This window comes from uncultured Stenotrophomonas sp. (genome assembly GCF_963519125.1).
In the GTDB taxonomy this organism is placed as follows: Bacteria; Pseudomonadota; Gammaproteobacteria; order Xanthomonadales; family Xanthomonadaceae; genus Stenotrophomonas.
Map to the genome: position 1 here is coordinate 57,098 of NZ_CAUQLJ010000007.1, position 113,546 is coordinate 170,643.

Consider the following 113,546-nt stretch of genomic DNA (forward strand, 5'->3'; position numbering starts at 1 on the left):
GTGCGCAAGCCCCACCGCACCGATGTCATCGCGACGACCTTCCAGCCCGGCCTGCACCCTCCAGCGCTCGCCTTCCCACTGCTGGTCCGCACGAAACCCGGTGACGGTGCGATCATCGAACTGGCGGAACTGATCGCCGTTGTCCGGATCATCCAGAAAGTAGGTGAAGTTGGACCAGAGCGAGAGGTCGTAGTCGATCCAGTACGCACTGACCCGCGTCTCACCGCCCAGCCATCCGCCTTGCCAGCCCGCCGACAGGGAATGGCGGCGGGAATCGCCACCCAGGGTGGTATCGATGGAACCGCGCTCGGAGATCAGGCCCTCGGCAACCGCCCGGGCAGGAATCTGATCCGGCGAATTCCAGCGGTTGTCATAGGCCATCAGCAGCGCATGCGCCTGGCCGTTACCGAGCGGCGCGGACACCCGCAGCAGCGCATTCTTCTTGTCCACATCCTCGTCGATATCGTCCCACTGCCCGTCGTACCCCTGCAGCTCCAGCGCACCGGTCACGGTCACGTTGCCGAACGTACCGCTGTCGGCGGCCACCACCCGACGATAGCCGCCCTGGCCAGCTTCCAACTGCAGCAGTCCCCGCGGCATGCCGTCGGCCAGCACGTAGCGCGCCGATCCCGCCGAGGAAAAGTCGCCCACGTCGATGTAGTACGGGCCTTTGCGATAGCTGAGCGCGTCGACCAGTTCCGGCATGATGAAGCTGAGGTCCGAATAGCCCTGGCCGTGGCCATGGCTGCGCAGGTTGATCGGCATGTCCTCGAGGTACTGCGCGAAGTCGGTACCGTGGTCCAGGTTGAACCCGCGCAGGAAGTACTGGTTCGCCTTGCCCGAGCCGGAGTGCTGGGTTGCGGCGACGCCGGGAATGAACTCGGCCATGTCGCCGGGGCGCAGGCGCGGTCGTCGCTCAAGCTCCTGGCGGTCCAGGCTGCCTTCCGAGGCAGTGGTGGCAACGCCCAGCAGGTTCTGCTGGCGGCCCACCACGGTGATGCGGTCCAGCGTGACCGGGTCGATGGACGCCGCCGGAGGCTCGGCACCCAAGGCGCAGGGCGGGCCCAGCAGCAGTGCATGGAGCATACCCACGTTTCGAACGCGTCGCCCGGCCATCCGCACCTCCTGTTGCAGGAATGGTGCAGAGGCTAAGTCGCGTGGGTCGGTCCGGCGTGAACCCCACGGCCGGGACGACCGTGGGGCGGTGGCGATGTCGGATTGCGGACAGCGGATCCTGCCTTAAAGAATGCCCGGCAGGTCCAACCCCTTTTCCTTCGCACATTCGATGGCGATCTCGTAGCCCGCGTCTGCATGCCGCATCACGCCGGTGGCCGGGTCGTTCCACAGCACGCGCGCGATGCGCTTGGCAGCGGCCTCGGTGCCATCGCACACGATCACCATGCCCGAATGCTGCGAGAAGCCCATGCCGACGCCGCCGCCGTGGTGCAGCGACACCCAGGTCGCGCCGCTGGCGGTGTTGAGCAGGGCGTTGAGCAGCGGCCAGTCCGAGACCGCGTCGGAGCCGTCGGCCATCGCTTCGGTTTCGCGGTTGGGCGAGGCCACGCTGCCGCTGTCCAGGTGATCGCGGCCGATCACCACCGGTGCCTTCAGCTCACCGTTGGCGACCATGTCGTTGAACGCCAGGCCCAACCGGTCGCGGTCGCCCAGGCCGACCCAGCAGATGCGCGCGGGCAGGCCCTGGAACTTGATCTTCTCGGCGGCCATGTCCAGCCAGCGGTGCAGGTGCGGGTTGTCCGGAATCAGTTCCTTGACCTTGGCGTCGGTCTTGGCGATGTCTTCCGGATCGCCGCTCAGCGCGGCCCAGCGGAACGGGCCGATGCCGCGGCAGAACAGCGGGCGGATGTAGGCGGGAACGAAGCCGGGGAAGTCGAACGCATTGGCCACGCCTTCTTCCAGCGCCATCTGGCGCAGGTTGTTGCCGTAGTCCACGGTCGGCACGCCGAGCGCATGGAAGCCGAGCATGGCCAGCACGTGGTTCGCCATCGAGGCGCGCGCGGCCTTTTCCACTTCCTTCGGGGCGGAAACGCGCTTCTCGTCCCACTCCTCCACGGTCCAGTCCTGCGGAAGGTAGCCGTTGACCGGGTCGTGCGCGGAGGTCTGGTCGGTCAGCAGGTCCGGCTTGACCCCGCGCAGCAGCAGTTCGTCCAGCACGTCGGCCACGTTGCCGAGCAGGCCGACCGACAGCGGCTTCTTGGCCGTGCACGACTCCTCGATCAGGCGCAGCGCCTCGTCCAGGTTGTCGGTCCAGGTGTCCAGGTAGCCGGTACGCAGGCGCATTTCGATGCTGCTCTTCCGGCACTCCACGGCCAGGCACGAGGCGCCGGCCATCACCGCGGCCAGCGGCTGCGCGCCGCCCATGCCGCCCAGCCCTCCGGTGAACAGCCACTTGCCGGCCAGGCTGCCGTTGTAGTGCTGGCGGCCCATTTCCACGAAGGTTTCGTAGGTGCCCTGCACGATGCCCTGCGCGCCGATGTAGATCCAGCTGCCAGCGGTCATCTGGCCGTACATCGCCAGCCCCTTCTTATCCAGCTCGTTGAAGTGGTCCCAGTTGGCCCAGCGCGGCACCAGGTTGGAGTTGGCGATCAGCACGCGCGGTGCGTCGGCATGCGTGCGGAACACGCCGACCGGCTTGCCCGACTGCACCAGCAACGTCTGGTCGTCTTCCAGACGGGTCAGCGTCTCCACGATCGCGTCATAGCTTTCCCAGTCGCGCGCGGCGCGGCCGATGCCGCCGTACACCACCAGTTCCTGCGGGCGCTCGGCCACGTCCGGATGCAGATTGTTCATCAGCATGCGCAGCGGCGCTTCAGTCAGCCAGCTTTTGGCGGTGAGCGTGGTGCCGGTGGGGGCGATGATGGTGCGGGTGGAATCGTGACGGCTCATGCAGCACTCCGGGAGTTCGCGAATTCGAGGCAGGCGTTGAGCACCTGCTGCAGGGTCTGGCGCAGCGGTGCAGCGTGGTCGGGGTCGAGCGGGGTAGGCCAGCTGTGCACGTCCACGAGTTCCGGCTCGTGCATGTAGCCACGGCAGGCCAGCTCCATCTGCAGGCTGTGCACGCCACCGGGAATGTCGCTGTAGTGGCGGGTGATCCAGCCGCCCTTGAAGCGACCATTGCGCACATGCGACAAACCACTGAAGCCGCAGATGTTCTCGACCACGTCGCTCAGTGCGTTGTCGCAGGACGTGTCCGGCGCCCCGGACGGACCGGCCGTGCCCAGGTTGAACTGCGGCAGCTCACCGTCGAACAGGTGCGGAATACGCGAGCGGATCGAATGCGCGTCATACACCACCACGGTGCCGTGGCGCTCGCGCAGCCGCGCGATCTGCGCGGCCAGTGCGTCGTGGTACGGCATGAACCAGGTATCGCGGCGTTGCGCGATGGCCGCCGCGTCCGGCTCGCGCCCGGGGTGGTACAGCGGCTGGTTGTCGAACGTGGTCAGCGGGCACAGCCCGGTGGTGTTCTGGCCGGGGTACAGCGACACCCCGCTAGGGTCGCGGTTGAGGTCGATCACCGAACGCGAGATCGCCGAGCGCACCGTGGTCGCGCCGATGCGCTGCGCGAAGTCGTACAGCTCATGCACCCACCAGTCCGCGTCGCGGCGGGCCAGCCACGGCGACACGAAATTGTCGACCAACGCGTCGGGCAGCTCGGTCCCGGTGTGCGGGAAGCTGACGATCAGCGGTGCATCGCCTTCATGCACCTGCAGCCAGTCCGGGTGGGCGTTCATGCCAGCGGCTCCACCTGCGGCAGCACCTCGGCCAGCCCTTCGGCCAGTGCGCCGCTGCGTACCAGTTCCGTCGCGGCGACCATGTCCGGATGGAAATATCGGTCGTCCTGCAGCGTCGGCACCTGCGCGCGCAGGCGCTGGCGCACGCTTTCCAGCGCGTCGCTGGAGCGCAGCCCGGTGTGGAAGTCGCAGCCCTGCGCGGCGGCCAGCAGTTCGATCCCCACCACATTCGCTGCGTTCTCGGCCATCTGCAGCAGGCGGCGCGCGCCGTGTGCGGCCATCGATACGTGGTCTTCCTGGTTGGCAGAAGTGGGAATGGAATCCACGCTGGCCGGGTAGGCGCGCTGCTTGTTTTCCGAGACCAGCGCGGCCGCGGTCACCTGCGGAATCATGAAGCCGGAATTGAGGCCAGGCTTCGGAGTGAGGAACGCGGGCAGGCCCGACAGCGCCGGGTCCACCAGCATCGCGGTGCGGCGTTCGCTGATCGAGCCGATCTCGCACACCGCCATGGCCAGCATGTCGGCGGCGAAGGCCACCGGTTCGGCGTGGAAGTTGCCGCCGCTGAGCGCCTCATTGGTGTCGGTGAACACCAGCGGGTTGTCGGACACGCCGTTGGCTTCGATCGCCAGCGTGGTCGCGGCCTGGCGCATCACGTCGAACGCCGCGCCCATCACCTGCGGCTGGCAGCGCAGGCAGTACGGGTCCTGCACGCGCACGTCGTTGTCACGGTGTGATTCGCGGATGTCCGAGCCCTGCATCAGGGTGCGCAGCGTGGCCGCTGTGGCGATCTGCCCGCGCTGGCCGCGGATGGCGTGGATGCGGGGGTCGAACGGCGTGTCAGAACCCTTGGCCGCTTCCACCGACAACGCACCGGTGACCAGCGCGGCCTGGAATACGGTTTCGATTTCGAACAGGCCGGCCAGCGCATAGGCGGTGGAGAACTGGGTGCCGTTGAGCAGCGCCAGGCCTTCCTTCGCGCCCAGTTCGATCGGCTGCAGGCCGGCACGCGCCAGTGCGTCGGTTGCGGGCAGGCGTTGGTCACCAATGAACGCTTCGCCGACGCCCAGCATCACGCTGGCCAGATGCGAGAGCGGCGCGAGGTCGCCCGAGGCGCCGACCGAACCCTGCGCCGGTACCACCGGCAGCACGCCCCTGACCAGCATCGCTTCGAGCAGCAGCAGGGTTTCCTCGCGCACGCCGGAAGCGCCCTGCGCGAGGCTGACCAGCTTCAGCGCCATCATCAGCCGCACCACGTTGGCCGGCATCGGTTCGCCCACGCCAGCAGCATGCGAGAGCACGATATTGCGCTGCAGGGTGGCCAGGTCCTCGCGTTCGATGCGCACGCTGGCCAGCTTGCCGAAGCCGGTGTTGATGCCATACACCGGCGCACCCTTGGCGACGATGGCAGCGACGGCGGCGGCACTGGCGCGCACCACCGGCAGCGCGCCGGGGTCCAGTGCCAGCGGTGCACCGCGATAGACCTGCCGCCACTGGGCGAGAGTGACATGGCCGGGGCGAAGAACCAGGGTGTTGCTCATGTGTTGCTCCAGGAGGCAGGCAGGTCGGGCTGTCCGCGCACCACGCGCGCGTGCAGCGGGTTGAATCCAATGCGATAGACCAGGTCGGCGGGGGCGTCGATGTCCCAGATCGCCAGATCGCAGTCCATGCCGACGGCCAGGCGGCCGATACGCTCGCCATGGCCCAGTGCGCGCGCCGCTTCACGGGTGAAGCCGGCGATGCACTCATCCACGGTCAGGCGGAACAGGGTGGCGCCCATGTTCATCGCCAGCAGCGGACTGGTCAGCGGCGAGGTGCCCGGGTTGCTGTCGGTGGCCAGCGCCAGCGGCACGCCGGCCGCACGCAGCGCGGCGATCGGGGGCAGGGTGGTGTCGCGGGTGAAGTAGAACGCGCCCGGCAGCAGCACCGCTACGGTGCCGGCCGCCTGCATCGCGGCAATGCCGTCGGCGTCCAGGTGTTCGATATGGTCGGCCGACAGCGCGCCGTGCCGCGCCGCCAATGCCGCGCCATGCTGGTTGCTGAGCTGTTCGGCATGGATCTTCACTGCCAGCCCGTTGGCCTTGGCGGCCACGAAAACCTGTTCGGCCTGCGCGGCACTGAAGGCGATGTTCTCGCAGAACACATCCACGGCTTCGGCCAACCCTTGCGCCGCCACCGTTGGAATCATCACGTTGCAGACTTCGTCGATGTACGCCTGCGCCTCGCGCCCCGGCGGTACCGCATGCGCGCCGAGGAAGGTCGGCACGATCTCCACCGCGCGCTGCCGTGCCAGCTCGGCGGCCACGCGCAGCTGCTTGGTCTCATCCTCGAGGGTCAGGCCGTAACCGGATTTGATTTCAACGGTGGTGATGCCTTCGGCCAGCATCGCGTCCAGCCGTGGCAGGCTGGCGGCAAGCAGTTCGGCCTCGCTGGCAGCCCGGGTCGCGCGCACGGTGCTGACGATGCCGCCTCCGGCGCGGGCGATGTCGGCGTAGCTCACGCCCTGCAGGCGCTGTTCGAATTCGTTGGCGCGGTTGCCGGCGTAGACCAGGTGGGTGTGGCAGTCGACCAGCCCGGGGCTGATCCAGCGGCCGCCGCAGTCCACCCGCTGCGCGGGTTGCAGGTGCGCGCCCGAAGCGGCCGGGCCCACGTGCACGATGCGGCCATCGGTGGCCGCGATCACCCCGTCGTGGATCACGCCCAGGCCGGGGCCGTCGACAGTGATCAGGTGGGCGTGGGTCCAGAGGGTGTCACAGTGCATGGCAGCAACCACAGCGGCTTATATGTCTATACAATATAGGCGCCACTTCCGGGATGTCCAGTGATGCCAGCCACCCCCGCTCCAATCCTCGCGTTCCACGCCGACCACGCCCTGTTGCCGGAGGGCTGGGCCCGCAATGTGCGCATTGTCTGTGCCGGCGGCACCGTACGGACGGTGGCGTCCGGCGTGGACGCGCAGCCCGGCGACACCGCGCTCGCGATCGCGCTGCCCGGGTTGGGCAACCTGCACAGCCACGCCTTCCAGCGCGGCATGGCCGGGCTGACCGAAATCGGCGGGCGCAGCGGCGACAGCTTCTGGAGCTGGCGCGAGCTGATGTACCGCTTCCTGGCCCACCTGCAGCCGGAAGCGGTGCAGGCCATCGCAGAGCAGGCCTACGTGGAGATGCTTGAATCGGGCTTCACCCGCGTGGGCGAGTTCCACTACCTGCACCATGCGCCGGACGGCACCCCGTATGCGGACCGCGCCGAAATGGCCGCGCGCATCGCCGCTGCCGCGCAGGGCAGCGGCATAGGCCTGACCCTGCTGCCGGTGTTCTACGCGCATGCCGATTTCGGTGGCGCGCCGCCGAACCCGGCGCAGCGTCGCCTGCTGCACGATGTGGACGGCTTCGCCCAGCTGCTTGACGGTTGCCGCCAGGCCCTGCGTGGCCAGGAAGACGCGGTGCTGGGCATCGCCCCGCACAGCCTGCGCGCGGTCACCGGCGAGGAGCTGGCCGCGTTGCTGCCGCTCAACCGCGGCCCGGTGCACATCCATATCGCCGAGCAGACCCGCGAGGTCGACGCATGCGTGGCGTGGAGCGGGCTGCGCCCGGTGCGCTGGCTGTACGAGCACGCCGCCGTCGACGAACGCTGGTGCCTGGTGCATGCCACCCACGTGGATGACGACGAAGTGCAGCGCATGCTGGCCAGTCGCGCGGTGGTGGGGCTGTGCCCGATCACCGAAGCCAACCTGGGCGACGGCCTGTTCCCGATGCAGGTGTTCGCGCGGGGCGGTGGACGCTTCGGCGTGGGCTCGGATTCCAATGTGCTGATCGACGCGGCCGAAGAGCTGCGCCTGCTCGAATACGGGCAGCGCCTGCAGCTTCGCGGGCGCAACGTGCTTGCCCCGCAGGAAGGCGTGTCCACGGGGCGCTGGCTGTTCGAGCAGTCGCTGCACGGCGCCGCGCAGGCGCTGGGCGTGGGCTGCGGCCTGCAGCCGGGTGCACCGGCCGACGTGGTCGAACTGGACCCGCAGCACCCGGCCATGATCGCGCGCGACGGCGACGCCTTGCTTGACAGCTGGGTGTTCGCCGCCCGTAATGGCGCCGTTCGATCGGTCTGGCGCGGGGGGCGCGAGCTGGTCCGCCACGGTCGCCACCTGCAGCGCGACGCCGTGGCCGCGCGTTTTGCCCAGGCCCTGCGTGGCGTGTTGAACGCCGCGAACTGACATTCATTCCAGGACTTCCGCGTGACGGGCAAGAAAGCCGAAACCCTCAACCAGCGCATCCGTGCCGATCTGGAGAGCCGCATTCTCAGTGGGGAATGGGCGCCGGGGTTCCGCATTCCGTACGAGCACGAACTGATGGAGCTGTACGGCTGCTCGCGGATGACGGTCAACAAGGTGCTCACCGCACTGGCCGAGAGCGGCATGATCGAGCGCCGCCGTCGCGCCGGTTCGTTCGTGGCGCGGCAGCCGCCGCACCTGGAGCAGGTTGCACTGGAAATCCCCGACATCGCGATGGCGGTCGGCGCCCGTGGCCATGAGTACGGTTACCAGCTGCTGGAGCGGGCGTACCGTGCGCCGAACCCGGCGGCCAGCGAAGAAGTGGCGCTGTCGGGCGAGCAGAAGCTGCTGGCGATCCGCTGCCTGCACCGTGCCGATGGCAGGCCGCTGGCGCTGGAGCACCGGTTGATCAGCCCGGTCGGCGTGCCTGAAGTGCTGGCCGTGGATTTCTCCACCACCGCGCCGGGCAGCTGGCTGTTGCAGAACGTGTCGTGGACCCGTGCCCAGCACCGGATCAGCGCTTGGGGCGCGGACGCCGCCGCGGCGGCGTTGCTGGAGGTCAAGCCCGGTACCGCCTGCCTGGTCATCGACCGCCTCACGTGGCGCGGCGAACAGCCGATCACCTGCGTACGCCAGATGTTCCTGGGCGACGCATGGGACCTGGTAGCGAAGTTCGCGCCCGGCGCGCGGTGACGGTTACGAGGTGGCGCACTGGCGCCAGCGCACCGGCTCTTCCGTACCCAGGCGCGGGTTCAACTGGATGCGCACCGTGCGCAGCGCCGGATAACGCTTCACCTGGTGGCAGATCTGCGGCCAGATCTCATCGATCTCGGCCGAGCGGTTCACTGCCAGTGTCTGGCGGGTCTGCCAGAACGCATTGAGCACGCCGGTCTGCTGGCCCACCAGCGCTGAGAGTTCGCGCTGGTAGCGCGCCAGCGTCTCTGCGTCCGGATCGGCCACGGTACCCAGGATGCTGTTCGGGTCGTTGCTGCGCGGCGCCTGGGTGGGTGCCGGCGTCGGGGCCGGGGCTGGCGTATCTGCGACCGGCCGCGAGGCTGCTGCGCCTTCGGCCACGCCTGACGACGGTGGGGTCGCAGGAGCAACGGGTGTTACCGCAGGCGTGGCAGCCGGGGTAGGCGCGACGGACGCGCCATCGGAAGCCCCTGCGTCCTGGTCCAGGCGCGAGGTCAGATACCCCATCCCCACGATCAGCCCCAGCGTCAGCGAGCCCAGTGCGGCGATCGAAATTCGCCGCACCGCCTCGCGCCGCGCCTCGTTCTTGACCCGGCTTTCCACGTCGCCGGGCAGGTAGGGCTGCAGCATCGGCCACAGCAGGGTGCCGTCCAGCACCTCCACGCTCTGCTTGTCGGCGGTGGCGCGGCCGTCGCGCTCGATCCGGCCCTCGGTGATCAGGATGCCGCCGCGGGCACCGGCCAGGCGCGCCGCGGCGCCCAGCTCGTTCACCGCCGCCGTGCCGATCCGGTAGGCCCGGCCATGCTTGCAGGACACCAGGTAGCGCTGGTGCTTCGCGTCCTGCATCAAGAAGTCGCTGCTCGGCTCACGGCTGTCGTCGGGCTCGCCGGTGATGTCCTGCAGCCCGCGCTGCTCGTGCAGGGCGCGCCGGACGATCTCGGAGAAATCCCGCCAGTGCATGCCGGCCAAGGCGTTGAGCCCGAGCTTGGTCTCCTTCCGGCGGCGTTTCACCAGCCAGAAGTAGGCAGCGGCGAGGGACCAGACAACGACAGCCAGAAGGAGAGCCAGAATCCAGGAGAACATGGGGCCTAGAGATGAACACGGGGGTACAGGCGGACAGTCTATATGCGCCCGTAGCTGTCTGTGCGATGTCGTTTTCGCCAAAAAGAGGCGGCGGTCTCAGACCCCGATGACGGAAGTCTCACTTTCAGCCGAACCCAGGCAGGCACGAAAAACCCGCCAGTCCTATGCCGTGAGGGGAGGGAACAAACGGCGAGCAAGCACTGGCGGGTCGGTTTCGATTGTCAACAAAGCTGTGCTGCTTTGCAACAATCAGGCATCGGACGTGGGCGACTGGTGGCTGCCCGGCAGCGGGTCGGCATTGGGCGACGCATTTCGCGCTTCGGCCCGGTTGAGCCGGGTGGTCAACGCGTCGATGCGGGCATTGAGCGTGGCCACGTCCTCGGCGGTCGGAATGTTCAGGCGCTTGAGCACGCCCTGGACACGGTCGTCGAAGGCCTTCTCGACCTTGTCCCAGGTACCGGACGCCTTTTCGCGGGCCTCGCCGAGGTGTTCCTCGACGTTGTCGCGCCAGCGCGGGGCATCCCCGGCCTGCTCACGGTTGCGTGCGTCGATGGTCTCGCCTTCGCGGACCAGGTTCTCGAAAACGCGGCTGCCTTCCGCTTGGGCGCGTCCAAATGCGCCGAGCCCGGCCAGCCAGATCTGCTGCGCCGAATCGGTCAGCTTGCGCGAAAAGCGCTCGGCCTGGTCCTGCATCGAGGGCTTTTCGCCGGTGCGGTCATCGTAGTCGTCGTGTGCGTTCATGGGGCGATCCTGTGAGTGGCCACCCCCGGATCCTACCCAGCGCTTCGATTGCGCGGCGTGATGGCGCGGCCGGACCGCGCCTGCGGTTCAGCCCAGCTTTTCGCGCAGGGCGTTGCGGATCTGCTCTTCCACCATGCCTTTCATCATCGACACCGGGAAGCCCAGATCGGCAATGACGTGCACATTGCCCGGCAGCAGTTCGATCAGGCCCTCGACGCCGGACCCGTTGAACTTCAACGCATCACCGGCCCAGCTGGAGGTCACGCCGTACTTCTCGGTGAGCTTGGCCACCATGCCCTCCACGGCCGTGCGGACTGCCTCGGCGGGCAGGGCGTGGGCGTGGGTGATATCGATCTTGGACATGGCGGGCTCCTGGCAGGCGGTTGCGGCAAACGGGCGTGCATTGTGCACACTTCTATCCTCCCTGACATCCAACCTGCTAGGCTGCGCCGCGTGCAGAACCTGCTTGTTCACTTCACCCATCGCCAACACCCCGACCAGCCGTTGAAGCCGGGGGTGCAGCGCATCGTGCGCCACGCCTCGGGCGGGGTGCGCCTCGGCGGTGACGCCGCCGGCACGTTGCTGCTGGCCCAGTTCTGCCTGGACGACCGCGGCCTGTGGCTGCAGGTCGCCAGCGGCATGCGCGGCATCCACGTCAACGGCCGGCCCGTGCGGCGGATGGCGCTGCTGCGCCCCGGCGACGCGGTCTATGCCGACGGCGTGGAAATGGTGGTGCAGGGCGAATGCGAGGTCCTCAATCACGCGCCGTCGCGCAGCGATGAGGGCGGCGACGACCAGCGCCTGCTGCGCGGGGTCGGCGGCCAGCACCACGGCCGCAGCTTCACCCTGGACCGTCCGCGTGTAATCGGGCGCGGGCTCGAATCGGACATCGTCATCGACGATCCGGCGTTCGCCGAACAGCACGCGCGCATCGAACGGCACGGCGACCGCCTGCTGCTGCGCGACCTGGGCGCAGGCGAATCCACCCGGGTCAATGGCGTCAGCGTGCGCCATTGCTGGCTGCAAGCGGGCGACCAGCTGGTCTTCGACGCGCAACATCGCTTCGTGCTGGAAGTGCCACACGACGGGCGCAAGCGCGTGGTCAGCCATGAGGAAGACGAACTGCTCGACCTGCCCAGCGCGGTGGAAGCGCCGGTCAAGCCGGCACGGGTCAGCCGCTGGCCCTGGCTGCTGGGCAGCGCGTTGTTGCTGGCCGCCCTGCTCAGCCTGCTGCTGTGGTTCGGCGCGCGCTGAGCCGATAGATTCAAAAGCAACCAATTTCGCCTTGTGCTGCAAGGCCTAAAGGCTGGTGCGCTGCGGCATACTAGGGGTCTTGCCCCATAGGTGTGACATGACGCGCGCGTTCAATTTCAGTGCCGGCCCTGCAACCCTGCCGGAATCGGTCCTGCGCCAGGCGCAGGCGGAAATGTTGGAATGGAACGGCGCTGGCGCCTCCATTGTCGAAATGAGCCACCGCGGCCCGGAGTTCATGGCCGTGGCCGCCGAGGCCGAGGCCGACCTGCGCCGCCTCATCGGCATTCCCGACGACTATGCGGTGATGTTCCTGGCCGGCGGCGCCACCACCCAGCAGGCCCTGCTGGCCCTGAACTTCGCCAGCCCCGGCCAGACCGTGGACTACGTGCTCACCGGGCACTGGGGCAAGACCGCGATCAAGCAGGTCAGCCCCTACGTGCGGGTCAACGTGGCCGCCAGCAGCGAGGCCAACGGCTTCCACGACATTCCGCCGCGCAGCCAGTGGCAGTTGTCCGACGATGCCGCCTACGTGCACATCACCGCCAACGAAACCATCCACGGCGTCGAGTTCCGTGACACCCCGGACGTGGGCAGCGTGCCCCTGTTCGCCGACTTCAGCTCTTCCATTGCCAGCGAGCCGCTGGACGTCTCGCGCTATGGCCTGATCTACGCCGGCGCGCAGAAGAACCTCGGCCCGGTCGGGGTCTCGGTGGTGATCGTGCGCCGCGACCTGCTCGAACGCAGTGGCCAGCCGCGCGCGGACATCTTCGACTACCGTTCGCACGTCGCACGCGACTCCATGCTCAACACCCCGCCGACCTGGAACTGGTACCTGGCCGGCCTGGTCTTCAAGTGGATGCTGGCCGAAGGCGGCGTGGAAGAATTCGCCCGCCGCAACGCCGCCAAGTCCGCACTGGTCTACGGCGCCATCGACGCCTCCGGCGGTTTCTACCGCAACGAAGTGGTGCCGGCCGCGCGGTCGCGCATGAACATTCCGTTCTTCCTGCCCGACGAAACCCTCACCGCGCGTTTCGTCAGTGAATCCAAGGCGGCCGGCCTGCTGGCGCTGAAGGGCCACAAGGCGGTCGGCGGCATCCGTGCCTCGCTGTACAACGCGCTGCCTGTGGAAGGCGCGCACGCGCTGGTCGCCTTCATGCGCGACTTCCAACAGCGCAACGGCTGACGCTTTCGTTCGACGTACTCGTTTTAAACCTGGAACCCCCATGGCCACCAAACCCGCCAAGCCCAAGGCACCTGCCGCCAAGCCGAAGAGCAAGAAGGCCGACGCCGTTCCCGCCGTCGCCGCCCCGGTGCTCTCCGACGTGCGCGCCAAGATCGACCACATCGACCGCAGCATCCAGGCACTGATCGCCGAGCGCGCACAGTTCGCCCACCAGGTCGGCAAGGCCAAGGGCAAGCTCGCCGCCGCCGTCGACTACTACCGCCCCGAGCGCGAAGCGCAGGTGCTGCGCATGGTGGTCGACCGCAACGAAGGCCCGCTCAGCGACGAAGTGCTGGTGCATGTGTTCCGCGAAATCATGTCGGCCTGCCTGGCCCAGCAGGAGCCGCTGAAGATCGGCTACCTCGGCCCGGAAGGCACCTTCAGCCAGCAGGCCGTGCTCAAGCACTTCGGCCGCTCGGCGCTGGGCCTGCCGCTGGCCAGCATCGAAGAAGTGTTCCAGGAAGTGGAAGCGGGCAACGCCGATTTCGGTGTCGTGCCGGTGGAAAACTCCGGGCAGGGCACCATCCAGATCACCCTGGACATGTTCCTCACTTCCAACCTGAAGATCTGCGGCGAAGTCGAACTGCGCGTGCAGCAGTACCTGATGTCGCGCAGCGGCCGGCTTGAAGATGTGGAACGCGTGTACGGCCACCCGCAGTCGTTCATGCAGACCTCGTCCTGGATGCGCGCCAACCTGCCCAAGGCGGAGAAGGTGCCGGTCTCCAGCAACGCCGAAGGCGCGCGCCGTGCGCGCAATGCCGACGACGCGGCCGCCATTGGTGGCGAGAGTGCAGGGCACGTGTACGGTCTGAAGAAGGTGGTCACCAAGCCGATCCAGAACGACGCCGACAACACCACCCGCTTCCTGGTGATCGGCCGCCAGTTCTTCCCGACCTCCGGCCACGACCGTACCTCGGTGCTCGTCTTCATCCACGACAAGCCTGGCGCGTTGTTCGACGTGCTCAGCCCGTTCGCGCGCCACGGCATCAGCATGAACCGCATCGAATCGCGGCCCTCGCACAACGCCAAGTGGGAATACGGCTTCTTCATCGACCTGGCCGGCCACATCGACGACGAAGCGATGCAGGCCGCGCTGGCCGAACTCAAGGCGCACTCGGCACAGATCAAGGTGCTGGGTTCCTACCCGGTCGCCGTGCCCTGATCCCGCTGTTCTTCCGCTTTTACAGGATTCACCGATGACCGCTTCCGCTTCCTGGATCGCCCGCAAGGGGCAGCCCCTGCAGGGCACCCTGACCATTCCCGGCGACAAGTCCGTCTCGCACCGCGCGGTGATGTTCGCCGCCCTGGCCGACGGCGTTTCGCACATCGACGGCTTCCTTGAAGGCGAAGACACCCGCGCCACCGCCGCGATCTTCTCGCAGCTGGGCGTGCGCATTGAAACGCCGTCGCCCTCACAGCGCATCGTGCACGGCGTCGGCGTGGACGGCCTGCAGGCGCCCAGCGCGCCGCTGGACTGTGGCAACGCCGGTACCGGCATGCGCCTGCTCGCCGGCCTGCTGGCCGCGCAGCCGTTCGACGCGGTGCTGGTCGGCGACGAATCGCTGTCCGGTCGCCCGATGCGCCGCGTGACCGGCCCGCTCGCGCAGATGGGTGCGAAGATCGACACCGAATCCGACGGCACCCCGCCGCTGCGCGTGCACGGTGGCCAGCCGCTGCACGGCATCGACTTCGTGTCGCCGGTCGCCAGCGCCCAGGTCAAGTCGGCCGTGCTGCTCGCCGGGCTGTACGCCCACGGCGAAACCGCCGTGAGGGAACCGCATCCGACCCGCGACTACAGCGAACGCATGCTGCGCGCGTTCGGCGTGGAAATCGACTTCTCGCCCGGCAAGGCCCGCCTGCGTGGCGGCCAGCGGCTGCGCGCGACCGACATCGCGGTGCCGGCCGACTTCTCCTCGGCCGCGTTCTTCCTGGTCGCCGCCAGCATCATTCCGGGCTCGGAACTGCGCCTGCGCCAGGTCGGCCTCAACCCGCGCCGCACCGGCCTGCTGGCCGCGCTGCGCCTGATGGGCGCCGACATCCGCGAAGAGAACCACGCCGAGCAGGGCGGGGAGGCCGTGGCCGACCTGGTCGTGCGCTACGCACCGCTGCACGGCGCCGAGATTCCCGAAGCGCTGGTGCCGGACATGATCGACGAATTCCCCGCGTTGTTCGTAGCCGCTGCGGCGGCACAGGGCAACACGGTGGTGCGTGGCGCGGCCGAGCTGCGCGTCAAGGAATCCGACCGCCTCGCCGCCATGGCCACCGGCCTGCGCAGCCTGGGCGTGCAGGTGGACGAAGCCGACGACGGTGCCACCATCCACGGCGGTCACGAGCTGGGCAGCGGTACCATCGAGAGCCACGGCGACCATCGCATTGCCATGGCGTTTTCGATCGCCGGGCAGTTGAGCAGTGGCGAAGTGCGGATCAACGACATCGCCAACGTGGCGACGTCGTTCCCGAACTTTGATGGTATTGCGCGTGGGGCAGGGTTCAACCTCGCCTGACACAACAAGCCGGGCAGAGCCCGGCTCTACCGCCGGTCGCACGGCCGCCATACCCGTAGCGCCGGGCTCTGCCCGGCTGCTCTTCGCGCAAAAAAATGGGAGCCGACCAATCGGTCGGCTCCCCGGCTCCCCCGCCGTTTTCTGATCGATTACCGCTGAGCGGTCTTGAAATCCACCGGCACGCGCACCACGCTCGCCACCGCGCGACCATCCTGCATCGCCGGTTCGAACTTCCAATCGCGCACCGTGGTCAGCACCGCACGGTCCAGATCGCGGTCACGGCCGCCACTACGCTGCACGATGTTGGCATCGGTCACCTGGCCACGCGTATCCACGTTGAGGCTGGCAATCACACTGCCTTCCACACCGCTACGCAGCGCCGAACGCGGGTACTCCGGCTTCGCATTGCTGCTCAACGGACGCGCATCGCGATCACGCACGGCCGGCGCTGCACGGCGCTGGGTGGTGGCCGGTGCAGCCTGTCGCGTCGCAGGTGCCGGGGTGGTGGCTACGGGCGTCTCAGTAGCAGGCAGCATGCGCTCGCCCACGGGCGCCATCGCCGTTTCATCCGGGTTGGCATAACGCAGCCACACCAGCGCAGCGGCGAACATCGCGACAATCAGCGCAATCCACAACACCGGCGAAGTACGCCGACGCTCGGACGCATCAATGACGTCGCGCTGGTGCTGCGGCGAAGTGGGCATCTCATGGGTATGGGTAACACTCATGGTGAACTCCTGGTGTCGATGTGACGACGCCAGTGTTGCCCGGGTCCAGTTGAATATGTGTCACCGAAGCGTCAACGCGACGACTGCATTCCCGATGAGGTTCATCGAGGTGATGCGCGCATCTACGCCGGCGTAACGCGGTGAAGACAAGCTATAGCGAGTACCGGCTGGGGCCGGTGCCTATCCGCACAATTTCATTGCGCTTTGAAATCGAACGGCACTTCAATGCTCCCCTGTACCGGCTGGCCATTGGCCTGCGCCGGCAGGAACCGCCAGCGGCGCACCGCATCGGCGGCGGCGCGGTCCAGATCGCGCGACCCGCTGCGCTGGATCACGGTCACGTCCATCGGCACGCCGCTGGGGTCCACATCCACGCGCACCACCACGCTGCCTTCCACGCCATTGCGCAACGCCGCAGGCGGGTAGGTGGGCGGGGGCGACTGCTCGGCAATCGGCTGCGGGCGGTCACCGGCGGCCATCGCCACCGGCGCGGCCTCCGGAGCAGGAGCGGGCGCCGCGGCGGGCGGCGGGGGCGGGGCGGTCTCGACCAGCTGCGGTCGTTCCTCGTCCACCGGGACCGGCTTGGCATCGGGCATGTCGCTGGAACCGGCCGCGGCCGCCAGCGGCTCGGGCAGGGGCTCCACCTCCGCCACTTCCTGCGGGGTCTGGGCCGGCCCGGCCTTGTAGAAGTCGTTGTTGCGGCTGCTCAGCCACACCACCAGGAACAGCAGCACGCCCACGCCAAAGGCGATGGCGGAGATGAAAAGGCTGCGGCGGGGCAGCTGGAAGGTGATGTTCTTGCCAGACGAGGAACGGGAAGCGGACATGAGCCATACCAAGGTGAACCCCCCGATTCTGCCATGGCGGGAATGAACCGCGCGGCAGAAAAGCCGATTACAGGCGATAATCCCCCTCCAGACCCGTAAACAGCCCCCAAACGCCATGCTTGATCCAGCCCTGCTTCGCCAACAGCCCGCCGAACTTGCCGAACGCCTGCGCTCCACGCGCGGTTTCGAGCTGGACGTCTCCGGGCTGGAGTCGCTGGAAGCCGACCGCAAGCGCATCCAGATCCGCACCCAGGAACTGCAGAGCCTGCGCAACAGCCGCTCCAAGGCGATCGGCCAGGCCAAGGCCAAGGGCGAGGACGTCGCCGCGATCATGGCCGAAGTGGCCGGCTTCGCCGACGAACTGAAGGCCTCGGAAGTGGCCCTGGACGAGCTGCGCGACAAGATCGAAGCCATTTCTATGGGCATCCCCAACGTCCCGGCCGACGACGTCCCGTTCGGCAAGGACGAATCCGAGAACGTCGAGCAGAAGCGCTGGGGCACCCCGCGCAGCTTCGACTTCCCGGTGCTCGACCACGTCGAACTGGGCGCCCGCAACCACGGCCTGGACGGCGAAGCCGGCGCCAAGCTGTCCGGCTCGCGTTTCACCGTGCTGCGTGGCCCGGTGGCCCGCCTGCACCGCGCCCTGGCCCAGTTCATGCTTGACCTGCACACCAACGAACACGGCTACGACGAAACCAACGTGCCGGTGCTGGTCAATCCCGAATCGCTGCGCGGCACCGGCCAGCTGCCGAAGTTCGAGGACGACCTGTTCAAGACCGCGGTGGGCGAGTCCACCCGCTACCTGATCCCGACCTCGGAAGTGTCGCTGACCAATATCGTCCGCGACGAGATCATCGACGCCGAGCGCCTGCCGCTCAGCATGACCGCCCACTCGCTGTGCTTCCGTGCCGAAGCCGGCAGCGGCGGCCGCGACGTGCGCGGCATGATCCGCCAGCACCAGTTCGAAAAGGTCGAGCTGGTCACCGTGTGCGCCCCGGCCGACAGCGAAGCCGAACACCAGCGCATGACCCGGGCCGCCGAAGTGGTGCTGGAAAAGCTCGGCCTGCCGTACCGCAAGGTGCTGCTGTGCACCGGCGACATGGGCTTCTCCGCGATCAAGACCTACGACCTGGAAGTGTGGCTGCCCTCGCAGGACACCTACCGCGAAATCTCTTCCTGCTCCAACTGCGGCGACTTCCAGGCGCGTCGCATGCAGGCGCGCTGGCGCAACCCGGAAACCGGCAAGCCGGAACTGGTGCACACCCTCAATGGCTCGGGCGTGGCCGTAGGCCGCGCCATGATCGCGGTGATGGAGAACTACCAGAACGCCGACGGCAGCATCACCGTACCGGACGCGCTCAAGCCCTACATGGGCGGCCTCGAAAAGATCGCGTAAGCGAAAAAGAAACGGCCCCGCAATAGCGGGGCCGCAGGGTGGGCCGGATGGGGGAGGGGATCTCCGGCCCGGGCAGGGCGTCCGACGAGGACTCAACGCCTGCCCTGGAACACTCAGGCCTCGGCCAGCTCTTCGAACTCGGCCGCCGGCAGGCTGGCCAGCGCGGCCGCAATCGCTTCTTCGCGATGGGTCGGCGAATACGCAATGCCTTCAGCGCGCACGAACTCCACGTTGTCGATGCCCATGAAGGCGAACACCTGGCGCAGGAACGGCTCCTGGAAGTCGGCCGGCGAATCGGTATAGATGCCGCCACGCGAGCTGGCGATGATCACGCGCTTGCCACCGGCCAGGCCCACCGGGCCATTCTCGGTGTACTTGAAGGTGCGCCCGGCCACGGCCACGCGGTCGATCCACGCCTTCAGCGTCGAGGGAATGCTGAAGTTGTACATCGGCGCGCCGATCACGATCACGTCCGCCGCCAGGAACTGCTGCATCACCGCTTCGGCTTCGGTCGCCTCGGCCGCATCGGCCTGGGCCAGCGAACCACTACTCAAATGGGGAATGGGATTACGATCAAGATCGCGGTAGGTTACATCGAGGTTCTCAACGGTCTCATTGAACCGTGCGACCACGGCTGCGGAGAGCTGACGGGAAACCGAGTTGTCGCCCAGCACGCTGGCATCAATGTGAAGAAGCTTCATGGCAATCACCTGTATCCGGGGAAGGGCGGTCAAGGCGCCGCCGACGGAGAGCAGGTTAGGTTGTTGCGTCTCTGGGATAAAGGTGGTTGAATACCACGTATTGTTCTATATCTGGAACTTCGGTATGCACGACCTCAACGACCTTTACTACTTTGCCATGGTGGTGGATCACGGCGGCTTCGCTGCGGCCGAACGCGCCCTGGGCATCCCCAAATCCCGCCTGAGCCGCCGTATCAGCCAGCTCGAAACCGACCTGGGCGTGCGCCTGCTGCAGCGCTCCACGCGCCGCTTCGCGGTCACCGACGTCGGCACCAGCGTGCACCGCCACGCGCAGACCATGCTCGCCGAAGCGCAGGCCGCCCGCGAGGTCGTGGACCGGCTCAGCGCCGAACCGCGTGGCCTGGTCCGCGCCAGCGTGCCGGTCTCGTTGGCACAGATGCAGCTGCCCAAGCTGCTGCCCAAGTTCCTGGCCCAGTACCCCAAGGTGCGCCTGCAGCTGAACATCAGCAACCGCCGCGTCGACATCATCAATGAAGGCTATGACGTCGCCCTGCGCGTGCGCTCGCGGCTGGACGACGACGGCAGCCTGGTCATGCGCAGCTTCGGCCAGGTGCAGGAACTGCTGGTCGCCAGCCCGAAGTACCTGGACCGCGCCGGCCGCCCGAAAGACCCGGACGAGCTGGCCAACCACGTCACCCTGAGCATCAGCGAAGACGAAGCCCGCCAGCGCTGGGAACTGCACGGCCCGGAAGGCGCAGTGCGCCGCGTCGACCTGCAGCCGCGCGTGGCCGGGTTCGACTTCCCGCTGCTGCAGAGCATGGTCAAGGACGGCTTCGGCATCACCATGCTGCCGGAAACCGTCTGCGCCGACGCCGTGCGCAGCGGCGAGCTGGAAGTGGTGCTGCCGGAATGGTCGCTGCCGCAAGGCATCTGCCACGCCGTGTTCGCCTCCCGCCGCGGCCTGCTGCCGGCAGTGCGGGTGTTCATCGACTTCCTGGCAGAGCACCTGCCGCCGCAGTTGGAGGCCTCGCGCCTTGACTGTGGTGGGGCGTGCGAGCGGGCCAAGGAGAAGATCCGGGCGAGTGCGCTTGGGGCGCTGGCGGTGGATGCGGGCTGATCCCGAAGGCTCGCTGCGCCAGTGCTGGGCAGAGCCGGTGTGAAAATGCGAGAATGGCGCCCCGGCCGAAGGCTGGGAGCCATGCCGGCCAGGACCACACCCTGACCGGAGCGCTGCGGTTGCAATGACTGCAGCGGGTAGGTGCGGAAGCGTCACCTATACGGAGAGATGGCCGAGCGGTTTAAGGCACCGGTCTTGAAAACCGGCGAAGGGTAATTCCTTCCGTGGGTTCGAATCCCACTCTCTCCGCCAATCCCCATGTAAATCGTTGACGCAATTAATTTTGTGACTGGTTGGGGCTGGCGTCGGGACGCCTATCGAGCAAGAGCTCGAAACACTTGGTGTGGCATGCGGGCTACGGACTATTTTCGTTGAGCTCGATCTTGACGATGGGCATCACGCCACTCCCAGCCGCGCACTCACCGCCAAAGAAAAATTGAGTGGCATACGGAATCTCTCGCTTTCCCTAGCTCCACACTTGCGAGTTGGCGATGGAAAAGGGCAGGAGAATCGCTGCAGTACTGTAGCGAGGAATGCCTTAAGGCACGCCCCGCGCGGCGCGAGCCATGCCCGTGTGGCGGGAACGTTACCTTTCACTTACTCTTGCCCTATGGAACGGGGGAGCCAAGATGGCGCTTTACGATGATTTTTACCGGTTTGAGCAATGGCTGGCAGAACAGGGACCGGCCGAAGCAGTTCTAAAAATATCCTCGGTGGTTGAGGCTAGTCTGAGTCAGATAGCGCGAACCACCCATGCGGGAGGTCAGCGAACTCGGCTGATTACTCCCTTGATTCGCGCCGGTATGTTGCGCCCGCTTCCTGAAAGAACTCAGACAGCCCCGGCGGCCCAGTCAGAGCTAGGATGGACCCGTCTGTCTCGACTGGAAATTGGACCCTTTCGAGGATTTCGCCGGCAGGAGGTCTTCGACCTTGACCATCAAGCGGTGCTCGTTCTGGGTGCCAACGGGACTGGTAAGAGCAGTCTCTGTGAGGCGCTTGAACTTGCGCTGCTCGGTCGCATCGAAGAGGCCGATGAGCGAGCAGTAGATGCTCGGCGCTACTTTGACAACGCCCATGAAGGTAGCCATCAATTACCCGTGCTTGTTGCAAAGCACGGCGTGGAGGAGCATCGAGTCACGCCGAATGAAGAGCGCCATCGTTTCATCATCATCGAGCGCAACCGTATTGAGTCGTTCGCTCGTATAGGAGCGCGTAGGCCGGCTGAAGCTGCGTCCATGCTGGCGGCACTGTTCGGCCTAACTGCTTTTAATGATTTTGTGGCGGGTTTTGGCGGAAGTTTGGATCGACAACTCAACTTGGCTCTCCCCAAAGCTGCAGACCTGGCGCAGCGACGCGTCGCAATCCAGGCCGATGAGGCCAAGATTGCCTCCGAAGCTACCACTCACGCGACCCTAGACGCGCAGCGTGCCCAAGTGGCCGCCGATTTCGAGCTTGGTCTTGACTATCTAGGACTGAAAGCGCGTATCGGAACCACGGAGGTCCCGGGGCGCCTTCAAGAGATTCGTGCGACTTTGGCAACACCTTTGATTGCCGAGACGGGAATTTGTCCTGAGCACTTGATCGCTTTGCGGCGAGAACATCGCGATCTGACCCAAGAGCTGTTCGCAACACAGGGAGCACTGGTAGCAAGGGCTCAGGAGGTGTCATACCGGGAGTTGTATCACTCTATCGTTTCGCTCCAAAAGGAAAGTGCAGATCGCTGCCCGGCGTGTGAGACTCCTCTGGACCAGACGACTACTAATCCTTTCGGTCGCGCAACAGCTGGCTTGGTGGCGCTTAGTGAACTTTCCCGACTCGAGGCAGAAGCGGACAGGTTAGAGCGACTGGTCATGCGGAGCCAAGGCGCGCTAGACATCGCGCTAAGGAAAGCGATCGAACATATCGCGAAGCTCCCCAATGTCGGCAATTTGTCACCGATAGAGCAACTGTTAGCAAACGCGGATAGGCAAGGCTGGCGTCAATTGCTAGCGGCAGCTCGTGAGCTGAAGCGTATTGACGCAAGTCTTACGGAAAAGCGCATCGAGCGACAATCCTTGGAGGCAGAGGCCGAAAAGTTGCAAGCGGCGAGGACGCAGTTGGCCTCAATCGCGGGTCAGCAGCGCCAGTTCGACGCAGAAGTGGCGTCAGCTCGGGAGCGGGTCGCGGCATTTGCCAATAACACTGGCCCATTGATGCTGGAGGTGGTAGACGAGGCAGCTGCTCACGATGTTGAGATGCAAATAAAGGAAGCGTACGACACCTTCTTGACCCTGTTGAGGGCCTATTTGGCAGCTTTGCCTGAGCACCTCATGGCCGACATCAATGAGATCACTGTCGACCTTTACAACAGTTTCAATGCGCATGACCACGCAGATGATCTAATCCATACACTCCGTCTTCCACTGAGGGGCGGCGCGCCGCTTGAGATCGCATTCGCGCGCGATCCAGATCGTTTCCACAACGCTTTGGCTATTCTGAGCGAGGGGCACCTTAGGTGTTTGGGGTTGTCAATTCTGTTAGCTAAGAACATCAAGCTCAATCTTCCAACAGTTCTTCTTGACGATGCCGTCAACGCGATCGATCACGAACACCGCGAGGGTATCCGCGTGACGCTGTTTGGCCATCCGGCATTGAAGAAAAAGCAGCTAATTGTGACGTGTCATAGCCCCGAGTTCATCAAGGACATATTCAACAATCACACGAAGGGGGCGCCGCTTTACGTTCTGCGACACCATCGTGGCGATCACCATCCGATCGTGTCAGGGGGAAAGACGCGGAGCTACATCGAGCGAGCGGAGTCGCACATTGCTGACTTTGATTCGCGAGCGGCACTGTCGTGTTGCCGTCAAGCACTTGAGAGCTTGGTCACCAGGACATGGAAGAAGTTAGCCGACACTGCACCGGGCCTTGCCGAGCTTTCATTAAGGACTCGAAGGCCTGGCGCTCCGGCGGATTTGAGCAACATTGTCCAGGTGTTGCTGAGCGCTATCAACAAGGGAGTTAGCGCCGGGGTCTTGGATGGGGCCTGGATCGCCAGGCAGGATCACTTGGATGCGATAGTCAATGTGAGAGCGAATTCTTTGGCATGGATGTCATTGAACAAGGGAACCCACGAAGAGGAAGATCGGGAAGACTTCGAAGAGCCGACGCTGCGACGTATTGCCGAGGCCCTGCGCGGTCTCGATGCATCTTTTGGAAACTGAATCGCATAGCATTCAGAAGCGAATATTGAGGGCGTGGGTTGGCTAACGCTCAGCTTTCGATGGCAAGTACCAAGTCCTCATGGTTGTGCCGTGCATCGGGGCTACGTCCAGCCCGTTGGTTCATCAGATTCATGCGAATATGAAAGGGAGAACATGTGACTGTTTCAAGAGAAAATGATGCGATCGGCCAAGCGGTTGCGGCAGGTGTTGGTGCTACCGCGGGTGCAGGGGCGGGAGCCGCAATAGGGGTAACAACGGTCGCAACTGCAGCTCAAGCTGCAGCGACTGCAGCTCTAGCATCAGCAGGCGCTGGAGCTGGGGCTGCAGCAACAACCGGGGCACTTGCGACGGCTGGAGGAGGCGCGATAGCTGCAGGCGGTGCTGGAATGGCGGGAGGTGTCGGAACCATCGCAGCTACTGCTGCCACTTCCGCTGCCATACCCGTCATTGGGTGGGCCGTCGGTGGAGCAATTCTCGCTGGCGCGGGGGCGTGGGGCGTCTATAAGCTCGCTACCCGAAAGAAGTGAGGCGCGAGTCATTCATTCGAGTCGCCGCCGCTTCATAGAGCGCTGTATTTCGATTGTCAGTCTAGGAAATGGAGTTTTCAGTGAACTCAAGTCAACAAGCGGAGCTTGCTCGCGCCATAGCATGGATGCTCTGTTCGCATGCAGCACATGGGCTTTCCACTTCATCTATAAAGGGAGTCGGCGAGATAACGCTTCGCGATGGACTGATAGTTGCCGCAGCAGCAATTGGATCCAAGCATAAGAATGCTTGGTTGCTAAAGCGGGAGGTGGAGCCAGACGGATGGCTCGATTCGAGCGTTGACCTTATGATCTACAGGGTTTCCGGGCAGAGCGAGCCGCTGGTTGGCGGAGCGGAGCTGAAGTGGTGGCGCCATAAAGACAAGTGCAACGCGAGTAACAGGCGTCGTGATCTAATCAAAGACCTATTGAGGGCAGCAGCCCTCTATACGCTCTCCGAGTCATTTTCGTTCGTGGCACTCTTGTCCACGAAGGAATCGTGGGATGCAACGACAGACACTCGTGGAAAGGACAAGGCTCTTCTGGATAAGTTGAAATCTGAATCTTCGGAGCATTGGAATGTCCGGGATCTATCAGCAAGCCCATCCATGAAATCGGCGGTACGCCTTCTTCGCAATAAGGTTCCCGTAACGACCGCATTCCGAACAAGGCTCCTGACTGCATGCTCGCTTTCAGACCAATCTGGTATTGAGTGCGTCGCTAGGGTTTGGGAGGTCCAGAAGACGCAGAATAGTCGCTGGGCTGTTGATCCGGATGATTACAACTTTATCCAGGACTCAGTCTAAGGTTTCTCTGAGTCGCTTGCGCTGCGGCCGCGGCAGCGCGAGGGATCTTTTGCATGCGCGAATGTTGGGAGAATGACTTGACTAGCGATCTGTTGAGTGGCGCGATTCGGAGAGTTTTGCACTCTTCCGCCGCAAAGCGGCAGGCCGCAGCGTCGGATATCTCGCGCGAGGCCAGCGAGGCGAAGGTCAGCTTGGAAGTTAACATGTCTTGCGTGGCCCGTATCGCCATTCCAACGAACAGCGAACGCCACCGAGTGGCCTTCCAACTGTTGCGGGCGTCAATGGATTATGGCCGGGCGTTGCTGTTCCTTTTGGAAACCCACCCCATAGACCTCCCGGCAGTGGCTCTGGCAATGCATCGCTCCCAGATAGAGCAGTTTCTGCGAGCGGTTTTTGTCCAGTTCCTTGCCGACGACGAGCAGTTTGAAGACTTTCTTCAGGAAGATCGAGGTCCCCGAAGAAAGAGTCAGAAAGGGAAATGGGTAGCCATTGCGGTGAAAGAGTTGGCAGAGGAGGTAGAGTCGGCCATTGCGCGCATCGCTCAGGACGATGGTCCTCAAAAGCTCGCACGCACGGTGAACAATTCGTGGGATCCCCTTTGCGGCTTAGTCCATGGTGGAAAGGCCATTCGTGTGATGTATGAGGATCATAGCGGCCAAATCGGGGCCCGTGTGCCTGCATCGATCCTGTTCCAGACGACCGTCAACGCGGTGGCGACCACGAACTTGTGTTTGATCACCGCATTGACGGCCGTAGGAACAGGCGCTTATGAAGAGAGCTCATTGGTGGAGGAATCAGCGACAGCTATGCTGCGCTACATGCAGCAGCGAACGGTACGCGTGGCGGCATTGGTTTGGCCGCGCTGAAGAGCGTGGCTGGCCGGTGTCGGGACAGTCTGCGTCACCTGCACTAGGCTTAGGCGATCTGGGCTTCATTCGAAGAGCTGTGAATATTTGGCCTAGGGAGCGCTCTTGATGGTCAAGAGTTCCCGCACTGCTACCGCATAACCTCCAACGGCACCAACGAGGCCCACACCAACAGCAGCACCAACCACAACCAGCGCCAACGCCCCATACCGTTCCACGCCGCGCGCCAAGGACCGGGTAGTTTTTCCTGACTCATTTCTGCCGCCTCTTGGCTGCCGACCGCAGCGAATCTACCGTACGAAGCCCGTAGAGATACACCCCGGTAAAGCACAACCCGGTCAACAGCGTACCGGCCAGGAACCAGATCAGCCGAATCGGCCAACCCCCGAAGCTCCCGAAGTGCAACGGGTCAGCCATCTCGGCAATGCGCTGATGAACCGCCAGCGCACGCCCGTCATGCATGCCCATCACTTTCCCGGTATGCAGGTCCACGGCAATGTTGTTCGCCCGTTCCCGCACCAGCCAGGCCTCTGCCTTACCCATAAACAGGATGCTTCCACCATCGCGTGCGGGAATACCGCCGAGCAGTTCAAGGCGGGGCCATTGGGTGCGGATGGTCTGTACCGCAGCGTCAACGGCGGCCGGGTCCACGGCGGAAACGCGCTCATCGCCCTTGGTAAATCGCATGGTCGGCGCCGCAGGCGCATCGCCCCCCAGTGATTCGATCAGATACCACGCCCCAGTCACCCCGATCAGCAGCAGGAACCAGAGCGACCACACCCCGGCCAGGCGATGCACATCCCCCCATAGGCGGCGCGGCCGCGAGGCGTCGGGCCATTTGAGGAAACCGCGCCACCACTTCTTGTAGATGTACAGGCTGCTCAACAACGACAGCAGCAACGGGATGGACAGGGCAGTCACCAGTGGCACGCCCCACGCCACCGGCAGCATCAGGTGCCGGTGCGTGTTGCGCAGCAGCCGCTGCGTATTGAACCAGCCCGTGTCGCCAGTCACCTGCGCGGTATACGGGTTGATCCACACAAACCGACGCTTGCCATCGGGCAAGCGCATCTGCGCGCGCGCAGCGAACAGGCGCGTATGGCCGGCGGTGATACCTTCCAGCTCCCAGTCCGGATGTGCCGCCTGGGCGGCATGGATGACCGGGCCCCAGCCTGCCTGCTCACCCCCGTCGGCCACGCGCATCGGCGAGTGCAGCAGCCAGTCGATCTCCTGCGAGAACACCGCCAGCGTACCGGTGAGGCAGACAAAGCCCATGAACAGGCAGAGCTTCAGGCCGAGCCAACTGTGCAGGTCGAACCACAGTCGGCGCTTGCTCCCGCTGGCTGCAGGGCGGTCGGGGTGCGTTGGCGAAGGCTGACGCATGGGAGGTCTTAGAAGGAGTAGGCAGCTTGCACGTACACGCGGCGAGGCTCACCCGGGAAGTGGCCGGTGCGCTCGGTGAACCCGCTGGCGGCATAGACCTTGTCGAACAGGTTCTTGACGTTGGCCTGGAACTGCCACTTCTGCCACTGCGTCTTCCAGCTCATGTCGAACACGGTGTACGGCTTGACCCGCTGGCCATCCAGGCTGAGGCGCTCATCCACGTAGTCCGCGCCGAAGCCGATGGCGGAATTGATCGCCGGCAGGTCGTAGCGTGTCCACAGGCCGAGTTTGTTCTGTGGCGCATTGGCGAAGCGATCGCCGGAGGCATTGGTAATGCCGTTGCTGCCGGCATCCTTCACCCGCGCATCGTTGTAGGCGTAGGTCAGGTTGAGCACCCAGTGTTCGGTGACATCGGCCAGCAGATCCAGCTCCATGCCCGTGCTGCGCACCAGGCCAAGGGCGGCCAGTTGGTTGACGCCGTCCACAACCTCGCCGGTGGCCTGCACGATGTTGCTGCGGTCGATCCGGTACGCGGCCAGATTCAGGGTCACACGCTCGGCCAGCAGGGACTTCAGGCCGACTTCCCACTGCTTGCTGCGCTCGGCATCGAACGGGCCGCCTGAATCGGCGCTCTGGTTGCCCGCGCTCTGCGGCATGAAGCCGCTGGCGATGTTGGCGTAGACGTTGATGCCTTCCCGGACGGTATAGGTGCTGCCCAACCGCCAGCTGATGTCGTTGCCGTCCACGCTGGTGCCGGCGATGCGGTCATCGTCCTTGAACCCGTCCCAGCGCAGTCCGGCCAGCACATGCCAGCGCGGGGTCAGCGTCAGTTCGTCCTGCAGGTAGCCGCCGTAGCGCTTGCTGCGCGTGCTCGTGCCGCGCCAGGGCAGGGCGGCCAGGTTGTAGTCGCGCCACGAGCTTGCGCCGTACACCGGGTTGAACAGATCGATGCCGGGCACTGGACCAGCGCCTCGCGCCAGGTCGGCGCTGTTGGCGGTCTGCGCGGTGAAGTCGGCATCCTGCTGGTACACATCGGCACCGAACAGCACCTTGTGCTCGATGCTGCCGGTGCTGACGCGCCACACCGCATTGCCGTTGGCGGTGAAGGCGTCGTTGTCGCGAATCTGGTTGCGCAGCTGGCGGGTCATCCACTCGGGCACGCCGTCGCGGTTGCGGTCGATCAGGCCCATCGGCTCGTGGTAGATCTGATGTTCGTTGTTCTCGAACCAGCGTGCGCCGAAATCCACGTCCAGATTGGTGCTGGGCGAGAAGCGGTACTGGGCCAGCGCCACCTTGGCACGCATATCGAGAAAGTCGGTGGCTTCGTTGTGGTTCCAGCGGCGGTCGGTCAGGAAACTGCCGTTGTCGTCCACCGGCACGCCACGCAGGCGGTTGCCGCCCAGGTTCTGGGTGATGTCGGTGAACTGCAGGGTCAATTCCCCGGTGTCGCCCACGTCGAAGGCCAGCGAGGCATCGCCGATCACGCTTTCGCTGTCCGCGTTCCAGCGCACGCCCTGTTCGGTGTCGCCATACAGCCCGGCGCGGTAGCGCACGCTGCCAGCTGCGTTCAGCGGCCCGGTGGCCTCGATCGACCCCGCACGGAAATCGTTGTTGCCAGCCTGCAGTTCGACACGGCGTTCGGTTACGGCCTTGGGCTTGCGCGTCACGTAGTTGATGACGCCGCCGGCATCGCCGCCGCCATACAGGGCGCCGGCCGGCCCCTTCAGGACTTCCACGCGCTCGATGTTGAACAGCTGCGGCACCGAAAAGCCGGCATAGGGGTCACCGCGCATGCCGTCATACAGCACGTTCTCCTGGCGGAAGCCTCGCAGCGTCACGCCTGCATAGCTGAAGAAACTGATGCCGCTGATGCTGCGGTAAAGGTCGGTGACCTGCCGGGCCGCCTGGTCTTCAATCAGCTCGCGCGGGACCACCTGGATGGACTGCGGCACGAACTCCAATGGCGTGTCCGTGCGCGTGCCTACTGCGGCGTCATCCACTCTGTAGAGGGTCTGGGCGCGGCCCAGTACCTGCACTGCATCCAGCTGCCGTACGTCTTCAGAAGAGGGCGGAGCCGCGTGGGCTGAGATGGAGGCGAAGGTCAGGGCCAGGCCCAGGGCAGAGAGACGAAGCGGTGGGCGGGTCATCGGGGGCAGGGAGGGGAGGGCTAGATGGGAATGAGAAATATTAACATGTAGTCCCTTTTTGTGTTCGCACCCACGGTAGAGCCACGCCCTGCGTGGCTATCTCGTACACGACGCAAATGCAAAAAGATCAAGCCACCGGATGGAAGCGGCGACGCAACGCCCCGGCAGCCGCCGCGATAGCCATCGCTGGCACAGCCAGCACCAGGGCGTATAGCAATCCTGCCAGCAACAACGGGCCAAAGCCCGACATCACGGTCACCACCGGCACCTGCAAGACCATGAGCAACAGGCCCCACAGCCACGACTTCCGGGGAAAAAGGGCGCCCAGCACTGCGGCGATGCCTAGTGCAATGGGATAGACCACTGTCCAGAACGCAGGCGCGTCCCAAGGCTCGCCGCCCGGTGTACGCCAGGCCACCAGCACCCAGAACACCACGCCTACCTTTAGCGTGACGGCAGTTGCTGCAAGAAAGCTACCCGTTACCCGCATCGATGGTCTCCCGGACGAACAGGCAGCATGTCACTGTCGCGCTGTCGGTGTATGACCAGTGACGGAATCAGCACACGCAGCAGCCCCGTTGGCGTCACGCGATTGATCGTGTTGATCGAAAATGAGGTTTCAATCAGAACGCTTGTGTCGAGGGATCGCGAAGTGAGACGGCGGATCATCGAAGGAAGAGCAGTGCGAAGGTCCGCTTCACTTTACGGGGGTGGCGGGCTCTACCTGCTTCAATAGCTGATTCGCCATCCCCCTATAAATCGGCACCCTGCACACCAGCCCCGACACCCCGCGTGCCAGGAGCACCGTCGCCAGGATCGGCAGCAGCATGTCGCTGCTATCCGTAAGCTCCAGCGAAATCACTGCCGAGGTCAGCGGCGCCTGGGTCACGCCGGTCAGATAGGCACACATGCCCAGCAGTACGAACACGCGCCCATCCACGCCCGGCATCAGCGCAGCCAAGTTATGGCCGATACCAGCCCCCACCGCCAGCGCAGGCGAGAACAGGCCGCCGGGAATGCCGGCGATGTAGGAAACCAGGTTGGCGAGGATCTTCATCACCCCGAACTCATGGCCCACGGTCGGGTTGCCCTGAACCAGGCCACGGGCCTGCTCGTAGCCGGTCCCGAAGGCGCCATTACCGAAGGCGGCGGCGAGCAGCACAAGTGCCACGCCACACCCGGCGGCCAGCAGCACCGGATGGCGCCGCCGCAGGGCGCCCAGCCACGCTGGCTTGCCTTCCATGGTCAGCAGCGCGGCCTTGGCGAACAACCCGCCTAGCAAACCGGCGACCGAGCCGCACAGAAGGATGGCCAGCCACGCCTGTCCCAGCGGCAGGAACGCGGTGACTTTGCCGAAGTAGGTGTAGCTGCCCAGCAGCCCGAGCGATACAACACCGCCCACGATGACCGCAGTGAGCAGCGTCCCGGAAAAGCGATGTTCGAATCGCCCACTCAGCTCCTCGATCGCGAACACGATGCCCGCCAGCGGCGTGTTGAAGGCGGCTGCAATACCGGCAGCCCCACCCGCGAGCAGGAAATGCGAAAGCTCTTTCGGATCGCGAAATCCCGCCAAGCGTCCAAACACATACATCAGGCTGGCGCCGACATGCACGGTGGGGCCTTCGCGCCCAACCGAAGCGCCGCCGAGCAACGACAGCGTGGTCAACGCAAGCTTGCCAGCGGAGACCTTCAGCGACAGGTTCTCGTTGCGGAAGGCTTCGGTAGGCGTGTCCAACGCAGCAATGACCTGCGGAATACCGCTACCGCGAGTGGGCTTGAGGGCGCCACTGGTCAGCCACGCAAGCACGGCGAACACGGTGGGTGTGAGCAGTAGTGCCCACCATACCGAGTGCGCGATGACCGACTGGAACACCCGGAAGGCCGCATCGCTGGCCTTGGCGAACAGGATCGCCACCAAGGCCACCGCGACCGCGCCGCCCCAGAGGGCGGCCCGGCGGCGCCAGGCGGTCCGCGACAGCAGCGGTGCGTCGCCGTGGGGAGGGGAGGGGTCCGGGCTCATGTGGCTATTTTCGCAGGGGGCCCGTGAGGACGTTTTGCCGTGGGTGCCCGCAGGCTGTGCATGTCAGGGCCTGCGGCGAGGTGTGATCGGCGCTTCACAGGTGCTTCGTATGCTCTGTGGCGGCACTCCCTCCAAGCAGCCGGCCCCCATGAGCTCCAATTCGCCACAGCATTTCGACGCCATCATCATCGGCGGCAGCTATGCCGGCATGTCGGCCGCGCTGCAGTTGGTTCGCGCCCGCCGCAAGGTGCTGGTGATTGATTCTGGCCAGCCACGCAATCGCAACTCGCTCGCTGCGCACGGCTTCATCGCCAGGGAAGGCCTTCCCCCGGCCGAGATCGCCGCCAAGGCGCGCGCGGAGCTGTTGGCCTACCCAACCCTGACGTGGCACGAGGGCAGGGCGACCCGCGCCAAGGTGCTGGAGGAAGGGGTGTCCTTTGAAGTGGGCTGCGACGACGGCAGCATCTTCATCGGCGACCGCCTGGTCCTCGCCCATGGCGTCACCGACACGCTTCCCGACATTGATGGCCTCGCCGAGCGCTGGGGCCGCAGCGTGTTCCATTGCCCGTACTGCCACGGCTATGAGATCTACGAAGGGAACATCGGCATCATCGGGTGTTCCGAAGACGGTGGCGTCGGCCAGGCGCTGCTGCTGTGCGACTGGGGAACTATCACCTTGTTCTGCTGCAATCCCGATGGCATCGATCCGGAAAAGCGCGAGCGGCTGGACGAATGTGGCGCCACCATCGAATCAACAACCATCCAGCACGTCGCAGACGAAGCCACCGTGGTGCTCAGCGATGGCCGCAAGGTCGTCCTGGACGCGCTGTTCCTGCTCCCCCAGTCACGCCTCTCCTGTGACCTGGCCGAACAGCTCGGCTGCGAGCTGTTGGATGCAGGCTGCATCGTCGCCGATTCCGCCAAGCAGACCACCGTGCCCGGCGTCTTCACCTGCGGCGATGCCGGGCGCATGGCGGGCAGCATCGCCTTGGCGGTGGGCGAGGGTGCATTGGTCGGCGTGGCCGTGCACCGCTCGCTGCTGGGCCTGCTCGACTAGCGCAACGCGGTGGCGTGTGCAGCCTGCTTCGGCTTGTACTGGCATCGCGGGAAGCCGGAGCACGATGCGAACTCCCCATATGGCCCACTGCGCTGCACGATCACCCCGCCGTCGCACACCGGGCAGGCTTGCTCGCGGATCGGCTCGCCGGTGGTGGCGGTGATCTCCACCGCGCCGTCGTGCACCAGCTCAGTGAGGAACGGCGAGCGCTTGCCCTGTACGGTGAACATCGCTACCGAGCGCCGTGCACGGGTCAGCGCCACATAGAACAGGCGGCGCTCTTCGCTCAGCGGGTAGGTGTCCGCATGCGGCATCGCCAGGCCCAATACCGGGTCATCGGTACGGGCGCTGGGGAAGCTGCGCTCCAGCATCGAAGGCAGGATCACGATGTCGGCCTCGGCACCCTTGGCGCGGTGCGCGGTGAGGAAGCTGAGCTCCAACTGCGCGCCGAAGCGCTGCGCCCAGTGCGTGGGCAGGTAGGCGCGGTCGGCGTTGTAGCGCCCCAGTACGAACACGGAGAGGCGACCGTTGCGACCGGGCGCAATCGCACCGCTCTGCAGCTGCTGCTGCAGGCGCTGCAGGTACTGGTAGATCGCATCCTGCAGGCGGTCGCGCGAGGCCACCTGGAACGCCTGCAGCACCGGGCCCTGCGCCGGAGTGGCCGAGCGCACCTGCTTGGCGATCTGCGCCGGGTTTTTCGAGATGAAGCGGCTGGACGCATCGCACAGCGCCTGCGGGCAGCGGAAGGTCTGCGACAGCTGCAGTACCTGCGAGGGGCCGAAGGTCTCGGTAAATCCGGTCATCACGCTCACATCCGCACCGGCGAACCGGTTGATCGACTGCCAGTCGTCGCCGACCGCGAACAGGTGGCGACCCGGTGCCTGCACCAGCGCTTTGCACAGCCGTGCGCGGGCGCGCGAGGCATCCTGGAATTCGTCGGCCATGACCAGTCGGTACGGCGATGCGTAACGGCCCTGTTCCAGGTATTCGGCGGCCTGGTTGAGCATGTCTTCGAAGTCGATCGCGTTCTCTGCAGCCAAGGCATCGTCCCAGGCATGCAGGATCGGCGTGGCCAGTTCCAGGAACAGTCGATAGCGGTGCTTGAACCGGTCCTCGGGCAGTTCGCGCAGGCGCTCGGCCAGGTCGGCAGGAGCCAGTCCATTGCTCTTGGCATGGCTGATGAAGGTGCGCAGCAGGCCGATCAGGTCGCTGTCCGGCATCGGCTTGGCGCCCTCGGCGGGCAGCTCGCGGTCCGGATTCGGGTCCAGTTCCCAGCGCTGCGCGGTGAGCGCTTCGGCCAGCGCGTCGAACAGCTCGCCGCTGCGAAGTTGCGCGGCGGTGGTGCGCAGTTGCACCGCATCGCTTGAGCGCGCATGCGAGGGGGAGCTGTCGCCCCTGCCGTCGGCATGGTGCACGTGGTACAGCGTGGTGCCGGGGTAGAAGAAGTCCGCGCAGCCCGGCTGCCAGATGTCGGTGCCGGTATCCAGCGACGGGTGCGGCTCGTAGGTGTAGTCCACGCCGTTGTAGAACAGCCAGTCGGCGATCACGCACTCTTCGATATTGCCGACCCGCTCGCCGCGCAGGCTACGCACGTAGCGGTTGCCGTCGCTATCCCAGCCGTCGGCCGGGGTCGTTTCACCCTGGGGCGGCAGGTCGCGCGCGAACACCAGCCGGAACATGTCCCACTGGGTGCGGAAATGCAGCGAGCGGTCCTTGAGGCGGTCGATGATGTCGGCCAGCTGGTCGAAGCCCTGCGCGGCATCCACCGCCCACGACGGTACCTCGGGCATGCGGCCGGTCACCTTGCCGATGATCTGGCGGCCCAGCGCGTGGAAGGTGCAGGCGTTGACCTCGCCTGTTGGCAGGCCGAGTCGTTCGAATGCGGCGGCGGTGCGCTGCTGCAGCTCGGTGGCCGCCTCCTTGTTGAAGGCCAGCATCACGATCTGATCCGGCGCCATCAGGCCGCGCTGCACCGCGTAGGCCGCCTTGGCCACCATGGTCGAGGTCTTGCCGGAGCCGGCGGCCGCCACCAGCAGCATGCGGCTTTCGAAGCTGAGTACGGCGCGGATCTGTTCCTCGCTCAGCGGCCGGCGTTCGACCTCGGCCAGCAGCGGGGCGACGGCCTCACGTTCCTGTTGAAGGTGCGCGTCATTGCGTGACGCCCACTGCGTCTCCCAGTCGTCCGCCCAGCGCTGCAGATCGTCTTCAATCGCTGCGGGGGCACCGTGCAACTGGAGTCGCAGGGTCGGGTCGTCGAAGATCGCCCACAGTGCATCGCCATCCAGCGACAAGTGCGGGCGATCCTCCAGGAGGTTCTGTTGTTGCTCAAGGGTAAACCAGCGCTGCTGCGCATCGGCGAGTTCCTGCGCGGCGTCGACCTGGTCCAGCCAGCGGCGGATCTGCGCGAGCGCAGCGTTGGCGTCGTCCAGCCGCTGGTCCTGCTGATGGGCATGCGCGCTTGCCGCCCACAGCGCCTGCAGCTCACGCGCCGGGGCAGCAGCAAGGCCTCCCAGCCGCAGGTCGCCGTCTTCAGTGGCGATGCTGAGCGTGGACCACACCGGGCCGCGACGCACGCGCCATGCCGTGGAGGCACTGACCGGCAGCGAATACAGCTCATCTTCCACGGTCAGCTCGAACCGGTCATCGACCCGGCGCAGTCGCCAGTCCGGCGAGCGCGAGAGGCGGCGGCCCCAAGGGGAGGGGGACCAGTCGTGCGTCATCTGTACATCCAGGAAAGCGGGGCGGTCGTCGGCGTGGCGCCGGGCGAGCGTTTGAAGGGATTGCCATGATAGGAAAATCCGATCGGAAATGCCGCGTCGGCGTGCAGCCGGGCAGAGCCCGGCGCTACCGCCCAGCAGTGTCCATAACGAACAAGCCCCGCCGAAGCGGGGCTTGTTCAATGCAGCGACCGCCCGTTGAATCAGCGTTCGCAGGCAACCGCCTCGTTGCCGCGCGACTGCCGCTGCACCAGCACCGCCACACCCCACAGCAGCAGGCCACCCACGGCGGTGGCTGCGCCCACATAGCCGGTCACCGCCGGGCTGAAGCCGGCGCCGATGGCCATGCCGCCGAACCACGGGCCCAGTGCGTTGGCGGTGTTGAACGCGGCGTGGTTCGAGGCGGCGGCCAGGGTCTGCGCTTCGCCGGCGACGTCCATCAGGCGGGTCTGCAGCACGGCGGCCAGGGCGCCCATGGTGCCGACGGCGACGATCATCGGGAAGATGGTCCACACCGAGTTGGCCGCCAGCGGGTAGGCCAGCAGCACCACGATCGACCACACCAGCACGATGGCGGCGGCGCGGAACTGGAAGCGGTCCACCAACCAGCCGCCGGCGACGTTGCCGATGATCGCACCGATGCCGAAGATGCCCACGGCCACCGGCATCCACGACTCGGCCAGGCCGGTCACCTGCACCAGGGTCGGGGCGAGGTAGGTAAAGACGCAGAACATGCCGGCGAAACCGACCGAGCCGATCGCCAGGGCGAGCCACACCTGCGGCTTGTTGAAGGCGCGCAGTTCGCGCATCGGCGAGGTGCGTACCTCGTCCGGGTCCGGCAGCAGGAAGCGCGCGATCATCACCACGGTGGCAATGGCGAGCACGCTGACCAGCGCGAACGCGGTCCGCCAGCTGAGCTGCTGGCCCAGCCAGGTGGTGAGCGGATTGCCGATCAGGATCGCCACCGAAAGGCCGAGCAACACCTTGGACACGGCGGCACCGCGCTGCGCGGGCGGGCTGATCGCTGCGGCCACCAGCATCGCCACGCCGAAGTAGGCGCCGTGCGGCAGGCCGGCCACGAAGCGGGCGATCAACATGGTGGTGTAGTCCGGCGCCAGCGCGCTGGCCAGGTTGCCCACCGCATAGAAGCCCATCAGCGCCAGCAGCAGGGTCCGCCGCGCGTAGCCGGCACCGGCGAAGGCCAGCACCGGGGCACCCACGACCACGCCAATGGCGTAGGCACTGATCAGGTGGCCGACCTGGGTCTCGCTGATCGACAGCCCGCGGCTGATCTCCAGCATCAGGCCCATGCTGGCGAATTCGCTGGTGCCGATGGCAAAGCCGCCCAGCGACAGGGCCAGGATGATCAGCGTGCGCTCACGGGCAGACAGCCGCGCGGCCAAGGGGAGGTTGGTGGGGCTCATGGGGCAAAAGGGCAAAGTACGTGGCGCGTCATTGTACTGCTGCAGCGCAACATGCGCTCGCAGGGCGCGTCGTCGCCGCTGGAATGCTGTGGATCAGGGCACTGGCGAGGTCGTCGGGTGAAATGCTCCGTCACATTATCTTCACATTATCTTCACTGAAAAAAAGACGCTTGTGCTCGACGCGCATCTCCATCTGCATCAAAGCGGATCTGTTTTTTCATCGCCACGCTGCGCGTTCTTCTACACATTGATAAACGGCTGTGATCGCGCGCACAGTTTTGCTCATCAGATTTCACAACTTCGCGCGCGTCTACAGCACTGCAATGTGATGCGATGTGAAGAAGACAAATGAATTCGCATGCGCGACACGACGCGTTGATCATGATCTTGTTCCATTGTTCCGCTGCGCGCACCGTTGATGCGAATACACCTGTATTTACAGGCGTATTACCAGTAATTTCTGATTGGCAGCGCTGCAAACGTGCATTAGGATGCGCGTCAATGACATCGACCTGAATGTGTGTGCGCAGTCGCATTGCGGGTCTGTCGGTAGTTGGAATGCACGCAGCGTGCGGCGCACCGAGATGGTGCCAACGCACGTCGTAGCGCCTTCAATGGCGCGTCATGGAGGATCACGTTTGTCCACGCAGAAACCCGTCGTCATCGCTGTCGCAGTCCTGTTGACCGCACTTGTTGGCCACTGTCTCTCCGGATACCTCACGCTGCTGCTGCTGGGTCTGGATACCGGGCTGTTCAAGTGGAATACCTATCTTCAATACGTCCAGGCGATGGACCAGCCTGCGGTTGCGCCGTACCTGACCAAGATCAAAGCCGCCGGCGTGATCGGTTTCGGTCTGCCGGTGCTGGTACTTCTGGGTGCGATGTTCTTCCTGCTCAAGCCGAAGAAGAAGTCGCTGCACGGAGATGCGCGCTTCGCCGAAGGCGCGGACCTTGCCCGGCATGGCCTGTTCAAGAAGACCGACAACGGCATCGTGGTGGGCAGCTTCGGCGGCAAGCTGGTGCGCCTCAGTGGCCAGCAGTTCGTCATCCTGGCGGCACCCACCCGTTCCGGCAAGGGCGTGGGCGTGGTGATTCCGAACCTGCTGGAGTACGGCGAGTCGGTGGTGGTGCTGGACATCAAGCAGGAGAACTTCGACCTCACCAGTGGTTGGCGCGCCAGCCAGGGCCATGAGGTGTTCCTGTTCAACCCGTTCGCGGAAGATCGCCGCACCCATCGCTGGAATCCGCTCAGCTACGTCTCCAACGACCCTGCCTTCCGCGTCTCGGAGCTGATGAGCATTGCCGCGATGCTGTACCCGGACGGCTCGGACGACCAGAAATTCTGGATCAGCCAGGCACGCAACGCGTTCATGGCCTTCACGCTGTACCTGTTCGAGAACCGCGACGACGAGCGCCAGCAGGGCTTCCCGGGCGGGCAGGGCGATCCTACCCTCGGCGCGGTGTTCCGCCTGGCAACCGGCGACGGCAGCGACCTGCGCAAGTATCTCAAGGCCTTGTCCGAGCAGAAGTTCCTCAGCGGCAACGCCCGCGCGGCATTCGCCAACCTGTTGTCGCAGGCGGACGAAACCTTCGCGTCCATCATGGGCACCTTCAAGGAACCCCTGAACGCCTGGATCAACCCGGTGCTGGACAAGGCCACCAGCGCCAACGACTTCCTGCTCACCGACCTGCGCCGGAAGAAGATGACCATCTACATCGGCATCCAGCCCAACAAGCTGGCCGAGAGCCGCCTGATCATCAACCTGTTCTTCAGCCAGATCATCAACCTCAACACCAAGGAACTGCCCAAGTCCAATCCGGACCTGAAGTACCAGGTGCTGCTGTTGATGGACGAATTCACCGCGATCGGCAAGGTCGACATCATCGCATCGGCGGTGTCCTACATGGCCGGTTACAACGTGCGGCTGCTGCCGATCATCCAGAGCATGGCCCAGCTGGACGCCACCTATGGCAGGGACGTCTCGCGCACCATCATCACCAACCACGCGCTGCAGATCCTGTACGCGCCGCGCGAGCAGCAGGACGCCAACGACTATTCGGAAATGCTTGGCTACACCACCGTGCGAAAGAAGAACGTCACCCACGCGCGTGAAAAGACCCACAACTTCACCGAGGAGCGCCGCGCACTGATGCTGCCGCAGGAGCTCAAGGCCATGGGCAACGACCACGAAGTGTTCCTGTACGAAGGCATTCCGCATCCCGTGAAGTGCGACAAGATCAAGTACTACAAGGACCGCCATTTCACATCGCGTCTGTTGCCGAAGACCGATGTACCGATGCTGGCGCTGTGAGCGCTGCACGTGAACGCATGTGATGCACGTCAAAAAAACTGCGTGTGAAGGTTAAAAAGTTGTCGCATTTGACGTTGATTTGACGCGAAGCTGTGGCATCGTATTTGTGATGGACGTTCCATGCGTCATGAGAACGTCGTCAAGAACAGTGTGTGGCGACATGCACTGAAGCAGTAAGAGGAACATGGATGGCTTTTCTCGGGTTGGGTGTGCAGGCGCAGGGGCCGGACAGGCGTTCGGGGCGAATGCACACCAGGCGGGCTGGGGCCCGATGTCACCGTTGAAAAGTGTTTCAACTCACATCCGACGTTGACTGGTTGAGCCCGCCGTGGGCGTCGACACGCTTTAGTTTTGCCTATTTTCAGGCTGAAAACCGCTATTCCGTACGCCATAGGGAAGTTCGTATGAAGCAAGCGTCATTGTTCAAGGGATCCATCGGCGTCGCCGTCGCATCTGCCGTGCTGTTGCTCGCCGGCTGCGCTACCGCACCTGCGCCCGACTTCGGTGGTCGCTGGAAGCCGGTGAACCGCTTCGCCAGCACCACGATGGAAATTCCGCTGTACACCAGCTACGTGTACCAGGCTTCGCCGATGGATGGCACCTTGAAGACCATGCTTGAACGCTGGGCCAAGGACTCGGGCATGACGCTCGACTACCGCATCAGCTCCGATTACACGCTGTATGGCGCGGTGTCCACGATCGGTACCACCAACCCGCAGCAGGCCATGATCGACCTCAGCGCCGCGTATGCGGGGCAGGGTGTGATGGTGTCCATCGTGGGCAACCAGATCGTGGTGCAGACCGCGTCGGCGGCTGCGCCGACTGCGGCCACCGGCAGTGCCAGCAGCGCCAGCGGCAGCTGATCCCCTTGATGTTCCAGCAGTACGGATGACCCCATGTTCCGAAAGAAGGACGCAGGCAACAACCCGAAGGTCGACCAGGCGGTCGCCAAGGCGGTGAGCTACGAGTTGACCGTTGCCGACATGGCGCGCCGCAGTGAGCGTCGCGCGTGGTGGGTGGCGACCGGTTCGCTGGTGATGTCGCTGGCATTGGCTGGCGGCTACTACTACATGCTGCCGCTCAAGGAGAAGGTGCCGTTCCTGGTGATGGCCGATGCCTACACCGGCAATGCCACCGTGGCGCGTCTCGGCGGCACCTTCGGTGCCGAATCGATTACCGCCAACGAAGCGATCAACCGCAGCAATGTCGCCCAATACGTGATGGCGCGTGAGTCGTTCGATTCGGCGGTGATGGGCCTGCGCGACTGGGACCTGGTGTTCACGATGTCGTCCGAACCGGTGGCTGCGACCCAGCGCCAGCGCTATGCGAACAACAACCCGCAGAACCCGGTGTACGTGTACGGCACCAACAAGGCGATCCGGGTCAAGATCCTGAGCATCACGCCGCTGGCGGCAGAGGGCAACGGCAGCTTCCGCGGTGCCTCGGTACGCATCCAGCGCAGCCTGCTCGACAAGACCACGGGCGCGATGCAGTTCCTGGACAACAAGCTGGTGACGATGCGGTTCGAGTACCGCACCGATCTGGCCTTGTCCGAACAGGATCGCGTGCTCAATCCGCTTGCGTTCCAGGTCACCGAGTACCGCGTCGACAGCGACTACGCGCGCGGCGTACCGGTGCCCGATGACGCATCGATGACCAGCCAGGCGAACCAGGCCGCTGCGGCGCAGGCCGCCGCACAGGCTGCAGCTGCAGCTGCGGTGCCGGTGTACGACCCGAACAATCCCGCTGCGGCGACCATGATCGATCCGAACACCGGGCAGCCGGTGGCCGTTCCGGCACCCGGGCAAACGCTGGTGCCGGGCCAGCAGGTACCGGCCCAGCCGGTTCCCGGCCAGATGACCGTGCCCGGCCAACCGATCCCGGCCCAGCCGATGCAGCAACAGATACCCGGGCAGGTAGTGCCCGGCCAGGCAATACCAGGACAGGTCGCGCCGCGGCAACCGGCCAACGCGCCGGCACGAAACGTTTCCACCGGAACTGCTGAGGGAGCAAGCAACCGATGAGTAGTCGCAATATTGGATGGGCCGCATTGGCCCTGGTGCCGATCATGGCCATGGCCAGCGCATCGGCGCAGGCCCAGGTGGTGGACCACTACGAATACGAACAGGACCGCATCTACCCGGTGCGCACCGGCCTGGGCCTGACCACCCAGATCGAGCTGAGCCCGAATGAGAAGATCCTCGACTACAGCACCGGCTTCAGCAGCGGCTGGGAACTGACCCGTCGCGAGAACGTGTTCTATCTCAAGCCGAAGAATGTCGACGTCGACACCAACATGATGGTGCGCACCGAGACCCATTCGTACATCTTCGAACTGAAGGTGGTGGCCACCGATTGGCGCCAGCTGGAACAGGCGCGGCGTGCCGGTGTGCAGTACAAGATCGCGTTCCGCTACCCGAGCGACACCGAGTTCGGTACCGCCCAGCAGGCCGTGGATGAAGAGGTCAAGCCGCTGCTCAGTTCTGAGCTGGCCAAGGACCGCCAGTACAACTTCGACTACTCCTATTCGACCCGCCGCGCGAAGAAGATGGGTTGGCTGATCCCGGTCAACGCCTATGACGATGGCCGTTTCACCTACCTGAAACTGCCGGCGTCGCCGGAGTACAAGACCGGTATCTTCCCGGCGGTGTTCGGCCGCGAAAGCGAATACGGTGAGGACTTCGTGGTCAACACCACGGTGGAAGGCAATGCGCTCATCGTGCACGGCACCTATCCCTACCTGGTGATCCGCCACGGTGACAACGTCGTCGGCCTGCGAAGGAACGTGAAGAAATGAGCCAGCAGAACACTCCCGGCAACGAGCCGCATGAGCCCACCGGCAACCCGTACTACGGGCAGAACGTGGCCGACAACAACCCCAACCTGGACGCTGCCGCGCCGCAGCTGCGTTCGGCCGAAGAGCAGCGCCTGAACCGCAAGGCGCTGCTGTTCCTCGGCGGCATCCTGGTGCTGGTCATCGCCATGGGCTTCCTGCTGCTGCGCAAGAGCAGTGATGACCAGGACGGTCCAGCCAAGGTCAACGAACAGGCCCGCGTATCTACCCCGGAGCTGCCGACCGCGCCGCCGGTCGTGCCGCAGCCGCCGATGGCCGACGCGCAGCCGATTGAAATGCTGCCGCCGTTGCCGCCGCCGGCGCAGGACAACCCGTACCGCACCCCTCCGGCGATTCCGTCGGACATGGACATGTCCAACGAACCGCGCCAACCCTCGCTGCTCGACCGTCGCATGGCGTCCGGCAGCGGCGTAGGTGGCGGCATGCAGGGTGGTGCCGGTGCCGAGATGGCGGGTGGCGGACTGGGCGGTCGCCCGGATGACGAGTACACCCGCGCCATGATGGCGCAGCTGCCCGGCGCGCAGCAGCCGGCACCGGCGAAGGTCCGCCGTGGACCGGACGTGGAGGATGTCTCCAACGCCAGCTTCATCCGCAGCCCGGATGCGCTGCTGGTGCGCGGTACCTACCTGCGTTGCGTGCTTGAGACCCGCATCATCACCGACGTGGCCGGCTTCACTTCGTGCCTGCTGACCGAACCGGTGTACTCGATCAACGGTCGCAGTCTGCTGCTGCCGAAGGGTTCGAAGATCTACGGCGCCTACGGTGGCGGCCCGAAGGGCAAGCGTGTGGAAGTGGTATGGGACCGCATCACCACGCCCAACGGCATCGACGTGGCCATGTCCAGCCCGGGCATCGACCAGCTCGGTGGTGCCGGCCACCCGGGCGACTACAGCGCGCACTGGGGCAGCCGCATCGCCTCCGCGCTGATGATCAGCCTGATCGCCGACGCCTTCAAGTACGCCGCCGCCGAACACGGCCCGGAGACCACCGAGATCGCCAGCAACGGCTTTGCCGTGCAGTCGCCGTATGAAAGTGCCACCGCGCGCAGCATGGAGCGCCTGGCCAACGAAGCGCTGAGCGAGCGTCGCCCGCCCACCGTCACCATCAACCAAGGCACCGTGGTCAGTGTCTACGTGGCCAAGGACGTCGATTTCAGCGACGTGCTGCCGCGCCGCCGCTGACCGCCTGGACAGAACATGGACGCCGAAGTGGCCCCTGTAGCCGACGTTTCCAGTGAGTTTCTCAGGTACCAGTACGAGGTCCTGGGCATACACACGTACATGACCTCGCCCGACGTGACGGAAATCTGCATCAACCGTCCGGGCGAGGTGTACCTGGAAACGCGTGACGGATGGCAGCGTGTGGAAGTTCCCACGCTGACCTACGAGCGTGCGCGCCAGTTCTGTACCGCCGTGGTCAATGAAAGCAACACCGGCCAGCGCATCACCGACGTCGATCCGGTGGTGTCGCTGACCTTCCCGACCGGCCAGCGTGCCCAGTTCGTGATTCCGCCGGCATGCGACGCGGGCAAGGTGTCGATCACCATCCGGCTGCCGTCCAAGCACACCAAGACCCTGGAGCAGTACCAGAGGGACGGTTTCTTCAACCAGATCCTGGAGCAGGGCGCTTCGCTGAGCGAACAGGACCAGGAGTTGTTGGCCCTGCGCCAGAACCGGGATTACGCCGAGTTCTTCCGCAAGGCGGTGCAGTACCGCAAGAACATCGTGGTCTCCGGTGCTACCGGCAGCGGCAAGACCACCTTCATGAAGTCGCTGGTCAACCACATTCCGGCCAACGAGCGCCTGGTGACCATCGAAGATGCACGCGAGCTGTTCATCAGCCAGCCCAACGTGGTGCACCTGCTGTACTCCAAGGGCGGGCAGAGCGCGAGCAATGTCACCGCCAAGAGCTGCATGGAAGCCTGCCTGCGCATGAAGCCGGACCGCATCATCCTGGCCGAGCTCCGTGGCGATGAGGCGTTCTACTTCATCCGCAACTGCGCGTCCGGCCACCCCGGCTCGATCACCAGCTGCCACGCCGGCAGCCCGGAGCAGACCTGGGACCAGCTGGGCCTGATGGTGAAGGCTTCTGCCGAAGGCTCGGGTCTGGAGTTCTCGGTGATCAAGCGCCTGCTGATGATGACCATCGACGTGGTGGTGCATATCAAGGCGCATGCCGGCAGCCGCTACATCACCGGTATTGATTTCAGCCCCGAACGGGCGCTGGCCGCCACGGGGAGGGACGCCTGATGCTGCCTGGTCTGGAAATGATGGCCTGCCCGGAAATGGCCGTGTCGATGGACGTGATGCAGCACGTGATCAACGTCGAATCCTCCCGCAACCCCTACGCCATCGGCGTGGTCGGTGGTGCGCTGGTGCGCCAGCCCAAGCAGCTGGACGAGGCGCTGGCCACCGTGCGCATGCTGGAAGAGAAGGGCTACAACTTCTCGGTCGGGCTGGCCCAGGTCAACCGCTACAACCTGGTCAAGTACGGGCTCGACTCGTACGAAAAGGCCTTCCAGCAGTGCCCGAACCTGCAGGCCGCCTCGCGCATCCTCGCCGAGTGCTACGGCCGCTCGGGCAAGGACTGGGGCAAGTCGTTCAGCTGCTACTACTCGGGCAACTTCACCACCGGTTACCGCCACGGGTATGTGCAGAAGGTATTCGCTTCCATCGCCCGTCAGCGCGGCAGCCTGGTGGCAGCCAATGGCGCCGTGCCGATCGATGTGGTCAGCCGCGCCGAGCGCCGCGTGGTCGATGTAGCCCACCACCCGCAGTTCAGCGGGCAGGCGCAGGGCGTGGTGGGTGCGCGCGTGCAGGGCATGCAGGCATCCGCGCCCGCCTATGCGCAGGCCGCAGTGCCGGTGGATCCGGCGCGCGCTTATGAGGTGTATCCCTCCACCGGCGCCATGGTGCGTCGCGACGTGCTTCGCACTGCGGACACGGCGCTGTCGCAGGTGCTGACCGGCGCCATGGCGCGGGTAGTGCCCCAGCGCCAGCCAGAGGCCGAGCTCGCACCGCAACCTGTCGCGCTCCCCAGCGTGGCTGCCCCGCCGATGCCGCAGAACGCTGCGGGCCCGGTCGTGGTGCGCCCGTGGAGTGAGCGCAACGCACCGGTGGCCTTGCCGTCGCAGGCCCTCCCTGCGCAGGCGATGCCGGTACAGAACGTCCCCGCCGGGGATGCAGCCTTCGTGTTCTGAAGGGCCGATTCAGTCGTGTTAGACCATCAACAAGGAAACCAACCATGAAGCGTACCAACCTCGATTTTGCCCAGGCCCAGCGCTCGCTGAAGACCGCCCTGATGGCCGTCGCCTTCGCCACCGCCGTCTTCGTGCCGGACGTGTTTGCCCAGGCCACCAACTTCGGTGGCACCGACACCAAGGTCTGCGGCTTCTTCTCCAACATCAACGGCCTGCTGAACATCGCCTCGATCGCCGTGGTCACCATTGCGGTGATCTTCGCCGGTTACCAGATCGCCTTCGCCCACAAGCGCATCGGTGACGTGGCCCCGATCCTGATCGGCGGCCTGCTGATCGGTGCGGCTGGCCAGATCGCCAAGATGCTGCTGGGCGACGGCAATTCCAGCTCGTGCCAGACCACCGTCACGTCCATCATGAACGCCGTCCAGTACTACCGTGCATAAGAACGTCCTGTTCCGCGGCTGCACCCGACCGGCGATGTTCCTGGGCGTCCCGTACGTCCCGTTCTTCCTGGTCGCAGGCGGCTTGTTGCTGCTGAGCATGTACATCGACATGCGGCTGCTGATCACCATTCCGATCGCCATCTTCATCCTCCGGCAGATGGCCAAGCGCGATGAAATGATCTTCCGTCTGATCGGTCTGCGCCTGCAGTTCAAGTTCCGCGCACGCAATCTGGAACAGCACAACGGCATGTGGGTGTTTACGCCCAACCATTACCGCGACAAGCCACCGCCGTCGGCCTGAAGACGGCATGCAGCATCCCCGGGCAGGTGGCCCCCGCCACCTGCCCGGTGCATCACCCGCGTCATCCCCGCAGCATCCATTGGAACCGGTCATGTTCAGCCCCGACACCTCGATCAGCGAGTTCATTCCCCTGTCGTCCCATGTGGCGCCGACGGTCGTCAAGACCACGGGTGGAGACTTCCTGCTGACCTGGCACCTGGAAGGCCTGCCGTTCGTGGGCCGCGAGGACTGGGAGCTGGAACACCGCCACAACACCTTCAACCGCCTGCTGCAGACGCTGCGAGCGCCGGACTTCGTCAATGTCGCGTTCTGGGTGCATGACATCCGCCGTCGGCGTCAGCTCAAGGGCAGCAGCAAGTTCAGTCAGCGCTTCAACCAGGATGTGTCCGACCAGTACATGGGCATGCTCGGCTCGCAGCGCATCATGCAGAACGAGCTGTACCTGACCATGATCTACCGTCCGGTGGTGTCCGGTAAGCGCTTCATGGACAAGTCCTCCAGCATCACCCAGCTTCAGGCCGAGCAGGACCAAGCGGTGGCCAAGCTGCTGGAAATGGCCGGCAACGTGGAAGCGGTGATCCGCGACTACTCGCCGTACCGCATGGGCATGTACGAAGCCAAGAACGGCATGGTGTTCTCCGAGACGCTGGAGTTCTTCGGCTACCTGCTCAACCGGGTGGACGAGCCGGTTCCGGTGCTGTCCGCCCCGGTCAAGGACTACCTGCCGATCAGCCGGCACATGTTCTCGGCCAAGACCGGCGACTTCGTGATCAATACGCCGAACGGCGTGAACCATTTCGGCGCCATCCTCAACATCAAGGAATACGCCGAAGGCACTTATCCGGGGGTGCTCAATGGCCTCAAGTACCTCGATTTCGAATACGTCATCACCCATTCCTTCAGCCCGATGGGGCGGCAGGACGCGCTCAAGGTGCTGGACCGTACCAAGGGCATGATGATTTCGTCCGGCGACAAGGCCGTCAGCCAGATCGTCGAGCTGGACCAGGCGATGGACCAGCTGTCGTCGGGCAATTTCGTGCTGGGCGAGTACCACTTCATCATGGCCGTCTATGCCGACAGCCAAGAGAAGCTGTCGCAGAACATCGCCACCACCCGCGCCGAGCTCTCCAACGCGGGTTTCGTGTCGACCAAGGAAGACCTGGCGGTCACCGCCTCGTTCTACTCGCAGTTCCCGGCCAACTGGCGCTACCGCACCCGCCTGGCCAACATCAGCTCATTGAATTTCCTGGGCCTGTCGCCGCTGCACAACTTCGCCACCGGCAAGCAGCACAACAACCCGTGGGGCGACTGCGTGACCACGCTGCAGACCACCAACGGCCAGCCGTACTATTTCAATTTCCACGCGACCCACCCGTCGGAGAACTCACTGGGTGAGAAGGCCATCGCCAACACCATGGTGATCGGCAAGTCCGGTACCGGTAAAACCGCGCTGATCAACTTCCTGCTCAGCCAGGTGCAGAAGTACGACCCGTCGCCGACCATCTTCTTCTTCGACAAGGACCGCGGCGCGGAGATCTTCGTCCGCGCGTGCGGCGGCAACTACCTGGCGCTGGAGAACGGCCAGGCCACCGGCTTCAACCCGTTCCAGTGCGAGAACAACGAAGCCAACGTGCAGTTCCTGGCCGATCTGATCAAGGTGCTGGCCAACAAGCACGAATACAGCGCCCGCGAGGAGGAAGACATCTTCCGCGGCGTAGAGAACATGCTCGATACCCCCATGCACCTGCGCAGCATGACCAACTTCCAGAAGAGCTTGCCCAACATGGGCGACGACGGCCTGTACGCGCGCCTGCGCAAGTGGACCTCGGGCAACTCGCTGGGCTGGGTGTTCGACAACCCGGTGGATACGGTGGACCTGAGCCGCGCCAACATCATCGGCTTCGACTACACCGACATCATCGACAACCCCGAAGTGCGCGTGCCGGTGATCAACTACCTGCTGCACCGCCTGGAATCGCTGATCGACGGCCGTCCGCTGATCTACGTGATGGACGAGTTCTGGAAGATCCTGGACGGCGAGGGCGGTTTGAAGGAGTTCGCCAAGAACAAGCAGAAGACCATCCGTAAGCAGAACGGTATGGGCATCTTCGCTACCCAGAGCCCGGAGGACGCGCTGAAGAGCGACATCGCCGCAGCCCTGATCGAGCAGACCGCCACCTTGATCCTGCTGCCCAATCCCAATGCCAGCCGCTCGGACTACATCGACGGCCTGAAGCTGACCGAAAGCGAGTTCAAGGTGGTCACCGCCCTGGACGAGCGCTCGCGCTGCTTCCTGGTCAAGCAGGGCCACGCGGCCAGCGTGTGCCAGCTCAACCTGCGCGGCATGGACGACATCCTGTCGGTGATTTCGGCCTCCACCGACAATATCGACGTAATGCACCGCGTACTGCTCGACGCCGCCCGGCGCGAGAAGGTATCGCAGGCCGACCTCACCCCGGAACAGTGGCTCAGCGAGTTCTACAGCAAGCGCAAGGGCTCCGGAAAGCCCGCCGGGACCCGCCAGGACGCAGTTGCCTGATTCGATGGAGACCTTTATGGACAACGCCATGAACGAGAACAAGACCCGCCGCCGCCACTTCAGCTTCCGCCTGGCGGCCCTGTCGCTGGTGACCGTGCTGATGTGCAACGCGCCCGCGCCGGCTTACACCATGCCCGTGGTGGAAGTGGGCCCCAGTGTGTACCAGCAGATCATGAACCAGATCAACACCTACAAGGCGGAGATCACTGCGTATGCCTCGAAGGCACAGGACGCGGCCGAGTACGTGGAGCAGCGCACGCGCTGGATTCGAACCCTTGAGCAGTATGCACAGGCCTTGGTGCAGGTGCAGGCCGTCATGAATAATTTCGCGATGCCGCAAGGCGCAGTGCTGACTAAAGTTCCGGAGAACTATCTGGTCAAGCAGAGTTGCGGTGGCGACACCGACCTCAGCCTGACCGGCCTGTTCAAGACGTTCGTGTTTAACCCCAAGGCGGATTTCAAGGCGCAGCAGACACAGATATGCGTGAACATCCGCATGATGCAGAATCGGAAGTACAACGAGGCGGTTACCTTCATGGCGGAGTCGGTCCCGCTGATGCAGTCTTCGTTGACCCGCATCTTCAACCTGCGCATCTTCAGCAACAGTCAGGGCAACGTGCAGGGCACCGACAGCGAGGCGTTGCGCATGGCCAATGACCTGGCCGTGCAGTCGCAGATCTGGCAGTCCCGGATGCGCTCTTACGATGCCTACATCGAAGTGATGGAAGCCAACCAGAAGGTGGTGGCCGAGAATGCGCTCAAGGGTGATACCACCAATCAGATCATTGGAACACTGGTCAAGACCGCGGCGCTGAAGGGTGCACTCAGCGTCAAGTGATCCACACAGGCCGGTTCAGCGGGTCTGCAAAGTAATGCCGGGCCCAAAGTTGTAGCAGCATCACCAAGGGATTGTGGAAATGTCGATCAGGTCGATTGCCAACGTTTTTGACTTCTCGGGCGGATTGCAGGATCTGCTGGGCTACGCCGTGCGTGTCCAGTCGATAGGCGACTTCGTCTTCTTCAAGCTGATTCTTGATTACCTGCGCGAGCGGATCAACGATTTCGGCATTGAAATGATGGGCCGCATGATGGCCTGGGTGGGCGGCATTGCCCTGGTCCTGATGACTCTGTGGGTGCTGATACAGGGCTATCGCATCGTCACCGGCCAGAGCCGTGACTCGATGATGGCGCTGGTCACCAACATGGCCCGCGCGGCGTTGATCATCAGCGTGGCCACCAGTATGGCCATGTTTGGCACAAGCGTGAGCGATTTCCTTACCAAGGACGTGGGCGGCCTGATTACCCGCGTAGTCACCGGGGAGGGCGGCACCGCCTCTGACCAGATCGACAAGAGCCTGGCGTGGATGCAGGTGGCCCTGTCCAGCATCGACGCCATCAAGGTGCTTGATGACGGTGGGCTGCAGCAGGAAAAGAGCCGCGCGATGTGGTTCATCGGCATCGGCACCGGTGGACCGGCGGTTACAGCCGGTGCAATGCTGCTGCTCTACCAGGTGGCCATTGCACTGTTCATCGGCTTCGGTCCGCTGTTCATCCTGTGCCTGCTGTTCGACCAGACCAAGCAGCTGTTCCAGAAGTGGCTGTTCTACGGCATTGGCACCATGTTCTCGATGGCGGTACTTTCAGCGATGGTCTCCATCGCGCTGGACATGGTGATCCGCGTGTCGGCAGCGTTCTGGACATCGTCACTGATCAACAGCTTCTTCCTCGATGACGCAATGAGCGACGGCATGACAAGCCAGGCCATGCAGCAGGGCGGCATGGGCTTGATCCTCACGACGCTGATCCTGACCGCACCCCCAATGGCCGCGTTCTTCTTCCAGGGAACACTGGGCAGCTTCATGGCATATTCCCAGATAGGCGGCTCGGCAGCCGCAGGCCCGCAGGGCCAGCCGCCGGGTTCTTATACGCCGCCGGCGCCGCAGCAGGTCAACACCAGCAATGAAGCTGTCAATACCAACGTCAACCGGTTCGGCTCTGATGCAACGCCTCCTCCTGCGCAGACTGGCCAGCGCGGACTTGCTGGTTGATCAACTGATTGTCGAGGGGCTTTATGAAGAGCATCAAACTGCGCTGGTCCATGCAAATCCGTGGTGAGTGGATACTGACGCTGATGGCGTCGGTACTACTGTCGTCCGTGTCATTTCAAGGAGCGGCAGAAGGACGATGTCCTCCTGGCCAGTACCCGGTTGGGGGACAGGGTGTAGGAGGGTGCGCGCCAATTGGTGGTGGCACTGGTGGAAGCAGTGACGCGGTCCCTACGGGTCGCTGGCATAAGACGTGGGGAGCTGTTGCCTTCTCCAAGTCCGGCGATGCAGGTGCTGTCGTAGGGAAGATGTCGAAGGACGAAGCCGTGGCCGGTGCCATTGAAAAGTGTGCACAGTGGGGGGCCACCGATTGCAAGGCCGGTCTCACTTTCAAGAACCAGTGCGCGGCGGTGATCCAAGCGGACAAGTCGCTTGGTACGAAGCTGAATACTGGTGCGACGAAGGAAATCGCTCTGCAGCGCGCCACCGAGTCGTGCAAAAAGGCTGGAAGCTCCAGTTGCACGCAGGTCTACGCGGATTGCAGCATGCCTGCCTTCGAGAAGTTTTAGCGTAGCGACACGCCATGCGTGTCCGTGGAACATCGGACACGCAAGGGTTACAAGTTGGTGTGGATGATGACGATCTCCGTGGGACACGCATGGCGTGTCACTACACGGCTTGGCCGCGTTCTTCCTCCAGGGAACCTTGGGCAGCTTCCTTGCATATTCCCAGATAGGCGGCTCGGCTGCCGCAGGCCCGCAGGGCCAGCCGCCGGGTTCGTATACGCCGCCGGCGCCTGCGCCGACCAGAGCGGAAACCAGTGACGGCTCTGGCGCGCGAGTGTCCTCTTCGGTCTACACGGCCTCTGGCAATGACTCAGGTCAACCTGCTGGTAAGTACGGTGCCGCGAATACTCAATAGGAGGTCCAAATGACACGCAACCCATCGTACGACCGGGCAGCGACTACTGTTACTCGTAGCATTCGCGTGTTGGCTACTTTGTTCTTGGTCTCTTCCGTTGGATCCGCGTTTGCCGAGGGGGCATGTCCGCCTGGTCAGTACCCTGTTGGTGGACAGGGGGTGCAAGGTTGTGCCCCAATTCCAGGCTCGGGATCCGGGAGCGCGTCTCCGCGACCGACCGGTGTGTGGCACAAGACGTGGGGCGCGTTTGCGATTTCGCCTGATGGGGCAGCGGGTGCTTCCGTAGGTAAGCTTGCCAAGGCGGATGCGTCAAAGGAAGCGGAGGCTGCCTGCGCAAAAAGCGGGGGACGATCTTGCAAGGTGGCATTTACGTTCAAGAACCAATGCGGTGCGGCAACCGTTCCGACTTCGGGCGCTGGCGGCACAAGCTTCGGTCGGGGAGAGAGCAAAGAGAGAGCCGAGATCGTCTCGAAGGATCGATGCGCGGCTGACGGCGGCGTAGGTTGCAAGGTGATCTATTCGGACTGTGCTAAGCCCCAGTTCGAGTCTTACTGAAAATAATCTGGACCTATCGTTTCACTATGAAGAAGGCCCTTCTGGTTCTGCTTCTGGTTCTGTCGCCGGGCTTGGCGCTGGCTGAGGGTGCCTGCCCTGCAGGTTCCTACCCCATCGGCGGCCAAGGTATTCAAGGCTGCGCACCGATTCCCGTTTCCGGGAGCGGTGAGGCTCCCCGATCCGTGCCCACGGGCAAGTGGGAGACCCGTTGGGGTGCGGTTGCCGAAGGCCAGAATGCGGCGAATCCAAAGGGTCCAACAGCGACCGGTGTGGCGGTATCGCAGAAGTCAGGGAAGGCTGCTACCCAACTCGCCATTGATGAGTGCAAACGCGGCGGCGGCACGCGATGTGAGGTTCGCATCGCGTACTACAATCAGTGCGTGGCCATTGCTGACCCGACCCATGATGCGCGGGAGTCGGGTGCATCGCTTTCCAGCATTGTGCGGGCTCAGACCGAAGAAAAGGCCAAGCAGATGGCGTCGGAACGTTGCCAGTCGACCGGTCAGAGGTGCGAAATTGTCTACTCTGCGTGCAGCATGTCGGAGTTCAAGTCGTTCCGGTAGAGCCACGCCCTGCGTGGCTGTGGCAAATCGTGAGGCATGGCGGCCTCCGCAGAGCTGAGATTCGAGAAGATGCAAGCGTAGCGAGACGCCACGCGTGTCCCACGGAGATCTTCAACATGCATGGCAAGTCGTTGCACGTGGCTTGTCCGGCGTTCCCAAGGACACGCATGGCGTGTCGCTACCCGGTCGGGCGGTGCGGGCAAGTGGTGGTTGGATTGCGGCGCAGGTTCCTGGTCGTAGGCCCGCAGGGCCAGCCGCCGGGTTCTTATACTCCACCGCAGACAAAAAATAGTGATGAGGGCGCTGTGGGGCAGATTGTGCAACCGACCGTGAGGAGCACTTCTGAAGCCGGAAGCACGGCCAGCGGATCTGGAAAGTACGGCAACGCTGATTCACGATGAAGCGGGTGAGGCCGCCCTGCATTGACACGAAAGGTGGAGGTTCTGGAATGCCAAGCAAGCTCTTGTTCGCCCTGTTTATGCTCGTCCCCTCTGTGGCATTTGCAGAGGGCAGCTGTCCCCCAGGCCAGTACCCGATCGGAGGGCAAGGCGTACAAGGTTGCGCGCCTATTCCAGGTGGCGGGGCGGGCGTGAATGGCGTTTCTCCTCGACCCACCGGGAAGTGGGAAACGCGATGGGGTGCAATTGCTGAAGACAAGTCCCCCAGTCCTGGTGCGCCTCTCGCGACCGGGGCTGCTGTTTCCCAGAAGTCAAAGCGCGCTGCATCTGCGCTTGCGATGGATGAGTGCAGGAAGCAGGGCGGAAATAAATGCGAAGTTCGACTCGCTTACTACAACCAATGCGCCGCAATCGCGGATCCCGGCAGTTCTTCTGGCGTTATAGCTGGCGGCACTTCCATTGCCGCGCATGCGGAGACGATTGAACAGGCGAAGGAGTTGGCAGTTCGTGACTGCGAGCGCGAGAATGGCGGTGGAGAATGCACCGTGTCCTATTCGGCGTGTAGCATGTCCGAGTTCAAATCGTTCTAGTGCCGCAATCCCCGCCAAACTCACTGCCCGATTGACTGCAAGTGGGCGCTGTTGCACCAGCCAGAACAGTTGTTCCGGAAGCGGCTGTTCTACAGCATCGGCACCATGTTCTCGATGGGGGCACAACAGGCGATGGTCTCCATCGCACTGGATATCGTGATCCAGGTGTCGGCAGCGTTCTGGGTGTCGTCACTTACCAACGGCTTCTTCCTCGATGACGCAATGAGCGACGGCATGACCAGTCAGGCCATGCAGCAGGGCAGCATGAGCTTGATCCTCGCGACGCTGATCCTAATGGCCGCGTTCTCTTACCAAGCAGGTCTACGCGGATTGCAGCATGCCTGCCGTCGAGAAGTTCTATGGTGTGGGGCGGTTCGCGCTTGGTGCGTGATTTCAGCCACGGAAGGCGTGGCCCTACCGGGGCGCCATCGTGCGGCAATCGGCGGCATTATCAAACGGTAGGGGCGAATCTTGGTTGGGTTGCGCCGTCTACTTCCACCGTTGCGCAGAACATGTCGTACGGCCTTACCCATAGGCCGTGCTCGCCGTACAAGGCGCGGTACAGCACCATCGGTTGGAGGGTTTCGCTGTTGCGGACCACGCCGATCACCTCATACTCGCCACCTTTGAAATGGCGGTAGTGGCCGGGGGCGATCTCGGGCAGGGCGGGAAGGTCGGACATGGGTATTACCGTGGCGGGGAAGGCGCGATTATCGCAGTGCGGACGTACGCCCGGTGGCCTAATCGCCGTCCGGCTCCAACGGCGGACCCGCACGGTGCGCCAACACCAGCTGGGTGACCGCGTCGGCACTCATCGGCCGCGCCAGGTAGTAGCCCTGCGCCTCGTTGCAGCCCCACAGGCGTAGCAGGGAGAGTTCACCCTCATGCTCCACCCCTTCCGCCACCGTGCGGTAGCCGAGCTGATGGGCCAGCTTGATGATCGCTTCGACCTTCAGTCGCGCGGTCCGCGAGCGCGCCAGGCCGGTGACCAGGCTCTGGTCCACCTTGATATGACTGATCGGCACTTCGCTCAGGTACCCGAAGTTGCTGTAGCCACTGCCGAAATCATCGATCGCGATGCGCACGCCGGCTGCGGCCATCGCGCGCAGCTGGGGCAGGGCGGCTGGATGGCTGTGCAGCCATTGGCCTTCAGTGATTTCCACCTCGATCTGTGACGGCGTCAGTCCATGCTGGCGCAGCCGCTCGGCCATGCCGGTCCACAGCTGCTCGTTGTCGAAATCGCGCGGGGACAGGTTGATCGACAGCGCGAAGCCCGGCAGCAGTTGCTGCCAGCGCGCCGCCTGGGCGAAGGCATGTTCGATCACCCATTGGCTCAACTGCGGCATCAATGCCGTGCACTCGAGTACCGGGATGAACTCGCCGGGGCTGACCGGCCCCAGCATCGGATGCGTCCAGCGCAGCAGCGCCTCGGCCGACACCGGCTGGTCGTCGGACAGGTCGTAGCGCGGCTGGTAGACCAGGCTGAACTGGTCCTGGGCCAGTCCGCGTGCCGCGTCGGAGGCCAGGCGGTAGCGGCGCCGCAGGTGCGCGTCGCGGTCGGCCGAATACCAGCAAAGGCATGCGTCGGTGTGCAGCGCATGGTTCAACGCCACCATGCATTTGCGCAGCAGGTCGTTGGCCTCGTCAGGATCGGCATGGAAATCGCACAGGCCGGCATGGAATTGCGGCGACATCGGGATGCTGCCCACCATCAAGGGCCGACGCATGCGTTCGCGCAGCCGACCCATCAGCGACTCGGTCTGGTCGTGGGTATGGTCGCGCAGCACGAAGGCGAACCGGGTCGAGGCCACGTGGTAGACCTGCACGTCGCCGGCGACGACTTCCTGCACGCGCAGCGCCGCCTGGCGCAACAGCGATTCCACCGGTTTGAGGCCCAGCGCCTGACCGGCGTCGTTGGCGCTCTGCAGGTCGAACGCGTCCAGCAGCACGCCGGTGAAGCGGCTGGCGCCGTCGCGTCGGCTCAGAACGCTCAGATCGGCCTGGAACTGCTGGCGGTTGGGCAGGCCGCTGATCGGCTCGCGTCGCCCGACCGACATGGTCAGCTCCATCTGGTTGACCACGATCCGCGCCAGGGTCTGCAGTTGCCGTTGCTCGTTGACCGACAGTTCGCGCGGTTCGCGGTCCATCAGGCACAGCGTGCCCAGTGCGATGCCATTGCGGGTCACCAGCGGGGCGCCGGCATAGAAGCGCATGCGCTCGGGGCCGGTCACAATGGGGTTGTCGCTGAACCGCGGGTCCTCGCGCAGGTCGCCGATCTGCAGGATGCCGCTGGATTCCAGCGCGCACGAGCAGATCGAGTGGTGGCGGTCGGTGCGTTCCAACGCCAGCCCGACCCGCGAGATGAACTGCTGGGAATCGGCGTCCACGATCGAGATCAGCGCGATCGGCGTACCGAAGGTAAACGCCGCCAGTTCGGTGATCGGGTCCAGCGAACGGCCCAAGGCTGGGTCCATCACGTTGAGCGCTTCGATCAGCGCGACACGTTCAAGATCCTGGCTGCGGTCGAGCATCCGGTGCGTCCTGTCATACGGAATACACAGGTACTATCCCGCCGCAGTTGCAGCGTCCGCGTGAAGTAATCCGTTCAGGTATGAAGCATTCACACCGGCAGGCCGATCAGGCAGTCGGCGACGTGCCCTTCAAGAGCTCCACCAGCTGCCGAAGGCGGTAGGGCTTGGCAATGAAATCGACGTTGTCCGGCAGCGGCGGCAGCTGCGACCGCGCATACCCCGAAGACAGGATCATCCGCGCATTCGGAAGCGCTTCGGCCACGTGTGCGCTCAACTCCAGTCCACTCATGTTGTTGGGCATGTTGACGTCACTGAACACGACATGGAACTCACCGGACTCCTCGATGACCTTCAGGGCGTCCGGGCCGTCGTTGGCGGTGTGCACGTCGATGCCGAAGTCCCGCAGCGCCGTGCCGATCATCTCGCGCAGGTCTGCCTGGTCTTCGACCATCAAAACGCGAAGGGGCTCAGACATGTGCGGATTCCTCAAGGGCAGGTAACAACAAACGAACCGTGGTGCCGCGACCAAGGGCGGTCTGGACATCGACGAAGCCGTCGCACTGGGACACGAAACCGAACACCTGGCTCAACCCCAGCCCGCTGCCCTTGCCGACCTCCTTGGTCGTGAAGAACGGCTCGCTGGCGCGTTCGGCCACGTCCGGCGGCATGCCGCTGCCAACATCGGTGACCGCAATGGCAACGTAACGGCGCTGGGTGGGCGTAGCCAGGTCCGGGGCGAGGCGCTGCTCGACCCGGGCACTGAGAGTGACGGTTCCGCCCTGTGGCATCGCCTCGCAGCTGTTCAGCAGCAGGTTCAGCACGGCGGTATGCAACTGTACGCCATCGGTGGCGATTCGAGGTAGGTCGAAAGGCACTTCCGTACGCAGCAGAATGTTGGGCGGGCAGGCGCGCTGGAGCGACGGAAGCTCGTCCTGCAACAGCTGCGCCACCTGCAGCGGCTCCCGGATCAGGGTCTGGTCCGCCGAGAACGCAAGCAGCTGGCGGGTCAGCAGGGAACCGCGGTCGGCGGCGGCCTGGGCCAGCTCGGTCAGTTCACGGGTACGGGCGCCGGCCGTCGGCTGCGCCGCGATCAGGTCGAGCGCCGTCCCGATCGTGGTCAGCAGGTTGTTGAATTCGTGCGCCAGGCCACGGGTCAGGCGGCCCACACCTTCGAACTGCTGGAGCTGTTCGCGGGCACGCTGGGCGTCCTGCAGCAGGCGCTGGGCCTGATAGCGCTCGGTGATGTCCTGGGTGACCTTGACGAAGCCGAGCAGGGTGCCGTCCGCGTGACGTACTGCCTCGATGACCTCGCTGGCGCGGAAGCGCTCGCCGCTGCGGCGCACGCGCCAGCCTTCGCCGACGAAGCGGCCTTGGGCTTCCACCTGGGCCAGGGTCTGCTGCGGCACCTGTTGAGCGCGGTCTTCGGCACCGTAGAACAACCCGACGTGCTGGCCACACGCCTCTTCGGCGGTATAGCCCTTGACCCGCTCGCAGCCGCGGTTCCAGCTGCGGATGCAGCCCTGCGCGTCGAGCATGTAGATCGCGTGGTCAGAGACGTGATCGATCAACAACTGCAACTGCAGGCGATCATCAGCCACTGGCGCGATGTCGGTGACGGCCTGGACCACGGCGACGGTTCTACTCCCCCGGTAAGGGCCAGAACCGTAGAAGCGATCATGTGAAGATAGTGTCAACAAAGGGGTTGATTGCGTCGCCAACTGGCGGATAACGCACGCATTCACTGTTCGGTTAACATCGAACCCCTTTTCACGCTGGAATTGTCTGGATGAATGCTGCTCCGACTGCTCGCGACCGCTGGATCTGGCTGGCATCCGCCGGCCTGATGGGCCTGACCATCGGCCTGGAACTGGTGGTACCGCTGGGCTATGCGGTGTGGCTGACCTACTTCATGGCGGTGGCGATCACGCTGTTCCAGCGCCGCCTGGAAGTGCCGGTACTGGTGGCGCTGGGCTCCTGCGTCCTGCTCTCGGTGGGGTATCACCTTGCCCCGGCCAGTACCAATTCGGCGTTTTCCTTCGTCAACCGCACCATCGGCGGCGTTTCCTTCCTGTTGATGGCGCTGACGGTGGTCAAGGCGATCCAGGCGCGGCGCACGGCCGCCGACGCGCTGTGGCTGCAGGAGGGCGAGAACGATGTAACCGTGAGCCTGCGCGGCGATCCCGAGCCGAAGACCCTCGCTGACGCGGCGATGCGCTCGCTGTTTGCCCGCCTGAACGCGGATGTCGGCGCGCTTTACCGCCTGCAGGGCGAGCGACTGGTGCTGGTGGGTGGCGCCGCGCTGCCGGCGCACCTTCCCGAATCGCTGCCGGCCGCTGCCGGGCAGTGGGGCGAAGTGCTGCGCACCGGCACGCCGCGGCGGCTGGAAGAGGGCGAGAGCCCGCTGGAAATCGAGACCGCGCTGGGCCGCACCGTGGTGCACCAGCGCCTGCTCGGTCCGATCACCGCCGATGGCGTGGTGATCGGCCTGATCGAACTGGGCCGTGCCGGCGCCTCCCCGGCACGCTCGCTGGAACTGGAATTGCTGGTGCAGGTGGCTGAGCCGGTCGGCATGGCGATGCGCACCGCATTGCTGCGCGCCCAGCTGGTGGAACTGCTGGAAGAAACCCAGCGCCAGAGCGAAGAACTGCAGACCCAGCAGGAAGAGCTGCGGGTCGCCAACGAGGAGCTTGAAGAACAGAGCCGCAGCCTGCTGCACTCGCAGGCCAACCTTGAACAGCAGCAGGCCGAGCTGGAACAGACCAACGTACAGCTGGAAGAGCGCACCCATGAAATGGAGGCGCGCCAGCAGGCACTGCTGATCGCGCAGGGGCAGCTGGTGCAGAACAGCCGCGAGCTGGAGGCCAGCTCGCGCTACAAGTCCGAGTTCCTGGCCAACATGTCGCACGAGCTGCGCACGCCGCTCAACAGTGCGCTGATCCTGGCCAAGCTGCTGTCCGACAACAAGGAAGGCACGCTCACCACCGAGCAGGTCAAGTACGCGCAGGCCATCCACTCCTCCAACAACGACCTGCTGGCGTTGATCAACGACATTCTGGACCTGTCGCGGATCGAAGCCGGCCATGTCGAACTGGCTGAAGAGAACCTGGCGGTGTCGAGCGTGCTGCAGCGCCTGAAGGAAACGTTCGAGCCGCTGGCCGAGCAGAAGGGCCTGGCGCTGGACATCCGCGCCGAGGACGACGCGCCCACGCAGATGGTCGCCGACGGTCAGCGCCTGCAGCAGATCCTGAAGAACCTGCTGGCCAATGCGGTCAAGTTCACCGAGCACGGCAGCGTCTCGCTGGTGGTGCGTGGCAACGGGGCAGGGCGGATCCAGTTCGCGGTAAGCGATACCGGCATCGGCATCGCCAAGGCGCAGACCGAGGTGATCTTCGAGGCATTCCGCCAGGCCGATGGCAGTACCCGCCGTCGCTACGGTGGCACCGGCCTGGGCCTGTCGATCTCGCGCGACCTGGCCTCGCGCATGGGCGGCGACATTTCCGTGTCGAGCGAACCGGGGCGTGGCAGCTGCTTCACCCTGGAACTTCCGCTGGCAGCCGGTGCGAGCCCGGCGCCGTTGGCCGCCGCGCCGGACGTGCGCCTGGCACCGACGCCAAAGCCCGCGGCCGCCGCGCCGCTGTTCGGTACGGGCCATGACGCACCGGTGGCGCCGAAGGGGCCACGCGTGGTCGACGACCGCGGTCGCCGCAGCCGCGCCGGGCGCATGATCCTGGTAGTGGAGGACGATGTGGCCTTCGCCGAAGCGCTGGTCGGCATGGCGCATGAGCTGGACTTCGACTGCGTGGTCGCGCAGACCGCCGAAGAAGCCTTGGCGCTGGCCGCAGAGCTGCGCCCGAACGGCATCCTGCTCGACATCGGCCTGCCCGATGTGTCCGGCCTGAGCGTGCTGGAACGGCTCAAGCGCGACCCGGCCACGCGCCATATCCCGGTGCACGTGGTGTCCGGGCTGGAGCGCTCGCAGGTTGCGATGGAGCTGGGCGCCATCGGCTATGTCATCAAGCCCGCCACGCGCGAGCGCCTGGTGGAGGCGATCCAACAGCTGGAAGCGACCAACGAGCGCGACGTGCGCCGCCTGCTGATCGTCGAGGACGACAGCGCGCTGCGTTCCAACCTGCAGCTGCTGCTCGGCCGCGACCAGCTGGAAATCACGGCCGTGGGGACCCTCGCCGAGGCGATCGCCGAGCTGTCCAGTTCCACCTTCGACTGCATGGTGACCGACCTGGCGCTGCCCGACGGCACCGGCTACGACCTGCTCGAACACATGGCCGGCAACGAGGCACTGGGCTTCCCGCCGGTGATCGTCTACACCGGGCGTGCGCTGACCCGCGACGAAGAGCAGCGCCTGCGCCGCTATTCCAAGAGCATCATCATCAAGGGCGCGCGCTCGCCCGAGCGCCTGCTCGACGAGGTGACGCTGTTCCTGCACAGCGTGGAAGCCTCGCTGCCCAGCGACCAGCAGCGCCTGCTGCGCGAAGCGCGCCGTCGCGACGCGGTGCTGGACGGTCGTACCGTGCTGCTGGCCGAGGACGACGTGCGCAACATCTTTGCGCTGTCCAGCGTGCTTGAACCGCTGGGGGTGAAGCTGGAAATCGCCCGCAATGGCCGCGAAGCGCTGGAGCGGCTGGGTCCGGACATCGACCTGGTGCTGATGGACATCATGATGCCGGAGATGGATGGCCTGACCGCGATGCGAGAGATCCGCCGCGACAACCGCTGGCGCGACCTGCCGATCATCGCGCTGACCGCCAAGGCCATGCCTGACGACCGCGAGCACTGCCTGCAGGCCGGTGCCAACGACTACATCGCCAAGCCCATCGACGTGGACAAGCTGGTCTCGCTGTGCCGTGTGTGGTGCTCGCGCCGATGAACGAGTCGGAGCTGTTCGACCTGGAGCTGAAGCTGCTGCTGGAGGCGGTGTATCAGCGCTACCACTATGACTTCCGCGACTACGCGCTGGCGTCGCTGCGGCGGCGCATGCGGCACGCCATGGCACGCTTCGACTGCGACAGCATGGGCGCGCTGCAGCACCGGCTGCTGCACGAACCGGACACCTTCGCCCAGGCGATGCAGTACTTCACCGTGCAGGTTTCGGAGATGTTCCGCGACCCCGCGTATTTCCGCATGCTGCGTGAGCATGCCATCCCGGTGCTGCGCACCTACCCGTCGATCAAGCTGTGGATCGCCGGCTGCAGCACCGGTGAAGAAGTGTGGTCGCTGGCGATCCTGCTGCATGAGGAAGGCCTGCTCGACCGCGCCATCATCTACGCCACCGACATCAACCCCGAGGCGCTGCAGGCCGCCGAAGCCGGTGCGTTCCCGCTGGACCGGCTGGCCCAGTTCAGCCGCAACTACCTGGAGGCCGGTGGCAGCGGGTCGCTGTCGGACTACTACAGCACCGGCTACGGCGGGGTGGTGTTCGACCGCCGGCTCAAGCGCAACATCGTGTTCGCCGACCACAGCCTGGCCACCGACACGGTGTTCTCCGAGGTGCACCTGGTGTCGTGCCGCAATGTGCTGATCTACTTCCAGCGCGCCCTGCAGGACCGCGCCATCGGCCTGTTCCATGAGGCGCTGGTGCATCGCGGTTTCCTAGGCCTGGGCAGCAAGGAGTCGTTGCAGTTCGGCGAGCACGCCAACGAATTCGAAGCCTGCGCCCGCGAACAGCGCCTGTACCGGAAGCTGGCCTGATGAACGCCGAACCCGTGCAGCCCAACATTGAACTGATCGTCGTCGGCGCCTCCGCCGGCGGCGTCAGCGCGCTGCAGCAGCTGTTGGCGGCGCTGCCGGCCGACCTGCCGATGCCGGTGCTGGTGGTGCTGCATCTGCCGCGTGACCGCCCCAGTCGCATTGCCGACCTGCTCGACAGCGGCTGCGCGCTGCCGGTGCGCGAGGCGGAAGACAAGCAGGCGCTGGTGTCCGGCACGGTCACCTTCGCGCCTGCCGACTACCACTTGCTGGTCGAGGATCGCAGCAGCCTCGCGCTGTCGGTGGATCCGCTGGTGCTGTTCTCGCGCCCGGCCATCGACCCGTTGTTCGAAAGCGCGGCCGACGTGTTCGGCAGCGGTGTGCTGGCGATCCTGCTCACCGGCGCCAGCAACGACGGCAGCGTCGGCGTTGCCGCCGTCCGCCAGGCGGGCGGCCAGGCCTGGATCCAGAGCCCTGACGATGCCTTTTCCCCGATCATGCCGGCAGCGGCGCTGGCCCATGCCGGCGCCGACGCGGTGTTGACCCTTGAATCCCTTTGTTCGCGTATGAAAGGCCTTGCACGATGAACCTGATTGCGCCCACCCCTGCGACCACCTCCGACAGGGTCAACCTGTTGATCGTCGACGACGTGCCGCAGAACCTGGTGGCCATGGAGGCGCTGCTGCGCCGCGATGGACTGGACATCCTGTGCGCGGCTTCCGGCGCCGAGGCGCTGGAGCTGCTGCTGGAGCACGAAGTGGCGCTGGCGCTGCTGGACGTGCACATGCCGGAGATCGACGGTTTCTCGCTGGCCGAACTGATGCGCGGTTCGCAGCGCAGCCGCGATGTGCCGATCATCTTCCTGACCGCCTCGCCGAACGACCCGGTGCGCGCGTTCAAGGGCTATGAGAGCGGCGCGGTGGATTTCCTGCACAAGCCGATCGAGCCGCAGGTGATCATGAGCAAGGTCAACGTGTTCATCGAGCTCTACCAGCAGAAGCAGCTGCTCAAGGCGCGCAACCAGGCGCTCGAACATGCGCTGACGCTCAACGAAACGATGATGGCCGTGCTCACCCACGACCTGCGCACTCCGCTCTCGGCGATCCTGCTGTGCGCGGACAAGCTGGCGCTGGACCTGCCCGATGATCCGTCCGCGCAGCAGACCCTGGTGCACCTGGAGAACAGCGCGGTGCGCATGGCGCGGATGGTGGAGCAGCTGCTCGACTTCTCGCGCATCCGCAGCGGCGGCCTGCGCCTGCAGCAGGTGGAATGCGACCTGGCCGAGGTGGCGGCGGCAGTGGTCAGCGAGATGAGCCGTGCCCACCCGCAGGCGCACATCGAGCTGCAGGTGGAAGGCGATACCTGCCTGCACGGCGACCCGGACCGGCTGGCCCAGCTGCTTTCCAACCTGGTCGGCAACGCGGTGCTGCACGGTGGCAACGCGCCCGTGCAGGTGGTGGTGCGTGGGCTGGCGGGCGACTCGCTGCGACTGCAGGTGCGCAACGCCGGGCAGATTCCCGAGGCGTTGCTGCCGCGTCTGTTCGAGCCGTTCAAGGCCAGTTTCCATGACAGCCGCGGGTTGGGGCTGGGGCTGTTCATTGCGCATGAGTTCGCCCGCGCGCATGGCGGCAACCTGGCCGCGCGCAACCTGGACGGGGAGGTGGTGTTCGAGACCGGGTTGATGCGGCGGGAAGGTTGATTCGAGGGTCCCTGACGGGCATGGCCCGTTGCTACGCTAGAATGGCTGCATGTCGCCTACCGCCCGCAAGACGCCTACGCCGCTGATCGATGCCCAAGTCCATGTGGAAGGGTTCGTGCAGGTGCGCGAGGCGCGGCGTTCGGAGCTGGTGGAAGACTACGTGGAGCTGATCGCGGACCTGATCGCGGACGGTCGGGAGGCCCGCCAGGTCGATATCGCGACCCGGCTGGGCGTGGCACAGCCTACCGTGGCCAAGGCGCTCAAGCGGCTGGTCAAGGAGGGCTGGGCGATCCAGCGACCGTATCGGGGCGTGTTCCTGACCCCCGCCGGTGAGCAGTTGGCCTTGGAGATGCGTGCCCGCCACCAGACCGTGGAGCGGTTCCTGCTGGCGCTGGGCGTTGACCCGGACTCGGCACGGCGCGACGCCGAAGGCATCGAACACCATGTCAGCGAGGCCACCCTTGCCGCGTTCGAGGCGTTCGTGCGCAAGGCCGACGGCCATGGTTGAGCGCCTGCCCGCACCGCCGCCGCTGGGCGTGCCGGTGCACGACCAAGACGAACACTGGATGCAGCATGCGCTGGCCCTGGCCGAACGCGCTGAGCGCGAATTCAACGAAATCCCGGTCGGTGCGGTGCTGGTCGGGGCCGATGGAACGGTGCTGGGCGAGGGCTGGAACCTCAACATCGCCGACCACGACCCCAGTGCCCACGCCGAGATCGTGGCGATGCGCCAGGCGGGCAGGGCGCTGGCCAACCACCGCCTGCTGGGCAGCACGCTCTACGTGACCCTGGAGCCGTGCGCGATGTGCGCGATGGCGGTGGTGCATGCGCGCGTCGCGCGGCTGGTGTACGCCGCCACCGACCCCAAGACCGGCGCCTGCGGCAGCGTGTTCGACCTGCTGGGCGATCCGCGCCATAACCACCGGGTGGAGCTGCACGGCGGCGTGATGGCCAAGGAAGCCAGTACGCGCCTTACCAACTATTTCCGCGCCAAGCGCGGCAAACCGCCGCTGCTGCTCCCCTGAGGCGGGCGCGCGGTATCATCACTTTTTCGTAAAAAGGCTGGAAAACATGGCGGACAACGGCGCAGAAGGCGAACGACTGATCTGGATCGACCTGGAAATGACCGGTCTGGACACCGACAACGACGCGATCATCGAGATCGCCACCGTGGTCACCGACGCGCAGTTGAACGTACTGGCCGAAGGTCCCGAGTTCGCCATCCACCATCCGGTGGAGCGGCTGGAAGCCATGGACGAATGGAACCGCAACCAGCACCGTCGTTCCGGGCTGTGGCAGCGCGTGGTGGAAAGCCAGGTCACGTTGGCGCAGGCCGAAGCCCAGACCGTGAACTTCCTGGCCCAGTGGATCAAGGCCGGCGCTTCGCCGATGTGCGGCAATTCCATCTGCCAGGACCGCCGCTTCCTGCACCGTGAAATGCCGCGCCTGGAAAAGTACTTCCACTACCGCAACCTGGACGTGTCCACGGTCAAGGAACTGGCCCGGCGCTGGGCGCCGACGGTGGCCGCCGGGGTCGGCAAGACCTCCAGCCACACCGCGCTGAGCGATGTGCACGACTCGATCGCCGAGCTGCGCCATTACCGCCAGTTCATGGGCGCGCTGTCGGGTCTTCCCGCCTAAAGGCGTTCAGGACGTAGAGCCGGGCTCAGCCCGGCTGGCGGTATGATCGCCCCATGAGCCATATCGTTCGCATCCTGCCGCCGCCCGTCGAGGCGAAGATCGTGCCCACCTCCCAGGACTGGGCCGACCTCGAGCGGGCGGTGGAACTGCTCGAATCGCCCACGCTCACCGCCAAGATGGCCAACCTGATCGGTTCGCCGCTGGAGTTCGCGGTGAAGAAGCTGCCCCAGTCGGTGTCCAAACGGATCCACGGCGCGGTCGAAGCAGCGCTGTTCAAGTCGGCGCAGGCCGCGCTGTGGAGCATGGACAACACCCCCGGAAAAGCCGCGTCCACCCGCTGGCACAAAGCCGCCGCTGCCGCCACCGGCGCGCTTGGCGGTGCCTTCGGCTTCACCGCGCTGTTCCTGGAACTGCCGGTCTCGACCACGATCATGATGCGCTCGGTCGCCGACGTCGCGCGCAGCGAAGGCTTCGACCTCAGCGAGATGGGCACGCGCCACGCCTGCCTGGAAGTCTTCGCCCTGGGCGGCAATTCCGGCCAGGACGACGCCAGCGAAACCGGCTACTACATCACTCGCGGCTTCACCGCCGAAGTGATGCGCCACCTCTCGGCCGAACTCGCTGGCGCCGCAGTCGGCGGTGGCGGGGTGATGATCGGCCTGACCCCGAAGGAAGCCGGCAAGTGGCTGGCCAAGATCGTCGAAAAGGTCGCCGCGCGCTTCGGCGTGGTGGTCACCGAGAAGTTCGCCGCCCAGGCGGTGCCGATCATCGGCGCGGTCGCCGGCGCCACCCTCAATACCATGTTCACCGACTACTACCAGGACATGGCGCGCGGCCACTTCATCGTGCGCCGGCTCGAAAAGCAGTACGGCTACGAAACAGTGCGTAGCGCCTACAACCTGCTGGCGGGCCAACGGGATGCCGGCAAGGCCTGATCTACGGCGGTAGAGCCACGACCTGCGTGGCTGCCTTGGTCGATCATTGCACCCACGGCACAACTGTTTTGCCCTGATGTGGCTGGTCCCTGACCGCCACCATCCCCATCCTTGCCGCAGTCTCCCCGCAAGGATCCCCCATGCTGTTCACCCCCTACCGCCTCGGCGCGCTCACGCTGCCCAACCGCATCGTGATGCCACCCATGACCCGCTCGCGCGCCGCCGCGGGCAATGTCGCCACGCCGCTGATGGCCCAGTACTACGCCCAGCGCGCCTCGGCCGGCCTGATCGTCAGCGAAGGCACCCAGATCAGCCCGCAGGGGCAGGGCTATGCCTGGACCCCGGGCATCCACGACGATGCCCAGGTCGCCGGCTGGCGCGGCGTCACCGGCGCCGTCCACGCGGCCGGTGGGCGCATCTTCGCCCAGCTCTGGCATGTCGGCCGGGTGTCGCACGTGGACCTGCAGCCCGGTGGCGCTGCCCCGGTCTCGTCCTCGGCGCTGCAGGCCGAGGGCGTGAAGGTGTTCGTCGACGTCGACGGCACCGGCCCGCAGGGTGGGGTGGGGGAGATGGTCCAGCACTCCCTGCCGCGTGCGCTGGATATCAGCGAGATTCCGCAGATCGTGCGCGAGTACGCAGTGGCTGCCCGCCGCGCCATCGACGCCGGTTTCGACGGCGTGGAGCTGCACGGCGCCAACGGCTACCTGATCAACCAGTTCATCGACTCGCAGGCCAACCAGCGCACCGACGCCTACGGTGGTTCGCTGCAGAACCGCCTGCGCTTCCTGCGCGAGGTGACCGAAGCGGTCGCCGCCGAAGTGGGCGCCGAACGCGTCGGCGTTCGCCTTGCCCCGTTGACCACCCTGCAGGGCGCAGTGGACGACACTCCGCAGGCCACCTACCTCGCTGCCGCGCACATCCTCGACAGCATCGGCGTGGGCTACCTGCACATCGCCGAAGCCGACTGGGAGGATGCCCCGGTGATGCCGGTCGCGTTCAAGGAAGCGCTGCGGATGGTGTATCGCGGCACGTTGATCTACGCAGGCAAGTACACCGTTGAACGTGCTGAAGAAGCCTTGGCGAAGGGGTGGGCGGACCTGATCGGGTTCGGTCGGCCGTTCATTGCCAACCCGGATCTGCCCGAGCGGTTGAAGCAGGGTCTGGCGTTGAATTCGCCGGACAAGGCCACCTTCTTCGGGGGCGCCGAAGTTGGGTTTACCGATTATCCGGTGGCGGAATCCGTGATGGCGTGACCCAACAAAAAACCCCGCCGAGGCGGGGGACAGACCCATTAAAAAACCCCGCCGAGGCGGGGTTTTTCGTTATCAGCCCTTGGCCTTCAACTTGGCCAGGCGCAGCCAGGTATCGACCACGGTGTCCGGGTTCAGCGACACCGACTCGATGCCTTCCTGCATCAGCCATTCGGCCAGATCCGGATGATCGGACGGGCCCTGGCCGCAGATGCCGACGTACTTGCCCTTGGCTCGTGCTGCCTTGATGGCCATCGACAGCAGCTTCTTCACTGCCGGGTTACGCTCGTCGAACAGGTGCGCGACGATCGACGAGTCGCGGTCCAGGCCCAGGGTCAGCTGGGTCAGGTCGTTGGAGCCGATCGAGAAGCCGTCGAAGATTTCCAGGAACTCATCGGCGAGCAGTGCGTTGGACGGCACTTCGCACATCATGATGATCTTCAGGCCGTTCTCACCCTGCTTCAGGCCGTTCTGTTCCAGCACCTCGATGACCTTGCGGCCTTCTTCCAGGGTGCGCACGAACGGAATCATGACCCACAGATTGTCCAGGCCCATTTCGTTGCGCACGCGCAGCACGGCCTTGCACTCCAGCGCGAAGGCGGCCGAGAAGCTCGGGTCGACGTAACGGCTGGCGCCGCGGAAGCCGATCATCGGGTTCTCTTCGTGCGGCTCGTAGTTGCTGCCGCCGATCAGGTTGGCGTACTCGTTGGACTTGAAGTCCGACAGGCGCACGATCACGGCGTTCGGTGCAACCGAGGCGGTGAGGGTGGCGATGCCTTCGGCCAGGCGGTCCACGTAGAAGCTGACCGGATCGGAATAGCCGGCGATCTTCTCGTCGATCTTCTTCTTGGTCGCCGCATCCTGGCGGTCGTATTCCAGCAGCGCGTTCGGGTGGATGCCGATGTGGCTGGCAATGATCATTTCCAGGCGGGCCAGGCCGATGCCGGCGTTCGGCAGCTGGCCGAAGTCGAAGGCACGTTCCGGGTTGGCCACGTTCATCATGATCTTCAGCGGTGCCGGCGGCATGTTGCCCAGATCGGTGGTGGTGCGCTCGAAGCCGAGCTTGCCCTCGTAGATGAAGCCGGTATCGCCTTCAGCGCAGCTGACGGTGACCAGCTGGCCATCTTCGATGACCTTGGTGGCGTTGCCCGAACCGACCACGGCCGGCACGCCCAGCTCGCGCGCGATGATCGCGGCGTGGCAGGTACGGCCACCGCGATTGGTGACGATGGCCGAAGCGCGCTTCATCACCGGTTCCCAGTCCGGGTCGGTCATGTCGGCGATCAGCACGTCGCCCGGCTGCACGCGGTTCATGTCGTCCAGCGTCTTGACCACGCGGGCCACGCCCGAACCGATCTTGGCACCGACGGCACGGCCTTCGGCCAGCACGTTGCCGCCCTTTTCGGTCAGCGCGAAGCGCTCGATCTGGGTGGCGTGGCTGCGCGACTTCACCGTTTCCGGGCGCGCCTGCACGATGAACAGCTTGCCGCTGACACCGTCCTTGGCCCACTCGATGTCCATCGGGCGGCCGTAGTGCTTTTCGATGACCAGCGCCTGCTTGGACAGTTCCTGCACGTCCTCGTCGCTGATCGAGAAGGTGTTGCGCTGGTCCACCGGAGTGTCTTCGATGCGCACGCGCTCACCGGGGACGTCCGAATAGACCATGCGGATCGCCTTGCTGCCGAGCGAGCGGCGCAGGATGGCCGGCTTGCCGGCGTTCAGCGTGGGCTTGTAGACGTAGAACTCGTCGGGATTGACCGCGCCCTGCACGACCATTTCGCCCAGGCCGAAGCTGGAGGTCACGAACACCACGTCACGGAAGCCGGATTCGGTGTCCAGGGTGAACAGCACGCCGGACGAACCCACGCCCGAGCGCACCATCAGCTGCACGCCGGAGGACAGGAACACGTCTTCGTGCTTGAACCCGTGGTGCACGCGGTAGGCGATGGCACGGTCGTTGTAGAGCGAGGCGAACACTTCCTTGACCTTGTGCACGACGTCGTCGGCACCGGTGACGTTGAGGAAGGTCTCCTGCTGGCCGGCGAACGAAGCGTCGGGCAGGTCCTCAGCGGTGGCCGAGGAGCGCACGGCCACGGCCACGTCGCCGCCGCCGTTCTCGTCGCACAGCTGCTTATAGGCGCTGCGGATGTCCTGGTCCAGCTGCGGCTGCAGCGGGGCGTCGATCACCCAGCCGCGGATTTCCTTGCCGGCTGCGGTGAGCGCGGCGACATCTTCCACGTCCAGCGTGGCCAGCTTGTCGAAAATGCGCTTGGAAAGATCGTTGTGTGCGATGAAGTCCTTGAAGGCTTCAGCGGTGGTTGCGTAACCGCCGGGGACAGAAACCCCCAGACCGGCAAGATTGCCGATCATTTCGCCAAGCGACGAATTCTTGCCGCCTACGCGGGCCAGGTCGGCCAGGCGCAGTTCGTGCAACCACAGGATATTCTCGTTCAAGCGCGATGCTCCGTTTGGCCATCGCCCGAGGCGGGCTTAATGGCCACGTCCGTAGGAAGAAGCCGATATGATGCCGGTCTGACCGCCGTCGGCACAAGCTTGTATCGTCGGCATTTTTCAGCTTCAGAGGGGTTAAGCGCCGTATGTCGACGATCCGTCCGGTCTTCTACGTATCCGATGGAACCGGTATCACCGCTGAAACCATTGGGCATAGCCTGCTCACCCAGTTCTCCGGATTCAGCTTCATCACCGATCGGATGTCGTTCATAGACGACCCCGAAAAAGCGCGGGAAGCCTGTGAAAGGATCAAGGCGGCGGGGGAGCGCTACCAGGTCCGGCCGATCGTGGTCAGTTCCTGCGTGGACAGCGGCCTGAGCATGATCCTGGCCGAAAGCGGCGGGCTGATGCTGGACGTGTTCGCCCCCTTCATCGAGCCGCTGGAGCGCGAACTGGCGGTCAACCGGCATTCCCGGGTCGGCCAGGCGCACGGCATGGTCGATTTCGAGACCTACCACCGCCGCATCAACGCGATGAACTTCGCGCTGACCCACGACGACGGCATCGCCATCAACTACGACGACGCCGACGTGATCCTGGTAGCGGTATCGCGGGCCGGCAAGACCCCGACCTGCATCTACCTGGCCCTGCATTACGGGGTGCGCGCGGCCAATTACCCGCTGACCGACGAGGACCTGGAGCAGGACCGCCTGCCGGCCCGGCTGCGGCCCTACCGCAAGAAGCTGTTCGGGCTGACCATCGACCCTGACCGGCTGCAGCAGATCCGCCAGGAGCGCCGGCCCAATTCGCGCTACGCCAACCTGGAGACCTGCCGCCGCGAGGTGGCCGCAGCCGAGACCATGTTCCGGATGGAGCGGATCCCGACCCTGAGCACCACCCATACCTCGATCGAGGAGATTTCGAGCAAAGTGTTGACCACGCTGGGGTTGCAGCGCGAATTGTATTGACGGTTGACCGGTGGCAATCCGCCCCCACGTTGGATGATCAACGTGTAGGATCGAGACATGGCCCAGGCATCGCCCCGCATCGAACGTATTCCCCGTCTCAGCCGCCTGAGCTGGCTGATGGGGCTGTACGCCGAAAACTACCGCCACCTGGTCCGGCTGTTCGAGCCGGCCGACCTGGCGCAGGGCAGTTACGTGTCCTCGGTCGGCGACGGGCTGGACGTGCGTCTCGACGTGATCGAGTGCCACCCGTACACCGTGGAACTGCGCCTGACCTACGATTTCGCCGACCCGGTCACCGGGCAGCCGGATCCGTCTGCCTATGTGCGGCTGTACCGCGACGCCCGCCAAGCGGAGACCACCCACTGCTATGTAGGTCGCCGCTGGCAGGACGTGGTGGGCATGTACCCGCCGCCGGCCGAGCTGATCAGCCACCGCATGCGCATGAACACGTTCCTGGGCAAGTGGCTGGAATACCTGGCCGAGCGCGGCCACGGCGTGGCTACCCTGCGGCGGGACCACGACGCCGCGCCCGCACCTGCCGATACCCGTCGCGCCCAGATAGCCGGTTGACCTGATGCCCTATACCCCGATCGTGGCCACCCTGGGCTACGTGCTGTCCCCGGATGGCCGCCAGGCCCTGATGATCCACCGCAACGCCCGCCCCGGCGACCAGCACCTGGGCAAGTACAACGGCCTGGGCGGCAAGGTCGAGCGCGACGAGGACGTAGCCGCCGGCATGCGCCGCGAGATCCTGGAAGAGGCCGGTATCGAGTGCGGCACCATGCGCATGCGCGGCACCCTCAGCTGGCCAGGGTTCGGCAAGGCGGGCGAGGACTGGTTCGGTTTCGTGTTCGTCATCGACGACTTCACCGGCACCCCGCTGACCTCCAACCCGGAAGGGACCCTGGAATGGGTGGACCTGGACAAGCTGGAGACCCTGCCGCTGTGGGAGGGCGACCGCCAGTTCCTGCCCATGGTGTTCGACGCCGATCCCCGTCCGTTCCACGGCGTCATGCCGTATCGCGATGGCGTTATGCAGGGTTGGTCGTATACCCGTCTGTAGGGAAGTGCCGTGTTATCCACAGGGGATGTGGATGACCGGTGCGTAAGTTTGTGGATAAGACCCGGCATCGGCCAGTGCCCATGGCTGTCAAGATGGGTGGCGAAAAATTCACCGCTGGTCAGCGTCGCGTGAGTGCCATGCGAAGGCGCGCCTGTCCGTGAAGGCTGTCGCGGTTTGGCCCGCTCGCGGTACTCTTTCCGTATTGCCGCCACCCGAGCTTCCATGAAACGTCACTTCACGATGCTGCGCGAGTTCCAGCTGGCCGACTGGTTCACCCTGGCCAACGCGTTCTGCGGCACCGGCGCCGTGTTTGCGGCGATGCGCTTCCTGCAGGACGGCGAGCGCAGCTACCTGCTGTTCGGCATGGCGCTGATCCCGCTGGCCTTCATCTTCGACGCGCTGGATGGCCGGATTGCGCGCTGGCGCAAGTCCAGCTCGACCCTGGGCCGCGAGCTGGACTCGCTTTCGGACGTGATCTCCTTCGGCGTGGCCCCGGCGGCGCTGGCCTATGCCTGCGGCATGCAGGGCGGCTGGGACTGGCTGGTGCTGAGCTACTTCGTGTGCTGCGGGGTGAGCCGCCTGGCCCGCTACAACGTCACCGCCGAGGCGCTGGCGGGGGAAGGCGACAAGGTGCCGTACTTCGAAGGCACGCCGATTCCGACAAGCCTGGCGCTGGTAGTGGTGCTGGCGATCGCCGCCAGCATGGGCGCGATCGGCCACGACCTGTGGCTCGGTCGCTGGCAGCTGGGTCCGTGGCAGCTGCACCCGCTGGTGCTGCTGTTCGCGCTGTCCGGGTCGCTGATGATCAGCAAGACCCTGCGCATTCCCAAGCCATGAGCACCGCCGGCAGCGGACACGACGCGGGCGACTTCGAGGCGCTGGCACGCCAGTACTTCAGCGCCTGGGGCGACGCGCTGCGCCATGCGGCCGCCCCCGGGTCCGGCGACTCGGCGGCACCGGGCAGCTGGCAGCAGACCATCGAAGGCTGGGCCCAGCTGATGTCCAGCCCGGGCAACCGCCAGTCGGACGATGCCGTGCACCGTTTCCGCGAGCAGGCGGGCGGCTGGTACGGCACCATGCAGCAGGTGGCCGCGCGCTTTGCAGGCCAGGATGCGAGTAGTGCCGACATCGCCCAGGCCTGGCGTGAAGCGGTTGAAGGGCAGGGCGACGGCCTGCTGAAGTGGATGCTGCAGGGCGCGCGTGGGCACACCCAGCCCGGTGGGCCGGACCTGCTGGCGCTGCTGGAGCGCCTGCAGCAGGACTTCGGGCCGTGGTTGCAAAGCCCGGCGTTCGGACCCGGCCGCGAACACCAGGCGCGCTGGCAGGCGCTGCTGCGCGCGCAGCAGGAGTTCCAGGGCCATGCCGGCGACTACGTGGACCAGATCAAAAAGGCGCTGGATGACGCGTTCGCCCTGTTCGAGCAGCGGCTGGCCGAGCACGAACAGCCGGGCAACCAGCTGACCAGCGCGCGGGCCATGTTCGACCTGTGGATCGAGGCGGCCGAAGACGCCTACGCCAAGGTCGCGCTGTCCGAACCGTTCCAGAAGGTCTACGCCTCGCTGGGCAATGCCCAGATGCGCCTGCGCAGCGCCGCGCAGCAGGAAGTGGAGCGGCTGTGCGAAGCGTTCGGCCTGCCGACCCGCACCGAAATGGATGCTGCCCACCGGCGCATCACGGAGCTGGAGCGGCTGGTAAGGCGCATGGCGGCCAAGAGCGGCCCGGAACCGACTGCCGCCGACTCGCCGACGAAGGGTGCCAAGGCAGCCAGGACGGCGAAGCCCAAGGCAGCCGAACCGAGGGCAGCGAAGCCAAAGGCCGCCAAGCCCACCAAGCCCACGACCAAACCGCGCTCCCGCAAGGCAGCGCCATGAAGGGGCCGCTGGGCTTCAACGCCGAAGACCTCCTGCAGGAAACCCTGTCCATGCAGCGCAAGCTGATGGACGGACTGAAGCTGCTGCCTTCGGTGGAGGACGTGGACTACGGCGCCACCGCGCGCGAGGAAGTCTGGCGCGACGGCAAGGTCACCCTGTACCGCTTCGTCGGCGAAGAAACACCGGTGCAGCGGACCCCGCTGCTGATCGTCTACGCGCTGGTCAACCGCCCGTACATGGTCGACCTGCAGGCCGACCGCTCGCTGGTGCAACGCCTGCTGGCGCTGGGGCACGACGTGTACGTGCTGGACTGGGGCTACCCGGACCGTTCCGAGCGCTATCAGACGCTGGAGGACTATCTATTGCGGTTCGTCGACGGCGCGGTGGACCATCTGGTCGCGGCCAACGATGGCGCGCCGATCAACATGCTGGGCGTCTGCCAGGGCGGGGTGTTCGCGCTGTGCTATGCCGCGCTGCGCCAGCCCAAACTGGCCAACCTGATCACCATGGTCACCCCGGTCGACTTCCAGACCCCGGACAACATGCTCTCGCACTGGGCGCGTCAGGTGGACGTGGACCTGCTGGTGGACACGCTGGGCAACATCCCGGCCGACCTGATGAACGCCAGCTACCTGATGCTCAAGCCGTTCCGGCTCAACATCCAGAAGTACGTGGGCCTGCTCGACATCCTCGACGACAAGGCCGCGCTGCAGGATTTCCTGCGCATGGAGAAATGGATCTTCGACTCGCCCGACCTGGCCGGTGAAGCGTTCCGTGACTTCATCAAGCAGTTCTACCAGGGCAACGGGCTGATGCATGACGGAGTGCGGATCGGCGAAGACCATGTGGACCTGCGCCAGGTCACCCTGCCGGTGCTGAACATCTACGCCGAACAGGACCACCTGGTGCCGCCGGATGCGTCACGCGCCATGAAAGGCCGGATCGGCAGCAGCGACTACACCGAAAGCAGCTTCCGCGGCGGCCACATCGGCATCTATGTCTCCGGCCGCGCCCAGCGCGAAGTGCCGGGTACCATTTCGGCATGGCTGGCCGAACGCACCTGAATCCAACGACGCTGCGCGCGCTGCAGGGACTGGGCGCGGTCTGGACCGTGCCCAACACCCTGGTGGGCGTGCTGGGGGGCGTGCTCGGCATGCTGGCCGGCGCCCGCCCGTACTGGAGCCGGCGCGACTGCGCGCTGGTGTTCCGCGACTATCCGTGGGGTCCGGGTGGGGCGATCACCCTGGGCAACGTGATCCTGCACACCGGCCCGCGCCTGGACGTGCCGTGCCGCACCTACGCGCACCAGGCCGGGCACTGCACCGAACCGGTGATCTCCCTGCACGACCATGAACGCGCCCACGTCTTCCAGTACCTGGTGCTGGGCCCGTTCTACCTGCCGGTGTACCTGGTGTGCGGCGGGGTCAGCGCACGCAACCCGTTCGAGCGCGCGGCCGACCTGTACGCGCTGAACGGCCATGGCTGGTGGCCCGCGCGGCGTCATCTGCATGAAAGCAAAGGTCATTAGCCTCCTGACGCACCAGTCAGGTTGGGCGCGCTAAGCTGTGACCTGTTGGACATGCATGACGTTTCTGGAGGAACACATCACATGGCAATCGTTCTTTATGTCGGTGGTAGCAAGGATGGCGACAAGGGCCTGGTGCCCCACGGATTCAGCAAATCGCAGGCCGAAACTGACATCGGCCCCGAGATCTACACCGAGCGCTTCATGGAGCTGCAGGGCTTTGGCAAGGTCCGGGTGATGGCGCTGGAGTCGCTCAACGACGACGCGGCGAAGCTGCGCGCGGCACGCCATTACCGTTGACGCATACCGACCCACGGTCGGTACCCACCGGGTCGCACAATGTCAACGGGTTTCCCCCGCCGCCCGGCGTTGCCACAATCGGTGTTTTCCGCATAGTGGCTTCGGCCGGACGCAATGCCAGACCTCAAGCTCGCGCAGCAGATCGCCCATACCATCGCCGTTGAAATCGGTGCCCAACCGGCGCAGGCGCTGTCTGCCATCGCGCTGCTCGATGAGGGCGCCAGCGTTCCGTTCATCGCGCGCTACCGCAAGGAAGTCACCGGCGGGCTGGACGACACCCAGCTGCGCAACCTGGAAACCCGCCTGACCTACCTGCGCGAGCTGGAAGATCGCCGCGCCGCAGTGCTGGCCAGCATCGACGAGCAGGGCAAGCTCAGCGACGAACTGCGCAACGACATCCTCGGCGCGGACACCAAGTCGCGCCTGGAAGACCTGTACCTGCCGTACAAGCCCAAGCGCCGCACCCGCGCCCAGATCGCCCGCGAGGCCGGACTGGAGCCACTGGCCGACGGCTTGCTGGCCGACCCGGGGCTGGACCCGCAGGTGTTCGCGGCCGGGTTCGTCGACAGCGACAAGGGCGTGGCCGATACCAAGGCCGCGCTGGAAGGCGCGCGCGCGATCCTGATGGAGCGCTGGGGCGAAGACGCCGCGCTGGTTGGCGAGCTGCGCGCCTGGCTGGGCGACACCGGCGTGATCCGTGCGCGTGTGGCCGAAGGCAAGGAAGAGCAGGGCGCCAAGTACCGCGACTACTTCGAACATGCCGAGTCGCTGGCGAAGATTCCCTCGCATCGGCTGCTGGCGCTGTTCCGCGCGCGCCGCGAAGACATCCTGTTCCTCGAACTGGACCCGGGCAGCGACGCCGAAGCGGGCCACGTGTATGCCGAAGGCCGGGTCGCGTTCAAGGCCGGTATCCGTGACGCCGGGCGCCCCGGCGACCGCTGGCTGCTCGATGCCTGCCGCCTGACCTGGCGCGCCAAGCTGCACATGCACCTGCTGCTGGACCTGTTCAACCAGGCCCGCGAAAAGGCCGAGGCCGAGGCCATCAGCGTGTTCGGCGACAACCTCAAGGACCTGCTGCTGGCTGCGCCGGCCGGCCCGAAGACCGTGCTCGGGCTGGACCCGGGCATCCGCACCGGCTGCAAGATCGCGGTGGTGGACGCCACCGGCAAGCTGGTCGCCACCGACACCATCTACCCGCACGAACCACGCCGCCAGTGGGACCAGTCGCTGGCCACGATCCGCCAGCTGTGCATGAAGCACAACGTGGAGCTGATCGCGATCGGCAACGGTACCGCCAGCCGCGAAACCGACAAGCTGGCCGGTGAAGTGATCCAGGCGCTGGGCGAGGCCAAGCTGCAGAAGATCGTGGTCAGCGAAGCCGGCGCCTCGGTGTACTCGGCCTCCGAGTTCGCCGCGAAGGAGTTCCCGGACCTGGACGTGTCGATCCGTGGCGCGGTGTCGATCGCACGCCGCCTGCAGGATCCGCTGGCCGAACTGGTCAAGATCGAACCCAAGGCCATCGGCGTGGGCCAGTACCAGCACGACGTGGACCAGTACCGCCTGGCGCGCGCGCTGGACGCGCGGGTGGAAGACTGCGTCAACGCGGTCGGCGTGCACGTCAACACCGCGTCGGCCGCGCTGCTGTCGCGCGTTTCGGGGTTGTCCTCGACGGTGGCCGAGAACATCGTCCGCCACCGTGACGAAAACGGTCCGTTCAAGCGCCGCAAGGATCTGCTCAAGGTGCCGCGCCTGGGCGACAAGACCTTCGAGCAGTGCGCCGGCTTCCTGCGCATCGCCGATGGCGACCAGCCGCTGGACGCCTCCTCGGTGCACCCGGAAGCGTATCCGGTGGTGGAACGGATCGTGGCCGCCACCGAGCGCCCGATCAAGGCGCTGATCGGCGACGGCAGCTTCCTGCGCGGCCTGAAGGCCGAGCAGTTCACCGACGCCACCTTTGGCGTGCCGACCGTGCGCGACATCCTCAAGGAACTGGAGAAGCCGGGCCGCGATCCGCGCCCGGAGTTCAAGGCCGCGCGGTTTGCCGAGGGCGTGGAGGAGATCAAGGACCTCAAGCCCGGCATGATCCTGGAAGGCGTGGTCAGCAACGTGGCCGCGTTCGGTGCGTTCGTCGACATCGGCGTCCACCAGGACGGCCTCATCCACATCTCGGCGTTGTCCGACACCTACGTCAAGGACCCGCGCGATGTGGTCAAGGCGGGCGACATCGTCAAGGTCAAGGTGCTGGAGGTGGACGTGGCGCGCAAGCGCATCGCCCTGACCCGGCGCCTGGACGACACCCCCGGGCAGGCCACCAGCCGCCCGGGCCAGCGCGATGAGCGCGGGCAGGGGGCGCGCCGCGACGCAGGCGGCCCGAACCGCGGGCCGAACCGGGGCCAGGGCAATGGTGGCCGTCCCGCCGTGTCCGCGCCCCCGGCCAACAACGCCCTGGCCGAGGCCTTCGCCCGCGCCAAGCGCAGTTGAGGACCGTGTCCCCCGTCACGCTTGATTCGTGGCGGGGGACTTGTCGGTTTTCCCCGTGATTGCGCACACTTGCGCTTGAGGGGAGGCGTTCGGCCACCCCGCTGTCGCTGGGGAGGGCCATGACGCCAGCAGGACCCGTTGTCTTCGTTGAGGGCTGCAGCGTTGTGCTGCGGCCGCTGCCCGCCTGTGCGGGCAGCGGGGCGGGTTGATGGCGGGCCAGGGAAGCAACGGCAACGGGCTGCTCGAACGGCGCCTGCAGGAGCTGGCCGAGGAGCGCCGTCGCCTGGCGATGATCATCGACGGCACCGCAGCCGGCACCTGGGAATGGAACGTGCAGACCGGCGAAATGCGGGTCAATGCGCGCTGGGCGGAGATCGTCGGCTATCGCCTGGAAGAGCTGGAGCCGGTGTGCCAGAAGACGTTCCTGAAGCTGGTCCACCCCGACGACATCGTCCTGTCCGATGCGGCACTGGAGGACCATTTCGAAGGCCGCAGCGACAACTATGTCTGCCTGCTGCGCATGCGGCACAAGAATGGCCAGTGGATATGGATCCACGACCGTGGCCGCGTGTTCGAATGGGACGGGCAGGGGCAACCGCTGTGGATGGCCGGTGCGCACGCCGACGTGACCGAGCTGCAGCAGGCGCGGCAGGACGCGGCCGAGAGCCGGCAGCGATTGCAGGCCGTGGTCGACGCGTCCGACGAGGTGGCGGTGATCGCGACCGATACCGAAGGCACCATCACCTTGTTCAATACCGGCGCGGAACGCCTGCTGGGATACAGCGCCGAAGAAGTGGTCGGCCAGCGGCGACTGGGTGATTTCCACGATCCGGACGAGCTGGCGGCCTGGCTGCGTCCGCTGGTGGCTGCGGACGGAAGCCTGCCGGGCGCGTTTGAAGCACTCAGCGCCCGCGCCGATGAGCAGACCTATTCACGGCAGTGGACACTGCGGCGCAAGGATGGCCAGCCACGCCAGGTGCGCCTGTCGATCAGCCGCATGGATGGTGCCGGCGGCGCGCGGATCGGCTATGTCGGCATGTCCATCGACATTACCGAGATCCTGCAGGCGCGTGCCGAAGCACGCCTGTCGGCAGAGAAATTCGCCGGTGCGTTCACGTCGGCGGCGCTGGGCATGGCGCTGGTGTCGCTGGAAGGGCGCTGGCTGGACGTCAATGACGCACTGTGCCGGATCCTGGGCTACCCCCGCGAAGAACTGCTGCAGGTTGATTTCCAGCGCCTGACCCACCCCGACGACCTGCAGACCGATCTGGCCCTGGTGCAGGACCTGCTGGCCGGGCGGCGCAGCCACTACCACCTGGAAAAACGTTATCTCGATCGCGACGGCAAGGTGATCTGGGCACGGCTGTCGGTGTCGCTGGTGCGCACCGAGCACGGCGAGCCGCTGCATTTTGTGTCGCAGATCCAGGACATCAGCGCCCAGCGCAGCAGCGAGCAGCGCCTGTTCGAGAGCGAGCAGCGCAGCCGTATCACGCTTGATGCGGTGGCCGACCTGGTGCTCAGTGTCAGCCTGGATGGCCGCATCGACTACGCCAATGCCGCCGCGGTGCGCACCCTGGCCGGTGATGGCGCGCTGTCGCTGGCCGGGCACAAGGTGCAGGATGTGCTGGCACTGACCACCGAGTACGCACCCGGTTCAGTGCTGGATGTCTCCGTGCTGCTGGACCCGGAAAGCAACGCAGTGGACCTGCACGCCGACCTGTTGCTGCGCCTGGGCACAGCCACGATTCCGGTTGACCTGACCCGTGCCTGGCTGCGTGATGATGAAGGTCATGTACGGGGCGCAGTGTGGGTGCTGCGCGATGACACCCAGCAGCGCGCGCGCCAGCGCGAGGCGCGCCATCTGGCCGAGATCGATCCGCTGACCGAGCTGAGCAACCGCCGCGGCTTCGAGGTGCATCTGCAGCAGGCGATCACCCGCGTCGAGCGTACCGGCCAGGCCGCCTCGTTGATGTACATCGACCTGGACCGCTTCAAGCCGGTCAACGATACCTGGGGCCATCTGGCCGGCGATGCCGTGCTGTGGGCGGTGGCCAGCGTGCTGCGCCACGGCGTGCGCGATTCGGACGTGGTGGCGCGGCTGGGCGGCGACGAATTCGCGGTGATCCTGTCCGGCTGCACGCCGCGTCGTGCAGCACGCATCGGCGGTGAACTGCTGCACACCCTGGCATCGCTGTCGATTCCGTGGGACCGGGATCGCCTGCATGTGGGCGCCAGCATCGGTATCGCGCCATTGGCGGGCGGGATGAGCGTGGACCAGGCTGTAGCGGCGGCTGATGCCCAGTGCTACCGGGCCAAGGCAATGGGTCGCAACAACGTAAAGGTGCAGGGCGAGGCCAGTGAGCTGCCGGGCGACGACATCGACCCGATCGAGGGCTGATCTCAGCCTGTGAGAGGGCGTGCGCGAATACTCCGCGCACTTCCCCTCGTACAGGTGATCCCATGAATGTCTGCAACCCGGTGACGGTGCGTGCCTTCGCCCCGGCCCTGGTCGGTTGGTGCCTGGCCCTGGCCGCCTGCCTGCGTGCGGAACAGCTGCGCGGCGACCTGCACGCGCAGGCCCTGCTGCCGGTGCTGCAGGGCGGCGCGGTCGCCCTGCTGGTGTTCACGCTGTCCTGCATCGGTGCCGCCTGCATCGTGCTCTGGCGGGCAGGCAGGAACGCGGTGGAGTGACGCGGTGGATGGTCACCGCATCCCCCATGTCATGTTGCGTCAGCGCAGAACTTCATCCGAACTGACCAGCTGCACGTCGTGCATCAGGTTGAGGTAAGCCTCGTAGTAGCCCTTGTGCGAGGCACCGACGATGGTCAGCATGCGGGTGCCTGGATGCTGGCCCAGTATGTCGCGCATGTTGGCGACCATGCGCAGGTTGCGGGTTTCCCAGTAGCCCACGTAGTTGCGGCCGAAGCCTTCCGGTGAGGGCTCGACGAGCGTCGCGCCGAAATCGCTGTTGAACGCCGTCATCGCGGCTTCGGGGGCGTTGTAGGCGCGATACATCGCGAGCAACCCATCCGCTTGGTCAAGATTGGCTTCGAGCCGTTCATCGGCCGCCCTGCGCGCTTTGACGAAGGAATTGTCCCAGGCACCGCGTATGGCGGCAGCGTAGGCCTTCTGCTGCGATTCCGGTGTTGGCGAATCCGCAGTGTGGTCGTCGACCGACCACAGGCGCTCCAGTCCCAGGCGTGCGGCAAGGACGCCGGCCACCAGGCCGGCCTCGTTGCGGCGGGTCATGCGCGTGTCGAGGAACCGCACCAGCTCCGGTGTCAGGCTGTCCGAAGCACGTCGCTCTTCCCTGGGCAGCCGCAGCCATTGGACGACTGCCGAGCTGCTCTCGCCCGCGGCCAGGAAGACTGCGGCCAATCGGCGTCGTTGGGCAGCGGTTGGCGCCTTCGGCCACTCCGCAAGCAGGCGTTCCATCTCCACGTTGGCACTGGGCACGTCCAGGCCGGTAGCGGCCTGCGCCGGGGCCGGATCGACGCAGTAGGCCGCTACGCTCTCCGCGTATCGGGTTGGATTGCGGCGCATGAAGTCACACTGCAGGCCGGACAGGTTCTCCACTGCGATCGCGGTGGGCCGCCAGGCTTCCAGGCGCTGCAGCAGAGGTTCCAGCATCGCCGGCGTGAAGGTCTCCGGCAGGCTGGACAGGTGCGGGCTGCCCAGCACCAGCACTTCGTTCGGGCGTCCTGCGGGCGGTCCCTTCAGCTGGTCCGGGTGGAAGGCCGGTCGATAGGCGGTGTCGTTGGCCAGCGCGCTGCTGCTGCACACGGCCAGGAAGAGAAGGCTGGCAAAGCGAGGGAACATGCGATCTCCATGTCGATAGGCGTCCTGCGGGATCTTCATGCTGGTCATTTTCTCCGGCTGGGAAATCCCGCATTGGTCATGTAAACCTTTCTGCCTTGAGCTGCATCCTTCTGCTAAGCGATGCTGTACTCAGCGCTCAGGCAATGCAGAACATGACATTCGACGACTGGACCATCGACAGTCCGCGGCTGCACCTCCGGCCATTCACGCCCGGTGACGCCGGCGAGGCATTTGCGGGAATCACACCCGGGCTGACCCGCTACATGGCCTTCGAGCCGCCTCCGTCGGAGGAGGCATTTGCTGCTGTCTGGCAGGCGTGGCTGCCCACCATTGCCGACGGGACCGACATCACGTTCGCGATCCGCCGACGCATGGATGACGTGTTCCTTGGCCTGGCAGGCCTGCATCGAGCCGGGGAAGCAGAACCCGAGCTGGGCATCTGGATCGCAGAAGTGATGCATGGGCACGGCTATGGCCGCGAAGCAGTGGCGGCGGTGTGGTCGGCGGCCTCCGAGCGCCTGCGCTGTGCGGCGTTCCGCTACCCGGTGGCGGAACGGAACCGGTCCAGCCGTTCACTGGCTGAGTCCCTCGGTGGGCAGGCGGTGGCACGTGAGCAGGGCGTGAAGTACACAGCAATCGTCTACCGCATTCCGGCTGCAATGCATGGAGTTGCGACGGACGTCGCGGAATCCCGCTAAAGCGGCCGACGGCATCGCCGATACTCCCTCTGGATCCCGCTCCAGTCACCCGCCGCAGGACCCCAGACTGCCCCCGATGGGCGGTCCGCGCAGTGTGTTCCGCCGCTTCCAGATGCCGATCGCACCCGCAGCAGACGTTCTTGGCAGTCGCTCGAGAGGTGCCGGTTGGCACCTGTAGTCCCTGGCAACTGATGTTGCCGCCGGGCATCCCGCCCGTCGGGTCACAACCGCTTACCGGACACCGAGGATCAGACAATGCTCATTCCAGGCTTCACGGCGGGCGCGCAGGCGCCGGCCGAGCTGCATACCCGTTGGTCGCCGTGGCGTGCGCTGCTTGGCGTACTGGCGCCACAGCAACGCACCCGCACAGAGAAGGCGGTGACCGACCGCACCGAGCTGGAAGCGCAGGTGGCCGCGCTGCATCGCGTGCAGGCCGTCATCGAGTTCGCGCTCGACGGCACCATCCTGCAGGCCAATGACAATTTCCTGCAGGCGATGGGCTACCGGCTGGAGGAGATCCAGGGCGGGCATCATTCCCTGTTCGTCGACCCCGAGCAGGCGCGCAGCGCTGAATACCGCGACTTCTGGGCGCGCTTGGGGCGCGGCGAATATGACGCCGGACAGTACCGCCGCTTCGGCAAGGGCCAGCGCGAGATCTGGATCCAGGCCTCGTACAACCCGGTGCTGGACCGCCAGGGGCGGCCGTACAAGGTGGTCAAGTTCGCGACCGACATCACCGCGCAGAAGCTGCAGGCGGCCGACTCGGCGGGGCAACTGGCCGCGATCGCCAAGTCGCAGGCGGTGATCGAGTTCAGCATGGATGGCCGCATCCTGTCGGCCAATGACAATTTCCTGGCCGCCACCGGCTACAGCCTGGACGAGGTGCGCGGGCAGCACCATTCGTTGTTTGTCGAGCCCGAGCATCGCAGCAGCGTCGAATATCGCCAGTTCTGGGAGAAACTCGGGCGTGGCGAGTATGACGCCGGGCAGTATCGGCGCCTGGGCAAGGGCGGGCGCGAGGTCTGGATCCAGGCATCCTACAACCCGATCCTGGACCTCAACGGCAAGCCGTTCAAGGTCGTCAAGTACGCTACCGACATCACCGTGCAGGTGCATGAGAACCAGGCCATGCAGCGCGCCGTGGCGCAGACCCGCGAGGTGGTGGCTGCCGCCAAGCAGGGCGACCTGACCCAGCGCGTGGCCACCGCCGACAAGAACGGGTCGATCGCCGAACTGTGCGAAGGCGTGAATTCGCTGGTCGAGGCGATGGCGGCCATCATCGGCCAGATCAAGTTCGCTGCGGACACCATCGCAGTCGGCGCGACTGAAATCGCACAGGGCAACAGCGACCTCTCGCAGCGCACCGAACAGCAGGCGGCCTCGCTGGAGGAAACCGCCGTGTCGATGAAGGGCCTGGCCGAGACCGTGCAGCGCACGGCCACCAACGCGCGCCAGGCCAGCCAGCTGGCCGGTGGAGCGGCCGACGTCGCCGCGCGAGGCGGCAATGTGGTGCACGAGGTGGTCGAGACGATGGCGGTGATCAATGCCTCGTCGCGGCGCATCGTCGACATCATCGGGGTGATCGACGGCATCGCCTTCCAGACCAACATTCTCGCGCTGAACGCAGCGGTGGAGGCTGCGCGTGCCGGTGAACATGGCCGTGGCTTCGCCGTGGTTGCCACCGAGATCCGCGAGCTGTCGCAGCGTTCGGCCAGCGCAGCCAAGGAGATCAAGCACCTGATCGATGAGTCGGTTGCCAATGTGGGCGCCGGCACGGCGCAGGTTGAGAGCGCGGGCCGCACCATGGATGAAATCGTGACCAACGTGCGCCGTGTCAGCGACCTGATGACCGAAATCAGCGCTGCCTCGCAGCAGCAGAGCGATGACATCCAGCAGATGAATCATGCGGTCGACCTGATCGATCAGGGCACCCAGCAGAACGCGGCCCTGGTCGAGGAGGCGTCGGCGGCGGCGCGCAGCATGGAAGAACAGTCGGCGCAGCTGCTGCAGACCGTAGCCAGTTTCCGCGTGCAGGGCGGCGCGGGGCACCGGCATGGAGCGGCGGCGCTGCACGCGGTCTAGGTGCGGCGCCCGGACCGGTCTGCCGTGGTCTCGGTGTCGCCGCGTACGCAGTTGCGACCGGCATGCTTGGCGCGATACAGGGCCTGGTCGGCGCGTTCGACCAGGTCGCGCGGATCGCGGTCTTCGCCCGGTGCCTGCCAGGCCACGCCGATGCTGATGGTGACGGTGGCTTCGGGGGCGGGCAGGGCTGCGGCTTCGACCGAAGCGCGCAGCCGTTCGCCCAGGCCCAGGGCGTGGGTGGCATCGGGCGAGGGCAGGGCGGCGATGAACTCTTCGCCGCCATAGCGGGCCAGCAGATCGTCACCCCGTTGCAGGCAGCCATCAAGAATGGCGGCCACCGACTGCAGGCGGCGATCGCCTTCCGGGTGGCCGTAGGTGTCATTGAGCCGTTTGAAGTGGTCGATGTCGATCATCAGTACCGCCAGCCCGAGCCCCTGGCGGCGCGCGCGGCCGCGGGCACTGCCGAGTGATTCGTCGAAGCTGCGGCGGTTGCCCAGACCGGTCAACGGGTCACGCCGCGCCAGTGTTTCCAGCTCATCGCGCTGGCGCTGGATCTCCACCTGGCTCAGCACGCTGCGCAGGGCATAGCCGAGCATGGCACCAATGAAGCCCACCGTGGCCAGGGTGGGCTGCAGGCGCGCGACCAGCAGCGCCACCATCATCAGCAGCAAGGGCAGCATCAACGGCACGCCGGCGTCGACGATGCGGCGCAGGCTGCGCGATACCTCCACCGCCGGATAGCGGCGCTTGCTGCCGGCCATGATGGCCAGCACCACGAACAGCCCGCTGATCAGCAGGTCCCCCCAGTTGCCGTCAGGCAGCTGCGGTTGATAGGTGCTGATGTAGAACGCCAACAGGAAGTAGCCCAGCGCGTAGATCGCAAGTGTCCGGAAAAAATCGCGGCGGTCGGGATTGTCCTCGGCCAGGAAGCGGATCAGCGCGAAGCAGAACACCAGGCTGTTCTGTACGCTGCTCATGGCGTTCAGGCACTGCGTCCACAATGCGGTGTTGAAATGCGCCATCGCCTGCGTGTGCCCGTAGTACAACAGCCACAGCAACGCGATGATCAGCAGGTCCACCGCGCGGATGTAGCGGTTGCCGCCGCCCGGGCTGGCGGCCACGTAGGTCAGGGGAATCCGGTAGAACACGTACAGGATCAGCGAAGACACGGTCATCTGCGCAGGATCGAGGCCGGCCACATTGCGGTACAGCAGGGCCAGCAGGGCCAGCGAGAACAGGCCCACGGCAGCGCCAAGCGTCCGCCATTTGCAGGCTGCCTGGCGGCTGTCACGTGCACGCCGCACGCAGGCCAGTGCAGCCAGCAGCGGGGCGGTGATCAGCATCAGGTAGGAGCCGACCGGGTCCTGCGGGCCGACAAAGGCAATGACGAGCGCGTGCGTGACCAGAAAAAACAGTGCCGCACGCAACGTCATGCATTCCCCCGCCCCCAGCTCCGGCTGGGATCACGATAGGCAGAAGCACGTGAGGCTTGCAAGAAAAGTGTGCGCTGCGTCTATTCCAAAGCCTGCCGGAAGTCGCAGTTGTGTTTCAGCGTGGTGACGCCGAGCCTTCGACGCGGGCGTACATCCAGGCGCCCACCAGCGCCCAGCGCGGGTCCGTTGCGGTGGGCAGGTAAGCGGCGATCTGGCGTCGCAGTGCCCTTTCGGAAACGTCGCCCCAGCTGGTGTGCCCTGTCACGCCCGGCAGCGAGAGATAACGGGGCCAGGCGGCAGCGTCATCCACGTGCAGTGGACGCAGCCGGGCGGACAGGGTAGGGGGGGAGCGTGGGCAGCGCGGGTGTTGGCATCGTCGCCAGTTTTGGCGCCTGGGCCCTGAAAATGCAAAAGGCCAGGTCGGGGACCTGGCCTTTGATGCAGTGGTGCCGGTGAAAGGACTCGAACCTTCATGGGGTCACCCCCGGCTGATTTTGAGTCAGCTGCGTATACCATTCCGCCACACCGGCAGGCAGCGTGCGAGTGTAACCGAGGTCGGCACGGCTTTCATAGTGGGGAGGCCGATCAGGGCGCGTCCTGTCGGCTTCGGCCCAGTGGTGGCTATACTGCGGCGGCTTGAATGCCTCCAGGAGTGGTAGCCGATGACAGTGTTGCAGGACCTGAGGGTGCTGGTGGTCGAGAACGACGAGATGAGTGCCGCACTGCTGCAGATGCAGCTGATGCATGCCGGTGCAACGGTGGTGGGTCTGGCCGCGAGCGTCGCTGAGGCACTGCGCCTGCTGGAGGCGTCGACCCCGGACGTTGCCCTGCTTGATTACCGCCTGGCCCGCAATGAAACCAGCGAGCCGGTGGCCGCGGCGCTGTCGGCGCGTGGCGTGCCGTTCGTGCTGGCCACAGGCATGCTGGCCGAGCAGCTGCCCGAGCCGATGCTGGCCGGCGTGCTGCTGGTCAAGCCGTATCTCTCGGCAGACCTGAGCCAGGCACTGGTACGCGCAGTGGGCCGCGCCAGCGCCAGGGCCTGATTGGCGCATGCTCGCGCCAGCGCCAGGGCCTGATTGGCGCATGCTGAAGCGGTGGGCGTATCCTGCCCGGGCCTGAATGCTCAGGCCTACAAGGAGAGTGGCATGAAGAAGTGGATCAAGCGCATGGTTGCTGCGGGTGTCCTTTCGATGGCGGTCTTCGGTGGTACGGCCTCTGCCGCGTGGTGCGGCCAGCCCTGTTTCCAGCTCTACAAGAGCTGCATCGCGCGGGGTGGTGAGGTCGAACAATGCCTGCAGGAACAGGCCTTCTGCGAAGAGGCGATGTGCGGCGGCAATCCCTGATCCATGAACCCCGCCCAGGCGGGGTTTTTCATCTGTGCGCGGTATTCAGCCGGCTTCTTCGTACACGTAGCGGATCTCTTCGCGGTCGTCGAGGATGCTGTACTGCCGCGCCAGATCATCCGGATCGGGATTGAGCCAGGCATCGAGGTGTTCCCTGCGGATGGGAACGACGCCGCGGTCGTGGCCCGCAGCGGCGACGTCGTGCGGAGGCGTGTCGGTGATGGTGGCAAATGACAGCAGGCGACCTTCCGGTCCTTCCCATTCCGCCCACAGGCAGGCCAGCAGCAGATCGCGCGGGGGATCAGGCCGGAACTCCAGCACCACGTCCTGCTGCTTCTCATCGGCACCCAGCGTGCGGCCGGCGATGGCGTGACGCGGTACGTGCTCATAGAACGCCTGCACCACCACCACGCCGTGGCGCAGGCCGAACGCACCGCGCCAATAGCCTTCCAGGCTGTCGCGCCTCGCGTTGTAGGTGCCGGGATAGAGGATGTCGTTGCGCACCGGCTTGTCCGGCAGCCGGCACTGGTAGCGCATCGGCTTGATCACGCGTTTGCCGCCCTCGCTGACCATGACCGGTGCGTAGGTGCCAGGGAAAATGCGGTTGTCGCGCGGCAGCAGCTGCACCCGGTGCAGGTCTTCCAGCCGGGCCTGCGCACGATCGATGCGGTTGCCGGCTACGCGCAGGTCGTTGCGTGCCTTCTGGGTGGGGCGGGTCGCCAGCGTGGCGTTGGCGATATCGCGTCGCTCGCGCTGGCGGGCCAGCTCCGCTTCCAGATCCTGGCGCTCCTGCGCATGCCATTGCTGGATTTTCGCGACGATGTCGCGGCCTTTCTCGGTGCGCGCACCGGCGAAGCCGTCATCCATGGCCTTGGGAGTTCTGGGGCGCTTCTTGCCGGGATCGTGCGCGTACAGCTCCGCGAATTCTTCCAGCGACAGGATGGCGCCAAACTCGCGCACCAGCTTGGCGTAGTCGGCGCGGATCAGGGCGGAATAGCACATGGGAACTCTGCAGGCGCGGGTCGCAGCAGTTGCGACATGGATGAGGCAGGATAGCCCGACCTACAGGGAGAAAGCGCATGAATGATTCCGTCGCCTGCCAGTTCCGCGACGCCGTGCCCACGGTCGAGGACTATTGCCAGCTGCGTGTGCTGGCGGGCCTCAGTGCCAAGAGCCAGGAGGCGGCGGCACGCGCGCTGCCCAATACCCTGTATGGCGTGTGCGCCTACCAGGGCAACGAGCTGGTGGCGATGGGGCGCATCGTCGGCGATGGGGGCTGCCACCTGCAGGTCTGCGATATCGCCGTGTTGCCGCGCCTGCAGGGGCAGGGCCTGGGCAAGGAAGTGATGCGTCGCCTGGATGGCTGGATGCAGGCAAACCTGCCGCCGTCGGCATACGTCAGCCTTCTGGCAGATGGTGAAGCGCACCGGCTGTACGCGCAGTTTGGTTTCGCACCTACCGCACCTGCATCGATCGGGATGTATCGCCGGTTCTGAGGTGTGTCCAGGCTGAGGCCAGCCATGCGCGGCTCGGGCCTTCCCAGGAATCACAGGCAAAGAAAAACCCCGGCCGAAGCCGGGGTTTTAAAGAATTGGCGTCCCCACGGGGATTCGAACCCCGGTCGCCACCGTGAAAGGGTGATGTCCTAGGCCTCTAGACGATGGGGACGCACGAAAACTTCAAGTTGTAGATCCTTCGACGGCCTAATGTCGAAGTGGTGGAGCCAAGCGGGATCGAACCGCTGACCTCCTGCATGCCATGCAGGCGCTCTCCCAGCTGAGCTATGGCCCCAATGAAACTCCGGATGATCTGCCGGGAGCAGAGTCCGTTTTGAAACTGGCGTCCCCACGGGGATTCGAACCCCGGTCGCCACCGTGAAAGGGTGATGTCCTAGGCCTCTAGACGATGGGGACGCACGAAAACTTCAAGTTGTAGATCCTTCGACGGCCTAATGTCGAAGTGGTGGAGCCAAGCGGGATCGAACCGCTGACCTCCTGCATGCCATGCAGGCGCTCTCCCAGCTGAGCTATGGCCCCGTGTTACCGAGCCGCCTATCATACCTGCGTGTTCACGTTTGTGGAAGCTTTTTTTGAGCTTTTTTCGTTCCGGTTCAACCGCGGCCACGAGGGCAGGGGAACCGCAACGCCACTACCTGAATGCTGGTAGGCGGTGAACAAAAAAGACCCGGTTATCGGCCGGGTCCTCGTTGTTCGTGATGAGTGGCGTCCCCACGGGGATTCGAACCCCGGTCGCCACCGTGAAAGGGTGATGTCCTAGGCCTCTAGACGATGGGGACGCACGAAAACTTCAAGTTGTAGATCCTTCGACGGCCTAATGTCGAAGTGGTGGAGCCAAGCGGGATCGAACCGCTGACCTCCTGCATGCCATGCAGGCGCTCTCCCAGCTGAGCTATGGCCCCACGTCGCTGAGGAGCGAAATAATAGCCTTGCCCCAGGGGGTTGGCAAGCATTTGTTGCACTTTTCTTCACGTGCGTTGCGAAGCCGATGTCAGTCGCCTTTCGCCTGTGCAACGTTGTCGGTCAGTGCCGCCAGGATCGGGCACTGGTCCAGCGTGCCGTGACCGGGGCAGGCGTCGACCAGCTGCGAAAGTGCGGTGTGCATGCGCTGCAGCTCGGCCATCCGTTGCGCGATGTCCTGCAGGCGGGCCTGCGCGGTGTCGCGCACGCTGCCCATGTCCTGCGAGTGCTGATCGCTCAGTACGAGCAGCTCGCCGATCTCTTCCAGGCTGAAGCCCAGCGCCTTGGCGCGGCGGATGAATCGCAGCCGGCGCAGATCCTGCTCGCCGAAGATGCGGTAGCCACCCGCCGAGCGGGCCGCGGTCGGCAGCAGCTGCTGTCGTTCGTAGTAGCGCACCGTATCGATCGGCACGCCCGCCTGGCGGGCCAGTTGTCCAATGTTCATGGCGGATTCCTGCGGATGCTGCCTGCCATTGTGAAGCCTGGAGTCTGGTCGAGAGTCAAGGCTTGGACCGGGTGCGCGCATTCAGCGCACTTTGCAACTTTCTTCATAGCCCCGCCGATGGGCCAGTTCCTACCCTTCGCCTGAACCGGCCGTTCGATGGCCTGCAACGAACCGAGGAGGTGGTCTGTGGAAGGATTCAGGAACGAAGGATTCGTCGAGATCGCGGTGGTTGAATACCCGGGAGGTGATCCGTCTGCCGCCTCCGTACTGGCCGAAATGGCGCACGTTGCCAATCGCCTTGCCCAGCAGCAGCGCCGGCCGTTCAAGCGGGTGCTGGTCACCCGCTGGATCGTGCCGGCCAGCCAGACCGGTGTGCATCGTATTGCGGGTGCGGAAATGCTCGATGCGGCCATCCCGGCTGTGATTGCGGTTCCCGGCCAGATCAGTGCCGGCGCGTGCCTGCGCGCGGATGAGGTGCTGCTGGACTGGCTGCGCGCGCACTATGACGGCGGCAGCCTGCTGGCCGCCGCCAGTGATGGCGTCAGCGTGCTGGCACGGGCCGGATTGCTGGCCGGGCGTACGGTCAGTGGCCCCGATCTCGGGCGCCATCCAGGCCTGCAGGCGCAGGCCGCGAGCTGGGTGCCGAGCGAGCGGGCGCTGGTGGATGACGGCGACCTGCTGACGGTCGGCGGGGGCCAGGCCTGGCGCTTCCTGGGCCTGCGGCTGCTGTACCGGCTGCATGGGCAGGGTGTGGCCAGTGCGGTGGCGCAGCAACTGGGCATCACCGTGCCCGCCACGATCCAGCAGGATCTGGAACGCTTCAGCGCCAACTTCGCACATGGCGATCGTGATGTGTTGAAGGCACAGCGCTGGTTGCACACCACAGCGGCACGCGGTGCCACCCTTGCCGCGATCTGCGAAGTCTCCGGGTTGGAGCCGCGCACACTGCAGCGGCGGTTCCTCAAGGCCACCGGCCTGCGGCCGATCGAGTACTGCCAACGGCTGCGCATCGCCAAGGCGCAGACCCTGTTGCAGCAGGGGGCGGGTATCGATGAGGTGGCCTGGGGCGTCGGCTACGCTGATCAGAGTGCATTTCGCCGGTTGTTCCTGCGCATCGTTGGCATGACGCCGGCGAACTATCGGCGTCACGTCAGCAGCAAGCGCCGCGAGCGGCCCTTGATGCCGTCGGTGGCGGGCAGTCTGCGCGGGCTGCAATCGCCGTCGGTGATGCAACTGGGGCGCAGCGCGGCCTGATGCGGGTAGCATCGTCGGGCTTGCAACCGGAGCGCGACACTTCGACCATGCCGTCAGTGGACGATTGAACAGGTGGTCTGATGTCGAGCGTTGGGCCGGTGCCGATGCCGGTGGTATTGATTCTCGTGTGCGTAGTGCTGGCGATGGCCGTGGCGCGTCTTTGGCCACGCAGGAAGGACGGCATGCCGCTGCCTTCCGCACCCAGCATGGTTCTGGACATGCTGCTGGTGGGCCTGCTGTGTGGTCGCATCAGCTTCGTGGCCTTGAACTTCGCGCTGTATCGCGAGGCGCCGTGGAGCATTCTGCAGATTGCCGATGGTGGCTACCACCTGGTGGTTGTCCTGGTTGCGGGATTGGCATGGGGACTGTGGAGGTTGCGCCCATTGCCGGCGTTGCGCGCCCCGGTGCTGGGCGCGGCGTTGGCAGGTGTGCTGCTATGGGCGGGCGGCAGTCAGCTGTTGTCCGCCTGGCAGGAGCGGCAGATGCCCTTGCCGGTATTGCAGGTTGCTGATCTGCAAGGGGGAAGGGTTGATCTGCAGCAGTTTCGTGGCAAGCCACTGGTGCTGAACCTGTGGGCCAGCTGGTGTGGTCCCTGCAGGCGTGAGATGCCGGTCTTGGCAGCGGCACAGCAGGCACATGCGGACGTGCAGTTCGTGTTCCTCAATCAGGGTGAAACCCTTGAGGAGGTCCAGGGTTTCGTTGCGCGCGAACGGCTCCTGCTGGGCAACGTATTGCTGGACGATGACGCTGCGGCATCCACGGTGCTGGGCGTGCAGGCCTATCCCTCGACCCTGTTCTTCGACGCCGAGGGGCGCCTGCGTGAACTGCACCTCGGCGAACTGACGGCAGCTGGTCTTGAACACAAACTGCGCCGGCTGCGGTAGCCTGCGCGGGCATCTCACTACGGAGTTCCCATGTTGTCGACTTCCCTGCGCACCGCCCCGGCGGTGCTGTTGCTGCCGGTCCTGCTGGCATTGGCCGCCTGCAGCCAGGCACAGACACCGCCGGGCAAGACCGCCGCGGCACCGGCAGCGAGCGCCACAGCCGCTGCCAACAAGGGCGATCGCCCTGCGGTACTGAAGGGCATCGAGAAGCATGGGTTCGAGGTCGTCGCCGAATTCGATGCCCCCGATGGCCTGCGAGGTTTCGCCGGCGTGGTCGGCGGCCAGCAGCCGGCAGCGGCCTATGTCACTGCTGATGGCAAGCATGTACTGGTCGGCAGCCTGTTCGATGCGGAGGGCAACGATGTAGCCGCTGAGGCCGTTGAGAAGCTGGTGGCCTCGCCGATGTCGGCCAAAATGTGGACCAAACTGGAATCCAGCGCCTGGGTACGTGACGGCAAGGCCGATGCGCCGCGCGTGGTCTATACCTTCAGCGATGCCAACTGCCCTTACTGCCACAAGTTCTGGGAAGCGGCACGGCCGTGGGTCGATGCGGGCAAGGTGCAGTTGCGTCACATCATGGTCGGCGTCATCCGCGAGGACAGCCCGGCCAAAGCGGCGGCCATCCTCGCAGCCCGTGACCCGAGTGCAGCGCTGCTGCAGAACGAGCACGATTTTGATCGCGGTGGCATCAAGGCGCTGCCGAACATCAGCCGCGAGATTGCTGGCAAGCTCGATGCCAATCAGGTACTGATGATCGAAATGGGCTTCCAGGGCACGCCGGGCATTCTGTTCCAGGACGCACAGGGCCAGGTACAGCGTCGTGCGGGCCTGCCGCAGGGTGCCGATCTGCAGACGGTGCTTGGCCCGCGCTGAGTGGCGCCAGCCTCATGAAACATTGCACAGGCCCGCATGGCAGCATGCGGGCCTGTCGCATTCTGTGGCGGGCCTTCCGGTTGCAGGCCTGCGCAACGTTGGTTCATCGTCACGTCTGAATCGTGACTGACATCAAGCATCGCGCCTTGATTCCAATCAAGGCCAAAAACGACAGGCGGATTAGCCTGTGACGCATGGAATACAGCGTCACTGCGCGACGGATGCCGCGCTCGCCACGCCCTGATCAGGGTCGGCCGGCACAGCCATTCACGACATTCTCACTCCGTGCTTGTTACCCAGACCGCTGCGGTCGCCACCTCTTTGGCAGCGCGGCCTTGATGGAGTCGACGTCGGTGCGGGCAGGGCAGTGTCATCGTCCTGTTGCCTGCAGTGCGCAGGCTGGCCGCCGCCGTCGACGCAGTATCCGCATTTCCAGCAACGGCAACGTGGGGCCGGAGCCGCGCATGCGTGCGTTCGGCCTGCGAGATGAACATGGACGTCCAGGGAGGATGCAATGCGCGTGGCGGTACTGAGTCTGGCCTGCTTGACCGTATTGGCGATCACGCCGGCATATGCACAGGCTGATGACAAGGAGGACGCGCAGGCGCTGCGCCGTGAGATCGCGGCCATGCGTCAGGTACTGGAAGGCATGCAGCAGCGGCTGGATCGGCTTGAGCAGCGCAATGGCGCGGTTGCGCCTGCCATCGCGCAGATCCCTGCGCCTGCGACCGCACCTGCAGGCGCTACCCATCTGCTGCATCCCACCCAGGTGCCGGGCGTGGCACAACCGGTGCTGCCGCAGCGTGAATCTGTGGCCGACCCTTCCACCGCGGCATCGCGACCGGACAGTGCGGCCGGCCCAACCGACCCGGATCTGAAGGGGTTCTTCGCCATTCCCGGCACCGATACGGTGATCCGCATCGGCGGCTACGCCAAGCTCGATGCCATCGCCGATTCGCGCGCAGCCGGCGACGAAGATCAGTTCATTCCTTCGTCGATGCCAGTGGGCGGCCGTCATCGTGACGTGTCCAATTTCAACATCCATGCCAAGCAGACCCGCTTCAGTTTCGAGGGGCGGCGCCCGACCTCGCACGGGAACCTGCGCTTCTACCTGGAGAACGACTTCTTCGGCAGCAGTGATGGTTACGAATTCCGCCTGCGACACGCCTATGGCCAGCTCGGCAATACCTACGCGGGCTACGGCTATTCCAGCTTCATGGATCCGGACAGCCTGCCTGACACGCTGGATTTTGCCGGTCCGGGTGGTGCGGGCTATCTGCTGGTGGCCGGCATCCACCACAGCTTTGCGATGGGCAAGGGCAACACCCTGACTGTTGCCGCCGAAGATCCTAAGACTGAACTTGCCGGTGCCAGCGATGAGCGCGCGGCGGTGAACCGGCTGCCGGATGTGACGGTGACTGCGCGCATGGAGCGCGACTGGGGCCACCTGCAACTGGGCGCGGTGGCACGCAGCCTGGCCTATGACGGTGACGATGAGCGCGACCGGCGCATGGCCGGTGGCCTGCAGCTGAGCGGATCGGCGTCGGTGGGTGAGCGCGACCTGCTGCTGTTCGGTGCCCTCGGTGGGCGTGGCCTGAGCCGTTACACCGCTGACCTGACCGGCTCCGGGCTGGACGCGGTGGTCGGTGCCGATGGCCGCCTTGATGCGCTGGACCTGCACGGTGGTTTCCTTGGCTACACCCATTACTGGTCCGAGCTGTGGCGTTCGAACCTGATCGTCGGCCAGCTGACCCTGGAGCGGAATGCTGCACTGGCGACCGACGCATTCCGTCAGAGCCGCTACGGCGTGTTCAACCTGATCTGGAGCCCGGCACCGTCGTGGACGATGGGCATGGAGCTGCTGTACGGGCGCCTGGAACAGCAGGGCGGCGCGCGCGGCGACACGGTCCGGGTGCAGGGCAGCCTGCAATACAACTTCATCAAGTAAGCGCCAGCGGCGTTACGCCAGCGCAACCGTCCCCACGCCCGGCCGCACCGGGCTCATGCCAGTACAGGAGATTGTCATGGCAGAAGCAAAGAAAATCGGGGTGGTCGGAGCCACCTTCCTCGTCGCCGGCAACATGATGGGCTCAGGCGTGTTCCTGCTGCCCTCCAGCCTGGCCAAGATCGGTACCGCCTCGATCTGGGGCTGGTTGATCACCACCGCCGGTGCGCTGCTGCTGGCGTTCGTGTTCGCCAAGCTGGGCAAGCTGGCGCCCAAGGCGGGCGGTCCATACGCCTATGCGCGCGACTGGTTCGGGCCCTACATGGGCTTCCAGACCAATACGATCTACTGGTTCGCCAACTGGATCGGCAACGTCGCCATCCCGATTGCGGCGGTCGGCTACTTCAGCTACTTCTTCCCGATCCTGTCCGAGCCACTGGTGCGCTGCATCGCGGTGCTGGTGCTGGTGTGGGCGCTGAGCTTCGCCAACATGATCGGCCCGGCCTTCGTCAGCCGTGTGCAGACGGTTACCACCAGCTTCGCACTGGTGCCGATCCTGGGCATCGCCATCTTCGGCTGGTTCTTCTTCGATGCCGACATCTTCAAGGGCGCCTACAACGTGTCCGGTGAATCCAACTTCGGCGCGATCTCCAGCGCTGCGGCATTGACCCTGTGGGCCTTCATCGGCGTCGAATCCGCTTCGGTCACCGCCGGCGTGGTGGAAAACCCGGAAAAGAACGTGGCCCGTGCCACCCTGGCCGGTGTGTTCCTGGCTGCCATCGCCTACATCGCCAGTTCCTCGGTGATCATGGGCATGGTGCCCAACGGCGAGCTGCAGACCTCCGATGCGCCGTTCGCGCTGGCTGCGGCCAAGGCCGTCGGTGGCTGGGGCGGTGCGCTGGTCAGCCTGTGCGCCTTCATCGGCGCGGCGGGTTCGCTGGGTGGCTGGATCCTGCTGACCGCACAGAGTGCCAAGGCGGCGTCCGACGACGGGCTGTTCCCGAGCATCTTCAGCAAGACCAACAAGGATGACGTGCCGGTCAAGGGCGTGCTGATCGTAGCGGTGCTGATGACCCTGGCGGTGCTGGTCACCTCCACCTCGGAAACCGCGTCGGCCCAGTTCGACGTCATCACGTCGGCCGCCGTGGTACTGACCCTGCTGCCCTACATCTACTCGTGCGTGGCCTGCTACTTCGTGGTCGAGCGCTCGCACACCCTGGTCCATACCGGTGCGTTCTGGACCCTGACCAGCCTGACCGTTGTGTACTGCCTGTGGGCGATCTACGGCTCGTCGGGAACCATCGTGCAGTACGCCTTCCTGTTCGTGCTGTTCATCACCGTGTTCTATCCCTTCTTCAGCGAGGAGCGCCGCCAGCAGCGGCAGCGCGCCCGCGAGGCATCGGCCATCAGCGCCGGCGCCCAGCGTTCCTGAGTTCGACAAGGAGAATCAACGTGTACTTCAAGTCCCTGGACTATCCGGTCATTGTCATCGACAACGACTACGAGTCGCCGCGCATCGGCGGCATCCTGATCCGCGCCCTGGTGGAAGAGCTGCGCAGCAACGACCAGCGCGTGCTGTGCGGCCTGAACCTGGATGATGCCCGTGCTGGCGCCCGCACCTACGTAGCGGCCTCGGCAGTGCTGATTTCGATCGATGGCAGCGAAGAGGTGGATGGCGAGTTCCAGCGCCTGACTGCCTTCCTGCGCGAGCAGAGTGCGCGCCGCGCCAACCTGCCGGTGTTCCTGTACGGCGAGCGCCGCACCATCGAGAAGGTGCCGAGCAAGCTGCTCAAGTACATCCATGGCTTCATCTTCCTGTTCGAAGACACCAAGAGCTTCATCTCGCGGCAGGTGATGCGCGCGGCCGAAGACTACATGAAGAACCTGCTGCCGCCGTTCTTCAAGGCGCTGATCCATCATGCGGCGGAGTCGAACTATTCCTGGCATACGCCGGGCCATGCCGGCGGCGTGGCGTTCACCAAGTCGCCGGTCGGCCGTGCATTCCATCAGTTCTACGGCGAGAACACCCTGCGCAGCGACCTGTCGATCTCGGTGCCGGAGCTGGGCTCGCTGCTGGACCACACCGGCCCGATCAAGGACGCCGAGAACGAGGCGGCGCGCAACTTCGGTGCCGACCATACCTTCTTCGTCACCAACGGCACCTCCACCGCCAACAAGATCGTCTGGCATGGCACGGTGGCGCGTGGTGACGTGGTGTTTGTCGACCGCAATTGCCACAAGTCGCTGCTGCACGCGCTGATCATGACCGGTGCGGTGCCGGTGTACTTCACCCCCAGCCGCAACGCGCACGGCATCATCGGCCCGATCAGCCTGGACCAGTTCACGCCGGAATCGCTGCAGCAGCGCATTGCTGCCAACCCGCTGGCCAGCCAGGCCTACCAGGCCGGTTCCAAGCCGCGCATCGCAGTGGTAACCAACTCGACCTATGACGGCCTGTGCTACAACGCCGAGAAGATCGCTGATGAGATCGGCAGCGCGGTCGATTTCCTGCACTTCGATGAGGCCTGGTACGCCTACGCCGCGTTCCATCCGTTCTACGAGAACCACTACGGCATGGCCAAAGGCAAGCCGCGTGAGCAGGATGCGATCATCTTCACCACGCATTCAACCCACAAGCTGCTGGCGGCGTTCTCGCAGGCGTCGATGATCCACGTGCGCAACTCGGCACAGCGCAACCTGGACGCCGAGCGCTTCAACGAGTCGTTCATGATGCACACCTCGACCAGCCCACACTACGGGGTGATCGCGGCCTGCGACGTGGCCTCGAAGATGATGGAAGGCGATGCTGGCCGCTCGCTGGTGCAGGAAATGCATGACGAAGCCATCGCCTTCCGCCGCGCAATGCTGCACGTCCGCGATGATCTCGGTCGCGACGACTGGTGGTTCAGCGTATGGCAGCCGACCCAGGTCGAGCGCAGCCTGGACAAGGGCGATACGCCGGCACCGCTGGTGGCCAAGCGCGAGGAGTGGTACCTGCAGCCGGACGCCCATTGGCATGGCTTCGAGAACCTGGTTGACGACTATGTGCTGATCGACCCGATCAAGGTGACCCTGCTGACTCCGGGCCTGGCGATGGACGGCAGCATGGGCAAGCTGGGCATTCCGGCGGCGGTGTTGAGCAAGTTCCTGTGGGGCCGCGGCATTACCGTGGAAAAGACCAACCTGTACTCGGTGCTGTTCCTGTTCTCGATGGGCATCACCAAGGGCAAGTGGAGCACCCTGGTCACCGAGCTGATGGCATTCAAGGAGCTCTACGACCGCAATGCCCCGCTGAGCCAGGCACTGCCGACGCTGGCCGCCGATTATCCGAACGCCTACGCTGATTGGGGCCTGCGCGACCTGTGCGACGCACTGCATGCGTTCAACCAGGAATTCGCGGTGGCCAAGGTGATGCGCGAGATGTACGTGGATCTGCCGACCCCGGTGATGACCCCGGCCGATGCCTACAACCATCTGGTCAAGGGCGAGATCGAGCGGGTCGACATCGAGCAGCTCAGTGGCCGTGTCGCTGCGACCATGCTGGTGCCGTACCCGCCGGGCATTCCGACCATCATGCCGGGTGAGCGTTTCGGCGACAGCGACGAGCCGATCATCCAGTCGTTGCGCATCGCCCGCGAACAGAACGCTCGTTTCCCGGGCTTCGAGTCGGACGTGCACGGGCTGATCATCGAGCAGGAGGGTGATGCGGTTTCGTACAAGGTGGAGGTGCTGAAGGCCTGACCGGCAATGGTCGGCCCTTCGGCGGACGATGGATACCGCGCGCGAGCAACGCATCCTGAAGTTCTCGATCGGGGTCACCCTGGCGGTGAGCGCGGTCGGCTTCGGCGGTGGCTTGCTGGTGGGATCGCAGGCCATCCTGTTCGACGGCGTGTACAGCCTGGTCGACGTCGCGCTGACCCTGGTGTCGTTGTCGGTGCTGCGGCTGGTGGCGCGGGAACAGAGCCCGCGCTTCCAGTACGGATACTGGCACCTGGAGCCAATGGTCGAGGCACTCGGTGGGGTGATCCTGTCGCTGGCCTGCGTGTATGCGCTGGCCAACGCGGTGATTGGCTTGACCACGGGCGGGCACGAAGTGAAATTCGGGCCCGCGCTGTGGTGGGCGGCACTGCTGAGTGCCAGCAACCTGGCGATGGCGCTGTTTGTCGCCCAGCAAGCGCGGCATCTGCGCTCGGCGCTGCTGTGGTTGGACGTGCGTGGCTGGCTGCTGGGTGGGTTGATGAGCCTGGCGGTGGTACTGGCCTTCGTACTGGCCCTGGCCCTGCAGGGGGGCGAATGGCACCACTGGGTGCCGTACCTGGATTCGATCGTGCTGGCGTTGATCAGCCTGGCGGTGCTGCCGGTGCCGGCGCGCAGCGCGTGGAAGGCCATGCGAGAAGTGCTGCAGGTGGCACCGGATGAACTGGACCGGCGCGTGCAGCAGGTGATGCAGGCATTCGTGGCCGAGCGCGGTTATGCCGGTTTCACCAGTCACGTGGCCAAGATGGGGCGGATGCGCTTCATCGAGATCCATGTGCTGGCCGACCCGGGTACGCCGCTGGGGTCGGTGGGCGAGGTTGATGCGATGCGCGATGAAATCGCGGTACGCCTGGATGCGCGGGGCAGCACGTTCTGGCTGACCATCGATTTTACCGCCGACCCGGCGTGGACGTAGCACTGCTTCTTTGGCGCAGTGGCCTCGCCCGGCCGGGTTCTGCTCCCCTGTAGAGCCGAGCCCATGCTCGGCTGCCGTTCGCATGGAGCAACCGAGCACGGGCTCGGCTCTACAACTGCCGATCGCATGGAGCAGCCGAGCATCGGCCCGGCGATACAACACGGTGTGATCGTTGCGCATGGCGGACTGCTCTGTTGCGCCGGGGGTATTTGACCTCAACCCGGGTTGAGGTCGCAGACTGCCTCGCAGTTCCACAGCGCCTAGCGCAGGTAGTACTCCACGGGCACCACCAGCTCCTGCGGTGCCTTCAGTTCATCGGGAATGGGCGGCAGCGGCTGCGCGCGACGGAAGGTCTGCAGCGCGGCGTCATCGAGCATCGGCTGGCCACTGGACTGCTCCAGCCGCAGCGCCAGCAGGCGACCTTCGCGGTCGATGCTGGCCCTGACCCACGCAGTGCCCTGCTGCCGGCGCGAGCGCGCGGCGGCAGGGTAGTAGCGGTAACGCTCCAGCCGCGCCATCAGGCGGGCTTCCCACTGGTCGCTGGCGGCGCCGGCCTGGAAGTCTGCCGGTGGCGCGTCTGGAGCGGGCGGCGCGGCCGTGATCGATGCCGGTGCGGGACTTGCATCGGTCGCGGCCGCAGGCGGGGCGACTGGCAGTGGCTGGCGGCCCGTCCCACCCGTTTCGCTGGCGGCCAGCTCTCCCTCGCGCGCCGCCGTAGGCTTGGGCGGCGGCGGTGACTTCGTGGGCTGCGAGGCGCGGGGCTGCTGCGCCTGGCTGGGGGTTTCGGCCTGGCGCTCCTCTACCGGCTGTGGCGGCGTGGCCGGTGCCAGCAGGCGCAGGCTGATGCGCACGTCCTGCTCCGGCGGCGGCAGCATCGGCGGCATCGCGACCCAGTGCACCAAAAGCAGCAGTGGCAGCAGGTGCAGGACGACGGTGATCGCGATCGCCTGCCAGTGTTGGCCACGCTCACTCATCGTCCAGCACCCACAGCAGATCGGCATCTGCCGCATCGACGGTTTCACCCGGCGAAGCCAATGCGATCACCAGCGCAGGCGTATCCGGTGACAGGTAGCCCGGTACACCGGTACCGCGCAGTACATGCCAGCGACCTGCTACCAGCAGCGCCGGCGCGGGCGCATCGAGCAGCACCCGCGCCATGCGCGTATCGCGGGCCTGTTGCACGGCCAGCATCCCTTCCAGCATCGGTGCCGCGTCTGCGTGCTGGGCAAGCACCACCGCCGACAGGCGCTGGCGGGCAGCGGCCACCGGGAACCGCACGCCCTCGGTCGAGGCCAGCAGCGCGTTGACCTCGGCACGCGACAGGTTGCCGCCGAACAACGGCGTGCCTGCATCGGCAGCCTCCCGTACCAGCCCGCTATACGCGGCCCACGGCCAGCGCGTATCCCAGTCCAGCAGTTCCTGCAGGCGTGCACCTTGGGCCTGGTTGCCCTTGGCCAGCCAGCGCTGCGCCCGCTGCAGGCGTGGCTGGCGCTCGCTGGCGATCATTTCCAGCACCAGTGAACCTTGCGGGCGCTGCCGCTGCAGGGCCTGCAGCAGCCAGCGCTGGGCGGCGTGGTCTCCGGCGAGATCATGGCGTTCACCCAGCAGCAGCCGCTGGGCGTCCGCCGCGCGTGTCACGAATGCGGCTTCGTCCAGGTGCTGGCCAGTGGCCAGGTCGATCACTGTGCCGGGCACGGGCTGCGCGCCAGCCACTGCGGCCAGCGCGAGCAGGCACACGGGCAGCCAGCGGCGGCTAGAACGCCACATTGACGCCCATCGAGACGGTGCGGCCACGGCCGTTGCCGCGGTCCAGGATCGGGCTGAAGATGCTGTCGATGGAGGCATTGTTGTCATAGGACTTGTTCTGCAGGTTTTCGATGTTCAGCCACAGCGTGGTATTGGCCTGTGGCTTGAAGCTGGCGTAGAAGTCCAGCAGCACACCGGTGCCGCCGGTCTTGCGGGTCTGGAAGAAGTCGTAGCCTTCCTCGGTGGGCCCGGAGTACTCGGCGCGCAGGCCGGCCTGCACGCGCTGCTGCCACCAGCGGCCGCCTACGTCCAGCGTCCAGTAGCGGTCCGGCAGGGCGGTGATGTCTTCCAGGTTGACGAACTCGATGGCCGGTGCGCTGGTGCGCGAGTGGGTCCAGCTGAGCGTGGCGTGGTAGTGCTCGCTGGCGTAATGCGCCTCCAGCTCGATGCCGCGCATGCGCACGACGCCGGGATGGTTCATCCAGCGGGTCGTGGCGGTGAAGTCATCTGCATCCAGCACATCGGTCCAGGCATTGAGCTGCGGATCGCTGTCGATCCGCACCACCAGCGGTTCTATTTCCGGCGGATGCACGATCAGCAGGTACTGCGGCTTGATGTAGTCGCGGATGCGGTTGTCGAAGCGGGTGATGCGCAGCTGTGCCAGGTCACCGTCGACCAGCAGCGAGTCGGTGCTGAGGTTGGCGCCGAACTGCAGGTTGCGCGAGCGCTCGCGGCGCAGGAACGGATTGGCGCCGATGCCGTCGGCGACGCTGGCGTCCTCCAGCGGGATCTTCTCGAAGAACATCTCCTGCACGCGCGGCGGCCGTGATGTGCGCGAGACCTCGGCAAACAGCTGCAGCCAGTCGGTGGCCTGCAGTGAAACCGCCAGGCTCGGGCTGAGTGCGCGCTCGCTGCGACGCACGTCGATGTCGCCGCCATTGATCTCCGCGCACTGGACGGGTACTTCCGAGCACACCGGGATGTGGCCACGGATGCCGAAGCGGTCCTGGCGCAGGCCGGCAGTCAGCGCGTAGATGTCGTACTGCAGCTCCAGCGTGCTGAATACGCTGTCCAGCTGGCTGCGACCCTGCGGGTTGGCACCGCGCAGGATGGGCGTATCGGCCACATAGATGTCCGACTGGTGCTTGATGCCGGTGTTCCAGCGCGCCTGCAGTGCGCCGATGTCGAAGCGGCTGGTGTTGTCCACGGTCCAGCTGCTCAGGCTGCTGTGGGTACGGCGGCCGATGTAGCTGGAATCTTCCACCGGCGGATAGAACAGCCGGGTCTTGTTGCTGGCGAATGTCGCACGCAGGTCGATCCACGGCGAATAGGGCGTGTAGTGGTAGCTGGCGCGCTGGTTGCGCGCAGAAATCTGCCACGGGTAGTTGTGGTAGAAGTCGTTTTCGTAACGCATGTGGCTCAGGTCCAGCCGATGCTGGTCGCTGGGCTGCAGGCGCGCTTTCAGCAGCCAGCTGCTGGGCTGCTGGCTGCCCGGGTCGGCGTTGTTCTTCTGCCCACGCGCGGTCGCGTATTCGCTGCTGCGGCTGCTGCTGGCGGCGGCCAGCAGGCCGAACTGGCGGTCGCCACCTTCTTCGCTGTGGCGCCATGCACCGGCGAAGGTGCGGCCGCTGCCATAGCCGTTGTTGCCATGGCGATAGCCGGCGCGCAGGCCCCAGTCACGGCCCTCACCCAGCAGATCGTCGATATCCAGGGTGCGGAAGTTGGCACTGCCGGCCAGCGTACCAGCGCCGTCACCGCCAGCGACCGCACCGCGCTGCACGTCCACACCGGCCAGCAGGAAGGGATCGACATAGGCGAACGGACCGCCCGAACCATGTCCGGCATTGTTGCGGAAGGTCTGGGTGACACCGTCGATCATGGTGTTGACCCGGCCGGCACCGGTCATGCCGCGGATGTTGACCTGCAGGCCTGGCTGGCTGCGCGAATGGAAGCTGTGGGTGCCGGGCATCGAGCGCAGCAGGCTGTTGCCTTCCTGGCGTTCGGCCATCGCCACGCGCTCGCTGCCGACCGAGGGCGCAAAGCCATCGCGGGTGGCTGGTACATACTGGCTGGCGCCGGCACCCGGTGCATGGCCGTGCGCGGTAGTGCCCTGCACCCGCAGCGGGCCGGTGCGACGGCTGCCATCGGCGCGTTCAGCCGGCGCCGGCTCCAGGGCGGCGCGACGCGCATCGACGAAGCGCGGTCGCAGGCCGCTGCCTGCCAGCAGGCGCGACAGGGCCTGCGCATCGTCGAAGTCACCGCGCAGAGCAGGGGCCGAATGACCGGCAGGCAGCGCCGCGCCGATCACCAGATCGACACCGGTCAGCCGGCTGTAGGCGTCCAGCGCGGCCGCCAGCGGCTGGGCGGGCAGATCGTAGGTACGTGTGGCGGTCTGTGCGTGGGCACTGCCGGGCAGCAGCGGAAGGGCGCTGGTGCAGGCCAGCGACAGGGCGAGGACAAGGGGGCGGGGGCACAGCATCGGGGGCTCCAGGGGCTGACGCAGAGCGTCGTCATCCTGGGTAGACGCCGTCGCAGGCCGGATGTCAGGGTCCATCACGCTGTTCCTTGCGTGGCGGCAGCCACACCTGTATGCCCGCGCCGAGGCGCAGCACGCGCACCTGCAGTTGCGTGGCCAGCTGGTCGCGATTGCGGGCTGCACCGTCGGCACTGCCGAGCAGGGTGACCGGCTGCTGGCGCAGCTGCTCGCCGACGACCCACGTGTGCCCGCCATGCCAGCGGTCCAGGCCCTGCGTGACGTCGGCCAGCGGGGCCGAGACCCAGTGCAGGCGCCGCTCGCGCCAGGCCAATGTTCCGGGGGCAGCCGCTGTTGCATGGGCTGTTGCCTGCCCATCGAAGCGCAGCTGCTCGCCGTCGTCGGCCAGCATGCTGACGTTGCCGTTGTCCACGCGCACGCGATGCTCGGTAACGGTGACCACACTGCTGTTGCCCTGCACGGCAAGATCGAATGCGGTCCCCAGTGCAGTGACGGTGCCCTGTGGGGTATGCACCTGGAAGGGCCGGTCGGCATCGGCGGCGACCTGGAACCAGGCCTGGCCGCGCTGCAGCTGAAGCTGGCGGCGCTGCCCATCGATGCGTACCTTCACTTCGCTGCCAGGTGACAGCAGGACATGCGAACCATCCGGAAGAGTTTCCTCGCGGATCTCGCCAGCGGCCGTATGCAGTACCTGCGCCACGGGTGGCGAGGCATGGCGGCTGTAGAGACCCAGCGCGCACAGCAACAGAACCGCAATGCCGGCTTCGCGCAGGCGACGGCGTTGCCTGCGCTGCTGTTGCCGCTGCAGGCTGGGCAGCGTCGCACCGGCCTGCCACAGGTGCTGCAGATGCTGGTACTGCGCAGCATGTCGGGGGTCGGCCTGGTACCACTGGTCGAACGCGTTCTCGTCGCGGTCACCGTCGTGCCCGTCCAGCCACCAGCGTGCGGCTTCGCGCGCGATCGCGTCCTGGCTCATGCGCCGGGCACCTGCTGCAGGGCGACGAGGGCGCGCAGCAGATGGCCGTGCGCGGTCTGCCGGCTGATGCCCAGCTGGCGTCCGATCTCGGCCAGCGCCAACTGTTCCACCCGCGCCAGCAGGAATACCTGGCGCGAGCGCGGTGGCAGCGCGGCGATGATCGCGTCGAGGTGGCGCAGTTGTTCGGCGTCGAGCAGTCGCTGCTCGGGCAGCGGCGCAGGATCGGCGATGGCATTCAACTGCGTGTCATCCAGCACCTCTTCGCGACGGCGCTGGCGTTGCCGGTAGTGATCGGCGATCAGGTTGTGGGCGACGCGGTACAGATAGGCGCGGCCATTGCTCAGCAGGCCACTGGTGGCGACTTTGACGACACGCAGCCAGGTTTCCTGGACGACGTCATCAGCGTCGCTGTGTTGCGGGAGTTTGCGGCGGACATGGGCGTGCAGCGGCCGGTAATGGGCCGCGCACAGCTGCGCGACATCCGTCGGTTCGACAGGCGTGGACACGGGGCGGGCGACAACTGGGAAAGGGAACAGCCCGCGGCGGCAAGGGCAGCGGCTGCACCTTACAGCAAAAGAGAATCATTTGCATCTATGGCATGAGGCGCAGCATGCATGGGCCACCGCGGCGTCAGCGCGGGCGATAGTCGCAGTGGATCTGCAGGGCTTCGGTGGGGTTGTGATGCAGCTCGAAGCCGCAATGCTGCAGGCTGCGCTTCACCCGCGCGACCGCTTCGGCATGATGGGCGACGCGATGATCCTGCCAGCGCGGTGGGGTGAACACGCCCAGGGGCAGCAGCCGCAGCCGCTTGCCGTGCAGTACCAGTGAGACATCGATATGACGGCCATCGATGTCGTGGCCGTTGGCACCGAAGATGGCATCGATCTCATCGCGGCGCTGCGGGTAGCAGGTGCGGAACACCGCAATGCCGAGCCGTCGCACCACGCGGCGGAAGCCACCGAGACGGCTGTGGCTGGGTTCGAAGCCTCGGGTGAGCAGCAGGCGCAGCCCGGCAGGCAGCATTGCCTGCGCGTCGAGCAGGCGTTGCAGTACCTCTTCTTCCAGTTGGATGCGGGTGGAGGGCCAGCGCGGGGCGATGAGCAGTCCGTGGTGGCTGCCGCGTTGCAGGGTCAGCATCCGTGAAGCTTCGCACGCGGGCGAACAGCCAGGGTAGTGCCGGCCGCTGGCCGGCAAACCTGTTCTCCCGTCGGATGCCGACCAGCGGCCGGCACTACCATCGTCGGGTCAGATGTCGCGGTACTGGATCTGCGAAGCCAGTACGCGCAGGCCATCGGCATTGCTGGACAGGATGCGCTCTTCGCTGACCCCTTTCTGCCGTTTCAGCTGGAAGCCCTTATCGGCAGGCAGCTGTGCGGCGATGGCGTCCATGCGTTGCAGGGCATCGGGGCCGCTGCAGTCGAAGTGACCCCAGTGGGCGCCATCGCGGTGGATCTGCAATCGGTAGTTCATTGTGGTGTCTCCGGCAGGTCCTGCAGCCAATGGTCGAACATCGCGGTGGCGGCCGCAGCCAGTGGTGCGCCATAGCGACGCGCCTGCGCGCGCAGGTCGTTGGGATCGATGCCGGCCTGGGCCAGCTCCAGCGTGTGGCCGATCAGCCAACGCTCGAACTGGCGGGCGTCCAGTTCCGGATGGCATTGCAGGGCCAGTGCGTGGCTGCCGATGGCGAATGCCTGGTGACGGCAGGCCGGCGTGCTGGCCAGGCGGCGTGCACCGGCCGGAAGTTCGAACGCTTCACCATGCCAATGCAGTACCGGAATGCCCTGCAGGGACTGCAGCGGAGAACGCTGGCCTTCATCGGTCAGCAGCAGTGGCGCAAAGCCGATTTCCTTGCCACCACTGGGAGCGACACTGGCACCGAGTGCCCGCGCCATCAGCTGTGCACCCAGGCAGATGCCCAGGGTCGGCCGCTGCCGCTGCAGCCGGCGCTGCAGCAGGGCAATGCTGTCGTTGACGAAGGGATAGGTCCCTGTGTCATTGGCACTGATGGGACCGCCCAGCACGACCAGCAGATCGGCGGTTTCGGCGCCATCGAGCACATCGACGCCGGCCTGCAGCACGTGCAGCTGCCAGCCCTGCGCCAGCAGCAACGGTTTCAGGGTGCCGAGGTCTTCAAAGGCAACGTGTTGCAGGACAACCGCGTGCTTCATGCCGGTGCTCCGCTGTTCGGCCAGTAGAAACTGTCCGGGGTGGCACGGGCACCGAAGATGGCCTGGCCGACGCGGACCACGGTGGCACCTTCCTCGATGGCCACTTCGAAATCACCGGACATGCCCATCGACAGCTGCGACAGGTCCAGGCCGGGCGGGGCGGTGCGTTGCAGCTGGTCGCGCAGTTCGCGCAGGCGCACGAAGCAGGCGCGCACGCGCTCGACATCGGGGGTGAAGATGGCCAGGGTCATCAGGCCGCGCACGTGCAGGCGATCGAAGGCCGGCAGCTGCTGCACGAAGGCCTCGACCGCGTCGGGTTCCAGGCCGTACTTGCTCGGTTCGGCCGAGGTGTTGACCTGCACGAACACATCCAGCGTGCGGTCTTCCAGTTGCAGGCGCTGCTGCAGGGCCTCGGCTACGCGCAGGCTGTCCAGCGCCTGGAACTCGCTGGCAAAGCGCGCCACGTAGCGCGCCTTGTTGGTCTGCAGATGGCCGATCACCGACCAGTGCACGCCCAGGTCGGCCATCGTTTCAGCCTTGCGTTGTGCCTCCTGCACCTTGTTCTCGCCCAGTTCGTGGCAGCCTGCGGCTACCGCCATGCGGATGCGGGCGTCATCGACGGTCTTGCTGACCGGCAGCAGGCGCACGCTGGCCGGGTCCCGGCCGACGCGGGCGCAGGCATCGGCGATGCGTTGGCGCACCGTGACCAGGTTGGCGGCGATCTGTTCAACGGACTGGGCGACGGGCCAGTCGGCAGCGGCAAGGGGCATGCGGGCACCTCCAATGCAGGGTGGCCAGGGTGGGATACACTGGCACAGGACAAGAGATATTTTGGCATAGGACAAAATGAAAATCACCGGGCATAGCGCCGAGTCGATCTTCGACAGCATCCGCGACGGCATCGGCAAGGGCCGCCTTCCGGCCGGCAGCGTGTTGCCGCCGGTGCGTGAACTGGCCGAGCAGCTGGGAGTGAACCGCAACACCGTGGCTGCTGCCTACAAGCGCCTGGATGCGGCGGGCCTGGCCAGCACGGCGGGCCGCCGCGGCACGGTGGTGCGTGGCCTGCCGCCGCCGCTGGCGCGTGAAGGCAGTACGCCCGGGCTGGCCCTGCAGGACCTGGCCGGTGGCAACCCGGATCCACGCCTGCTGCCGAACCTGCGCCTGGCCCCGGCCGCACCACGGCTGTATGGCGTGGGCACGGTCGACCCGAGGTTGGAGGCGCTGGCACGCGCCTCGCTGGATGCCGACTGCCCGGAGGGCTATGCGCTGGAACTGACCCATGGCGCGGTCGATGGCATCGAACGCCTGCTGTCGGCGTGGCTGCTGCCGGGGGATCGCATCGCGGTGGAGGATCCGTGCTTCCTCGGCAGCCTCAACGTGCTCAACGCTGTGGGCCACGCGCCGTTGCCGGTGGCGGTGGACGCGCATGGCATGCAGGTCGATTCGCTGCGGCAGGCACTGGAGGCCGGTGCACGCGCGGTGTTGCTGACCCCGCGGGCACACAACCCGACCGGGGCCAGCCTGGATGCGAAGCGGGCGCGGGCGTTGCGGCAGTTGTTGGCGGCCTACCCGCAGGTGGCGGTGTTGATCGACGATCACTACGCGCTGCTCTCGCAGCAGGCCTATCACTCGGTGCTGCCGCTGGATGGCCGGCGCTGGGCGCTGCTGCGTTCGTTGTCCAAACCGCTCGGCCCGGACCTGCGGCTGGCCTGGCTGGCCTGCGATGAAGAGACCGCGATGCGGCTGCGGCTGCGATTGGCGTCCGGCACCGGCTGGGTCAGTCACCTGCTGCAGGATGCGGCGACCTCGGTGCTGTCGTCGGCAACGCAGCGGGCGAAGATCGCTTCGGCAGGTGAGCGTTACCAGCAGCGCCTGCGCTCGCTGCAGGAGTTGCTGCATGCGCGTGGCCTGCCGACACCGTTGCCGATGGAAGGATTGAACCTGTGGCTGCCGTTGCAGGCCGACAGCCATCCGCAGGTGCTGGCCCTGGCTTCGCGTGGATGGCATGTGCGCGCGGGCGAAGTGTTCTCGGTGGCAGCGCCGGGGCATGGCCTGCGCATCACCTGCGCTGCGCTGGGGGCAGCGCAGCTGCGGCAGCTGGCGGATGACCTGGCGGCGGTGTTCGCTCTGTAGCGTCGAGCCAGGCTCGACGTTGCGTCGCCTTTGTAGAGCCGAGCCATGCTCGGCTGCTGTTGATAGAAGCAGTCGAACATGGCTCGACGCTACACAAGCAGATCAGGGCGCGGCGTTGGCGCCGGGACGCACGTAGTAGGACTGGCCGCTGTCATCGACGAACATCAGCTCCGGCTTGCCCTGCCAGGAGGTGAGCATGGCGCCGGTGTTGTTCTGGTGCTTGACCATCAGGCTGGCGCCGCGGTCCGGGTTGGCGACGACCTTGAATACTTCAGTGGTGCCGGTGGCATCGTCCAGGGTCAGCAGGGCTTCGCCGCCGCGGTCGCTGGTACCGTAGCCGCCGCGTTCGGAACCATCGGGACCGAGCAGGATCAGGCCTGACAGGGCAGTGGCACGCGGCCCCTGGGTGCGGCCCTGGCTGAGCGGATCGGGAACCGGTGCGCCGAGGATCACCCGCGGCTGGCCGCTTGCATCGTGGATGACCAGCCCGCGCGCCTCGATGATGCGCTGTGGTGATTGGCTGCGATGCAGGCTCCAGGCGGTCCAGCCGGAAACCAGCAGGGCGAGGGTCGAGACCACCAGGGTGGTCAGCAGCAGCGCACGGGGCATCGGGTCGTCCTTCCTTGGATGTGCCGACGATAGCGGATGCGGACCGGCAATGGCCAGTTCGTTGTGTGACGTTGTGTATCGTCAGTGGAAATCGCGGCTGTGGCTGCGCAGTCCCTGCAGCAGTTCATCCAGGCAGTGCATGCGCTGCACGATGACGTGCTGCACGCCATCGACGCGTTCCAGGCGGCCATCGATCTGCATCAGCTGGGTATCGACCAGCACCCGGTGCTGGCGATCGGCCAGGTGTCGCCAGACCACGGCGTTGACCATGCCGGTCTCATCTTCGAGCGTGAGGAAGGTGACGCCGCTGGCAGTCTGCGGGCGCTGGCGCATGCGTACCAGGCCGGCGATGCGCACGCGACGGCCATGGCCATGCCCGGCCAGTTGTGCAGCGTCCAGACAGCCACGGCTGCGCAGCTGCGCGCGCAGGAACGAGATCGGGTGGCGGCCAAGTGTGGTGCCGGTGCTGCGATAATCGGCCTGCATGTCCTCCCAGGCGCTGGGCAGGGGCAACGGCACGCGGGCTTCGGCAGTGGCGCGGGCCTGGTCGAACAGTGGCAGCCGGTTTTCCACGCCGGAGATATCCCAGCGTGCACGATGGCGATGGCCACTGAGCCCACGCAGTGCACCGGCATCGGCCAGCAGGCCCTGCTGGCGGCGGTCCAGTGCGGTGCGCTGGCACAGGTCGCCCACATCGTCGAACGGGCGCTGCGCACGTTCGCGCATGATGGCCTGCACGACGGGTTCGTTGCAGCCATCGATCAGGCGCAGGCCGAGCCGGATCGCCGCCGGTCCCTTGCTGAAATCCAGCGTGCAGTCCCAGTCGCTGTGGCGCACGTCCACCGGCAGCACGCCGATGCCATGGCGGCGTGCATCCTGCAGCAGCTGGTCGGGGCTGTAGAACCCCAGCGGCTGGCTGTTGATCAGGCTGGCGGTGAACGCGGCGGGATGATGGCACTTCAGCCAGCAGCTGTTATAGGTCAGCAGGGCGAAGCTGGCAGCATGGCTTTCCGGGAAACCGTAATCACCGAAGCCCTTGATCTGCTCGAACAGGTGCTCGCCGTAGTCGCGGCTGAAGCCATTCTTCAACATGCCGGCCAGCAACTTCTCCCGATGCGGTTCCAGGCCGCCACGACGCTTCCATGCCGCCATCGAGCGGCGCAGGGCATCGGCTTGCCCAGGTGTGTAACCTGCTGCTTCCACTGCCAGCTGCATCACCTGTTCCTGGAACAATGGCACGCCCAGCGTACGCGCGAACACGCGTTCCAGCTGCGGTGGGTAGAGCGGATTGTCCGGATCGTTCAGTGCCTCCGGGCCTTGCTCGCGCAGGATCCTCCGCCGTTCCAGATAGGGGTGCACCATGTCACCCTGGATCGGGCCGGGGCGCACGATCGCCACTTCGATCACCAGATCGTAGAAGCAGCGCGGCTGCAGGCGTGGCAGCATCGCCATCTGCGCACGCGATTCGATCTGGAACACGCCGATGGTGTCGGCGGCGCAGATCATGTCGTAGGTCTTCGTATCCTTGGCAGGGATCGCATCCATGCGTCCACTGTGCAGGCCGTGCTGCTGCAGCATCGCCAGGCATTTACGGATGGCGGTGAGCATGCCCAGCGCCAGGCAGTCGACCTTCATCAGGCCGGTGGCATCCAGATCGTCCTTGTCCCACTGGACGACGGTGCGGTCGGCCATCGCCGCGTTTTCCACCGGTACCAGCGTCGACAGCGGGTGCTCTGAAATCACGAAGCCGCCCGGGTGCTGCGACAGGTGGCGCGGGAAATCGATCAGCTCGGTGGTCAGTGCCAGCAGCCGCCGCATCAGCGGTGTTTCCGGATCAAAGCCGCGCTCGCGCAGGGTCTCCGGCAGTGGTACGTGGCCGCCCCAGTGGTCCATCGCCGCGCCCAGTTCGTTGACCTGGTCCATCGGCAGGCCGAGTGCACGGGCCACGTCACGGATCGCGCTGCGGCCACGGTAACTGATCGCCACCGCAGTCAAGGCGGCGCGTTCGCGGCCATAGCGCTTGAACACGTACTGCAGCACTTCTTCGCGGCGCTCGTGCTCGAAATCGATGTCGATATCCGGTGGCTCGTCGCGCTCGGCGGAGATGAAGCGCTCGAACAGCAGGTTGCTGCGCGCCGGGTCGATCTCGGTCACGCCCAGCACGAAGCACACCGCGGAGTTGGCCGCCGAGCCGCGGCCCTGGCAGAGGATGTCCTGGCTGCGCGCGAAGCGCACGATGTCCTGCACGGTGAGGAAGTAGGAGGCGTAGTTCTTCTGCTTGATCAACGCAAGTTCGTGTTCGATCTGCTCGCGCTGTGCCGGCTGGATGCCGTTCTTCCAGCGCCACGGGATGCCACGCTCGACCAGCACGCGCAGCCAGCTGTCCGGATCATGCCCTTCGGGCACCAGCTCACGCGGATAGGTGTACTGCAGCTGTTCCAGGGTGAAGTGGCAGCGCTCGGCGATGCGCAGGGTCTCGGCCAGCAGCTCAGGGGGGTACAGCTGGGCCAGCGCGGTGCGCGGGCGCAGGTGGCGCTCGCCGTTGGGAAACAGGCGCCAGCCGGCCTCGGCCACACTGCAGCGGTGGCGGATCGCGGTCAGCGTGTCCTGCAGGGCGCGGCGGCGGCGTACGTGCATGTGCACATCACCACTGGCCACCAGCGGCAGGCGATGGCGTTCGCCGAAGGACTGCAGCTGTTGCAGGCGGCGTGCATCGTCGTGTTCGTGGTGCAGCTCCACCGCCAGCCACAGGCGATCATCGAAGCCGGCACGCAGCAGTTCCAGGTCAGTAGCGGCCGGTTGCCGGTCCAGCCACAGGCACAGCAGGCCGACGGGCAGGCCGAGAAGGTCCTCGCGCAGGCAGCGGTACTCGCCCTTGGCGGCCCGCCGCCGGCAGGTGGTGATCAACTGGCAGAGCCCCGTATAGGCGGCCTGGTCGGTGCACAGCAGGGCCAGTTTCGGCCCATCCTCGACCTGGAATTCGGCGCCGACAATCAGCGCCACGCCATGCGTCTTCGCCGCCTGCCAAGCGCGTACGATGCCGGCCAGCGAGCATTCGTCGGTGATCGCCAACGCTCGATAGCCTTGGCCGGCGGCGCGCGCGAACAGTTCTTCGGCGATCGAGGCGCCACGCTGGAAACTGAAGGCCGACAGGCAGTGCAGTTCGGCGTAGCCGGGCAGTTCGCTGTGCATGGTGGCTCAGCCGAACCAGCCGTGCAGCATCCACGGCGCATGCGGGTCGTTGCGCTCACGAAAGGCCCAGCCGCGCTGGCCGTGAGCAGTTTCCACCACGTAATAGTCGCGCCGTGCATCGGCCTGATCCCACCAGCCCGATTCGATCCGCTCCGGCCCGGTGACGATGCGCAGCCGCGGATCACGCAGTGGTTGCGGCGTGTCCAGCAGCCAGCCGGGGCGCAGTGGCCAGTACGACGGAGGCTTGGCTGGCGGCTGGATGCCACTGGCGCGTTCGGGGCGATGGTCGGCCTGCACCGCCAGCGGCTGCACGGCGTCATCGCCCAGCCGCGCGCGCAGGCGCTCGCGCAGCTGGTTCCAGGGCATCGCCTGTGCCGGCCGGGTATCGAACAGGTCACGCGCGGCGGGCACGAACGGTGGCAGCTGCTCGGCCTGCAGGCGCAGTGCGCGGCTGCCGGCCGGCAGGGCAAACGCTTCCATGCGGTTGCGTGCGATCTCGAACAGCAGCGCGGGATCGCGCTCGGGCGCCAGCAGGCCGATGGTCAGCACGCTGGCCGGCAGCATGTCGTGCTCGAAATGCAGGTCGAAGCGCTGCACGCCGCCATCGCGCGAACACAGGAATGCGGCCAGGTCCAGCAGCAGGCGACGCAGCGGAAACAGCAGGGCCTGGCTGGATTCGATCTCGTATTCGAATTCGATGCGCGCATCGAAACGGTCCGGTGGCTGGTAGTAGCGCAGTGGC

At 65.6% G+C, this 113,546-nt stretch carries 101 protein-coding genes and 8 tRNA genes (2 of these 109 running past the window's edge); 62 read left to right on the forward strand and 47 right to left on the reverse strand.

Going from position 1 to position 113,546, the window contains the following annotated elements; all coding sequences use genetic code 11:
- From RYM47_RS07565 to hutI, 5 genes are all read right to left on the reverse strand, one after another.
- Positions 1–1,086 carry the 5' portion of a TonB-dependent receptor gene (locus RYM47_RS07565; RefSeq protein ID WP_315386932.1) on the reverse strand. Its footprint begins 951 nt before the window's first position, so only the first 1,086 of its 2,037 coding nucleotides appear in the window; it begins with the start codon at positions 1,084–1,086; the stop codon falls past the left edge of the window.
- A 153-nt stretch (positions 1,087–1,239) separates the two neighbouring features.
- On the reverse strand, positions 1,240–2,904 hold the full coding sequence (hutU, locus tag RYM47_RS07570) for a urocanate hydratase (RefSeq protein ID WP_315386933.1): 1,665 nt from the start codon (positions 2,902–2,904) through the stop codon (positions 1,240–1,242).
- The gene (gene hutG / locus RYM47_RS07575; protein WP_315386935.1) at positions 2,901–3,749 is read right to left on the reverse strand and encodes an N-formylglutamate deformylase; all 849 of its coding nucleotides are present in this window, start codon (positions 3,747–3,749) and stop codon (positions 2,901–2,903) included. Before hutG ends, hutU begins: the two co-directional genes overlap by 4 nt.
- The gene (hutH, locus tag RYM47_RS07580) at positions 3,746–5,287 is read right to left on the reverse strand and encodes a histidine ammonia-lyase (protein WP_315386937.1); all 1,542 of its coding nucleotides are present in this window, start codon (positions 5,285–5,287) and stop codon (positions 3,746–3,748) included. The genes hutG and hutH overlap by 4 nt, the downstream gene beginning before the upstream one ends.
- Positions 5,284–6,507 (reverse strand): imidazolonepropionase, encoded by a 1,224-nt coding sequence (gene hutI / locus RYM47_RS07585; RefSeq protein ID WP_315386939.1) that lies wholly within the window; start codon positions 6,505–6,507, stop codon positions 5,284–5,286. Before hutI ends, hutH begins: the two co-directional genes overlap by 4 nt.
- A 63-nt stretch (positions 6,508–6,570) precedes the next feature.
- Here hutI and RYM47_RS07590 point away from each other — a divergent pair, with 63 nt between their 5' ends.
- Both RYM47_RS07590 and hutC read left to right on the forward strand, forming a co-directional pair.
- Positions 6,571–7,953 carry a formimidoylglutamate deiminase gene (locus tag RYM47_RS07590; RefSeq protein ID WP_315386940.1) on the forward strand — a complete coding sequence of 461 codons (1,383 nt, stop codon included), beginning with the start codon at positions 6,571–6,573 and terminating at the stop codon, positions 7,951–7,953.
- Positions 7,954–7,974: 21 nt separating this feature from the next.
- Entirely contained in the window at positions 7,975–8,703 is a 729-nt protein-coding gene (gene hutC / locus RYM47_RS07595; protein WP_315386941.1) for a histidine utilization repressor, read from the forward strand.
- A 3-nt stretch (positions 8,704–8,706) separates the two neighbouring features.
- Here hutC and RYM47_RS07600 read toward each other — a convergent pair whose 3' ends face one another.
- The 3 genes from RYM47_RS07600 to RYM47_RS07610 all read right to left on the reverse strand — a co-directional run bounded on the left by RYM47_RS07600 (position 8,707) and on the right by RYM47_RS07610 (position 10,890).
- Positions 8,707–9,786, reverse strand: coding sequence for a restriction endonuclease (locus RYM47_RS07600; protein ID WP_315386942.1), 1,080 nt, complete (start codon positions 9,784–9,786; stop codon positions 8,707–8,709).
- A gap of 249 nt (positions 9,787–10,035) precedes the next feature.
- Positions 10,036–10,527, reverse strand: coding sequence for a phasin family protein (locus RYM47_RS07605; RefSeq protein WP_315386943.1), 492 nt, complete (start codon positions 10,525–10,527; stop codon positions 10,036–10,038).
- An 87-nt stretch (positions 10,528–10,614) separates the two neighbouring features.
- Positions 10,615–10,890 (reverse strand): polyhydroxyalkanoic acid system family protein, encoded by a 276-nt coding sequence (locus RYM47_RS07610; protein ID WP_315386944.1) that lies wholly within the window; start codon positions 10,888–10,890, stop codon positions 10,615–10,617.
- A gap of 90 nt (positions 10,891–10,980) precedes the next feature.
- Between RYM47_RS07610 and RYM47_RS07615 the strand changes: the two genes are divergently transcribed.
- The 4 genes from RYM47_RS07615 (at position 10,981) to aroA (ending at position 15,507) form a co-directional block, all read left to right on the forward strand.
- Positions 10,981–11,781 (forward strand): FHA domain-containing protein, encoded by an 801-nt coding sequence (locus RYM47_RS07615; RefSeq protein WP_315386945.1) that lies wholly within the window; start codon positions 10,981–10,983, stop codon positions 11,779–11,781.
- Between the two features lie 97 nt (positions 11,782–11,878).
- A complete protein-coding gene (serC, locus tag RYM47_RS07620) occupies positions 11,879–12,964 on the forward strand; it encodes a 3-phosphoserine/phosphohydroxythreonine transaminase (protein ID WP_315386946.1) in 1,086 nt (361 codons plus the stop codon).
- 40 nt (positions 12,965–13,004) lie between these two features.
- Positions 13,005–14,165, forward strand: a complete 1,161-nt coding sequence (pheA, locus tag RYM47_RS07625; RefSeq protein ID WP_315386948.1) for a prephenate dehydratase — start codon at positions 13,005–13,007, stop codon at positions 14,163–14,165.
- Positions 14,166–14,199: 34 nt separating this feature from the next.
- Entirely contained in the window at positions 14,200–15,507 is a 1,308-nt protein-coding gene (gene aroA, locus RYM47_RS07630) for a 3-phosphoshikimate 1-carboxyvinyltransferase (RefSeq protein WP_315386950.1), read from the forward strand.
- A 149-nt stretch (positions 15,508–15,656) separates the two neighbouring features.
- Here the strand turns inward: aroA and RYM47_RS07635 are convergent, their stop codons facing one another.
- Both RYM47_RS07635 and RYM47_RS07640 read right to left on the reverse strand, forming a co-directional pair.
- Complete coding sequence (locus RYM47_RS07635) at positions 15,657–16,235, reverse strand: energy transducer TonB (protein ID WP_315386951.1); 579 nt, start codon at positions 16,233–16,235, stop codon at positions 15,657–15,659.
- A 194-nt stretch (positions 16,236–16,429) separates the two neighbouring features.
- Positions 16,430–17,062 carry an energy transducer TonB gene (locus RYM47_RS07640; RefSeq protein ID WP_315386952.1) on the reverse strand — a complete coding sequence of 211 codons (633 nt, stop codon included), beginning with the start codon at positions 17,060–17,062 and terminating at the stop codon, positions 16,430–16,432.
- 115 nt (positions 17,063–17,177) lie between these two features.
- On the opposite strand from RYM47_RS07640, the gene serS reads away from it, so the two are divergent.
- Positions 17,178–18,458 (forward strand): serine--tRNA ligase, encoded by a 1,281-nt coding sequence (gene serS / locus RYM47_RS07645; RefSeq protein ID WP_315386953.1) that lies wholly within the window; start codon positions 17,178–17,180, stop codon positions 18,456–18,458.
- A gap of 113 nt (positions 18,459–18,571) precedes the next feature.
- Here the strand turns inward: serS and RYM47_RS07650 are convergent, their stop codons facing one another.
- Positions 18,572–19,159, reverse strand: coding sequence for an NAD(P)H-dependent oxidoreductase (locus tag RYM47_RS07650; protein WP_315386954.1), 588 nt, complete (start codon positions 19,157–19,159; stop codon positions 18,572–18,574).
- A gap of 124 nt (positions 19,160–19,283) precedes the next feature.
- Between RYM47_RS07650 and RYM47_RS07655 the strand changes: the two genes are divergently transcribed.
- From RYM47_RS07655 to RYM47_RS07675, 5 genes are all read left to right on the forward strand, one after another.
- Complete coding sequence (locus RYM47_RS07655; protein ID WP_068854691.1) at positions 19,284–20,276, forward strand: LysR family transcriptional regulator; 993 nt, start codon at positions 19,284–19,286, stop codon at positions 20,274–20,276.
- Between the two features lie 162 nt (positions 20,277–20,438).
- A tRNA-Ser gene (locus RYM47_RS07660) sits at positions 20,439–20,528 on the forward strand.
- 377 nt (positions 20,529–20,905) lie between these two features.
- Positions 20,906–23,479 carry an AAA family ATPase gene (locus RYM47_RS07665; RefSeq protein ID WP_315386957.1) on the forward strand — a complete coding sequence of 858 codons (2,574 nt, stop codon included), beginning with the start codon at positions 20,906–20,908 and terminating at the stop codon, positions 23,477–23,479.
- A gap of 607 nt (positions 23,480–24,086) precedes the next feature.
- Positions 24,087–24,809 carry a hypothetical protein gene (locus tag RYM47_RS07670; RefSeq protein ID WP_315386958.1) on the forward strand — a complete coding sequence of 241 codons (723 nt, stop codon included), beginning with the start codon at positions 24,087–24,089 and terminating at the stop codon, positions 24,807–24,809.
- Positions 24,810–24,886: 77 nt separating this feature from the next.
- Positions 24,887–25,675: a hypothetical protein gene (locus RYM47_RS07675; protein WP_315386959.1), complete on the forward strand. Its 789-nt coding sequence runs from the start codon at positions 24,887–24,889 to the stop codon at positions 25,673–25,675.
- 252 nt (positions 25,676–25,927) lie between these two features.
- Here RYM47_RS07675 and RYM47_RS07680 read toward each other — a convergent pair whose 3' ends face one another.
- The 4 genes from RYM47_RS07680 to RYM47_RS07695 form a co-directional block, all read right to left on the reverse strand.
- Positions 25,928–27,058, reverse strand: a complete 1,131-nt coding sequence (locus tag RYM47_RS07680; protein ID WP_315386960.1) for a PepSY-associated TM helix domain-containing protein — start codon at positions 27,056–27,058, stop codon at positions 25,928–25,930.
- Positions 27,059–27,066: 8 nt separating this feature from the next.
- Positions 27,067–29,205 (reverse strand): TonB-dependent receptor, encoded by a 2,139-nt coding sequence (locus tag RYM47_RS07685; protein WP_315386961.1) that lies wholly within the window; start codon positions 29,203–29,205, stop codon positions 27,067–27,069.
- 127 nt (positions 29,206–29,332) lie between these two features.
- Positions 29,333–29,695, reverse strand: a complete 363-nt coding sequence (locus RYM47_RS07690) for a hypothetical protein (protein ID WP_315386962.1) — start codon at positions 29,693–29,695, stop codon at positions 29,333–29,335.
- A gap of 207 nt (positions 29,696–29,902) precedes the next feature.
- Complete coding sequence (locus RYM47_RS07695; protein WP_315386963.1) at positions 29,903–31,225, reverse strand: chloride channel protein; 1,323 nt, start codon at positions 31,223–31,225, stop codon at positions 29,903–29,905.
- Positions 31,226–31,373: 148 nt separating this feature from the next.
- Between RYM47_RS07695 and RYM47_RS07700 the strand changes: the two genes are divergently transcribed.
- Positions 31,374–32,282, forward strand: a complete 909-nt coding sequence (locus RYM47_RS07700; RefSeq protein WP_315386964.1) for an NAD(P)/FAD-dependent oxidoreductase — start codon at positions 31,374–31,376, stop codon at positions 32,280–32,282.
- Here the strand turns inward: RYM47_RS07700 and RYM47_RS07705 are convergent.
- From RYM47_RS07705 to RYM47_RS07715, 3 genes are all read right to left on the reverse strand, one after another.
- Positions 32,279–35,002, reverse strand: coding sequence for a UvrD-helicase domain-containing protein (locus tag RYM47_RS07705; protein WP_315386965.1), 2,724 nt, complete (start codon positions 35,000–35,002; stop codon positions 32,279–32,281). The genes RYM47_RS07700 and RYM47_RS07705 overlap by 4 nt on opposite strands.
- A gap of 200 nt (positions 35,003–35,202) precedes the next feature.
- Complete coding sequence (locus RYM47_RS07710; RefSeq protein ID WP_315386966.1) at positions 35,203–36,423, reverse strand: MFS transporter; 1,221 nt, start codon at positions 36,421–36,423, stop codon at positions 35,203–35,205.
- Between the two features lie 152 nt (positions 36,424–36,575).
- The gene (locus RYM47_RS07715) at positions 36,576–36,959 is read right to left on the reverse strand and encodes a hypothetical protein (RefSeq protein ID WP_315386967.1); all 384 of its coding nucleotides are present in this window, start codon (positions 36,957–36,959) and stop codon (positions 36,576–36,578) included.
- Positions 36,960–37,037: 78 nt separating this feature from the next.
- On the opposite strand from RYM47_RS07715, the gene RYM47_RS07720 reads away from it, so the two are divergent.
- The 16 genes from RYM47_RS07720 (at position 37,038) to RYM47_RS07795 (ending at position 53,605) form a co-directional block, all read left to right on the forward strand.
- Complete coding sequence (locus tag RYM47_RS07720) at positions 37,038–38,735, forward strand: type IV secretory system conjugative DNA transfer family protein (protein WP_315386968.1); 1,698 nt, start codon at positions 37,038–37,040, stop codon at positions 38,733–38,735.
- Between the two features lie 419 nt (positions 38,736–39,154).
- A complete protein-coding gene (locus tag RYM47_RS07725; protein WP_315387121.1) occupies positions 39,155–39,598 on the forward strand; it encodes a hypothetical protein in 444 nt (147 codons plus the stop codon).
- 33 nt (positions 39,599–39,631) lie between these two features.
- A complete protein-coding gene (locus RYM47_RS07730; RefSeq protein ID WP_315386969.1) occupies positions 39,632–40,759 on the forward strand; it encodes a VirB8/TrbF family protein in 1,128 nt (375 codons plus the stop codon).
- A complete protein-coding gene (locus tag RYM47_RS07735) occupies positions 40,756–41,532 on the forward strand; it encodes a TrbG/VirB9 family P-type conjugative transfer protein (RefSeq protein WP_315386970.1) in 777 nt (258 codons plus the stop codon). Before RYM47_RS07730 ends, RYM47_RS07735 begins: the two co-directional genes overlap by 4 nt.
- Entirely contained in the window at positions 41,529–42,770 is a 1,242-nt protein-coding gene (locus tag RYM47_RS07740; protein ID WP_315386971.1) for a TrbI/VirB10 family protein, read from the forward strand. Before RYM47_RS07735 ends, RYM47_RS07740 begins: the two co-directional genes overlap by 4 nt.
- A 15-nt stretch (positions 42,771–42,785) precedes the next feature.
- Entirely contained in the window at positions 42,786–43,838 is a 1,053-nt protein-coding gene (gene virB11 / locus RYM47_RS07745) for a P-type DNA transfer ATPase VirB11 (RefSeq protein ID WP_315386972.1), read from the forward strand.
- On the forward strand, positions 43,838–44,788 hold the full coding sequence (locus tag RYM47_RS07750; RefSeq protein WP_315386973.1) for a transglycosylase SLT domain-containing protein: 951 nt from the start codon (positions 43,838–43,840) through the stop codon (positions 44,786–44,788). Before virB11 ends, RYM47_RS07750 begins: the two co-directional genes overlap by 1 nt.
- 44 nt (positions 44,789–44,832) lie before the next feature.
- The gene (locus tag RYM47_RS07755; protein WP_315386974.1) at positions 44,833–45,231 is read left to right on the forward strand and encodes a TrbC/VirB2 family protein; all 399 of its coding nucleotides are present in this window, start codon (positions 44,833–44,835) and stop codon (positions 45,229–45,231) included.
- Positions 45,224–45,532: a VirB3 family type IV secretion system protein gene (locus RYM47_RS07760; protein ID WP_315386975.1), complete on the forward strand. Its 309-nt coding sequence runs from the start codon at positions 45,224–45,226 to the stop codon at positions 45,530–45,532. Before RYM47_RS07755 ends, RYM47_RS07760 begins: the two co-directional genes overlap by 8 nt.
- Positions 45,533–45,623: 91 nt before the next feature.
- Positions 45,624–48,071: a VirB4 family type IV secretion/conjugal transfer ATPase gene (locus RYM47_RS07765; protein ID WP_315386976.1), complete on the forward strand. Its 2,448-nt coding sequence runs from the start codon at positions 45,624–45,626 to the stop codon at positions 48,069–48,071.
- 28 nt (positions 48,072–48,099) lie between these two features.
- Positions 48,100–48,909, forward strand: a complete 810-nt coding sequence (locus RYM47_RS07770; protein WP_315386977.1) for a hypothetical protein — start codon at positions 48,100–48,102, stop codon at positions 48,907–48,909.
- Between the two features lie 79 nt (positions 48,910–48,988).
- Positions 48,989–50,119 (forward strand): type IV secretion system protein, encoded by a 1,131-nt coding sequence (locus tag RYM47_RS07775; protein WP_315386979.1) that lies wholly within the window; start codon positions 48,989–48,991, stop codon positions 50,117–50,119.
- Between the two features lie 83 nt (positions 50,120–50,202).
- Complete coding sequence (locus RYM47_RS07780) at positions 50,203–50,685, forward strand: DUF4189 domain-containing protein (protein WP_315387122.1); 483 nt, start codon at positions 50,203–50,205, stop codon at positions 50,683–50,685.
- Positions 50,686–51,046: 361 nt separating this feature from the next.
- Positions 51,047–51,592 (forward strand): DUF4189 domain-containing protein, encoded by a 546-nt coding sequence (locus RYM47_RS07785; protein ID WP_315386980.1) that lies wholly within the window; start codon positions 51,047–51,049, stop codon positions 51,590–51,592.
- 26 nt (positions 51,593–51,618) lie between these two features.
- Positions 51,619–52,155, forward strand: a complete 537-nt coding sequence (locus RYM47_RS07790) for a DUF4189 domain-containing protein (protein WP_315386982.1) — start codon at positions 51,619–51,621, stop codon at positions 52,153–52,155.
- A gap of 1,039 nt (positions 52,156–53,194) precedes the next feature.
- Positions 53,195–53,605, forward strand: a complete 411-nt coding sequence (locus tag RYM47_RS07795) for a hypothetical protein (RefSeq protein ID WP_315386983.1) — start codon at positions 53,195–53,197, stop codon at positions 53,603–53,605.
- Here the strand turns inward: RYM47_RS07795 and RYM47_RS07800 are convergent.
- From RYM47_RS07800 to RYM47_RS07815, 4 genes are all read right to left on the reverse strand, one after another.
- Positions 53,595–53,825, reverse strand: a complete 231-nt coding sequence (locus RYM47_RS07800) for a DUF1653 domain-containing protein (RefSeq protein ID WP_315386984.1) — start codon at positions 53,823–53,825, stop codon at positions 53,595–53,597. The genes RYM47_RS07795 and RYM47_RS07800 overlap by 11 nt on opposite strands.
- Before the next feature lie 58 nt (positions 53,826–53,883).
- The gene (locus RYM47_RS07805) at positions 53,884–55,674 is read right to left on the reverse strand and encodes a sensor domain-containing phosphodiesterase (RefSeq protein ID WP_315386985.1); all 1,791 of its coding nucleotides are present in this window, start codon (positions 55,672–55,674) and stop codon (positions 53,884–53,886) included.
- Positions 55,675–55,780: 106 nt separating this feature from the next.
- Positions 55,781–56,149, reverse strand: coding sequence for a response regulator (locus RYM47_RS07810; RefSeq protein ID WP_315386986.1), 369 nt, complete (start codon positions 56,147–56,149; stop codon positions 55,781–55,783).
- Positions 56,142–57,302, reverse strand: coding sequence for a PAS domain S-box protein (locus tag RYM47_RS07815; RefSeq protein WP_315386987.1), 1,161 nt, complete (start codon positions 57,300–57,302; stop codon positions 56,142–56,144). Before RYM47_RS07815 ends, RYM47_RS07810 begins: the two co-directional genes overlap by 8 nt.
- A 158-nt stretch (positions 57,303–57,460) precedes the next feature.
- Here RYM47_RS07815 and RYM47_RS07820 point away from each other — a divergent pair, with 158 nt between their 5' ends.
- The 9 genes from RYM47_RS07820 (at position 57,461) to RYM47_RS07860 (ending at position 66,905) form a co-directional block, all read left to right on the forward strand.
- Positions 57,461–60,559, forward strand: coding sequence for a response regulator (locus tag RYM47_RS07820; RefSeq protein WP_315386988.1), 3,099 nt, complete (start codon positions 57,461–57,463; stop codon positions 60,557–60,559).
- Positions 60,532–61,380, forward strand: a complete 849-nt coding sequence (locus RYM47_RS07825; RefSeq protein WP_315386989.1) for a CheR family methyltransferase — start codon at positions 60,532–60,534, stop codon at positions 61,378–61,380. Before RYM47_RS07820 ends, RYM47_RS07825 begins: the two co-directional genes overlap by 28 nt.
- Positions 61,380–61,964, forward strand: a complete 585-nt coding sequence (locus tag RYM47_RS07830; protein WP_315386990.1) for a chemotaxis protein CheB — start codon at positions 61,380–61,382, stop codon at positions 61,962–61,964. Before RYM47_RS07825 ends, RYM47_RS07830 begins: the two co-directional genes overlap by 1 nt.
- A complete protein-coding gene (locus RYM47_RS07835; RefSeq protein WP_315386991.1) occupies positions 61,961–63,076 on the forward strand; it encodes a hybrid sensor histidine kinase/response regulator in 1,116 nt (371 codons plus the stop codon). Before RYM47_RS07830 ends, RYM47_RS07835 begins: the two co-directional genes overlap by 4 nt.
- A gap of 49 nt (positions 63,077–63,125) precedes the next feature.
- Positions 63,126–63,584: a manganese-binding transcriptional regulator MntR gene (gene mntR, locus RYM47_RS07840; protein WP_315386993.1), complete on the forward strand. Its 459-nt coding sequence runs from the start codon at positions 63,126–63,128 to the stop codon at positions 63,582–63,584.
- On the forward strand, positions 63,577–64,101 hold the full coding sequence (tadA, locus tag RYM47_RS07845; protein WP_315386994.1) for a tRNA adenosine(34) deaminase TadA: 525 nt from the start codon (positions 63,577–63,579) through the stop codon (positions 64,099–64,101). Before mntR ends, tadA begins: the two co-directional genes overlap by 8 nt.
- Before the next feature lie 46 nt (positions 64,102–64,147).
- Entirely contained in the window at positions 64,148–64,717 is a 570-nt protein-coding gene (orn, locus tag RYM47_RS07850) for an oligoribonuclease (protein WP_315386995.1), read from the forward strand.
- A 53-nt stretch (positions 64,718–64,770) separates the two neighbouring features.
- Positions 64,771–65,652, forward strand: coding sequence for an EcsC family protein (locus RYM47_RS07855; protein ID WP_315386996.1), 882 nt, complete (start codon positions 64,771–64,773; stop codon positions 65,650–65,652).
- Between the two features lie 140 nt (positions 65,653–65,792).
- The gene (locus RYM47_RS07860) at positions 65,793–66,905 is read left to right on the forward strand and encodes an alkene reductase (protein WP_315386997.1); all 1,113 of its coding nucleotides are present in this window, start codon (positions 65,793–65,795) and stop codon (positions 66,903–66,905) included.
- Between the two features lie 72 nt (positions 66,906–66,977).
- Here the strand turns inward: RYM47_RS07860 and ppsA are convergent, their stop codons facing one another.
- Complete coding sequence (ppsA, locus tag RYM47_RS07865; RefSeq protein WP_315386998.1) at positions 66,978–69,356, reverse strand: phosphoenolpyruvate synthase; 2,379 nt, start codon at positions 69,354–69,356, stop codon at positions 66,978–66,980.
- A gap of 143 nt (positions 69,357–69,499) precedes the next feature.
- On the opposite strand from ppsA, the gene RYM47_RS07870 reads away from it, so the two are divergent.
- The 11 genes from RYM47_RS07870 (at position 69,500) to RYM47_RS07920 (ending at position 80,252) form a co-directional block, all read left to right on the forward strand.
- Complete coding sequence (locus RYM47_RS07870) at positions 69,500–70,321, forward strand: pyruvate, water dikinase regulatory protein (RefSeq protein WP_070206265.1); 822 nt, start codon at positions 69,500–69,502, stop codon at positions 70,319–70,321.
- Between the two features lie 57 nt (positions 70,322–70,378).
- Positions 70,379–70,891 carry a DUF1249 domain-containing protein gene (locus RYM47_RS07875; RefSeq protein WP_315387001.1) on the forward strand — a complete coding sequence of 171 codons (513 nt, stop codon included), beginning with the start codon at positions 70,379–70,381 and terminating at the stop codon, positions 70,889–70,891.
- A 4-nt stretch (positions 70,892–70,895) separates the two neighbouring features.
- Positions 70,896–71,384 (forward strand): 8-oxo-dGTP diphosphatase, encoded by a 489-nt coding sequence (locus RYM47_RS07880; protein WP_315387003.1) that lies wholly within the window; start codon positions 70,896–70,898, stop codon positions 71,382–71,384.
- A 222-nt stretch (positions 71,385–71,606) separates the two neighbouring features.
- Positions 71,607–72,221, forward strand: coding sequence for a CDP-alcohol phosphatidyltransferase family protein (locus RYM47_RS07885; protein WP_315387004.1), 615 nt, complete (start codon positions 71,607–71,609; stop codon positions 72,219–72,221).
- A complete protein-coding gene (gene phaE / locus RYM47_RS07890; protein ID WP_315387006.1) occupies positions 72,218–73,255 on the forward strand; it encodes a class III poly(R)-hydroxyalkanoic acid synthase subunit PhaE in 1,038 nt (345 codons plus the stop codon). Before RYM47_RS07885 ends, phaE begins: the two co-directional genes overlap by 4 nt.
- Entirely contained in the window at positions 73,252–74,319 is a 1,068-nt protein-coding gene (phaC, locus tag RYM47_RS07895) for a class III poly(R)-hydroxyalkanoic acid synthase subunit PhaC (protein WP_315387007.1), read from the forward strand. Before phaE ends, phaC begins: the two co-directional genes overlap by 4 nt.
- Entirely contained in the window at positions 74,298–74,783 is a 486-nt protein-coding gene (locus tag RYM47_RS07900) for a hypothetical protein (protein WP_315387008.1), read from the forward strand. The genes phaC and RYM47_RS07900 overlap by 22 nt, the downstream gene beginning before the upstream one ends.
- 81 nt (positions 74,784–74,864) lie before the next feature.
- Positions 74,865–75,080: a hypothetical protein gene (locus RYM47_RS07905; protein WP_315387009.1), complete on the forward strand. Its 216-nt coding sequence runs from the start codon at positions 74,865–74,867 to the stop codon at positions 75,078–75,080.
- Between the two features lie 114 nt (positions 75,081–75,194).
- Positions 75,195–77,561 carry a Tex family protein gene (locus RYM47_RS07910; protein WP_315387011.1) on the forward strand — a complete coding sequence of 789 codons (2,367 nt, stop codon included), beginning with the start codon at positions 75,195–75,197 and terminating at the stop codon, positions 77,559–77,561.
- A 208-nt stretch (positions 77,562–77,769) separates the two neighbouring features.
- Positions 77,770–79,959: a PAS domain S-box protein gene (locus RYM47_RS07915; RefSeq protein WP_315387012.1), complete on the forward strand. Its 2,190-nt coding sequence runs from the start codon at positions 77,770–77,772 to the stop codon at positions 79,957–79,959.
- 62 nt (positions 79,960–80,021) lie between these two features.
- Positions 80,022–80,252, forward strand: a complete 231-nt coding sequence (locus RYM47_RS07920) for a hypothetical protein (RefSeq protein ID WP_010484939.1) — start codon at positions 80,022–80,024, stop codon at positions 80,250–80,252.
- Between the two features lie 39 nt (positions 80,253–80,291).
- Here RYM47_RS07920 and RYM47_RS07925 read toward each other — a convergent pair whose 3' ends face one another.
- Positions 80,292–81,380, reverse strand: a complete 1,089-nt coding sequence (locus RYM47_RS07925) for a DUF5694 domain-containing protein (protein WP_315387014.1) — start codon at positions 81,378–81,380, stop codon at positions 80,292–80,294.
- Between the two features lie 152 nt (positions 81,381–81,532).
- On the opposite strand from RYM47_RS07925, the gene RYM47_RS07930 reads away from it, so the two are divergent.
- A complete protein-coding gene (locus RYM47_RS07930; RefSeq protein WP_315387015.1) occupies positions 81,533–82,078 on the forward strand; it encodes a GNAT family N-acetyltransferase in 546 nt (181 codons plus the stop codon).
- A 255-nt stretch (positions 82,079–82,333) separates the two neighbouring features.
- Positions 82,334–84,160: a methyl-accepting chemotaxis protein gene (locus RYM47_RS07935; protein WP_315387017.1), complete on the forward strand. Its 1,827-nt coding sequence runs from the start codon at positions 82,334–82,336 to the stop codon at positions 84,158–84,160.
- On the opposite strand, the gene RYM47_RS07940 is transcribed toward RYM47_RS07935, so the two are convergent.
- The 3 genes from RYM47_RS07940 to RYM47_RS07950 all read right to left on the reverse strand — a co-directional run bounded on the left by RYM47_RS07940 (position 84,157) and on the right by RYM47_RS07950 (position 86,123).
- Positions 84,157–85,593, reverse strand: coding sequence for a GGDEF domain-containing protein (locus RYM47_RS07940; protein WP_315387019.1), 1,437 nt, complete (start codon positions 85,591–85,593; stop codon positions 84,157–84,159). The two genes, RYM47_RS07935 and RYM47_RS07940, sit on opposite strands and share 4 nt — an antisense overlap.
- Positions 85,594–85,708: 115 nt before the next feature.
- Positions 85,709–85,903: a hypothetical protein gene (locus tag RYM47_RS07945; RefSeq protein WP_180855777.1), complete on the reverse strand. Its 195-nt coding sequence runs from the start codon at positions 85,901–85,903 to the stop codon at positions 85,709–85,711.
- 134 nt (positions 85,904–86,037) lie between these two features.
- Positions 86,038–86,123: transfer RNA gene (locus RYM47_RS07950), tRNA-Leu, on the reverse strand.
- A gap of 132 nt (positions 86,124–86,255) precedes the next feature.
- Here RYM47_RS07950 and RYM47_RS07955 point away from each other — a divergent pair.
- Both RYM47_RS07955 and RYM47_RS07960 read left to right on the forward strand, forming a co-directional pair.
- Positions 86,256–86,636: a response regulator gene (locus RYM47_RS07955; protein ID WP_315387024.1), complete on the forward strand. Its 381-nt coding sequence runs from the start codon at positions 86,256–86,258 to the stop codon at positions 86,634–86,636.
- A 102-nt stretch (positions 86,637–86,738) separates the two neighbouring features.
- Positions 86,739–86,936, forward strand: coding sequence for a hypothetical protein (locus RYM47_RS07960; protein ID WP_010484956.1), 198 nt, complete (start codon positions 86,739–86,741; stop codon positions 86,934–86,936).
- Positions 86,937–86,981: 45 nt separating this feature from the next.
- On the opposite strand, the gene RYM47_RS07965 is transcribed toward RYM47_RS07960, so the two are convergent.
- Positions 86,982–87,938, reverse strand: a complete 957-nt coding sequence (locus RYM47_RS07965) for an SOS response-associated peptidase family protein (protein WP_315387032.1) — start codon at positions 87,936–87,938, stop codon at positions 86,982–86,984.
- Between the two features lie 77 nt (positions 87,939–88,015).
- Between RYM47_RS07965 and RYM47_RS07970 the strand changes: the two genes are divergently transcribed.
- A complete protein-coding gene (locus RYM47_RS07970; protein WP_043403080.1) occupies positions 88,016–88,432 on the forward strand; it encodes a GNAT family N-acetyltransferase in 417 nt (138 codons plus the stop codon).
- A gap of 96 nt (positions 88,433–88,528) precedes the next feature.
- Here the strand turns inward: RYM47_RS07970 and RYM47_RS07975 are convergent.
- The 7 genes from RYM47_RS07975 to RYM47_RS08005 form a co-directional block, all read right to left on the reverse strand.
- Positions 88,529–88,604: transfer RNA gene (locus RYM47_RS07975), tRNA-Glu, on the reverse strand.
- Between the two features lie 47 nt (positions 88,605–88,651).
- Positions 88,652–88,727: transfer RNA gene (locus tag RYM47_RS07980), tRNA-Ala, on the reverse strand.
- Between the two features lie 46 nt (positions 88,728–88,773).
- Positions 88,774–88,849, reverse strand: a tRNA-Glu gene (locus RYM47_RS07985).
- A gap of 47 nt (positions 88,850–88,896) precedes the next feature.
- Positions 88,897–88,972, reverse strand: a tRNA-Ala gene (locus RYM47_RS07990).
- A 184-nt stretch (positions 88,973–89,156) separates the two neighbouring features.
- Positions 89,157–89,232: transfer RNA gene (locus RYM47_RS07995), tRNA-Glu, on the reverse strand.
- A gap of 47 nt (positions 89,233–89,279) precedes the next feature.
- Positions 89,280–89,355 (reverse strand) — tRNA-Ala (locus tag RYM47_RS08000).
- Between the two features lie 89 nt (positions 89,356–89,444).
- Positions 89,445–89,858 (reverse strand): heavy metal-responsive transcriptional regulator, encoded by a 414-nt coding sequence (locus RYM47_RS08005; protein WP_010484978.1) that lies wholly within the window; start codon positions 89,856–89,858, stop codon positions 89,445–89,447.
- A 186-nt stretch (positions 89,859–90,044) separates the two neighbouring features.
- Here RYM47_RS08005 and RYM47_RS08010 point away from each other — a divergent pair, with 186 nt between their 5' ends.
- The 7 genes from RYM47_RS08010 to RYM47_RS08040 all read left to right on the forward strand — a co-directional run bounded on the left by RYM47_RS08010 (position 90,045) and on the right by RYM47_RS08040 (position 99,486).
- Positions 90,045–91,112, forward strand: coding sequence for a helix-turn-helix domain-containing protein (locus RYM47_RS08010; RefSeq protein WP_019336511.1), 1,068 nt, complete (start codon positions 90,045–90,047; stop codon positions 91,110–91,112).
- A gap of 80 nt (positions 91,113–91,192) precedes the next feature.
- Positions 91,193–91,996: a TlpA disulfide reductase family protein gene (locus tag RYM47_RS08015; RefSeq protein WP_043402032.1), complete on the forward strand. Its 804-nt coding sequence runs from the start codon at positions 91,193–91,195 to the stop codon at positions 91,994–91,996.
- 30 nt (positions 91,997–92,026) lie between these two features.
- The gene (gene dsbG / locus RYM47_RS08020; RefSeq protein WP_315387039.1) at positions 92,027–92,869 is read left to right on the forward strand and encodes a thiol:disulfide interchange protein DsbG; all 843 of its coding nucleotides are present in this window, start codon (positions 92,027–92,029) and stop codon (positions 92,867–92,869) included.
- Between the two features lie 514 nt (positions 92,870–93,383).
- The gene (locus tag RYM47_RS08025; protein ID WP_315387041.1) at positions 93,384–94,817 is read left to right on the forward strand and encodes a DcaP family trimeric outer membrane transporter; all 1,434 of its coding nucleotides are present in this window, start codon (positions 93,384–93,386) and stop codon (positions 94,815–94,817) included.
- A gap of 76 nt (positions 94,818–94,893) precedes the next feature.
- Positions 94,894–96,246, forward strand: coding sequence for an arginine/agmatine antiporter (adiC, locus tag RYM47_RS08030; RefSeq protein WP_006461445.1), 1,353 nt, complete (start codon positions 94,894–94,896; stop codon positions 96,244–96,246).
- A gap of 20 nt (positions 96,247–96,266) precedes the next feature.
- Positions 96,267–98,555 carry an Orn/Lys/Arg decarboxylase N-terminal domain-containing protein gene (locus RYM47_RS08035; protein WP_315387046.1) on the forward strand — a complete coding sequence of 763 codons (2,289 nt, stop codon included), beginning with the start codon at positions 96,267–96,269 and terminating at the stop codon, positions 98,553–98,555.
- Positions 98,556–98,583: 28 nt separating this feature from the next.
- Positions 98,584–99,486, forward strand: coding sequence for a cation diffusion facilitator family transporter (locus RYM47_RS08040; RefSeq protein WP_197646053.1), 903 nt, complete (start codon positions 98,584–98,586; stop codon positions 99,484–99,486).
- A 260-nt stretch (positions 99,487–99,746) separates the two neighbouring features.
- On the opposite strand, the gene RYM47_RS08045 is transcribed toward RYM47_RS08040, so the two are convergent.
- From RYM47_RS08045 to RYM47_RS08085, 9 genes are all read right to left on the reverse strand, one after another.
- Positions 99,747–100,460: an energy transducer TonB gene (locus RYM47_RS08045; protein ID WP_197646055.1), complete on the reverse strand. Its 714-nt coding sequence runs from the start codon at positions 100,458–100,460 to the stop codon at positions 99,747–99,749.
- Positions 100,453–101,253, reverse strand: a complete 801-nt coding sequence (locus RYM47_RS08050; protein WP_315387050.1) for a ChaN family lipoprotein — start codon at positions 101,251–101,253, stop codon at positions 100,453–100,455. The genes RYM47_RS08045 and RYM47_RS08050 overlap by 8 nt, the downstream gene beginning before the upstream one ends.
- Positions 101,240–103,711: a TonB-dependent receptor gene (locus tag RYM47_RS08055; RefSeq protein ID WP_315387052.1), complete on the reverse strand. Its 2,472-nt coding sequence runs from the start codon at positions 103,709–103,711 to the stop codon at positions 101,240–101,242. Before RYM47_RS08055 ends, RYM47_RS08050 begins: the two co-directional genes overlap by 14 nt.
- Before the next feature lie 64 nt (positions 103,712–103,775).
- Positions 103,776–104,702, reverse strand: a complete 927-nt coding sequence (locus tag RYM47_RS08060; protein ID WP_315387054.1) for a FecR domain-containing protein — start codon at positions 104,700–104,702, stop codon at positions 103,776–103,778.
- A complete protein-coding gene (locus RYM47_RS08065) occupies positions 104,699–105,208 on the reverse strand; it encodes an RNA polymerase sigma factor (protein WP_315387056.1) in 510 nt (169 codons plus the stop codon). Before RYM47_RS08065 ends, RYM47_RS08060 begins: the two co-directional genes overlap by 4 nt.
- A 124-nt stretch (positions 105,209–105,332) precedes the next feature.
- Positions 105,333–105,839 (reverse strand): hypothetical protein, encoded by a 507-nt coding sequence (locus tag RYM47_RS08070; RefSeq protein ID WP_054171985.1) that lies wholly within the window; start codon positions 105,837–105,839, stop codon positions 105,333–105,335.
- 108 nt (positions 105,840–105,947) lie between these two features.
- The gene (locus RYM47_RS08075) at positions 105,948–106,172 is read right to left on the reverse strand and encodes a hypothetical protein (protein WP_315387060.1); all 225 of its coding nucleotides are present in this window, start codon (positions 106,170–106,172) and stop codon (positions 105,948–105,950) included.
- On the reverse strand, positions 106,169–106,870 hold the full coding sequence (locus tag RYM47_RS08080; protein ID WP_019660234.1) for a glutamine amidotransferase: 702 nt from the start codon (positions 106,868–106,870) through the stop codon (positions 106,169–106,171). Before RYM47_RS08080 ends, RYM47_RS08075 begins: the two co-directional genes overlap by 4 nt.
- A complete protein-coding gene (locus RYM47_RS08085) occupies positions 106,867–107,640 on the reverse strand; it encodes a YggS family pyridoxal phosphate-dependent enzyme (protein ID WP_010485014.1) in 774 nt (257 codons plus the stop codon). Before RYM47_RS08085 ends, RYM47_RS08080 begins: the two co-directional genes overlap by 4 nt.
- A gap of 76 nt (positions 107,641–107,716) precedes the next feature.
- Between RYM47_RS08085 and ptsJ the strand changes: the two genes are divergently transcribed.
- Positions 107,717–109,003, forward strand: coding sequence for a transcriptional regulator PtsJ (gene ptsJ, locus RYM47_RS08090; RefSeq protein ID WP_010485015.1), 1,287 nt, complete (start codon positions 107,717–107,719; stop codon positions 109,001–109,003).
- A gap of 102 nt (positions 109,004–109,105) precedes the next feature.
- Here ptsJ and RYM47_RS08095 read toward each other — a convergent pair whose 3' ends face one another.
- From RYM47_RS08095 to RYM47_RS08105, 3 genes are all read right to left on the reverse strand, one after another.
- Positions 109,106–109,612 (reverse strand): hypothetical protein, encoded by a 507-nt coding sequence (locus RYM47_RS08095; RefSeq protein WP_019336451.1) that lies wholly within the window; start codon positions 109,610–109,612, stop codon positions 109,106–109,108.
- 81 nt (positions 109,613–109,693) lie between these two features.
- A complete protein-coding gene (locus RYM47_RS08100; RefSeq protein ID WP_071305386.1) occupies positions 109,694–112,804 on the reverse strand; it encodes an error-prone DNA polymerase in 3,111 nt (1,036 codons plus the stop codon).
- Between the two features lie 6 nt (positions 112,805–112,810).
- Positions 112,811–113,546, reverse strand: the 3' portion of a protein-coding gene (locus RYM47_RS08105; RefSeq protein ID WP_100446043.1) for a DNA polymerase Y family protein. 674 nt of this gene lie beyond the right edge of the window; 736 of the gene's 1,410 nt are visible here — the last part of the coding sequence; its start codon lies beyond the right edge, outside the window — the gene reads right to left on this strand; its stop codon occupies positions 112,811–112,813.

Excerpts from the sequence above, each read along its gene's own strand:
- hutU (WP_315386933.1), bottom strand. The coding sequence starts at position 2,904 with ATGAGCCGTCACGATTCCACCCGCACCATCATCGCCCCCACCGGCACC.
- hutG (WP_315386935.1), bottom strand. The coding sequence starts at position 3,749 with ATGAACGCCCACCCGGACTGGCTGCAGGTGCATGAAGGCGATGCACCG.
- hutH (WP_315386937.1), bottom strand. The coding sequence starts at position 5,287 with ATGAGCAACACCCTGGTTCTTCGCCCCGGCCATGTCACTCTCGCCCAG.
- hutI (WP_315386939.1), bottom strand. The coding sequence starts at position 6,507 with ATGCACTGTGACACCCTCTGGACCCACGCCCACCTGATCACTGTCGAC.
- RYM47_RS07590 (WP_315386940.1), top strand. The coding sequence starts at position 6,571 with ATGCCAGCCACCCCCGCTCCAATCCTCGCGTTCCACGCCGACCACGCC.
- RYM47_RS07600 (WP_315386942.1), bottom strand. The coding sequence starts at position 9,786 with ATGTTCTCCTGGATTCTGGCTCTCCTTCTGGCTGTCGTTGTCTGGTCC.
- RYM47_RS07605 (WP_315386943.1), bottom strand. The coding sequence starts at position 10,527 with ATGAACGCACACGACGACTACGATGACCGCACCGGCGAAAAGCCCTCG.
- RYM47_RS07610 (WP_315386944.1), bottom strand. The coding sequence starts at position 10,890 with ATGTCCAAGATCGATATCACCCACGCCCACGCCCTGCCCGCCGAGGCA.
- serC (WP_315386946.1), top strand. The coding sequence starts at position 11,879 with ATGACGCGCGCGTTCAATTTCAGTGCCGGCCCTGCAACCCTGCCGGAA.
- pheA (WP_315386948.1), top strand. The coding sequence starts at position 13,005 with ATGGCCACCAAACCCGCCAAGCCCAAGGCACCTGCCGCCAAGCCGAAG.
- aroA (WP_315386950.1), top strand. The coding sequence starts at position 14,200 with ATGACCGCTTCCGCTTCCTGGATCGCCCGCAAGGGGCAGCCCCTGCAG.
- RYM47_RS07635 (WP_315386951.1), bottom strand. The coding sequence starts at position 16,235 with ATGAGTGTTACCCATACCCATGAGATGCCCACTTCGCCGCAGCACCAG.
- RYM47_RS07640 (WP_315386952.1), bottom strand. The coding sequence starts at position 17,062 with ATGTCCGCTTCCCGTTCCTCGTCTGGCAAGAACATCACCTTCCAGCTG.
- serS (WP_315386953.1), top strand. The coding sequence starts at position 17,178 with ATGCTTGATCCAGCCCTGCTTCGCCAACAGCCCGCCGAACTTGCCGAA.
- RYM47_RS07650 (WP_315386954.1), bottom strand. The coding sequence starts at position 19,159 with ATGAAGCTTCTTCACATTGATGCCAGCGTGCTGGGCGACAACTCGGTT.
- RYM47_RS07655 (WP_068854691.1), top strand. The coding sequence starts at position 19,284 with ATGCACGACCTCAACGACCTTTACTACTTTGCCATGGTGGTGGATCAC.
- RYM47_RS07665 (WP_315386957.1), top strand. The coding sequence starts at position 20,906 with ATGGCGCTTTACGATGATTTTTACCGGTTTGAGCAATGGCTGGCAGAA.
- RYM47_RS07680 (WP_315386960.1), bottom strand. The coding sequence starts at position 27,058 with ATGCGTCAGCCTTCGCCAACGCACCCCGACCGCCCTGCAGCCAGCGGG.
- RYM47_RS07685 (WP_315386961.1), bottom strand. The coding sequence starts at position 29,205 with ATGACCCGCCCACCGCTTCGTCTCTCTGCCCTGGGCCTGGCCCTGACC.
- RYM47_RS07690 (WP_315386962.1), bottom strand. The coding sequence starts at position 29,695 with ATGCGGGTAACGGGTAGCTTTCTTGCAGCAACTGCCGTCACGCTAAAG.
- RYM47_RS07695 (WP_315386963.1), bottom strand. The coding sequence starts at position 31,225 with ATGAGCCCGGACCCCTCCCCTCCCCACGGCGACGCACCGCTGCTGTCG.
- RYM47_RS07700 (WP_315386964.1), top strand. The coding sequence starts at position 31,374 with ATGAGCTCCAATTCGCCACAGCATTTCGACGCCATCATCATCGGCGGC.
- RYM47_RS07705 (WP_315386965.1), bottom strand. The coding sequence starts at position 35,002 with ATGACGCACGACTGGTCCCCCTCCCCTTGGGGCCGCCGCCTCTCGCGC.
- RYM47_RS07710 (WP_315386966.1), bottom strand. The coding sequence starts at position 36,423 with ATGAGCCCCACCAACCTCCCCTTGGCCGCGCGGCTGTCTGCCCGTGAG.
- RYM47_RS07715 (WP_315386967.1), bottom strand. The coding sequence starts at position 36,959 with ATGCGACTGCGCACACACATTCAGGTCGATGTCATTGACGCGCATCCT.
- RYM47_RS07720 (WP_315386968.1), top strand. The coding sequence starts at position 37,038 with ATGGCGCGTCATGGAGGATCACGTTTGTCCACGCAGAAACCCGTCGTC.
- RYM47_RS07730 (WP_315386969.1), top strand. The coding sequence starts at position 39,632 with ATGTTCCGAAAGAAGGACGCAGGCAACAACCCGAAGGTCGACCAGGCG.
- RYM47_RS07735 (WP_315386970.1), top strand. The coding sequence starts at position 40,756 with ATGAGTAGTCGCAATATTGGATGGGCCGCATTGGCCCTGGTGCCGATC.
- RYM47_RS07740 (WP_315386971.1), top strand. The coding sequence starts at position 41,529 with ATGAGCCAGCAGAACACTCCCGGCAACGAGCCGCATGAGCCCACCGGC.
- virB11 (WP_315386972.1), top strand. The coding sequence starts at position 42,786 with ATGGACGCCGAAGTGGCCCCTGTAGCCGACGTTTCCAGTGAGTTTCTC.
- RYM47_RS07750 (WP_315386973.1), top strand. The coding sequence starts at position 43,838 with ATGCTGCCTGGTCTGGAAATGATGGCCTGCCCGGAAATGGCCGTGTCG.
- RYM47_RS07755 (WP_315386974.1), top strand. The coding sequence starts at position 44,833 with ATGAAGCGTACCAACCTCGATTTTGCCCAGGCCCAGCGCTCGCTGAAG.
- RYM47_RS07765 (WP_315386976.1), top strand. The coding sequence starts at position 45,624 with ATGTTCAGCCCCGACACCTCGATCAGCGAGTTCATTCCCCTGTCGTCC.
- RYM47_RS07770 (WP_315386977.1), top strand. The coding sequence starts at position 48,100 with ATGAACGAGAACAAGACCCGCCGCCGCCACTTCAGCTTCCGCCTGGCG.
- RYM47_RS07775 (WP_315386979.1), top strand. The coding sequence starts at position 48,989 with ATGTCGATCAGGTCGATTGCCAACGTTTTTGACTTCTCGGGCGGATTG.
- RYM47_RS07780 (WP_315387122.1), top strand. The coding sequence starts at position 50,203 with ATGGCGTCGGTACTACTGTCGTCCGTGTCATTTCAAGGAGCGGCAGAA.
- RYM47_RS07785 (WP_315386980.1), top strand. The coding sequence starts at position 51,047 with ATGACACGCAACCCATCGTACGACCGGGCAGCGACTACTGTTACTCGT.
- RYM47_RS07790 (WP_315386982.1), top strand. The coding sequence starts at position 51,619 with ATGAAGAAGGCCCTTCTGGTTCTGCTTCTGGTTCTGTCGCCGGGCTTG.
- RYM47_RS07800 (WP_315386984.1), bottom strand. The coding sequence starts at position 53,825 with ATGTCCGACCTTCCCGCCCTGCCCGAGATCGCCCCCGGCCACTACCGC.
- RYM47_RS07805 (WP_315386985.1), bottom strand. The coding sequence starts at position 55,674 with ATGCTCGACCGCAGCCAGGATCTTGAACGTGTCGCGCTGATCGAAGCG.
- RYM47_RS07810 (WP_315386986.1), bottom strand. The coding sequence starts at position 56,149 with ATGTCTGAGCCCCTTCGCGTTTTGATGGTCGAAGACCAGGCAGACCTG.
- RYM47_RS07820 (WP_315386988.1), top strand. The coding sequence starts at position 57,461 with ATGAATGCTGCTCCGACTGCTCGCGACCGCTGGATCTGGCTGGCATCC.
- RYM47_RS07830 (WP_315386990.1), top strand. The coding sequence starts at position 61,380 with ATGAACGCCGAACCCGTGCAGCCCAACATTGAACTGATCGTCGTCGGC.
- RYM47_RS07835 (WP_315386991.1), top strand. The coding sequence starts at position 61,961 with ATGAACCTGATTGCGCCCACCCCTGCGACCACCTCCGACAGGGTCAAC.
- mntR (WP_315386993.1), top strand. The coding sequence starts at position 63,126 with ATGTCGCCTACCGCCCGCAAGACGCCTACGCCGCTGATCGATGCCCAA.
- tadA (WP_315386994.1), top strand. The coding sequence starts at position 63,577 with ATGGTTGAGCGCCTGCCCGCACCGCCGCCGCTGGGCGTGCCGGTGCAC.
- orn (WP_315386995.1), top strand. The coding sequence starts at position 64,148 with ATGGCGGACAACGGCGCAGAAGGCGAACGACTGATCTGGATCGACCTG.
- RYM47_RS07855 (WP_315386996.1), top strand. The coding sequence starts at position 64,771 with ATGAGCCATATCGTTCGCATCCTGCCGCCGCCCGTCGAGGCGAAGATC.
- RYM47_RS07860 (WP_315386997.1), top strand. The coding sequence starts at position 65,793 with ATGCTGTTCACCCCCTACCGCCTCGGCGCGCTCACGCTGCCCAACCGC.
- RYM47_RS07870 (WP_070206265.1), top strand. The coding sequence starts at position 69,500 with ATGTCGACGATCCGTCCGGTCTTCTACGTATCCGATGGAACCGGTATC.
- RYM47_RS07875 (WP_315387001.1), top strand. The coding sequence starts at position 70,379 with ATGGCCCAGGCATCGCCCCGCATCGAACGTATTCCCCGTCTCAGCCGC.
- RYM47_RS07880 (WP_315387003.1), top strand. The coding sequence starts at position 70,896 with ATGCCCTATACCCCGATCGTGGCCACCCTGGGCTACGTGCTGTCCCCG.
- RYM47_RS07885 (WP_315387004.1), top strand. The coding sequence starts at position 71,607 with ATGAAACGTCACTTCACGATGCTGCGCGAGTTCCAGCTGGCCGACTGG.
- phaE (WP_315387006.1), top strand. The coding sequence starts at position 72,218 with ATGAGCACCGCCGGCAGCGGACACGACGCGGGCGACTTCGAGGCGCTG.
- phaC (WP_315387007.1), top strand. The coding sequence starts at position 73,252 with ATGAAGGGGCCGCTGGGCTTCAACGCCGAAGACCTCCTGCAGGAAACC.
- RYM47_RS07900 (WP_315387008.1), top strand. The coding sequence starts at position 74,298 with ATGGCTGGCCGAACGCACCTGAATCCAACGACGCTGCGCGCGCTGCAG.
- RYM47_RS07905 (WP_315387009.1), top strand. The coding sequence starts at position 74,865 with ATGGCAATCGTTCTTTATGTCGGTGGTAGCAAGGATGGCGACAAGGGC.
- RYM47_RS07910 (WP_315387011.1), top strand. The coding sequence starts at position 75,195 with ATGCCAGACCTCAAGCTCGCGCAGCAGATCGCCCATACCATCGCCGTT.
- RYM47_RS07915 (WP_315387012.1), top strand. The coding sequence starts at position 77,770 with ATGGCGGGCCAGGGAAGCAACGGCAACGGGCTGCTCGAACGGCGCCTG.
- RYM47_RS07920 (WP_010484939.1), top strand. The coding sequence starts at position 80,022 with ATGAATGTCTGCAACCCGGTGACGGTGCGTGCCTTCGCCCCGGCCCTG.
- RYM47_RS07925 (WP_315387014.1), bottom strand. The coding sequence starts at position 81,380 with ATGTTCCCTCGCTTTGCCAGCCTTCTCTTCCTGGCCGTGTGCAGCAGC.
- RYM47_RS07930 (WP_315387015.1), top strand. The coding sequence starts at position 81,533 with ATGACATTCGACGACTGGACCATCGACAGTCCGCGGCTGCACCTCCGG.
- RYM47_RS07935 (WP_315387017.1), top strand. The coding sequence starts at position 82,334 with ATGCTCATTCCAGGCTTCACGGCGGGCGCGCAGGCGCCGGCCGAGCTG.
- RYM47_RS07940 (WP_315387019.1), bottom strand. The coding sequence starts at position 85,593 with ATGACGTTGCGTGCGGCACTGTTTTTTCTGGTCACGCACGCGCTCGTC.
- RYM47_RS07955 (WP_315387024.1), top strand. The coding sequence starts at position 86,256 with ATGACAGTGTTGCAGGACCTGAGGGTGCTGGTGGTCGAGAACGACGAG.
- RYM47_RS07960 (WP_010484956.1), top strand. The coding sequence starts at position 86,739 with ATGAAGAAGTGGATCAAGCGCATGGTTGCTGCGGGTGTCCTTTCGATG.
- RYM47_RS07965 (WP_315387032.1), bottom strand. The coding sequence starts at position 87,938 with ATGTGCTATTCCGCCCTGATCCGCGCCGACTACGCCAAGCTGGTGCGC.
- RYM47_RS07970 (WP_043403080.1), top strand. The coding sequence starts at position 88,016 with ATGAATGATTCCGTCGCCTGCCAGTTCCGCGACGCCGTGCCCACGGTC.
- RYM47_RS08005 (WP_010484978.1), bottom strand. The coding sequence starts at position 89,858 with ATGAACATTGGACAACTGGCCCGCCAGGCGGGCGTGCCGATCGATACG.
- RYM47_RS08015 (WP_043402032.1), top strand. The coding sequence starts at position 91,193 with ATGTCGAGCGTTGGGCCGGTGCCGATGCCGGTGGTATTGATTCTCGTG.
- dsbG (WP_315387039.1), top strand. The coding sequence starts at position 92,027 with ATGTTGTCGACTTCCCTGCGCACCGCCCCGGCGGTGCTGTTGCTGCCG.
- RYM47_RS08025 (WP_315387041.1), top strand. The coding sequence starts at position 93,384 with ATGCGCGTGGCGGTACTGAGTCTGGCCTGCTTGACCGTATTGGCGATC.
- adiC (WP_006461445.1), top strand. The coding sequence starts at position 94,894 with ATGGCAGAAGCAAAGAAAATCGGGGTGGTCGGAGCCACCTTCCTCGTC.
- RYM47_RS08040 (WP_197646053.1), top strand. The coding sequence starts at position 98,584 with ATGGATACCGCGCGCGAGCAACGCATCCTGAAGTTCTCGATCGGGGTC.
- RYM47_RS08045 (WP_197646055.1), bottom strand. The coding sequence starts at position 100,460 with ATGAGTGAGCGTGGCCAACACTGGCAGGCGATCGCGATCACCGTCGTC.
- RYM47_RS08050 (WP_315387050.1), bottom strand. The coding sequence starts at position 101,253 with ATGTGGCGTTCTAGCCGCCGCTGGCTGCCCGTGTGCCTGCTCGCGCTG.
- RYM47_RS08055 (WP_315387052.1), bottom strand. The coding sequence starts at position 103,711 with ATGCTGTGCCCCCGCCCCCTTGTCCTCGCCCTGTCGCTGGCCTGCACC.
- RYM47_RS08060 (WP_315387054.1), bottom strand. The coding sequence starts at position 104,702 with ATGAGCCAGGACGCGATCGCGCGCGAAGCCGCACGCTGGTGGCTGGAC.
- RYM47_RS08070 (WP_054171985.1), bottom strand. The coding sequence starts at position 105,839 with ATGCTGACCCTGCAACGCGGCAGCCACCACGGACTGCTCATCGCCCCG.
- RYM47_RS08075 (WP_315387060.1), bottom strand. The coding sequence starts at position 106,172 with ATGAACTACCGATTGCAGATCCACCGCGATGGCGCCCACTGGGGTCAC.
- RYM47_RS08080 (WP_019660234.1), bottom strand. The coding sequence starts at position 106,870 with ATGAAGCACGCGGTTGTCCTGCAACACGTTGCCTTTGAAGACCTCGGC.
- RYM47_RS08085 (WP_010485014.1), bottom strand. The coding sequence starts at position 107,640 with ATGCCCCTTGCCGCTGCCGACTGGCCCGTCGCCCAGTCCGTTGAACAG.
- ptsJ (WP_010485015.1), top strand. The coding sequence starts at position 107,717 with ATGAAAATCACCGGGCATAGCGCCGAGTCGATCTTCGACAGCATCCGC.
- RYM47_RS08095 (WP_019336451.1), bottom strand. The coding sequence starts at position 109,612 with ATGCCCCGTGCGCTGCTGCTGACCACCCTGGTGGTCTCGACCCTCGCC.
- RYM47_RS08100 (WP_071305386.1), bottom strand. The coding sequence starts at position 112,804 with ATGCACAGCGAACTGCCCGGCTACGCCGAACTGCACTGCCTGTCGGCC.